General features: G+C 35.6%; 103 protein-coding genes and 7 tRNA genes (2 of these 110 only partly in view). 64 read left to right on the plus strand and 46 right to left on the minus strand.

Annotation, left to right across the window (positions count from 1 at the left end):
• From BST92_RS07925 to BST92_RS07950, 6 genes are all read right to left on the minus strand, one after another.
• Positions 1-536 carry the 5' portion of a mevalonate kinase family protein gene (locus BST92_RS07925; protein WP_105072226.1) on the minus strand. Its footprint begins 403 nt before the window's first position, so the window shows 536 of its 939 coding nt (coding positions 1-536); it begins with the start codon at positions 534-536; its stop codon lies off the left edge, out of view.
• A 10-nt stretch (positions 537-546) separates the two neighbouring features.
• Positions 547-1,602 (minus strand): diphosphomevalonate decarboxylase, encoded by a 1,056-nt coding sequence (locus BST92_RS07930; RefSeq protein ID WP_105070964.1) that lies wholly within the window; start codon positions 1,600-1,602, stop codon positions 547-549.
• 144 nt (positions 1,603-1,746) lie between these two features.
• On the minus strand, positions 1,747-2,421 hold the full coding sequence (locus tag BST92_RS07935; protein WP_105070965.1) for a M24 family metallopeptidase: 675 nt from the start codon (positions 2,419-2,421) through the stop codon (positions 1,747-1,749).
• Positions 2,418-2,702, minus strand: coding sequence for a hypothetical protein (locus BST92_RS07940; RefSeq protein WP_146105123.1), 285 nt, complete (start codon positions 2,700-2,702; stop codon positions 2,418-2,420). Before BST92_RS07940 ends, BST92_RS07935 begins: the two co-directional genes overlap by 4 nt.
• Before the next feature lie 112 nt (positions 2,703-2,814).
• On the minus strand, positions 2,815-4,167 hold the full coding sequence (locus BST92_RS07945; RefSeq protein WP_105070967.1) for a UDP-N-acetylmuramate--L-alanine ligase: 1,353 nt from the start codon (positions 4,165-4,167) through the stop codon (positions 2,815-2,817).
• 74 nt (positions 4,168-4,241) lie between these two features.
• On the minus strand, positions 4,242-5,000 hold the full coding sequence (locus BST92_RS07950) for a tetratricopeptide repeat protein (protein ID WP_105070968.1): 759 nt from the start codon (positions 4,998-5,000) through the stop codon (positions 4,242-4,244).
• 142 nt (positions 5,001-5,142) lie between these two features.
• Between BST92_RS07950 and BST92_RS07955 the strand changes: the two genes are divergently transcribed.
• Positions 5,143-12,000, plus strand: coding sequence for an alpha-2-macroglobulin family protein (locus tag BST92_RS07955; protein WP_105070969.1), 6,858 nt, complete (start codon positions 5,143-5,145; stop codon positions 11,998-12,000).
• Between the two features lie 366 nt (positions 12,001-12,366).
• Here BST92_RS07955 and BST92_RS07960 read toward each other — a convergent pair whose 3' ends face one another.
• The 7 genes from BST92_RS07960 to pepE are packed head-to-tail and all read right to left on the minus strand — an operon-like array spanning position 12,367 to position 16,525.
• Entirely contained in the window at positions 12,367-13,014 is a 648-nt protein-coding gene (locus BST92_RS07960) for a hypothetical protein (RefSeq protein WP_146105124.1), read from the minus strand.
• Between the two features lie 12 nt (positions 13,015-13,026).
• Positions 13,027-13,794 carry a M48 family metalloprotease gene (locus tag BST92_RS07965; protein WP_105070971.1) on the minus strand — a complete coding sequence of 256 codons (768 nt, stop codon included), beginning with the start codon at positions 13,792-13,794 and terminating at the stop codon, positions 13,027-13,029.
• A 54-nt stretch (positions 13,795-13,848) separates the two neighbouring features.
• Complete coding sequence (locus BST92_RS07970) at positions 13,849-14,535, minus strand: M15 family metallopeptidase (protein ID WP_105070972.1); 687 nt, start codon at positions 14,533-14,535, stop codon at positions 13,849-13,851.
• Complete coding sequence (locus tag BST92_RS07975; RefSeq protein WP_245910887.1) at positions 14,532-14,990, minus strand: GNAT family N-acetyltransferase; 459 nt, start codon at positions 14,988-14,990, stop codon at positions 14,532-14,534. Before BST92_RS07975 ends, BST92_RS07970 begins: the two co-directional genes overlap by 4 nt.
• Entirely contained in the window at positions 14,971-15,507 is a 537-nt protein-coding gene (locus BST92_RS07980; RefSeq protein WP_105070974.1) for a GNAT family N-acetyltransferase, read from the minus strand. Before BST92_RS07980 ends, BST92_RS07975 begins: the two co-directional genes overlap by 20 nt.
• Positions 15,504-15,788: a GNAT family N-acetyltransferase gene (locus BST92_RS07985; protein ID WP_105070975.1), complete on the minus strand. Its 285-nt coding sequence runs from the start codon at positions 15,786-15,788 to the stop codon at positions 15,504-15,506. Before BST92_RS07985 ends, BST92_RS07980 begins: the two co-directional genes overlap by 4 nt.
• A gap of 23 nt (positions 15,789-15,811) precedes the next feature.
• Positions 15,812-16,525, minus strand: coding sequence for a dipeptidase PepE (pepE, locus tag BST92_RS07990; RefSeq protein ID WP_105070976.1), 714 nt, complete (start codon positions 16,523-16,525; stop codon positions 15,812-15,814).
• Positions 16,526-16,623: 98 nt separating this feature from the next.
• Between pepE and BST92_RS07995 the strand changes: the two genes are divergently transcribed.
• The 8 genes from BST92_RS07995 (at position 16,624) to BST92_RS08030 (ending at position 23,588) form a co-directional block, all read left to right on the plus strand.
• Complete coding sequence (locus tag BST92_RS07995; protein WP_146105125.1) at positions 16,624-17,451, plus strand: peptidase associated/transthyretin-like domain-containing protein; 828 nt, start codon at positions 16,624-16,626, stop codon at positions 17,449-17,451.
• Entirely contained in the window at positions 17,444-18,262 is an 819-nt protein-coding gene (locus BST92_RS08000) for a hypothetical protein (protein WP_105070978.1), read from the plus strand. The genes BST92_RS07995 and BST92_RS08000 overlap by 8 nt, the downstream gene beginning before the upstream one ends.
• Positions 18,263-18,277: 15 nt before the next feature.
• Positions 18,278-18,814: a hypothetical protein gene (locus BST92_RS08005; RefSeq protein ID WP_105070979.1), complete on the plus strand. Its 537-nt coding sequence runs from the start codon at positions 18,278-18,280 to the stop codon at positions 18,812-18,814.
• Between the two features lie 33 nt (positions 18,815-18,847).
• Positions 18,848-19,393, plus strand: a complete 546-nt coding sequence (locus BST92_RS08010) for a DUF6702 family protein (protein ID WP_146105126.1) — start codon at positions 18,848-18,850, stop codon at positions 19,391-19,393.
• Between the two features lie 63 nt (positions 19,394-19,456).
• Entirely contained in the window at positions 19,457-21,754 is a 2,298-nt protein-coding gene (locus BST92_RS08015; RefSeq protein ID WP_105070981.1) for a M1 family metallopeptidase, read from the plus strand.
• An 86-nt stretch (positions 21,755-21,840) separates the two neighbouring features.
• A complete protein-coding gene (locus BST92_RS08020; RefSeq protein ID WP_105070982.1) occupies positions 21,841-22,689 on the plus strand; it encodes a hypothetical protein in 849 nt (282 codons plus the stop codon).
• 51 nt (positions 22,690-22,740) lie between these two features.
• Positions 22,741-23,016 carry a Sec-independent protein translocase subunit TatA/TatB gene (locus BST92_RS08025; RefSeq protein WP_036582374.1) on the plus strand — a complete coding sequence of 92 codons (276 nt, stop codon included), beginning with the start codon at positions 22,741-22,743 and terminating at the stop codon, positions 23,014-23,016.
• Entirely contained in the window at positions 23,016-23,588 is a 573-nt protein-coding gene (locus tag BST92_RS08030; protein WP_105070983.1) for a phosphatase PAP2 family protein, read from the plus strand. The genes BST92_RS08025 and BST92_RS08030 overlap by 1 nt, the downstream gene beginning before the upstream one ends.
• On the opposite strand, the gene BST92_RS08035 is transcribed toward BST92_RS08030, so the two are convergent.
• From BST92_RS08035 to BST92_RS08055, 5 genes are all read right to left on the minus strand, one after another.
• The gene (locus tag BST92_RS08035) at positions 23,571-24,224 is read right to left on the minus strand and encodes an O-methyltransferase (protein ID WP_105070984.1); all 654 of its coding nucleotides are present in this window, start codon (positions 24,222-24,224) and stop codon (positions 23,571-23,573) included. The genes BST92_RS08030 and BST92_RS08035 overlap by 18 nt on opposite strands.
• A gap of 72 nt (positions 24,225-24,296) precedes the next feature.
• On the minus strand, positions 24,297-25,385 hold the full coding sequence (locus BST92_RS08040) for an amidohydrolase family protein (protein WP_105070985.1): 1,089 nt from the start codon (positions 25,383-25,385) through the stop codon (positions 24,297-24,299).
• A 4-nt stretch (positions 25,386-25,389) separates the two neighbouring features.
• Complete coding sequence (locus tag BST92_RS08045; protein WP_146105127.1) at positions 25,390-25,689, minus strand: hypothetical protein; 300 nt, start codon at positions 25,687-25,689, stop codon at positions 25,390-25,392.
• A gap of 186 nt (positions 25,690-25,875) precedes the next feature.
• Positions 25,876-26,661 (minus strand): SDR family oxidoreductase, encoded by a 786-nt coding sequence (locus tag BST92_RS08050; protein WP_105070987.1) that lies wholly within the window; start codon positions 26,659-26,661, stop codon positions 25,876-25,878.
• Positions 26,662-26,732: 71 nt separating this feature from the next.
• Positions 26,733-27,989, minus strand: a complete 1,257-nt coding sequence (locus BST92_RS08055) for an ABC transporter permease (protein ID WP_105070988.1) — start codon at positions 27,987-27,989, stop codon at positions 26,733-26,735.
• Positions 27,990-28,192: 203 nt separating this feature from the next.
• Here BST92_RS08055 and purH point away from each other — a divergent pair, with 203 nt between their 5' ends.
• From purH to BST92_RS08090, 7 genes are read left to right on the plus strand one after another with little or no spacing between them, the layout of a single operon-like run.
• On the plus strand, positions 28,193-29,740 hold the full coding sequence (purH, locus tag BST92_RS08060) for a bifunctional phosphoribosylaminoimidazolecarboxamide formyltransferase/IMP cyclohydrolase (protein ID WP_105070989.1): 1,548 nt from the start codon (positions 28,193-28,195) through the stop codon (positions 29,738-29,740).
• A gap of 58 nt (positions 29,741-29,798) precedes the next feature.
• A complete protein-coding gene (locus BST92_RS08065; RefSeq protein WP_105070990.1) occupies positions 29,799-30,827 on the plus strand; it encodes a rod shape-determining protein in 1,029 nt (342 codons plus the stop codon).
• Between the two features lie 10 nt (positions 30,828-30,837).
• Entirely contained in the window at positions 30,838-31,671 is an 834-nt protein-coding gene (gene mreC, locus BST92_RS08070) for a rod shape-determining protein MreC (protein ID WP_105070991.1), read from the plus strand.
• Positions 31,664-32,173, plus strand: coding sequence for a hypothetical protein (locus tag BST92_RS08075; RefSeq protein WP_105070992.1), 510 nt, complete (start codon positions 31,664-31,666; stop codon positions 32,171-32,173). Before mreC ends, BST92_RS08075 begins: the two co-directional genes overlap by 8 nt.
• Positions 32,170-34,080: a penicillin-binding protein 2 gene (mrdA, locus tag BST92_RS08080; RefSeq protein ID WP_105070993.1), complete on the plus strand. Its 1,911-nt coding sequence runs from the start codon at positions 32,170-32,172 to the stop codon at positions 34,078-34,080. Before BST92_RS08075 ends, mrdA begins: the two co-directional genes overlap by 4 nt.
• 1 nt (position 34,081) lies before the next feature.
• Positions 34,082-35,359, plus strand: a complete 1,278-nt coding sequence (gene rodA, locus BST92_RS08085; RefSeq protein ID WP_105070994.1) for a rod shape-determining protein RodA — start codon at positions 34,082-34,084, stop codon at positions 35,357-35,359.
• Positions 35,360-35,367: 8 nt separating this feature from the next.
• A complete protein-coding gene (locus BST92_RS08090) occupies positions 35,368-36,189 on the plus strand; it encodes a hypothetical protein (RefSeq protein WP_105070995.1) in 822 nt (273 codons plus the stop codon).
• Between the two features lie 5 nt (positions 36,190-36,194).
• Here BST92_RS08090 and BST92_RS08095 read toward each other — a convergent pair whose 3' ends face one another.
• From BST92_RS08095 to BST92_RS08105, 3 genes are read right to left on the minus strand one after another with little or no spacing between them, the layout of a single operon-like run.
• On the minus strand, positions 36,195-37,022 hold the full coding sequence (locus BST92_RS08095; protein WP_105070996.1) for a DNA/RNA non-specific endonuclease: 828 nt from the start codon (positions 37,020-37,022) through the stop codon (positions 36,195-36,197).
• Between the two features lies 1 nt (position 37,023).
• Positions 37,024-38,127 (minus strand): ABC transporter permease, encoded by a 1,104-nt coding sequence (locus tag BST92_RS08100; protein ID WP_105070997.1) that lies wholly within the window; start codon positions 38,125-38,127, stop codon positions 37,024-37,026.
• Positions 38,127-40,265, minus strand: a complete 2,139-nt coding sequence (locus BST92_RS08105; RefSeq protein WP_105072227.1) for a carboxy terminal-processing peptidase — start codon at positions 40,263-40,265, stop codon at positions 38,127-38,129. Before BST92_RS08105 ends, BST92_RS08100 begins: the two co-directional genes overlap by 1 nt.
• A gap of 122 nt (positions 40,266-40,387) precedes the next feature.
• Here BST92_RS08105 and surE point away from each other — a divergent pair, with 122 nt between their 5' ends.
• Genes surE through BST92_RS08130 form a run of 5 tightly spaced genes read left to right on the plus strand, consistent with a single transcriptional unit; the run spans position 40,388 to position 45,358 of the window.
• Entirely contained in the window at positions 40,388-41,170 is a 783-nt protein-coding gene (gene surE / locus BST92_RS08110) for a 5'/3'-nucleotidase SurE (RefSeq protein ID WP_105070998.1), read from the plus strand.
• Positions 41,160-41,459 carry a hypothetical protein gene (locus BST92_RS08115; protein ID WP_105070999.1) on the plus strand — a complete coding sequence of 100 codons (300 nt, stop codon included), beginning with the start codon at positions 41,160-41,162 and terminating at the stop codon, positions 41,457-41,459. Before surE ends, BST92_RS08115 begins: the two co-directional genes overlap by 11 nt.
• 3 nt (positions 41,460-41,462) lie before the next feature.
• Positions 41,463-42,575 (plus strand): lipid-A-disaccharide synthase, encoded by a 1,113-nt coding sequence (gene lpxB / locus BST92_RS08120; RefSeq protein ID WP_105071000.1) that lies wholly within the window; start codon positions 41,463-41,465, stop codon positions 42,573-42,575.
• Between the two features lies 1 nt (position 42,576).
• Complete coding sequence (locus BST92_RS08125; RefSeq protein ID WP_105071001.1) at positions 42,577-43,224, plus strand: C40 family peptidase; 648 nt, start codon at positions 42,577-42,579, stop codon at positions 43,222-43,224.
• A gap of 43 nt (positions 43,225-43,267) precedes the next feature.
• A complete protein-coding gene (locus BST92_RS08130; protein ID WP_105071002.1) occupies positions 43,268-45,358 on the plus strand; it encodes a ComEC/Rec2 family competence protein in 2,091 nt (696 codons plus the stop codon).
• Here BST92_RS08130 and BST92_RS08135 read toward each other — a convergent pair.
• The 3 genes from BST92_RS08135 to BST92_RS08145 all read right to left on the minus strand — a co-directional run bounded on the left by BST92_RS08135 (position 45,321) and on the right by BST92_RS08145 (position 49,707).
• Positions 45,321-45,854 (minus strand): thioredoxin family protein, encoded by a 534-nt coding sequence (locus BST92_RS08135; protein ID WP_105071003.1) that lies wholly within the window; start codon positions 45,852-45,854, stop codon positions 45,321-45,323. The genes BST92_RS08130 and BST92_RS08135 overlap by 38 nt on opposite strands.
• Before the next feature lie 83 nt (positions 45,855-45,937).
• Positions 45,938-47,527, minus strand: coding sequence for a peptide MFS transporter (locus tag BST92_RS08140; protein WP_105071004.1), 1,590 nt, complete (start codon positions 47,525-47,527; stop codon positions 45,938-45,940).
• A 26-nt stretch (positions 47,528-47,553) separates the two neighbouring features.
• A complete protein-coding gene (locus tag BST92_RS08145) occupies positions 47,554-49,707 on the minus strand; it encodes a S9 family peptidase (RefSeq protein ID WP_105071005.1) in 2,154 nt (717 codons plus the stop codon).
• A gap of 127 nt (positions 49,708-49,834) precedes the next feature.
• Here BST92_RS08145 and BST92_RS08150 point away from each other — a divergent pair, with 127 nt between their 5' ends.
• Genes BST92_RS08150 through BST92_RS08160 form a run of 3 tightly spaced genes read left to right on the plus strand, consistent with a single transcriptional unit; the run spans position 49,835 to position 52,610 of the window.
• On the plus strand, positions 49,835-51,148 hold the full coding sequence (locus BST92_RS08150; protein ID WP_170061723.1) for a hydroxymethylglutaryl-CoA reductase, degradative: 1,314 nt from the start codon (positions 49,835-49,837) through the stop codon (positions 51,146-51,148).
• 7 nt (positions 51,149-51,155) lie between these two features.
• Complete coding sequence (locus BST92_RS08155) at positions 51,156-51,623, plus strand: DUF1572 domain-containing protein (RefSeq protein ID WP_105071007.1); 468 nt, start codon at positions 51,156-51,158, stop codon at positions 51,621-51,623.
• 54 nt (positions 51,624-51,677) lie between these two features.
• Positions 51,678-52,610 carry a GYDIA family GHMP kinase gene (locus BST92_RS08160; RefSeq protein ID WP_105071008.1) on the plus strand — a complete coding sequence of 311 codons (933 nt, stop codon included), beginning with the start codon at positions 51,678-51,680 and terminating at the stop codon, positions 52,608-52,610.
• An 86-nt stretch (positions 52,611-52,696) separates the two neighbouring features.
• Here the strand turns inward: BST92_RS08160 and BST92_RS08165 are convergent, their stop codons facing one another.
• The 8 genes from BST92_RS08165 to BST92_RS08200 form a co-directional block, all read right to left on the minus strand.
• Positions 52,697-54,811, minus strand: coding sequence for a peptidylprolyl isomerase (locus BST92_RS08165; RefSeq protein ID WP_105071009.1), 2,115 nt, complete (start codon positions 54,809-54,811; stop codon positions 52,697-52,699).
• Between the two features lie 146 nt (positions 54,812-54,957).
• Positions 54,958-56,226 carry a hemolysin family protein gene (locus BST92_RS08170; RefSeq protein WP_105071010.1) on the minus strand — a complete coding sequence of 423 codons (1,269 nt, stop codon included), beginning with the start codon at positions 56,224-56,226 and terminating at the stop codon, positions 54,958-54,960.
• Positions 56,226-56,432 carry a hypothetical protein gene (locus BST92_RS08175; protein WP_105071011.1) on the minus strand — a complete coding sequence of 69 codons (207 nt, stop codon included), beginning with the start codon at positions 56,430-56,432 and terminating at the stop codon, positions 56,226-56,228. Before BST92_RS08175 ends, BST92_RS08170 begins: the two co-directional genes overlap by 1 nt.
• On the minus strand, positions 56,429-56,998 hold the full coding sequence (gene lptC, locus BST92_RS08180; RefSeq protein ID WP_105071012.1) for an LPS export ABC transporter periplasmic protein LptC: 570 nt from the start codon (positions 56,996-56,998) through the stop codon (positions 56,429-56,431). Before lptC ends, BST92_RS08175 begins: the two co-directional genes overlap by 4 nt.
• A gap of 2 nt (positions 56,999-57,000) precedes the next feature.
• A complete protein-coding gene (locus tag BST92_RS08185) occupies positions 57,001-58,362 on the minus strand; it encodes a hypothetical protein (RefSeq protein ID WP_105071013.1) in 1,362 nt (453 codons plus the stop codon).
• A gap of 19 nt (positions 58,363-58,381) precedes the next feature.
• Positions 58,382-59,632 carry a BamG family beta-barrel-assembly machinery protein gene (gene bamG, locus BST92_RS08190; RefSeq protein WP_105071014.1) on the minus strand — a complete coding sequence of 417 codons (1,251 nt, stop codon included), beginning with the start codon at positions 59,630-59,632 and terminating at the stop codon, positions 58,382-58,384.
• Complete coding sequence (locus BST92_RS08195; RefSeq protein ID WP_105071015.1) at positions 59,629-60,360, minus strand: type III pantothenate kinase; 732 nt, start codon at positions 60,358-60,360, stop codon at positions 59,629-59,631. The genes bamG and BST92_RS08195 overlap by 4 nt, the downstream gene beginning before the upstream one ends.
• An 11-nt stretch (positions 60,361-60,371) precedes the next feature.
• Positions 60,372-60,449 (minus strand) — tRNA-Val (locus tag BST92_RS08200).
• 263 nt (positions 60,450-60,712) lie between these two features.
• Here BST92_RS08200 and BST92_RS08205 point away from each other — a divergent pair.
• Both BST92_RS08205 and BST92_RS08210 read left to right on the plus strand, forming a co-directional pair.
• Complete coding sequence (locus BST92_RS08205) at positions 60,713-62,149, plus strand: site-specific integrase (protein WP_105071016.1); 1,437 nt, start codon at positions 60,713-60,715, stop codon at positions 62,147-62,149.
• Positions 62,150-62,170: 21 nt separating this feature from the next.
• The gene (locus tag BST92_RS08210; protein WP_105071017.1) at positions 62,171-65,245 is read left to right on the plus strand and encodes an Eco57I restriction-modification methylase domain-containing protein; all 3,075 of its coding nucleotides are present in this window, start codon (positions 62,171-62,173) and stop codon (positions 65,243-65,245) included.
• Positions 65,246-65,247: 2 nt separating this feature from the next.
• Here the strand turns inward: BST92_RS08210 and BST92_RS08215 are convergent, their stop codons facing one another.
• Positions 65,248-65,475: a helix-turn-helix domain-containing protein gene (locus BST92_RS08215; RefSeq protein ID WP_105071018.1), complete on the minus strand. Its 228-nt coding sequence runs from the start codon at positions 65,473-65,475 to the stop codon at positions 65,248-65,250.
• A gap of 81 nt (positions 65,476-65,556) precedes the next feature.
• Here BST92_RS08215 and BST92_RS08220 point away from each other — a divergent pair, with 81 nt between their 5' ends.
• Positions 65,557-66,201: a hypothetical protein gene (locus tag BST92_RS08220; RefSeq protein WP_105071019.1), complete on the plus strand. Its 645-nt coding sequence runs from the start codon at positions 65,557-65,559 to the stop codon at positions 66,199-66,201.
• Here BST92_RS08220 and BST92_RS08225 read toward each other — a convergent pair.
• Positions 66,198-66,650: a hypothetical protein gene (locus BST92_RS08225; RefSeq protein WP_105071020.1), complete on the minus strand. Its 453-nt coding sequence runs from the start codon at positions 66,648-66,650 to the stop codon at positions 66,198-66,200. The genes BST92_RS08220 and BST92_RS08225 overlap by 4 nt on opposite strands.
• Positions 66,651-66,653: 3 nt before the next feature.
• Positions 66,654-67,490 carry a hypothetical protein gene (locus BST92_RS08230; protein WP_105071021.1) on the minus strand — a complete coding sequence of 279 codons (837 nt, stop codon included), beginning with the start codon at positions 67,488-67,490 and terminating at the stop codon, positions 66,654-66,656.
• Positions 67,491-67,667: 177 nt separating this feature from the next.
• On the opposite strand from BST92_RS08230, the gene BST92_RS08235 reads away from it, so the two are divergent.
• The gene (locus BST92_RS08235) at positions 67,668-68,285 is read left to right on the plus strand and encodes a recombinase family protein (RefSeq protein ID WP_245910888.1); all 618 of its coding nucleotides are present in this window, start codon (positions 67,668-67,670) and stop codon (positions 68,283-68,285) included.
• Here BST92_RS08235 and BST92_RS15000 read toward each other — a convergent pair.
• From BST92_RS15000 to gldJ, 7 genes are all read right to left on the minus strand, one after another.
• Positions 68,282-68,434 (minus strand): hypothetical protein, encoded by a 153-nt coding sequence (locus tag BST92_RS15000; RefSeq protein WP_170061724.1) that lies wholly within the window; start codon positions 68,432-68,434, stop codon positions 68,282-68,284. The genes BST92_RS08235 and BST92_RS15000 overlap by 4 nt on opposite strands.
• A 191-nt stretch (positions 68,435-68,625) precedes the next feature.
• Positions 68,626-68,868, minus strand: coding sequence for a hypothetical protein (locus BST92_RS08240; protein ID WP_105071023.1), 243 nt, complete (start codon positions 68,866-68,868; stop codon positions 68,626-68,628).
• A 4-nt stretch (positions 68,869-68,872) separates the two neighbouring features.
• Entirely contained in the window at positions 68,873-69,379 is a 507-nt protein-coding gene (locus BST92_RS08245) for a hypothetical protein (RefSeq protein ID WP_105071024.1), read from the minus strand.
• A gap of 589 nt (positions 69,380-69,968) precedes the next feature.
• Positions 69,969-70,041 (minus strand) — tRNA-Phe (locus BST92_RS08250).
• An 83-nt stretch (positions 70,042-70,124) separates the two neighbouring features.
• The gene (locus BST92_RS08255) at positions 70,125-71,117 is read right to left on the minus strand and encodes a UDP-N-acetylmuramoyl-tripeptide--D-alanyl-D-alanine ligase (protein WP_342747887.1); all 993 of its coding nucleotides are present in this window, start codon (positions 71,115-71,117) and stop codon (positions 70,125-70,127) included.
• Between the two features lie 2 nt (positions 71,118-71,119).
• A complete protein-coding gene (locus tag BST92_RS15435) occupies positions 71,120-71,377 on the minus strand; it encodes a Mur ligase domain-containing protein (RefSeq protein ID WP_342747849.1) in 258 nt (85 codons plus the stop codon).
• Between the two features lie 68 nt (positions 71,378-71,445).
• Positions 71,446-73,137, minus strand: coding sequence for a gliding motility lipoprotein GldJ (gldJ, locus tag BST92_RS08260; RefSeq protein WP_105071025.1), 1,692 nt, complete (start codon positions 73,135-73,137; stop codon positions 71,446-71,448).
• Between the two features lie 200 nt (positions 73,138-73,337).
• Between gldJ and porU the strand changes: the two genes are divergently transcribed.
• The 8 genes from porU (at position 73,338) to BST92_RS15005 (ending at position 84,114) form a co-directional block, all read left to right on the plus strand.
• Positions 73,338-77,174, plus strand: coding sequence for a type IX secretion system sortase PorU (gene porU, locus BST92_RS08265; RefSeq protein WP_483870025.1), 3,837 nt, complete (start codon positions 73,338-73,340; stop codon positions 77,172-77,174).
• Positions 77,175-77,218: 44 nt separating this feature from the next.
• On the plus strand, positions 77,219-78,394 hold the full coding sequence (gene porV, locus BST92_RS08270; RefSeq protein ID WP_105071027.1) for a type IX secretion system outer membrane channel protein PorV: 1,176 nt from the start codon (positions 77,219-77,221) through the stop codon (positions 78,392-78,394).
• 5 nt (positions 78,395-78,399) lie between these two features.
• Positions 78,400-78,882: a cytidine deaminase gene (gene cdd, locus BST92_RS08275; RefSeq protein ID WP_105071028.1), complete on the plus strand. Its 483-nt coding sequence runs from the start codon at positions 78,400-78,402 to the stop codon at positions 78,880-78,882.
• 141 nt (positions 78,883-79,023) lie between these two features.
• Positions 79,024-80,022: a pyruvate dehydrogenase (acetyl-transferring) E1 component subunit alpha gene (gene pdhA, locus BST92_RS08280; protein WP_105071029.1), complete on the plus strand. Its 999-nt coding sequence runs from the start codon at positions 79,024-79,026 to the stop codon at positions 80,020-80,022.
• 3 nt (positions 80,023-80,025) lie between these two features.
• Complete coding sequence (locus tag BST92_RS08285) at positions 80,026-81,645, plus strand: pyruvate dehydrogenase complex dihydrolipoamide acetyltransferase (protein ID WP_105071030.1); 1,620 nt, start codon at positions 80,026-80,028, stop codon at positions 81,643-81,645.
• Positions 81,646-81,789: 144 nt separating this feature from the next.
• On the plus strand, positions 81,790-82,791 hold the full coding sequence (locus tag BST92_RS08290) for a M20/M25/M40 family metallo-hydrolase (RefSeq protein WP_105071031.1): 1,002 nt from the start codon (positions 81,790-81,792) through the stop codon (positions 82,789-82,791).
• The gene (locus BST92_RS08295) at positions 82,784-83,467 is read left to right on the plus strand and encodes an SDR family NAD(P)-dependent oxidoreductase (RefSeq protein WP_105071032.1); all 684 of its coding nucleotides are present in this window, start codon (positions 82,784-82,786) and stop codon (positions 83,465-83,467) included. Before BST92_RS08290 ends, BST92_RS08295 begins: the two co-directional genes overlap by 8 nt.
• Before the next feature lie 473 nt (positions 83,468-83,940).
• Positions 83,941-84,114 (plus strand): hypothetical protein, encoded by a 174-nt coding sequence (locus BST92_RS15005; RefSeq protein WP_170061725.1) that lies wholly within the window; start codon positions 83,941-83,943, stop codon positions 84,112-84,114.
• A 40-nt stretch (positions 84,115-84,154) separates the two neighbouring features.
• Here the strand turns inward: BST92_RS15005 and BST92_RS08300 are convergent, their stop codons facing one another.
• Positions 84,155-85,300: a 5-(carboxyamino)imidazole ribonucleotide synthase gene (locus tag BST92_RS08300; protein WP_105071033.1), complete on the minus strand. Its 1,146-nt coding sequence runs from the start codon at positions 85,298-85,300 to the stop codon at positions 84,155-84,157.
• A 145-nt stretch (positions 85,301-85,445) separates the two neighbouring features.
• Between BST92_RS08300 and BST92_RS08305 the strand changes: the two genes are divergently transcribed.
• The 3 genes from BST92_RS08305 to BST92_RS08315 all read left to right on the plus strand — a co-directional run bounded on the left by BST92_RS08305 (position 85,446) and on the right by BST92_RS08315 (position 88,490).
• Positions 85,446-86,549: an adenylate kinase gene (locus tag BST92_RS08305; RefSeq protein WP_105071034.1), complete on the plus strand. Its 1,104-nt coding sequence runs from the start codon at positions 85,446-85,448 to the stop codon at positions 86,547-86,549.
• 125 nt (positions 86,550-86,674) lie between these two features.
• Positions 86,675-87,682 (plus strand): GTPase ObgE, encoded by a 1,008-nt coding sequence (gene obgE, locus BST92_RS08310; RefSeq protein WP_105071035.1) that lies wholly within the window; start codon positions 86,675-86,677, stop codon positions 87,680-87,682.
• An 82-nt stretch (positions 87,683-87,764) separates the two neighbouring features.
• Entirely contained in the window at positions 87,765-88,490 is a 726-nt protein-coding gene (locus BST92_RS08315; protein WP_146105128.1) for a hypothetical protein, read from the plus strand.
• Between the two features lie 16 nt (positions 88,491-88,506).
• Here BST92_RS08315 and BST92_RS08320 read toward each other — a convergent pair whose 3' ends face one another.
• Together BST92_RS08320 and BST92_RS08325 are read right to left on the minus strand one after the other, a co-directional pair.
• Positions 88,507-88,950 (minus strand): DUF1569 domain-containing protein, encoded by a 444-nt coding sequence (locus tag BST92_RS08320; RefSeq protein WP_105071037.1) that lies wholly within the window; start codon positions 88,948-88,950, stop codon positions 88,507-88,509.
• A 10-nt stretch (positions 88,951-88,960) separates the two neighbouring features.
• Positions 88,961-90,283 (minus strand): exo-beta-N-acetylmuramidase NamZ family protein, encoded by a 1,323-nt coding sequence (locus BST92_RS08325; protein WP_245910889.1) that lies wholly within the window; start codon positions 90,281-90,283, stop codon positions 88,961-88,963.
• Between BST92_RS08325 and BST92_RS08330 the strand changes: the two genes are divergently transcribed.
• The gene (locus tag BST92_RS08330; protein WP_105071038.1) at positions 90,264-91,511 is read left to right on the plus strand and encodes an ABC transporter permease; all 1,248 of its coding nucleotides are present in this window, start codon (positions 90,264-90,266) and stop codon (positions 91,509-91,511) included. The genes BST92_RS08325 and BST92_RS08330 overlap by 20 nt on opposite strands.
• Before the next feature lie 136 nt (positions 91,512-91,647).
• Complete coding sequence (locus BST92_RS08335) at positions 91,648-92,664, plus strand: PLP-dependent cysteine synthase family protein (RefSeq protein WP_105071039.1); 1,017 nt, start codon at positions 91,648-91,650, stop codon at positions 92,662-92,664.
• Positions 92,665-92,734: 70 nt separating this feature from the next.
• Here BST92_RS08335 and BST92_RS08340 read toward each other — a convergent pair whose 3' ends face one another.
• Positions 92,735-94,762: a T9SS type A sorting domain-containing protein gene (locus BST92_RS08340; protein ID WP_105071040.1), complete on the minus strand. Its 2,028-nt coding sequence runs from the start codon at positions 94,760-94,762 to the stop codon at positions 92,735-92,737.
• A 111-nt stretch (positions 94,763-94,873) separates the two neighbouring features.
• On the opposite strand from BST92_RS08340, the gene BST92_RS08345 reads away from it, so the two are divergent.
• The 23 genes from BST92_RS08345 to rpoC form a co-directional block, all read left to right on the plus strand.
• Positions 94,874-96,145 carry a DUF2851 family protein gene (locus tag BST92_RS08345; protein ID WP_105071041.1) on the plus strand — a complete coding sequence of 424 codons (1,272 nt, stop codon included), beginning with the start codon at positions 94,874-94,876 and terminating at the stop codon, positions 96,143-96,145.
• 41 nt (positions 96,146-96,186) lie between these two features.
• Positions 96,187-96,414: a PspC family transcriptional regulator gene (locus tag BST92_RS08350; protein WP_105071042.1), complete on the plus strand. Its 228-nt coding sequence runs from the start codon at positions 96,187-96,189 to the stop codon at positions 96,412-96,414.
• Positions 96,415-96,428: 14 nt separating this feature from the next.
• The gene (locus tag BST92_RS08355; RefSeq protein WP_105071043.1) at positions 96,429-97,439 is read left to right on the plus strand and encodes a potassium channel family protein; all 1,011 of its coding nucleotides are present in this window, start codon (positions 96,429-96,431) and stop codon (positions 97,437-97,439) included.
• 75 nt (positions 97,440-97,514) lie between these two features.
• Complete coding sequence (locus tag BST92_RS08360; RefSeq protein ID WP_211292466.1) at positions 97,515-99,203, plus strand: alanine/glycine:cation symporter family protein; 1,689 nt, start codon at positions 97,515-97,517, stop codon at positions 99,201-99,203.
• Between the two features lie 10 nt (positions 99,204-99,213).
• Positions 99,214-100,071 (plus strand): helix-hairpin-helix domain-containing protein, encoded by an 858-nt coding sequence (locus tag BST92_RS08365; protein WP_105071045.1) that lies wholly within the window; start codon positions 99,214-99,216, stop codon positions 100,069-100,071.
• Between the two features lie 22 nt (positions 100,072-100,093).
• Positions 100,094-101,263: an acyl-CoA dehydrogenase family protein gene (locus tag BST92_RS08370; RefSeq protein WP_105071046.1), complete on the plus strand. Its 1,170-nt coding sequence runs from the start codon at positions 100,094-100,096 to the stop codon at positions 101,261-101,263.
• 107 nt (positions 101,264-101,370) lie between these two features.
• Positions 101,371-101,565 (plus strand): 30S ribosomal protein S21, encoded by a 195-nt coding sequence (gene rpsU, locus BST92_RS08375; protein WP_040003208.1) that lies wholly within the window; start codon positions 101,371-101,373, stop codon positions 101,563-101,565.
• Between the two features lie 27 nt (positions 101,566-101,592).
• Positions 101,593-102,519 carry a tyrosine-type recombinase/integrase gene (locus BST92_RS08380; RefSeq protein ID WP_342747850.1) on the plus strand — a complete coding sequence of 309 codons (927 nt, stop codon included), beginning with the start codon at positions 101,593-101,595 and terminating at the stop codon, positions 102,517-102,519.
• A 15-nt stretch (positions 102,520-102,534) separates the two neighbouring features.
• Positions 102,535-102,834, plus strand: coding sequence for a ribosome hibernation-promoting factor, HPF/YfiA family (gene hpf, locus BST92_RS08385; RefSeq protein ID WP_105071048.1), 300 nt, complete (start codon positions 102,535-102,537; stop codon positions 102,832-102,834).
• A gap of 97 nt (positions 102,835-102,931) precedes the next feature.
• Positions 102,932-103,005 (plus strand) — tRNA-Thr (locus tag BST92_RS08390).
• A gap of 31 nt (positions 103,006-103,036) precedes the next feature.
• A tRNA-Tyr gene (locus BST92_RS08395) sits at positions 103,037-103,117 on the plus strand.
• 69 nt (positions 103,118-103,186) lie between these two features.
• Positions 103,187-103,259 (plus strand) — tRNA-Gly (locus tag BST92_RS08400).
• A 73-nt stretch (positions 103,260-103,332) separates the two neighbouring features.
• Positions 103,333-103,404: transfer RNA gene (locus tag BST92_RS08405), tRNA-Thr, on the plus strand.
• 105 nt (positions 103,405-103,509) lie between these two features.
• On the plus strand, positions 103,510-104,697 hold the full coding sequence (gene tuf / locus BST92_RS08410) for an elongation factor Tu (RefSeq protein WP_105071049.1): 1,188 nt from the start codon (positions 103,510-103,512) through the stop codon (positions 104,695-104,697).
• A gap of 78 nt (positions 104,698-104,775) precedes the next feature.
• Positions 104,776-104,848, plus strand: a tRNA-Trp gene (locus BST92_RS08415).
• A 64-nt stretch (positions 104,849-104,912) separates the two neighbouring features.
• Positions 104,913-105,110 (plus strand): preprotein translocase subunit SecE, encoded by a 198-nt coding sequence (secE, locus tag BST92_RS08420; RefSeq protein WP_105071050.1) that lies wholly within the window; start codon positions 104,913-104,915, stop codon positions 105,108-105,110.
• Between the two features lie 10 nt (positions 105,111-105,120).
• Positions 105,121-105,678, plus strand: a complete 558-nt coding sequence (gene nusG, locus BST92_RS08425) for a transcription termination/antitermination protein NusG (RefSeq protein ID WP_105071051.1) — start codon at positions 105,121-105,123, stop codon at positions 105,676-105,678.
• A gap of 68 nt (positions 105,679-105,746) precedes the next feature.
• Positions 105,747-106,187: a 50S ribosomal protein L11 gene (gene rplK / locus BST92_RS08430; RefSeq protein ID WP_006796889.1), complete on the plus strand. Its 441-nt coding sequence runs from the start codon at positions 105,747-105,749 to the stop codon at positions 106,185-106,187.
• Between the two features lie 12 nt (positions 106,188-106,199).
• Positions 106,200-106,898 (plus strand): 50S ribosomal protein L1, encoded by a 699-nt coding sequence (rplA, locus tag BST92_RS08435; RefSeq protein WP_105071052.1) that lies wholly within the window; start codon positions 106,200-106,202, stop codon positions 106,896-106,898.
• A gap of 12 nt (positions 106,899-106,910) precedes the next feature.
• Positions 106,911-107,423, plus strand: coding sequence for a 50S ribosomal protein L10 (gene rplJ, locus BST92_RS08440; RefSeq protein ID WP_006796891.1), 513 nt, complete (start codon positions 106,911-106,913; stop codon positions 107,421-107,423).
• Between the two features lie 52 nt (positions 107,424-107,475).
• Positions 107,476-107,850 (plus strand): 50S ribosomal protein L7/L12, encoded by a 375-nt coding sequence (rplL, locus tag BST92_RS08445; RefSeq protein ID WP_006796892.1) that lies wholly within the window; start codon positions 107,476-107,478, stop codon positions 107,848-107,850.
• A 123-nt stretch (positions 107,851-107,973) separates the two neighbouring features.
• Complete coding sequence (gene rpoB, locus BST92_RS08450) at positions 107,974-111,786, plus strand: DNA-directed RNA polymerase subunit beta (protein ID WP_105071053.1); 3,813 nt, start codon at positions 107,974-107,976, stop codon at positions 111,784-111,786.
• Between the two features lie 87 nt (positions 111,787-111,873).
• Positions 111,874-115,343, plus strand: the 5' portion of a protein-coding gene (gene rpoC / locus BST92_RS08455; protein WP_105071054.1) for a DNA-directed RNA polymerase subunit beta'. Its footprint extends 838 nt past the window's final position; 3,470 of the gene's 4,308 nt are visible here — the first part of the coding sequence; it begins with the start codon at positions 111,874-111,876; the stop codon falls past the right edge of the window.

Here is a 115,343-nt window from a genome sequence, read left to right on the forward strand (position 1 = left end):
GTAGTCGATTGTGATGGGATACCAGCTGGCTCAATATCTTCTTTACTATTAATAAGAATAGGTAAGCTCAGATAAGAATTTAAAGGATCAAGACCCGAACTCTTCCCATGGAAAAAGCTTTCGATTTTTCCGAATATATCTTTTAAAATCAGCAGTTTTTCTCGAGTTAAATTCTCAAGAACCGTGATTTTTTCAATCGCATATTTATCATAGATAGATGCCACAAGAGCACCGCTACTTCCTACACCATAACCTTGTGGTATACTAGAGTCAAAATACATTCCAGCAGCAACATCTGTTTTTAGAGTCTCAACATCAAATTTTGGGAAATCACTATCTTCTTTCATCAACTGCTCAATATGACCAGTAAGACGAGATAAATTGCCGTTTGATTTAATTTGTTCTTCGGTAGGATGGTCACTTATCTGAAGTGCGCCTTTATAGAAATTATAAGGAATAGAAAGACCTTTTGAATCTTTAATAATCCCATACTCACCGAAAAGTAAAATCTTTGAATAAAAAAGTGGTCCTTTCATAGCGTTAAAGTTAGCACTTTTTTGCACCTGTGCCTACTTGATCACAAATATAGTGACCATTTTGACAATATTGCGCTAATTTGCTGTTAATCAATCCTTGCACAGCTTCATTATTTTCATGTGGATAAAGCATGTGCACGTTAGCACCAGCATCTAGTGTAAAGCATACAGGTATGCCAGTTTCTTTTCTGAATGCCCATATTTCCTCGATAATCGACAGTGTTTTGGGTTTCATTAATATAAAATAGGGATGCGAGGTCATCATCATAGCATGTAATGTGAGCGCTTCACTTTCTGTAATTTTTATAAAAGTATCAAGGTCACCTTCCTGCAATGCTTTTTTAAGTGTGGAAAGGTTCTCATGGGCTTGTTCAAATCTCGCTTTCGCGAAAGCGTGTCCATTCATCAACTCGTGTCCTACGGTAGAACTTACCACTTTTTCACCTTTATCTACCAGTAAAATCGTGTCCTGAAAATCCTGAAAAACAGGATGTAAATAATTGCTTTTATCAATACCGAAGTATTGTGAACTGCCGTCAACCTCATCATGCGTTCCCCAAACTACAGCGCTACCTTTCAAGCTACGACAAGCACTTCCAGATCCCAATCGAGCCAGAAAGGATGCTTTATGAAAATCCATTTCCTGACCAGTAATCGTGCTCTCAAAATCCATCATACAAACTGACATCGCCGCCATACTACTCGCACTACTCGCAATTCCCGAACTATGCGGAAACGTATTGTGTGTATCAATATCAAAATGATAGTTTGCAATCCATGGGCAATAGTCAGCAATGCGCTTGAAATAAGCTTCAATTTTAGGAGCAAAATCTGGCTTGGGCTCACCATCATAAGAAATATTAAAACCGTGAGTTCCTTTCATAGCGGTTACGGTTGTAATGGTTCTACAAGCATTTAAAGTAAAACTTATCGACGGATTTGCAGGCAACTGCATGCCGTACTTACCCCAATATTTTACAAGCGCAATATTAGATGGCGCTTGCCATTTTGTAGATAAATGATCTATTAAAGTAAAATCGCCTTCTAACTTAAACTGAGTTTCCAATAGCCTTGAATTAAGCTACAAAGGTAAATATTTAAGAGCAGCCGTTGAACCTGTCATTCCGAATTTATTTCGGAATCTGCTAGTGATGACAATTAAAGTCATATTTGAACTTAAAAACAAGGATGGTTTTATAAATTCATCGTTCTAAACCAACAATTGCTCAAAAAATCCACCAATTTCTCTAGCTCTATCTACAAAGTGAATTTCTAGAATCCATTCTCTTTTATTTCCGTTTCCATCGGGTGCAAAAAGATTTTTGTCATTCTCGGGATGGATGTAGTTCAGTTTGTTTTCGCTTTCTAGATTCTCATGCGGGAAATGACCGATTAAATGCCCGGCGATAGGACCACCAAATTCCCAGCCATATTCCGTCGCTTTTTGAACGCAATAATCATAAAAAGCCGCACCGGTTAGATCAGTTTGTGAGAAGTAGTAATCTCTACATTCTTGCCAGGCGGTTTCTATGTCTTTTTTTAATTTTATTTTCAGTGGATCGGTTCCTATCACATAAGTACGTCCATAGTCTGCTTCCCATTCTTCCAGTATCGGACCGAAGTCTAGAAACACGATATCGTTCTCTTGAATCATCAAGTCTGGCGGATTCTCATCATAAGGATGCAAGGTGTTTGCTCCAGCTCTTACAATGCGTTTGTGCCAGTATTTTTTAATCCCGAAAAGCTCATCGGCAAGTTTAAAGACTGCGGTGTTGACCTCTTTTTCTGTTTTACCAGCTGCGATGATATTTCTGTTTTCTATTTCTTGAAACAGTTGTGCTGCTTTAGTTTCGGCAGCGATGAGGTTTTTTAAAACGTCGTTCATTTTTTAAAATACTTTTTGAATAAAAATGCGATGAATACAACCGTTAACCAGGTTGAACAACAATCTAGCAATAGATTCTTTAAATTCCAACCAGCATTAGGAATAGAATGGTCATCTAACCGGAATTCATAATAGTAGGTGAAAGGAAAGCCTATAGTAAACTCTTTACTTAAATCTATATCACCTAATGGAGAGTGAATATCATTGAACAATGTGAAAAATGAGATGCTGAAGAAAATCAACATAGAAAGTAATGTATAAAGTATTAGACTCTTAATCATTATTACTTTTTTGTGATTTTTACGACAATGCTACCAAATCTCATAGTCAAATTAAATGATCATGTGTAGTTCGATAAATAGCACAACTGACTGTAGACTAAAAGCCCAAGCGTTATATCACATTTTTTAATTCCTCAAAGTCCAATCCACCATAATTTCCACTGCTCATCATTAAAACCGCTGTATTATTAAAATCCTGACTGAATAACCATTTTTTAAAGTCGGTTGGATCTGTTTTTACAATGAGGTCATCTCTATCAAAAGACTCAAAAATTTGTTGCTCACTAATAGGTTCTAGTTTCTTAATCTCCACCGCATGCGGACTATAAAAAACCACGGCCACATCGGCTGCATCGAGTGTGTTTTTATACTGAACAAGAAACTCTGGATTTAAACTAGAATACGTATGTAGTTCTAGGCACGCGATAAGCTTGCGTTCTGAATATTGATTATGAACCGCTCTGGTGGTTGCTTGCACCTTGCTAGGTGAATGTGCAAAGTCTTTATAGATAACACAGTTTTCATTTTCCGTAATTTTTTCTAATCGTTTAGAAGCGCCTTTAAAAGAAGCGATAGCTTCATAAAAATCATCTTCATCGATACCCATATGCTGACATATCCATTTTGCACCAGCGAGATTAGAAAGATTATGTTTCCCAAAAATTTCAATAGGCATATCACCTTCTGGAGTTTCTAGGTAAGTCGTTCCATTAATGATGGAATGAGCAGGAATAGAGTAGGCGTGTTTACGAGTAGGTTTGGTCGCTGCCTCGGCAATCGTTTTTACGGCTTCATCGTCCTCGTTGTAAACAAGGATACTTCCATCTCGCATACATTCTACAAACTCTGAAAATTGACTTAAGTAATTTTCCCAAGTTGGAAATACATTAATGTGATCCCACGCAATTCCAGAGATCAGAGCAATATTAGGCTGGTATAAATGGAATTTAGGTCTGCGATCTATAGGACTTGATAAATACTCATCACCTTCTAGAATCATAAATTCATTATCATCAGTAAGATGCACCATGGTTTCAAAACCTTCTAATTGTGCGCCTACCATATAATCTACCTCACGATCGTGATAATGCATCACGTGCAGTATCATAGAAGTAATCGTTGTTTTTCCATGAGAACCACCTATAACAACACGTGTTTTATTTTTAGACTGCTCATATAAATACTCTGGATAGCTATATATTTTTAAACCTAGTTCTTGAGCCTTCAATAACTCAGGATTATCAGCTTTTGCATGCATGCCTAAAATGACCGCATCTAGGTCAGCATTAATGTTCTCTGAATTCCATCCCATTTGTTCCGGTAGTAAGCCATATTTGTCCAATCTGGATTTACTAGGTTCAAAAATGGTATCGTCACTACCAGTAACCTGGTAACCTTTATGATGTAACGCAAGAGCGAGATTGTGCATGGCACTGCCGCCTATTGCGATAAAATGTACGCGCATAATAAGTAACTTTATAAGACGTAAAGCTACTAATAAAAGGCTGGAATGACTAAGGAATGGAGTGCTTTATGAGCTTAATCACCTACTAGATCATGATCTTTCTTAAGTCTAGAGATTTCGTCTAACAAACTGGATTCTTTGTGAGCTGCATAGGCATCCTGTAATGTGATCAAAGCTTTGAGATACTCTTTAGTCTTTTTCTCATAAAGTGAAGCCAGTTTTTTATAAGTGGTAAGAGAACCGCCTATTTCTATGGCTTTTTTATAGCATTTCTCTGCCGCACGATATTCTTTATCATACTCTTCAATATAGCCTTGTGCCAGATGGCCATCCACAGGAGATATTTTTAAAAGCTCATCTGCATATTTGCGACTTGTTCTTAATGATCCACCTACAATTCCTGGTAACTCACAATATAATTGCACCAGTGCCCATCTAGCCTCTACATGATTAGCATCTAAATTAGCTGCTTTTTTAAGATGAAATTTAATATCGTCCAGGTAACCCAACGCCTCAAGTTTTGAGCTTTCTTTAGCGTGTAGGCCTAAAGTGCCACCATATAGAAAGTGGTAATCTGCATTAGTACTATCTAGATCTAATAATCTTTTATAGTATGGAAAGGCTTTTTTATAACGTTGAGCATGTGATTCAATATCGCCTAGTCTGCGCAATATTATAGGGTCTTTTTTGTTGTCTTGCAGTAAAGATTTATATATGGGCTTTGCTGCTTCATATTGCTCAGAGTTGAATAATGATTCCGCTTTCGCGAAAGCGTCCTGACTCCAACCCATTGCACTGCATAACAGTAAGATGATAAAAACTATTTTTTTCATGCTCTAAATTTATCAAAAAGTGAGCCAATGCCACCAATAGAGTTGTTAAAATGGATTTCCCTAATTCAAAAGGCTAATTCCCTCATTATAGATTGTAGAATGGTATGAACTATGTGTAGATTTATACAAGAATTAAAGAATTATGAGACCTAACCACTATATCACTGTTATTTTAATATTGTTTGCGATGCAACAAGGTATTGCACAAAATTTTTATATCGATAAATGGCGCGAGGTAGAACAATTTGAATTGCAAGATAGAATTGAAGATGCTACTCAAGTTGTAGATGAAATTTATAAATATGCAAGACGTAAAAAAGACCATGATCAATATATCAAGGTTTTCTTATTCAAATCAAAATACCAATTGATTAACGAGGAAGAAGCGCAGTATAAAATTATCGCTGAGCTGGATAAAATGATTGAAAAAGCTCAATTCCCTAATAAGAATATTTATAACGGAATAAGAGCTAAATTATTAGATGATTATGCTCGCGCAAATCAATGGAGAATCAGAGAAAGGACCGCAGTTGAGAATGATGATGTAGATTTCAAAACCTGGGATGCAACACGTTTTTATAGCGAGATTAATAACAGCTATCAGGCTTCTCTAGATCAGTCAGATAAATTAGTTGAGATTCCGCTCAGTGATTACAGCGCTATCATAGGTCCCATGGCGCCAGCTCGTTTTTTGAGACCTAGCTTACTGGACATATTATCGCACCAGGCTTTAAACTTTTATAAAAGCGGCTATTTCAACCTTACAAAACCCAAAGAAGAGTTTATAATAACTAAAGAAAATGCTTTTCTCAACACAGCACATTTATTGAAGTTAAAAAGACCAGCTGGAGACACCGTTTTTTCAAAATATGATGTGATGCAGCAGTATGCACATCTAGAAGCAATGCATTTAAAATCAAACAATGACGCTGCTTTTATACATGTCATTACAGATCGATTATGGTATGCACAAAATCAGCTAGGAAATTATCAGGTTTATGAAGATTATGAAAAACAATTGCAAAGTATAATAATGTCTTATAATGCTAATCCAGCCGTTACTGAGGCTTATTATTATCTAGCTCTATATCATCAAAACTTAAGTAATCAGGTCAGTACAGAACAGCAACTTGATCATAGACAGCAAGCTATTCAATTAGTTAATAAAGCGATTGATTTATATCCTAAATCCTATGGAGCGGCGTTGTGCAAGCAATTGAACAATCAGATATATCAATCGAGCATCAATGTTCAGGTTGAAGATTTAATTATTCCCAACAGGCCACATCGTGGAGTAGTAAATTATAGAAATGTAGAACAAATTGATTTATACTACATCAAAGTCTCTTTGGATGAAGATTTGAGAGATTTAAGATTTGCAGACAGTTTATATCAACAGTTTATCGATAAAGCAATTGATTCTCAAAATTTAGCTCATAAAGAATCTATTCAACTACCTAAAGGCGATGATACTTTTAACCACACCTATGAATATGTTGCACCAGCCATTGAAAAAGGTCGTTATGTGATTATGGCAAAAGCAGGTAAAGCTGATGAAGTGAAATACGCACATACTTTTATAACAGTGACTAATCTGACTTTATTTAAAAAAGATAGCGAACTAGGAACAGCATTACTTGTAAAAGATAGAACTACCGGTAAAACAATGAGTAATGTAGATGTTCAAATTTCTTATAACAGAACTGTTAAGCGTTTTAAGACGGATAAATACGGTATGCTTGATTATGATATTAAAGACCTGAGAGGTAATCAAAATGTAATCATTAGTAAAAATGGCGATAGTTTAAAGACTCAATATTATTCTTACCCTAGGGATAGAAATAGGAATAAAATCGAGCATTACGACCTCAATGTAAAAACCTTCATTTATCTAGACCGAGCCATATATAGACCAGGTCAAACGGTTTATTTCAAAGCGATTGTATTACAGAAAAAAGAAAACGAAGAACAATCTGGTATTGTATCTAATGAGCTTCTAGAAATCTATGTCGAAGATGTAAATGGGACAGAGGTTTATAGAACTAAGTTAAAGTCTAATGAGTTTGGTAGTATTCATGGATCTTTTGAGATTCCTCAAGATGTACTTACTGGAGAGTTTACTCTATATATTGACGAGCCAGATGAAGAAACGACATTTTATAAAACGGTAGATGATTGGGAAGATGGTGAAATCAACTTTAAAGTAGAGGAATATAAACGTCCCACTTTTGAAGTAGATTTTGATGAAATCACTGAAACTTACAAGTTGGGTGATAGTGTAACGGTTTCTGGATTTGGGAAAGCCTTTTTGGGTAGTAATATAACTAATGCAATAGTAACCTATAAAGTGATAAGAAGCTATAATTATGCAAGATGGCGCAGTGGTTATTATGGCAATAGTGAAAAAGTAATTCTACAAGGAGATACGACCACAAACGATAAAGGTGTATTTGAAATAAAATTCCTAGCAGACAACGATAAAGAGGCAGATCCTAAATTTAAACCTATTTACAGTTATAAAATAGAAGCTGAAGTAACTGATGTAAATGGAGAAACGAGAACGACTACTACCAGAATGAGAGTAGGAACTAACGCTATTCAAATTGCATCTCAGTTACCCTATCAATTTACAACAGAATCAAACACTTTAAAAGTAGGCGTTAAAAACTTGAACGGTCAGTTTGTCAATGGGAAACTTATCGTAGAAATGCGCAAGCAACCGCAAGCATCTCATGTTATAATTGCTTCAGGATTACCGCAAGCCGAGTTTCAAGAAGTAGATGATAAGACCTACCGCAACACATTCCCATATGCCGAATTAAGAAAAGACGAAATTGAAACCGACTGGGAAAAAGCACCTATCATATTTAGAAAAGAGCTCACTACAGATTCGTTAACAACTGTAGAGCTTCCAATAACAGAGAACTGGGATAATGGTGCTTATTATGTTTATATAAGAGCTGTGGAATTGGGACAAAATTTTGATAATGAAGATGATGTAATAGATTCTAGAGTAGAAAAAAGTCTTTGGGCAAATCTAGATCTACCATTACAGCCTCAACTTATTTCTAGTTACGGTGAGTTCACTAAAGAGGCCGCAGTATTCAACATGTATACTTCTATGGATGGAGTTTATGCAACACTATCTGTTTGGACAGATCAAGAAATGGTGGAAGAAAAACTCATTTTCCTTAAAAAAGGAAAAACAGAATTAAAATATCCATGGTCTCAAATTAACGGAAAACAAATAAGTATTCAATTACAAGTTCAAAAAGAAAATGGATTTGAACAAACTAATACGTCTACAGTAGAAAAACCAATAGATCCAATAGCTCAATATCAAATCAAAACACAAAGCTTTAGAAATAAATTACAACCTGGCAGTGAAGAAACTTGGTCATTTAGCATAAAAGATGATAATCAAATTCCTATGCAAGCTGAGGTGCTAGCGAGTATGTATGATAAGAGTCTGGATGAGTTTGCAACGGCAAATTGGAATGCGCCGTTTATTAGAAATAATCAGTATTCTTTTTCTCCTAGTCTTTATCAAAACACTTCTTATAATAGATCTCAATCACTCTATGTTCAGTTTCCTAGAGCTAGTTTTAATACTTCTCTTGCCTATGATCAGATTTATTATTTTGATTTATCATTTAATAATAGGAACTATAACGCGAGCTATAAAAACTCCTTGCTCAATAAGATAATAGAAGCTGGAGAAGAAAAAGGTTTTGTAACAGGTAAAATTACTGATATAAATGGCAATCCATTATATGGAACTTTAGTTGTTGTTAAAGGCACAAAAATTGGCGCGCTAGTTGGAGCAAATGGACTTTACAAAATAAAAGCCAACATTAATGATGTACTAGTTTTTAACCATGAGTTTCACAAACCTGTAGAAATTAAAATTAAAAAAGCAGGAATTATTAATGCCGTTTTAGCTGCTGATTTAAACAGCTCGAGTGATTATATCAATAATGATGTTTTCTTCACTATAAATAGAAGCAGTCGCGGTTATGGTTATTTCAACGACTTCAATTATTACAGAGGAAATGCTTACACTAAAACTAAGATAGGTGCTGACGGTATGATTGCTATCATTGATTCTAATGCCATTGCTTATGATACTTTGTCAAACGGAAAACTTATAGCTAGAGCATTGCCTGGTGACATCATATTTGCCGAAAACGAAGATTATTTAAGGACTAACTTCACTGGAGCCGATAAAAGAGAATTTAGAGATAGTGATATTAACAATGAGAGTTCAAGAGTATATAGTTCTTATCGAGGAAGAAAAAAATATCCAAATGATAGACCTTACGCAAGCCTAACCCAAACTCTCCAAGGTCAAGTTCCAGGTCTTGAAGTTCAAGAAATGGCAACTTCGGCTGGCGCAAATGCCTTGGTCCAAATTAGAGGAGCAGCTTTATCAAACGGAAATAACAAACCATTAATTATAGTTGATGGAGTACCAGTAGATGAAGATTTTTTTAGTGGATTGAATCCTAATGATATTTTTGAAACTGCCATATTAAAAGATGCTGCAGCATCTTCTATTTATGGTAATCGTGGTGCAAATGGAGTCATCATCATCTCTACTAAAGAAGGCGTAACTACAAATGATTTAGTACTACGAGAAATGAATCTCAATAATGTTCAAGCTCGTAAAAACCTCCAAGAAACCGTTTTCTTCTTACCAGAATTACGCACTGACGAAAATGGAAATCTTAAATTCTCGTTCACTTCACCAGAGGCATTGACCCAATGGAAATTGCGACTGCTAGCGCACGATAAAAAAGGGAAAACAGCACAATTAGAACAACTGGTGGTGACTCAAAAAGAGCTGAGTATTATTCCTAATGCGCCTCGTTTTCTAAGAGAAACAGACACGATTCGGTTTTCTACTAAAATCGCCAACCTGTCTGACGCTGCTATGGATGGAACGGCAAGATTACAACTCTTTGACGCCATGACTATGAAAGCGATTGATGCAGAGTTAGGTAATGTTAATAACACTAGAGATTTTACCTTAGAAAAAGGTGGCAATACCTCTGTAAACTGGACATTTAGAATTCCGCTAGGGACGCAAGCGGTTACTTATCGCGTTGTAGCGGCTGCAGGAAACTTTTCTGATGGCGAGGAGAATACCTTGCCAGTTCTTTCTAATCGCATGCTAGTCAGTGAGTCGAGAGCGCTTTGGGTACGTGCTGGCGAAACGCAAACTGCTGTTATGGATAATTTGCTCAACAGCGATTCTGGAACTATGGCGCATCATCAAATGGTGTTTGAGTACACATCAAATCCGTCGTGGTATGCGATTAAATCATTGCCTTATTTGATGGAATATGAGCATGATTGTGCAGAACAAACTTTTTCTCGCTACTATGCAAACGCTATGGCACATCACATTTTAACGAGTAATCCTAAGGTGAAAACGGTGTTTGACAGTTGGGCACAAAACGGCACCAATGTAAGTGCACTTGAGAAAAATGAGGAGTTAAAAACAGTGATGTTATCGCACACGCCATGGCTGCGTGATGCACAAAGTGAAGCGCAAAAACAACAGCGACTCGCCACATTATTTGACCTGGCCGAAACTGCCAAACAGAAAAAGAAAACACTCGCAAAGTTAGAAAAGCTACAGGGCGATTCTGGTGGTTTCCCATGGTTTAAAGGTGGATATACTAATGAGTATATCACGCGTCACATAGCCGCTGGATTGGGTCACATGAAAAAATTAGGTATTAAAAATGATGACACGCCACAAACCGATCGCATGTATCAAAATGCGATGGATGCACTGGATACGGAATGGAAAAAAAGATTCAATCGCTATCTAGAAAACCATAAAACACTCCAAGATTATAGTTTTGGAAACGCTTATTGGCATTATCAATATGCGAGAAGTTTTGATATCTCTAAGTCTGGAAAAGTTGATGAATTGTTGCAGGATGCTGTAGGGTACGCTTTCGCGAAAGCGGAAAAATCATATTCCTCACAGCCACTATATACTAAGTTGCTTATGGCCATCACTCTGCACCGCAATGGTAAGACCAAACTAGCCAGCGCCATCATGGAAGGATTGAAACAAACCGCCGTTAAAAGCGATGAAAATGGAATGTACTGGAAAGAAAATCAAAACAGTTGGTACTGGTACAGTAGCGATATCGAGACACAAGCTCTTGCCATAGAAGCATTTCAAGAAGTCGCTGCAGACTTAAAAAGCGTCGAAGAACTCAAAATATGGTTACTTAAAAATAAAAGAACCAACCAGTGGAAATCCACAAAAGCAACTGCCGATGCTACTTATGCTTTATTACTGCAAGGTGGAAAGTGGCTGGACGTTCAAGAAAATAATAAAATCACATGGGGAAATAAACCATTGCCAGTAGATAAGATGAAAGCAGTAGAGAAAGAGGCTGGAACGGGTTACTTTAAAATCACCATGAATGCGCCTGAGGTTTATAAGGAACTGGCAACGGTAACGGTGAAAAACAAAAGTGATGTAACAGGCTATGGTGCGCTGTACTGGCAGTATTTTGAAGATTTAGATAAGATTAAAGTTGATGATGACTTACCACTTTCTGTAAAGAAAAAACTATTCAAAAAAGTAATGACCGATAGTGGAGAGAAGCTAGAGGAAATAACTAGTGAAGATCCTTTAAAAATAGGCGATTTAATCACAATCAGATTGATCATAAAAACAAATGCAGATATGGATTTTGTCCATTTAAAAGACATACGTGCGAGTGGTTTTGAACCTGTAGATGTGATTTCAAAGTATAAATGGCAAGATGGATTAGGCTATTATCAAAGCACTAAAGATATAGCGACACATTTCTTCTTTGATCAGATGAATAAAGGAACTTATGTTTTTGAATACGACGTACGAGCCAACAATGCAGGACAATTTTCTAACGGTATCACACAACTAGAATGTATGTATGCTCCAGAATTTTCAAGTCACAGTGAGGGAATGAGAGTGAAGATTGAGGAATGATCTAAAAAATAAAATGAAAAATAAATTAAAAATCAGTTAGTAATTTAAATGTCAGTTTGAGAACAGTATTAGAGCTCTAGGAATTGATACAAACTACAATGTAAAGGTCTTGGGAAATCTGTCGTAAAAAATGAAGATAGGTATAGAGTTAAGAAGAAAAGAAAAGCTGAATTTATATTGTTAAATAAATGATACTTTCAGTTGCGTTCTGTTTAAAAGCTAGAATCTTGGTTTTTTCTTTAGCGAGCTTATTGAAATTTTTAGGCAGGTGTCTCACAGTCTAGATTTTTTTGGTTCGTTTTTTCAGTAATGGCAAAAATGAACAAAGTCAATTAAATGATAAAAACAATTTTAGCTCACAGCTCACTAAACCACATCTTCATCTAGTCTCATAGGTTCAGTTGTAATAGGGCTTATGGTAGGGTAGTAGTTGCGTTTGTAATGCTCACGCTCGTCTTCGCCTAGTTTTTTGATGACTTGATTACCTAGATCTTTGGTGACAAGTACTTCTTCTTGATTAGGGAAATGAGGGAATTTTACTTTCCAACCTAGGATTTTTTGTGATTTACGTTTGATATACTCATTTGGAGTGAATTGTTCATGATAAGCATGAATAAATTCGTGTCCTAGTAATGAGGCGCTTGAAACTCTGCCGGTATTATGTTTAGACCATGGTTTTCTCAAATTTTTACGAAACATAGCACCATCGGTATCAAAAAAAGTTATGGTGTCAGTCGATGGATTGTAGGTGTTTTTTTCTCCATCCTTTATGGTAATGCTTTTCCCATGACGTTGTATAAACTCTTCTAATATATTAACGGTCGTACCATCTTTGAACTCTAGTTCTAGAGCTTTAGTTTCATAGAGAAAGTCTAAGGTGATCATGCAATTATTATAAAATAACGTTGCATTTGTGTCTGGTTGCCTATTTGGGTAATAATGATATGGTGAAGTGTGCCACTGCTTTCCATCGTGCCATAAAATTTTAATATTGCTTTCTAACATGATACTCATAAATGCTTTGTATTATTTCCCGTATTTACGGATAGCTTCCTTGATACGTTCTACACGATTCTCTGGATCTGGATGCGTGCTTTGGAACTCTGGTGCACGATTGGGTCCAGCAGCATTTTTTAAAATTTCCATGACACCTATCATTTCATAAGGGTCATAACCGGCGTCAATCATCATTTTAACACCTAGATCATCACTTTGTAATTCGTCATCACGTCCATATTTCATGGTCAACATTTGAGCAATAGACGCTGCGGCCTCGCCGCCGCCATCTGTCCCGACACTCACACCGGTGATAACGCCTTGTGCCAGACCTTGCTGGCTCATACGCTCTGCACTATGTCTTGCAATGACATGACCTATCTCATGTCCCATAACACCAGCAAGTTGATCTTCATTTTCTAGTTGACTATAAAGGGCTGCAGTAATGAAACACTGTCCGCCAGGTAATGCAAAAGCGTTTATCGTTCTATCGTCTGCAAGGAGATGAAAGTCGTATTGGTATTCTGTATTTTTACCTACACTGCTGTTGACTAGCTTATTTCCTACGCGATCTAATTGAGCTTGCGCATTTTGATCTGGATGTAAACCTCCATATTCTTGAATCATGCTAGGTGCAGCACTTAATCCCATAGCAATTTCTTGATCTGTAGTTAAGTCTACATATTGAGTTTCACCAGTGTAGTGATTAGTCTCTGCACTAGAGCAGTATTTAAGTATGGCAAAAGCGACTATTGCTAGTCCTATAAATAATCTGATTTTTCCTGATCCGCCTCTCATGATGGTTGAATTTTAATAAGCCTAAATTAGAAAAAAAAATGTGTAATCATTTTTTTATTGAAGACTAGGATTGACTCCTTTAATGTGTTCGTTATAATACCTTAATAAACGTTCATCGCTTATTTTTTCCATCCCTAGAATGTCTTGACTTCTTAGAAAGGTCAAGAAATTCGTTTCAGAAAGATATTCTTTGAGCAGCTTACGCGAAAGCGGTGCATAGCTGTAGTGCCATGGTTCGTACTTAAAACCTGTTCGATTTTCATTTAGTGTATAAACTAGTTCAAAACCGTAAGTGGCAGCGTGTTGTTCCATCCAGTCTTTCATTTTACAGAAAGGACCGTTTCCATGAAACTTATTTGGGACTAGTACATCACCACTGTAAGTGGCACCTTGATCGATTATATCCATGTCTGTTCCCCAGTGATGTCTACTAGTTCCAGGAACGGTTGAATACTCAACTATTTTATCAAATATAGCGTCTGGATTAAGCCCTTGAGCGGCATATTTTTTATATTTTCTGTTCCAGATCTGGCGCTGTCTGTTAAAACTACGGTAGCCAGAAACGATTTTTAGATCGATACCATCTTTAAGCGCTGCAACTCGCATTTTATTAAACGCACTTTGTGCATCTGACTCTAGCGCATTCTCAACATTTGTAGTTTGTCCAGTAAGTTGCTGAGTGCTTATTTGCGCAGTAGTGCTTGCAAAGAGGAATAAAAAGAACATGGTTGTTAATTTCATAATGCTTTATACATTTTATAATGGATACCTACTGTAGCAATTTCAAATGGTTCACTTACTATTTGATATCCTTTTTTCTTATAAAAAGATACCGCGCTTTCACGAGCGTTGAACCATAATGCGAGCACATTTTTATTTTTCAGCATTTCTTCGGCATGATTAATTAGTTGACTACCTAGTTGTTGACCTTGAATTTCTGCCTTTATCGCCATTCCTCTTAATTGATAACACTGTTGATGCTCTAGCGAAATTAATTCTTCAATATTAAGATCTTTATTCATTAAAAATGTTGCAACGCCATGGAGTCGTTCTTCTACAAAGATGCCTAAATGAATGGTCGTATTTAAATCATCGCCCTCAAAATAACAATCTGTTATAGGTCTACCAGCTCTTAAGACTGGATGACGTACTGGATAAGTCTCAATACTAGAAATATTACGAATTTCTAAATTCATCATTTGTGATTTTATAGCATCGTGCAGGTTTTGTTCCAGACCATAAAAAGCGATGGTCTAATTTCATATTTAATCGTTGCGCAACTTTTTGAGAGCCATAATTATGTTCATGTACATGGGCTTCAACGACTTTTAATTGATGGTCATTAAAAGCGTGTTGTAAAACACGTCTGGTCGCTTCAGTCGCATAACCATTACCCCAGTACTTTTTCATGAATCGATAGCCTGTATCGACAAAGTCTCCTTCTTGATGATATTTGAGTCCAGTCCACCCTAAAAATGCACGATCTTCTTTACGTATCACAGCCAGTCTACCCATATGGTATTTTTTAATTTGGCCTTGAGGATTATTTATGTAATCTAGAGCAAATTTGCGTGCGTCTTCTACGTCTTTAAAAGGTATGTCACCTGTGTAACGCATGACCTCTTCATCGTCATTAAGTTCAAATAAATAGGGTGCGTCAGACTCTTTAAAAGGTCTTAGAATTAATCGATCTGTCTCAAATCTTAGTATCATACACGGGTATCGCTCCAGTCGCTATGTCTGTCAAAAACAACTTCGGCAAATGGGCATAGCGGATTGATTTTTAGATTTTCCGCTTTCGCGAAAGTGTAACTAGCCTCTATTAATTTGCTGCCTAATCCATTACCTTCCATACTTGGATTCACTTCAGTATGATCAATGGTCATGATTTCATTTTCTAAGGTATAAGTTAGTTCAGCAACAGTATTGTCGTCTTTTTTCATATAAAAGATTCCTCTTTTATCGTTCTGTTTATGTTGAATAGGAAAGTCCATTTTTTTATTTTAAAATTACTTTTTTAAACTAATTGAGCAAAGTTATATCCATTTTTCACTTCAAAAGGCGCTTGATCCTTAAGGAATATGCGAGCTGTATGTAGTCCATGTAAAATTTCTTGTTCATTTTTCACTCTTATATAACTACCTTCTCTAAGACCTACAACAGGAATGGCGTTATAAAAGTGAAATTCTTTTATACGTTGTTCACGTGTTTCTCCCATATGCGTTGAACCTGCAATAGGATCTAAATAATGAGGATTAATATTATATCCCAGTGCACCAGTGGTTTTAAAAGTCGCTGGTTGTACTATAGGCATATCATTTGTTGTGCGCATGTTGAGACCGCAAATATTACTACCAGCACTAGTTCCTAAATAAAAAGTGCCATTAAAAATCGCTTTTCTTAAAGGAGTCATTAAACCTAGGTCATGGAGAGTTTTAACCAGTTGAAAGGTATTGCCACCACCTGTAAAAATTGCTGATGCCTTTAACAATGCATCCTCCTTATTTTCTAGAGTGTGTATACCGGTAACGTTAATTCCATGTGGTTGTAAAATATGGTGTACTTTTTGAGTATAATCATCATGGGATATACCACCTGGCCTTGCAAACGGAATGAATAATAAATCTGTGATGTTCTCTTCTTTAAAAACAGCTAGTAAATCTTCTAGCAAATATTGAAGGTAACCACTGCCATGTATGGTAGATGTGCTTGCGACGATCATGTTTCTCATAAGAAAGCTTTTAAGCAAAGGTATTTAACAATTAATTGGATAATGTTATCGTTATCTAAAAGGCAATTTGAATTAAATTGCTTAACATAATTTCAACTATGAAAAATTTCATTTACATATTTCTGTTTTTGGGAATGTTAACGAGCGCTCAAGTACAACGTGTCCAGGTTAAAGGAACTATAAGCTCTGAATTAAATACAGATTTAAGCGGTATTACAATCTTTAACAACAATTCTCTAGAAGGTACTGTCACAAACGATAGTGGTGTGTTTTATATAGATGTTAAAAAAGGAGATCAACTTTCTTTTAAAGCCATTCAATTTGAATCCTTTTCCTTAAATGTGTCTGAAAAGGTGGTGGAAGAAAAGAAAATTGAATTAGGTCTTAATCCAGATGTAAAGGATTTAGAAACGGTTAATTTAAGCACCACTAGTTTCATGATTCCAGTAAAAAGAGTAGAAACGGTAGATTCTGGATTAGAAAAAGTAGCTCTTGAAAATATTAAAACGGCAGCCGTTGACCGTATCGACAACACATTTTCTAATCGTGTTAGACAACCAGAAGAATATGAGGTGCGTGCAGAAGCTTTTCAGCAAAGTCAACCGCGATTTAATATGATAGGTCTTTCAACTACTATCAATACTGCAAATATTGCAAGAAGTCTAGATGTTAAAAATATTTCTAAAGATGATAGTGTGCCTGTCGAGACCAATGCTCTCGTTTTACTTAAAAATAAATACAGTAAAGAATACCTTTTAAATTATCTAGATTTAGAAGAAAAGGACTTTATTGAATATGGGTATTTTGTTCAAGATAATGGTCTTACTAAAGATCTTGTACAGGCAGATAATGAATTAGATCTATTGGAATTTTTATCTCAACAAGCAGTGCAATTTAAGAAACGTAAAATGTCCACAGATGAATAAATTCTTATTTATATTTTTTATTTCTTTTATCGCCATAGGTCAACAAGAGCGCGTTCAAATTTCGGGCTATATTCAAAATGAACTAGATGAACCTATAGAAGGAATCACTATTTTCAATGAGAATAGTTATGAGGTAACGGTAACAACTGCAACAGGTACTTATAGAATTGATGTAATGTCTGGTGATAAAATCGTCTTTAAATCTGTTGATCACGAGCCTGTAACACTTATAGTCACAGATCGTACTATTGAAGAAAAAGTTGTGGCGATTACTTTAGGAAACGGTGTCAATGTATTAGATGAGGTTTTATTAGAAGGTGATCAAAATATATATCTTAACCTTAAAAGACTAGAAACTGCAGATACCAGAATGGAAAAAATATCTGGACAAAATATGTGGACACCTGCAATTGATAGAACAGAGAATACACTATCTGACATGGTACGCCAGCCAGAAGATTATGACTTACGTCACGAGGCTATGATGCAATCACAACCACGTTACAATATGTTTAATCTGGTAGGCTTACTAGCAGCAGTGGTTTTAAATACAGCATTAAATGCTATTAACTTTGATTTTGGATCTGCTCAAACAGTAGAAGAGAGATTTGATGTTGCCGTGTTAAAAAATCAATTTGATGCAGATTATCTTGTTGAGTTTTTAGACATTAAAAAAGAAAATCTATACGATTTCATTTATTTTGCGACAGATCAAGGACTCAATAATCAACTCATGCAGCCAGAAAATGAACTCGTTTTACTGCAGTTCTTGTCAAATACTGCAACAGCCTATAAAAAAAGAAAGCAATAATTAAAAGATACAATGATGAAAAAAATAACCACAATATTATTTATGGCAGCTGCCATGGTAATAACTATATCCTGTGATAGTGATGATGACTTACCCGTTACTCAACCTATTCAAGTAAATACTTTTTGCTATGGAGACCAGACGACTAATTTTGAAACCATAGGTGCCTTTAGAGAAGAGCCTCAACTTAGCGGCGGTACAGGTGTATTAACAGAAGTTACCGTAATAGGTGATGGGTTGCAACTCAACGATATGGATGAACTAGAAGGAGCAGGCGTTTTAATGCAAATTAACTTTTATGGCAACTCTACAGATAGTTTTCAAACCGGTCTTTATCAAATAGCGAGTACAGAAGAGCCAGCAGACGCTTCTTTAAGTTATAGTCTTGATTTTGATACAGCTACAATGTTTAATACATCCACCTCGCTGGAAAGTGGTTTCATAAGAGTAGAAACATATCAAACTGGATATGCAATTACTGTGGATGGATTAGATACAAATGGTGATGAATTTCACGGTATTTACTTAGGTAATATTGCTCTTTTACAATAGATGACTCTCATAGGATTAAATCCTTACTTCTTTATGAAATATATATTCGTATTCTTAATGATTCCATTATTATCACAGGCATCTTATGTAGATCGTGAGGTTGAAGATTTACGCTTTCGCGAAAGCGTATCCAGCACTGCTCATAAATATTACTTATCTGTATCAAATGTAAAGTATAATGCAAAAGTTGGTGCCCTTCAAATGACCTCTCGTTTTTTTATTGATGATTTAGAAGATGTACTGTCTACAAGAGCAGATGAAAATATCATACTTACAGAAGATGGTAACTTAACAAAGTATAAGCAATTAATAGGTGATTACTTTACCTCTAGACTACGTATTAAAGTAGATGGGGAATTAATTCCTATAGATTATCTGGGGTCTGAGATAGAGAATGATCAATTAGTTCTTTATATTGAGATTCCTGTAAAACGAGAACCACTAGAAATCGAGATGCGATTTACAGCACTTATGGAACTTTTTGAAGATCAAAAAAACATGGTGCATTTTAAAATAAGAGGTGAACGTAAGACATTACTTATGATTGCAAAAAAGAAAATAGACTCTGTGAAGTTTTAGTTAAATTTCTTTTGAGTAATCTATTATTCTTATTTTAGCAACTCTATAAACTAAATCAAAAAAATGAAAGCGATTAAACTATTGTTTGTCAGTATGTTGATGGTTTCTTTTTCAGGTTTTGCACAAGAAGCAGAACAAGCAGAAGAGCCTAAGGCAGAAGAACATTACAACATTAACAAATTCCGCCAGCTGTATCAGGAGTTTTCTACTCCTAATCAATACCGCAGTGCAAGTGGTGCTCCAGGTCCTAAATATTACCAGCAACGTGCTGATTATGAGATGGACATCAGATTAGATGATGAAAATCATCACATCTATGGTTATGAGACCATTACTTATACTAACAATTCTCCAGATGTATTAGATTATCTATGGGTACAGTTAGATCAAAACATGCGTGCCAAGGATTCAAAAACACCACTAATTGAAGGTGGTGGAGTAGCTCCATTTGCGCAACCTTCAGGTTTTGCAGGTGAATACCTTTCAGAGCCTTTTGATGGTGGATTCAATATTAAAAAGGTATTAGACTCAAAGGGTAATCCTTTAAAATACATGATCAATCAGACCATGATGAGAGTTGAAATGCCTAAAGCACTTGCACCAGGAAAGAAATTTGAGTTTGATATAGAATGGGATTATAATATTAATAATCATGTTGAAGGTCGTGGGCGTAGTGGTTATGAAGAGTTTCCTGATGGTCATAGAGCCTATGTGATTGCACAATTCTATCCACGTATGTGTGTGTACAATGATGTTGAAGGATGGCAAAATAGCCAGTTCTGGGGACGCGATGAGTTTGCATTGCCATTCGGTTCTTTTGAGGTTAACATTACAGTACCTGCAGATCACTGGTTAGACGGGACAGGTAAATTAACAAATCGTAAAGAGGTTTACAGTGCTGAGGAAATGAGAAGATATGAAATGGCTCAACGTACTTATGACGAGCCTGTAGTAATTCGCACTCAGCAAGAAGCTGAGAAGCTTGCTATGATGCCAGGAGTTAGTAATACTAAAACTTGGAAATTAAAAGCAGATTATGTGCGTGACTTTGGGTGGACTTCTTCTCGTCGTTACGTGGCTGATGCTATGGCAGTAAAAGTAGGAGGAAAAGATATCATGGCTGTTTCTATATATCCGCCAGAAGGAAATCCTCTATGGGAACAATGGTCTACTAAGGCTGTTGCACAAACTTTAAAGTCTTATTCTAGAATGACTTTTGATTATCCTTATCACAAGGCTATCTCTGTTCACGCAAAAAATCAAGGTATGGAGTACCCGATGATTTGTTGGAATTACGGACGACCAGATGCAGATGGTAACTATAGTGATAGAACTAAATTTGGTATGATATCAGTTATTATACATGAAGTAGGGCATAATTATTTCCCAATGATTGTCAATAGCGACGAGCGTCAGTGGACATGGATGGATGAAGGTTTAAATACGTTTGTACAATATGTTGCAGAGCAGGATATGGGAGAGAATTATCCAGCTTCTATTGAAGGATTAGATGCTTATCCATCACGTCGTGGACCAGCTGCTAACATTGTACCTTACATGGCTGGTGATCAACGCTATATTGCTCCTATTATGAGTAAAGGTTTAAATACGTACCAGTTTGGTTCTAATGCTTATGGAAAACCAGGTACCGCTTTAAATATATTACGTGAAACAGTAATGGGTCGTGATTTATTTGATTATGCATTCCGTACTTATTCTCAAAGATGGATGTTTAAGCACCCAACTCCAGAAGACTTCTTCCGTACTATGGAAGATGCAAGTGCTATGGATTTAGATTGGTTCTGGAGAGGATGGTTCTACACAACTCAGTATAATGACATGGGAATAAAATCTGTAGATAAATTTTACGTATCTGCTGATATGAATCAAGAGATGAAAGACTACCTTGAAGAAAGAAATATTCCTAAAGATAGAGTTCCACAGCTAGTTTATATGGTTAAAGAAGGTAGTGAAGACTTTAAAGAAGAAATGAAAGGAAAAGCTCCTAGTGAAGTTGTTAGTGAGTTAAAAGATTACATGATGGATAACTTTACTGCAGAGCAACGCGCTGCAATGAAAGAACCTAAATATTTCTATCAAATCACAGTGGAAAAGCCAGGTGGTTTAGTAATGCCTATCATCATTGAGTATACTTATGCTGATGGTACTTCTGAAACGGTTACTCATCCAGCAGAAATCTGGAGATTGAATGATAAAGAAGTAAGCCTTTCTAAAGCGACACAAAAAGAAATCGTAGGAATCGTAATTGATCCTAAGTTAGAGACTGCAGATATTGATACTTCAAATAACTCATGGCCACAAGAGCCTAAAGTGGACAAGTTTGAAGAAATGAAGCAATAAACAGCATTCAACTAATATTTTAAAAAACCAGATTCACAATGAATCTGGTTTTTTTGTGTTATAAGGTTAAGTATTATATTCGTCTTATGAAGTACAGTATTCTTTTTTTACTCAGTTTTTTCATATTCAGTTGTGATGATCCATCATTAGAGGATCCTAATTCTGGTATCGATGAGGTAATAGAACCTGTACAAGACTTAAGGCAGCTGTCTTCAATACAGGTAGCGTTTAATACTCCAACTAACATTACTCGTGACATAAATTTTATATACAATGAGCTAGATTTACTTTCTAGTATAATGGAGACAGGTAACCTTAATCAATCAACAACTGCTAATTACAGTAATGGTAATAAATTAGAAAATTTGATAATTGAAGAAGGTGTAATGCCTGCTGTTAATGTTGATGTAGTATATGGGAATGATGATAGTGTGCAAGCCATATCTACGGTTGAGTTAAGTTTTATAGATATGGCAGGTGTTACGCATCATAAAACATTGTATATCGATGCGCAAAATAGATTTAATAGAGTAGTGACTACAGAAACTGATCTGACTGGCGTTACAACACAAGTTGAGGAGTTAAGACTTGAATATTCTCAAAATTTTAATGTTTTACGTATTGAAGAAATTGCAAATGACGGCTTTACTATAACGGGATATTCTGATTTCACATATAACTTTAATAATAATCCGTTTACAGATATGAATGATATCATTAGACTTTTTATGTTTGATGAGTTTGTTCCTTATAGTCGGTATTTACCAGCCACACGTTTAGATTACGACCTTTCTACCGGTACTGCTATACTAGAACGCAGCATTGATTATCAATATGTATTAGATACTGAAGGTTATCCAGTTTCTAGAGAGCTATCCGTGACAGAAGGAATGATGACTTCTTTATACTTTGAATTCTTTAATTACAGATCATAATTTATCAGATTCTTAAATCGCTATGAGTAGCGCAAATAGTATATTTGCAATATGATAAGTTTACCACTTTTTATCAGTACACCAGAGCTTATGATTGTAGGACTGGTGGTTATCTTGGTCTTCGGGTCAGATAAGCTTCCAGAGATTGCTCGTGGAATAGCTCGAGCTATGAATACAGTCCGTAATGCAACAGATGATATTAAGAATGAAATATCTAAAACAGCAGACGAGCATGGCTTTACAGAAGACGTTAAACAAATTACCTCTAAAATTGAAGAAGTAAAAGACCAGATTGAAGAAACTGGCTCTATTAAAAGAAGATTTTAATGTGGGAATGGCTTGTTGAATTAGACCAGCAAATTTTCAGGTATATTAACGGTTCTTACCTCAGTCGATTTGATGCCTTCTGGCTTTTTGTGACAAGATTAGAAACTTGGTTGCCGCTATACATTACTTTTTTTATTTTACTTATTGTAAAACTACCTAAGCGGTTAAACTACATAGCTTCACTAACAGTTATTATAGCTACCCTTACTGCAATAGGCATAACAGACCTTGTTAAAAATGCTGTTGCTAGGTTAAGACCTAATAACGAGCCTATTTTACTGGATAGTATTAATATTTTACAGCGACCAGAGAATTTTAGCTTCTGGTCTGGACATACTGCAGTAAGCGTGACGGTAAGTTTACTTATGTATTTGATATTGTCAAAATATAAGAAGTCCAAGATGTGGTTATTGTTTTTTATATGGCCTTTACTGTTTGCCACATCGCGTATTTTTGTAGGTGTGCACTATCCATTAGATGTGCTTGTAGGCGCTCTTGTAGGATTGTTTTTGGGAGTTACTTTTTATAAATTGTTGATGGCTTTATTTAATCGATTACAACACTCGACTTAAAGTTAAACCATCTCTAATAGAAAAAAGGACAGTCTGTAGTCGTGGATCTTCTTTCAACAACTTATTAAACTCTAGTAGTATAGGTGTAGAGTTGTCTTTAGGGCTCACTTCTTCAACCACCTTTCCATGCCACAATACATTATCTGACAGTATTAGAGCGCCAGGATTTACTTTTTCCATGATGGCATGAAAATAATTGATGTAATTAGGCTTGTCAGCATCTATGAACACCAAATCAAATTTACCGTCTAGCATAGGTATAATTTCTAATGCTGCCCCTATTTTTTGAGTTATAGTGATCTTGTTATTTACGCTTTCGCAGAAGCGTGTAAAATACCTTCCTGCTAGATCTTCAAGCTCCTCATTAATATCAATAGTTATGAGTTCACTGCCAGCCGGCATACCTTCAGCCATGCATAGTGCAGAATAACCAGTGAAAGTGCCTAATTCTAATACTCGCATAGGTGATTTTAAATGAGATATCATGCTCAATACTCGACCTTGATATGCGCCAGATAACATGATTGCTTGTAATACCTTTTGATGTGTTTCTCTAGTCAAATCCTTTAAAATTTGAGGTTCATCTTGTGAATGAGAAACAATATACTCGTCGAGGTCGTGAGGTAGAAAGTACATTTTAATCGATGACTTTATAAGTTATATTATAATAGGTAACGTGCAGCCTTTAAGAATAGAGAACTGTGTTTATTATGATTTAGACATTAATCTGTTGTAGAAATCTTTTTTTGCAACTTCATTATCCCCAAAAAGCCATCTCACCACATGCTCGTCCCACATCCCATCATAATCATCTTGTGTGATTATTTTACGATCCATTGCTAGGTCTAATATTTTGCCAGGATAACTAGATTGTTTTTCACTATCCATTTCTCCTAATGGATATGGATCATCTAGACCCATAAGAACTTGTTTTGCACCTTGATTTTCTACAAGCAATTTTAAAGATCCTGTATCATGGACTAGTGTGTCAAAAAAGATATTAGGATGACCTACTGATTTACGTGGATGTGTTTTACCTTCAAATAAGTCTGGTCTACCGTCAAAACCTTGAATTCTACGGCCTAGATTCATTTGCGCTAGCTGTCCACCATGCGCAAAACATATACGCATACCAGGATATTTAAATGCATACCCATTTAAGGTAAGAAAGTGGTAAGCATCTGCACATTGAGCCAGCATCCAAATCAAATGAAAACGCCATGAGGTGTTTTGTAATTTGATGAATTTTTCTCCATCATATGGGTGGATCTCTACAGCTAGATTTAGTTCACTAGCTAATTCAAAAATGGGTTCGTTTTCTTCATCAAAAATACATCTCCATGTTCCAATAGTATCCATATAATGAGTAGGTAGGCATAATAATTTCATGCCTAGTACTTTAACACAGCGTTCTATTTCCCATAAAGCACCTCTTACAAAACCAGGATGAACTACAAATCCACTTGTGAATTTAGAAGGATGATCATGCTGCACCTTTGCATTAAAGTCATTTTGAAATCGCAAGGCCTGTTTCATTTCCTCTAGACGTAATCCGTTACCGTATAGTTGGCTTAAATTCAAGATAACGGCATGGTCTATCTTGTACTTATCCATCCATTCTAACTTTTCATTTAAGAAAAAGCTTGAATCTGTAACAGGTCGTGACCAGTCCTTTTGCAACATATTCTTGCGCTCTGGATCTACCCAAAAAATTCCTTTTTCTCTCATGAAATCTGGAATTTCCTCTGGATATGGAAGTAAATGCGAGTGACCGTTAATGCGTAGTTTTTTTGCCATGTTGCTAATTTAATACTATTCTTAATACCTTGAAATATGAATCTACAATAGGTTCATAAGAAGAAAAGAGTTCGTCATCAATAGTGTCTAAGTTTAACTTTTTTTCTATTTCTATTAGAATCTCTGTTTGCTCTGCTCCGTGGTTGCTGATCAGTAGGTCGTTATAAATATGGTCTTCGGGAAACAAGGCTTCTTTTGCTACGGCAGAATAATCTTGAATACTCATTTTAACCGCATTTATTTGTTCTAGGGTAAATCCTTGGGATACATAGTGATTATCAAATTCAGCCCAATCAAATTTCAAATGTTGACGTTTTTCAATATATCCAGCAATGAGCTTCTTACGTCTTTTAAATTCTATATTTCTTCTGTAACTAAAAAGCAGAAGTAGGACCGCAACTAAAATAAAATAGATCATAGTTTTAGGTCATTGATTTGTGAGCAATAATCTCTTAAGGTATAACTAACAATAAAGTCTGATAATTACCTATTACAGGCTTTTAGTTCTTCCTCCATCCACAGGTAAATTAATACCATTGATATAAGAAGCTTTTTCACTGGCTAGAAATGTGATGGCATTTGCCACCTCATCAGCTTCTGCAAATCTTCTTACTGGGACATAACTTTTCATTATGGCTGCAGCTTCATCTTCACTATGATTTGCACGTTGCGCCTTACCTTTTATAATAGCGTCTAGACGTTCTGTCGCTGTAAAACCTGGTAGTACATTGTTAACGGTAATACCATGAGGTCCTAGTTCGTTGGATAAAGTCTTAGCCCAATTTGCTACCGCGCCGCGTATTACATTAGAAACTCCTAGAAAGTCGATAGGTGCTTTTACGCTCGTGGAAATAATATTGATAATACGTCCATATCCAGCTTCTTTCATGCTAGGGAAACAAGCTTTAGCCAGAATTTGGTTGCATTTTATATGTTGTGTAAATCCTGATTCTAGCGCACTCACCTCTGCATCGATAAGCCATCCAGCGGCAGGTCCACCAGTGTTGTTGATAAGGATATGTATTGGATTCGCTTTCGCGAAAGCGTTTATTACATCACTTAACTCATCTGGTTTTGAAAAATCAGCGACTAGATAATCGTGGTTTTGACCTTGTGATTGATCTAGTGTTTTTAAAACATCCTTAAGTTTATCTTCATTACGAGCTAATAGTATTACTCGTGCACCAGCACTTGCAAATTGTTGCGCTGTCGCTTTTCCTATTCCGGCGCTGCTACCGCAAACTAATGCCGTTTTGTTGTGTAAATTAATCTCCATGCCGCTAAGATAATGATTTGGGCATATTGGACTCAAAAACGAGGAGCTTAATTGTTTAGAAATAACGTGATTTACATTCCTGTACGTATCGCCTCTACTGGATCTAAGCGAGACGCAGTTATTGCGGGAATAATTCCTGCAATAAGACCTATAATAGCACTTACGCTAGTACCTAGAATGATGTTTTTAGTTGATAGGATAAAGTTAAAGTCTTCAACCATTGAGTTTGCGACGACAGTACCTAGCCACACAAATAGAAGGCCAAATAAACCACCAAATAATGCTAAAATCACAGCTTCAAATAAGAATTGAAATAATATGAAACTATTTTTTGCGCCCAGTGATTTTTGAATACCAATCAAGTTAGTACGTTCTTTTACGCTCACAAACATGATGTTTGCAATCCCAAATCCACCAACTAACATGGAAAATCCAGAAATGATAAGACCTATAATAGTCAGTGTTCCTGTAACCTGATCAAGAAAGTCTGCAAAACCTTTTAATGGATTGATAAAAAAGGTGCTGATTTCATCATTTTTCAAACCTCGATAATTACGTAGTTTTTGCTCTAGTGTTGCAATAAACTCATCTTGATCCACACCTTTTTTAGGTTTTAATATCAGTGCAGTCGTCCTAGACTTATTGTTATCGCCATAGATTTTTCTAACAAAATTTACAGGTATAAATGCACTTTCGTCTTTAGGTGCGCCTAGATCTAGACCAGATCCTTGTTTACTGATTACGCCTATGATTGTAAACTTATTGCCGTATAGGCGTACTCTTTTGCCTAATGGATTAGTGTTTTTAAATAAATTTTGTGCTACTTCATAACCTATCACAGCTACTGGCGCACCACTTACGCTCTCGCTCTCGCTGAAAAATCTACCTTGATCAAGTTTTAGGTTTTCTAGATCATAAAATTCATTAGTGCCTGGTACGATGCTAACTCCAGTAGCTATTTTATCTTCATACTTAATGCTTTCTGGTGCAGAGAACATGGTAAAAGTCATGGCCTCTATGTCTTCCATACTGCGTTTAAGCATTTGAAACTCATCATAAGAAACGTTGGGAAAGTTTTCATATTGATAGCGCTCGAGTTCAGTAGGTCCAAAAGAAACTTTTAAAACATAAATAGTAGAAATGTCTAGGGAACTTAATCCGTCGTTGATTTCTTGTTCTAAAGAATCTACAGCAGCAAGTACACCGATAATAGAGAAAATCCCAATGGTGACACCTAGTAAGGAAAGAAAGGTGCGTAATAAGTTAGTACGCAATGCACTCCATGCAAATGAGAAACTTTCTTTTAAAAGACTTAAATAAATGAGCATTACTGCAGCCGGATTTTAGGATGGTTAAATCTACGTTATCTCATTGGACTATGATGTTGTAAAAATGTTACATAATTATATATGTAAATAAGAAACTTGTTAAGTAACCGTGCAAAACAATTATGTTTTGAGAATTAATTTTTAATACCAAAACCGCTCTAATCCATTACTTTTGCAACTTACTTTTTTAAGCATTTCACAACATGAGCAACATCACCGCAAAATCTGCATTAATTTCTGTTTTTCATAAAGACGGATTAGAACCTATTGTTAAGAAAATGAACGATTTAGGAATCGCTATTTATTCTACAGGAGGAACTGAGAAATTTATTAACGACTTAGGGATACCTGTGATTCCAGTAGAGAATGTAACGTCATATCCATCCATTTTAGGTGGTCGTGTTAAAACTTTACATCCTAAGGTATTTGGAGGTATTTTAAATCGTCGTGATCATGAAGGTGATGTGGCTCAACTTGCAGAGTATGATATACCGCAAATTGATATTGTTATAGTCGATTTGTATCCTTTTGAAAAGACGGTAGCTAGTGGAGCACCAGAACAAGATATTATTGAAAAAATTGACATAGGTGGTATTTCACTTATACGCGCAGCTGCAAAAAACTTTAAAGACACACTTTGTGTATCTACCATGGATGATTATGGTAAGTTGTTAAACGTGCTAGAAGAAGGAAATGGAACAACAACTGTAGATCAGCGCAAAGAATTTGCCGCGACTGCCTTTGATATTTCTTCTCATTATGACAGTGCGATATATAATTATTTTGCTGGTGATTCTGTGAATAAGTCTCTTAAAATGAGTCAACAAGATGTCATGCCATTGCGTTATGGAGAAAATCCTCATCAACGTGGCTGGTTCTATGGTGATTTTGAAAGTATGTTTACTAAATTACATGGTAAGGCGCTTTCTTATAACAATTTACTAGATGTAGATGCCGCTGTTAATTTGATGAGTGAGTTTGTTGACGACGCTCCTACATTTGCTGTGTTTAAACACAATAATGCGTGTGGTGTGGCTCAAAGAGATACGATTCACCAGGCTTATGTTGATGCGCTAGCTGGAGATCCTGTATCTGCTTTTGGAGGGATTTTAATTTCAAATGTAGCGATTGATGTTCCCACGGCAAATGAGATTCACAAACTTTTTTGTGAGGTAGTGATTGCGCCATCGTTCGAGCCAGAAGCACTTGAGATTTTAAAAGGTAAGAAAAATAGAATCATGCTAGAGCTTGTTGGTGATGCGCTTTCGCGAAAGCGTAATACTAACGCTCTAGAAGTAAGAGCTAGTTTAAATGGTTATCTAGTCCAAGATGCTAATTTAAAAACGGATACTAAGGAAGATTTAAAGACGGCGACTGAGTTAGCTCCTACGGAAGCACAAATAGAAGATTTATTATTTGCTTCAAAGCTTTGTAAACATACTAAGTCTAATACCATCGTACTGGCAAAGAATAAACAATTGTGTGCTAGTGGAACTGGACAGACTTCACGTGTTGATGCCTTAAATCAGGCAATCCATAAAGCACAATCTTTTAAATTTGATTTGCAAGGTGCTGTTATGGCAAGTGATGCTTTTTTCCCTTTTCCAGACTGTGTAGAAATTGCAGATCATGCAGGTATTAAAGCTGTGATACAGCCAGGTGGATCTATAAAAGATGAATTATCGATAGATTATTGCAATAAAAATGATATTGCGATGGTTTTCACTGGTACAAGACACTTTAAACACTAAGAATTGTGTTAGCTTTGTAAAGCTCAAGTAATTAAACCCTTTTTCCTCCTTAACTCTTATGGGATTTTTTGATTTTCTAACAGAAGATATTGCTATTGACTTAGGTACAGCAAATACTCTTATAGTCCACAACGGTAAAGTAGTTGTAGACAGTCCATCCATTGTTGCACGCGATCGTTCTACTGGTAAAATAATAGCAGTAGGTAAAGAAGCTGCTATGATGCAAGGTAAGACGCATGAAAACATTAAAACCATCCGACCATTAAAAGATGGTGTTATTGCAGATTTTGATGCTAGTGAGAAGATGATCTCTATGTTTATCAAAGAAATTCCTGCTTTAAAGAAGAAGCTTTTTACACCATCGTTGCGTATGGTGATATGTATTCCATCTGGAATTACAGAGGTGGAAATGCGAGCGGTTAAGGATAGTGCTGAGCGTGTGAATGGTAAAGAGGTTTATCTAATCCATGAACCTATGGCAGCTGCGATAGGTATAGGTGTAGATATCATGCAACCTAAAGGAAATATGATTGTGGATATAGGTGGTGGAACTACTGAGATTGCAGTTATCGCTTTAGGTGGAATAGTTTGTGATAAGTCTGTAAAAATTGCAGGTGATGTGTTTACTAACGACATCGTTTATTACATGCGTACACAACATAACTTATATGTAGGTGAGCGTACTGCTGAGAAAATTAAAATACAAATAGGTGCCGCCACTGAAGACCTAGAAGTGCCACCAGAAGAAATGAGCGTTCAAGGGCGTGACTTACTTACTGGTAAGCCTAAAGAAGTTAAGATAGGTTATAGAGAAATTGCAAAAGCGTTAGATAAATCTATTTTACGTGTTGAAGATGCAGTAATGGAAACTTTATCGCAAACACCGCCTGAACTAGCTGCTGATATTTATAATACTGGTATCTATCTTGCTGGTGGTGGATCTATGTTGCGTGGACTAGACAAGCGTCTTTCTCAAAAAACAGATTTACCAGTTTATATTGCAGAGGATCCTTTAAGAGCGGTAGTACGTGGAACAGGATTAACTCTTAAAAACCTTGAGCGTTATAAAAGTGTACTAGCTAAATAAAAATTACTAGATGCAGCAAATTATCAATTTTCTGATCAAGTACAGAAACTTGCTGCTCTACCTGAGCTTATTGTTGATTGCACTTGTTTTTACCGTTCAATCGCATAGTTATCATCGCAATTCTTTTGTTCATTCTACCGGAAATATAACCGGTTCTTTCTTAAATTCTCGTAATGGTATTTATGAATATTTAAACCTGAAAGATGAGAATGATAGATTGCGTAAAGAAAATGCATTGTTGCGCATGAAAGCACTTGTCACAGCAGATACGCTATTAGGTGATGAGACTACTTTTTTATTTGCAGATGATATACCTTACCGTGTGTTTCCTTCTCGAGTGATTAAAAATGGTTATTCAAAAAGAGATAATTTTATCACGTTAGATATAGGTAGAGAGCAAGGTGTTGAACCTGATATGGGTGTGATTACCACAGATGGCATATTGGGAATCATAGATATATCTAGTAGTCGTTTTTCGCGAGTCATATCTATATTAAATTCTGAGGTGTCATTAAACGCACAAATTAAAGGTAGTAATGTTATAGGCTCACTAACTTGGGATGGTAGTGATCCTTATGTGATGTCACTGGTAGATGTGCCTAGACTTGCAAAGGTTACAAAAGGTGATACTATAGTTACTGGTAAACAGAGTACCACATTCCCACCAGATATTTTAATAGGAACTATAAAAGACGCACAATTAGTCGAAAATGGAAGCCGCTATAAAATTGATGTCGCTCTATTTAATGATATGACTGATGTAGGAACTGCTTATGTCATAAAAAGCCGTGATGTTAAACCATTGCATGTTATTGATACATTAACTATTTCAAGTAATGAATAGCACATTGTTAAACAACATAGTACGCTTTATAGCTTTATTGCTATTACAAATATTTGTTATGGATCAAGTAGAGTTTATGGGTTACATCTGTCCGATAGTATACCTAGTATTCATTATTCTTTATCCAGTGGATAATAATAGATGGTCTTTCTTAATACTCTCGTTTTTACTAGGGCTTATTGTAGATACTTTTCAAGATACCGGTGGAGCGCATGCTGCAGCTTCATTAACACTAGCCTTTGTAAGGCCTGTGTTACTTAAACTAGTTTATGGAGAAGGATACCTAACTAAAAATCTGAAAATAATGAAGTCACCATTAGATCGATTTTTATTACTACTTGTTCTAGGTGTGCTAGTACATCATATAATCTTGTATTTGCTCATATATTTTAACATAAGTCAGGTACTGCAAGTATTACAAATGACGTTGTTTGTAGGCTTATCTTCTGTTTTTATGGGAGTTGTTTTGTTTATATTATTTGGATGGCGTAGTAAATCATGAGAAGACTTTTATTCTTTTTTTTAGTAACAGTAGTAGGGCTTACTCTTATAGGTAGGGTTTTTTATCTACAAATAATTAAAGGAGATTCATATAAGCTTAAATCTGAATTAAATGCTGTTAAAAGCATCTATGACATCCCAGAACGTGGCTTTATTTATGATCGCGATGGTGATTTAATGGTGGCTAACCAAGTCGCCTATGATATCATGATGATACCTAAGGAAGTTAAACAATTTGACACCTTACAGTTGTGTGCATTATTGCAAATGGATAAGACTAGATTAAAGTCTAAAATGCAAGATGCAAAAGACTGGTCATGGCAAAAAGGTAGTGTAATCGTTCCACAACTGACACAAGAAGAGTATGCACCTTTACAAGAAAAGCTACGTAAGTTTCCAGGATTCTATGCTCAGAAAAGATCTTTACGCAAATACATGGTTGATCACAGTGCTAGTGTATTGGGTTATATTCGAGAGGTGAGTCCTGAAAAAATAAAAAAAGATCCTAGATATCAATCGGGTGATTTATCTGGTAAAGCTGGTATTGAACTTCAATATGAGCATGAACTACGTGGGAAAAAAGGAGTGAAACACTTTATAAGAGATCACTATGGTCGCGCTATAGAGTCCTATGAGAATGGAAGGTATGATACCATTCCTAACTCTGGGCTTGATTTAACAGTAACATTAGATAATGACCTACAGGCATATGCAGAGTTGTTGATGAAAAATAAACGTGGTGGAATAGTTGCTATAGAACCGCAAACCGGTGAAATACTTACTTTAGTAACAGCCCCATACTATGATCCAGCGTTGTTAATGGGACGTGATCGCTCTAAAAATTCAGTGCTTATTTTTAATGATACTGTTAAAAAACCTGGCGTTAATAGAGCTCTTCAAGCAGAGTATGCTCCTGGCTCACCATTTAAAGTTATTAATGCATTAGTAGGTCTTCAAGAAGGTGTTATTACAACAACAGAAAAACTAAGATGCAATCATGGTTATGATTATGGTGGTCGTAAACCACTGGGATGTCATAGTCACCAATCACCGCTAGCTTTAAATACCGGTATTGCCGAATCTTGTAATGCTTATTTTGCACAAGTCTACAGACGTATTATTGAAAAAGGCGATACTCCAGAAGAAGGAATGGATAACTGGAATAAGCATGTTACTAGTTTTGGTTTAGGGGACTACTTAGGTTATGATTTGCCTGTAGGACGAGCTGGATTAATACCAGATGGTAAATATTATTCTAGCAGGTATAAGTATAAATGGTATGCGCCTACTACTATTTCAAATGCCATAGGTCAAGGAGAAGTTATAACGACACCTATCCAACTCGCAAACATGACAGCGGCTATAGCAAATCGCGGTTATTTTTATAGACCACATATCATTAAAGCAATTGATGGAGTACCCATAGATAATCCAGATTATACGGTAAAAAATTACACCACAGTTGAATCTCGTCATTTTGAACCTGTAGTAGAAGGAATGACAGCCGTTTATAAAACTGGAACAGCAAAATATGCCCAAATTCCTGGAATAGAAATTTGTGGTAAAACGGGAACTGTAGAGAACTTTGTTAAGATTGATGGTAAACGTACTCAACTTACAGATCATTCTGTTTTTATAGCCTTTGCACCTAAGGATAATCCTCAAATCGCGATAGCAGTTTTTGTGGAAAATGGTTATTGGGGTTCTCGATATGCTGCAAAAATTGCAAGTCTTTTGATTGAAAAGCATATTAAAGGAGAAATAACTCGCAAGGACTTAGAAGAATATTTACTTACTCATAGTCTAGAATATGAGTATCAAAAACAATATAGTGGCGAGCCATTTGAAATAAACCCTAAAGTTGATCAAGGTCTTATTAAACCAGAATCTAATACTCTAAATCCATAATATGGGAATAGGAGATAAGCCTAAGTTTGATATCTATATCATACTAATCTATCTAGCTTTACTATTGATAGGTTGGTTAACCATTTACTCTGCGGCGCAAGTTTCTCAATACAATGGCATCTTAGACATGGACCAGCTGTATGGTAAACAGATTCTATGGATAGGTCTGGCAATTGTAATTATTACTTTTATACTTGCCATGGATGTTAAGTTTTTTGAGCGCTTTGGTAGTATTATTTATATCATATCATTATTATCCCTTTTAGGGCTATTTGTATTTGGTAAAGAGCTTAATGGTGCAAAATCTTGGTATTCTTTAGGTAGTATGACTCTACAGCCCAGTGAGTTTGCAAAAGCTGCAACAGCACTAGCCGTAGCTAAATTTTTAAGTGGAATTAATATATCGCTTAAAAATACTAGAGACTTGTTACTAGTCGGTCTTATCATTGCGCTACCTGCTTTGTTTATCATACCACAGCCCGATCCAGGAAGTGCACTAGTCTATGGCGCATTTTTCTTTGCTCTTCATAGAGAAGGACTGTCTTTATGGTATCTCAGTCTTGTATTAGTTGCGATAGGTTTGTTTTTAGGGACTTTAGTATTAGGGACTTGGTGGATCGCATTGATTGTTTTAATAGCAATGAGTGTTATTTACATGCTTTCGCGAAAGCGTAGACATAAAAAAAGATTGCCTAAACCTAGAATCGTACTTTTCTTGATCATATCTGGTATATGCGTTTTGTACTCGTTATCGACTAATTATATTTTTAATAATCTTCTAGAAGACCGGCATAGAAATCGTATCGATATTGTGTTAGGAAGAGTTGAGGATAATCAAGGAGTAGGTTATAACATAAATCAAAGTGTAATAGCGGTAGGAAGTGGTGGTCTTACTGGTAAAGGGCTTCTAGAGGGAACCCAAACGCAAGGTGGATTTGTGCCTGAACAAGAAACTGACTTTATTTTTAGTGCAATAGGTGAAGAATGGGGTTTTATAGGTGCGTCGTTAGTCATTATTCTATTTATGTCCTTATGCTATCGATTGGTTATTATGGCCGAGAGACAGAAGAATCAATTTGCTCGAATTTATGGTTATAGTGTGGCAGGGATTTTCTTTATTCATTTCTTTGTCAATATAGGTATGGTATTAGGTTTACTTCCTACGGTAGGAATACCATTGCCATTTATGAGTTATGGTGGTAGCGGTTTATGGGGTTTTACCATATTGCTATTTATCTTTGTAAAGCTGGATGGGCATAGAATGAGCTATGAGCATTAAATCGGTTTATGAAATTTCTAAAAGGTTTATTTCATGTTCTAATCATCATCATATTGACTATAGTTACCCAAGTAGGTGGAGTTATTTGGATTATCGTCTTTGCATTTTTTAAATGGTGTAAACCAGAATGGAGCTTATGGAAAAGGCTATGTGTTTTCTGTGTTGTTTACATCTTTACTGTATTTACTATTATACCTACTGCAGCTAGTATCGATAATCGTAGAATGCTACCAGTATTTCATGAAACTATACAGCCACATAACCTAGGATACGTGTTTTTGTGCCGTAACTATGTAAAAGGTGATTTGTATAATGTTATAAAAGATGTATCTGCTGTCTATAAAGAATCACCATATCTAGGGACAAAATTGGTTTATTTAGATGCTGGGTTTCCTTTCATTGATGGTTTCCCATTATTACCTCATTTGAGTCATAATGATGGTAGGAAAGTAGATGTTGCATTTGTATATAATGAAGCCTCTGGAACTTCTTCTCATAATTCTCATCCATCTTTAATAGGTTATGGGATTTATGAAGGACCTCAGGGAAATGAAGTCAACCAAACCCAAATTTGTGAAGATGCAGGTTACTGGCAGTATGGATATGCTGGCGCTTTAGGAATAAATATTAATCATGAATTAGAACTCAATAAGAGAGAAACTAAACTACTCACTGAAAGAATTCAATCGCATCATAAAGTTGAAAAAGTTTTCATAGAGCCACATTTAATTACCAGATTGGGAATTAAGAATATCAACTTTAAATTGAGGTTTCACGGTTGTCATGCAGTAAGACATGATGACCATATTCATTTTCAAGTTGATCGGTAATTGATTTACCAACCTTTACTGCTTATAGAAGCTTCTAATTGATTTTCTATAGAATCTGGTAGTTGAGAGAAGAAATCAATACCGGTTTGTTTTTCTATTTCATCTACTGATGTAATATAATCATAGATAGGTTTGCTACTCGCTTGATGTGGCATTAAAAAGGCTAGTATTTTTCCATGACCACTTTCATTTTGCCTATAAATTATTTTGTAAAACGCAGCTGGTACTGTTACATTTTCTGTGCCTATTTCATCCATATTACCTTTAAAAATAGGTCCAGTTACTACATACAGTTCATCATATCGTTTTGCATAGTATCGTGTCTTTTGTTCTAATCGATTCCAAATACCGGCATTAAACTCATGTTCTTGTGGGCTAATGTTAGAGGTGAGAAAAGTTTCTTCATAGATTTTTTTACTTCCAGTTCTATCACCTGCTGGTACTAAATGACCTCTATCATATCCGCTTTTTTTATAATTACGCCAGTGTGCAGCACCAGTTTTTACCATATTATCAATTTCAAAATAAGGCCTTTTATAATCGTTATTAGTAATGTCACTTTCTCTTAAGATATGTGCAGTCCATTCTGCTTGTTCGTGTTTTTCATTATAAGAAAGGCTATAGGAATTATGGTGTATGATTTGATTATTTGAACTAGGTAAAAAATCTTTGCGAGATAAGGGCTTAAATCCATCTGCATCTTGTTCTCTTGTAGTTTGCTGGTCTTCTTGCTCAAGTATATGTTGAGAAGTTTCCTCATTGCGATGTGTCTCATAGAAATAGAAGCAAACGGCAATTACAATTAGAATTATAGCGTATAGTGATTTTTTCATATTAAGTGGTTTTTACATCTAGGGCATCTCTCAATGCATTTCCTAGTAGCATAAATGCCATTACTAATGTCATAATAGCTATACCAGGTACAAGTGCAAGATATGCTTTATCTAAAATGATGTATTGATAATGATCTTTTATCATACTACCCCAACTAGGCATAGGAGGCTGTGCACCTATTCCTAAAAAGCTCAAACCACTTTCTATAAGGATAGCAGCAGCAAAATTTGCAGCACTTATAACAATAATAGGTGCCATAATGTTAGGTAATATATGTCTTGTTATAATTCTATAGTGATTGAATCCTAATGCTTTTGCTGCGGTTACATATTGGTATTCTTTGGCAACGATCATTTGTCCACGCACAACTCTCGCCACTTCTACCCACATAGTAAGACCTACTGCAATAAAAACCGTAAAAAAACCTTTTTCTAATACTATACTTATGGCAATAACCATTAATAGGGTAGGAATGGACCAGGTGACATTAATTAACCACATGATTATGTTGTCCACCATTCCTCCAAAATATCCCGCAATAGCTCCTAAAGTTATACCTATTACTAAGGATATAAAAACAGCTATAAAACCTATAGAGATACTAATTCTAGAACCTATCATCATACGGCTTAATAAATCACGGCCGTATTTGTCAGTGCCTAGTAGGAATGTTTTATGCGAGGTATAGCTTTCGCGAAAGCGTGATAATTCTATCCCATCTGCTACAGCAAAGTTTGCATCTATAAAAGCTAGTTGTGCGCCATCAACATCATAGGGTCGGTAATAACATCTTCCGTTCTCAATTTTCAGCTCTGAGAAAGGTATTTCTTCTTGATTTAATTTACGGCCATTCCACCAGTCCCAAATACTAGATGGAAGATTTGCTACTGGTAATTCTAACATGTCTACTTCAAAACCTGGTGGTTGTGAATGTATAGATAGGTGCATCTGATTGGCATTTGCTGTGTTATCTGGTGCCATTACATAGGCAAATAATGCGATGCAGGTATAACAAGCTATAATGCTTAAACTCAAAACGCCCCAAAAATTCCGCTTGAATTTTTGGAGCGCTAGAGTCGATAATGATGCCGATTGATGTGACATTAATTTTTAATGGTAGATACTCCTGTGTTTTGAATATTAGAAACTTTCAAATCCTTAAGTACATTAATTGCTTCTGCAAGATACACATCTTGAGAAAGACTCTTGTGCCAGCGTTCACGCTTTTCTGCAAGTAAGCTATCTTTTGCAATTAGTTCTTTCTCATAATTCACATATTCAAATGATAAATCATTTTTATAATCTTCTAGCTTTTCAAATTTTTCAGTTTCTTTTTCTAGTCGATGTAATCGTTCTTTATAAGCTGTGTAATTCAAAGGTACAATATGCTCTTCACGCTGTTCACTCATCCATTTTGCGTTTTCATCGATAAGCTGGAATGTTTCATTTGAATTAATTCTAGCTTGAGATTTTGCTATGGTGCTATTAAAGTCGATATACTTATTGAATTTAGTATAAGTTGCTGCAGGTATCTCATCATAAGGTAATGGGAATTCTTCATCACGTTCACCTATTTCAATATAGCTGTATCGATCAGGTGTTACGATATCACTTTTCACACCTTCTAATTGCGTGCTTTTACCATTGATTCTATAAAATTTTTGAGTTGTTAGTTTAATGGCGCCTAGATCACCTAGATCACTATTGCGTACCCATCTATTAAGATCTTCAAAGTTCTGTACTGTTCCTTTTCCAAAAGTTTGTTTTGAACCTATTATTACAGCACGTTCATAATCCTGTAGGGCTGCTGCAAGTATTTCTGAGGCACTTGCAGATAATTCATTGACCATAATTACTAACGGGCCATCCCATATGATACTTGGGTCATCATCGCTATATGTTTGGGTGCGTTCGTTTTTAAGAGCTACTTGCACTACTGGTCCTTTTTCTATAAAAAGACCGGCCATTTCTATCACTTCTCTTAATGAACCACCACCATTATTACGTAGATCTAATACAAGGCCATCCATACCTTGCATTTTTAATCGTTCGATTTCTTTTTTAATATCATCTCCAGAGGCACGACCGTTTCTATTTTCCATGTCAAAATAAAACTTAGGCAGATTTATTAATCCGTAGTTAATACTTCCTTCTGGATCTTTTACAATTACTGATTTTGCAAATGTTTCTTCTATTTCTACTACATCTCTAGTAAGAGTTACGTCTTCAATGGTACCATCAACACGCTTGAGTGTTAGTCTCACTTTAGTTCCTTTAGGTCCTTTGATAAGGTCTACAGCATTACTTATGCGCATACCAACGATGCTTGTCGCTACGGTGTCATTTTCTTGTGCAACTTTTAAAATAATGTCTCCTACTTCTACATCTTGACTTCTCCATGCTGGCCCACCAGATATGATTTCTAAAACTTTGATGTAATCCATTTTCTTTTGTAGACGTGCACCTATACCTTCTAGTTTACCACTCATTGCTGTGTCAAATCGATCTTTGTTTTGAGGTGCAAAGTAACTGGTATGTGGATCAAAATATGCCATGACACTATTTAAGTATAAAGAGAAGTAATCGAGACGCTCGATATCTTTACTAAAGTCAAAGTTCTCTTCCATAGAGCGCTTTACTTCATCACGCACTTCTTTTTCAATTGCACTGGTAGATTTTCTTTCGCTTTCAGGCTTTTCTTCCTGCTCTTCCATCTTATCATAATAACTGCCCAGAGCGCTTAATTTTAAAAGCTTGCGCCAGTGATCTTTAAGTTCTTTAGAGTCTTTTGCATACGGGATTTTTTCATAATCAGTATCCATAACCTCTTCTTTATTAAAATCAAAAGGCTGCTTAATCACTTCTGTAAATAGCTTCTCTGCTTCTTTACGTCTTTGCTCTAATCTCTCATAAGTAAGTGTAAATAATTGAACTCTACTATCTCTAATTTCATCATCTAATAAAAACTCATAATTAGCAAATTCTTGATAATCTGATTCTAGAAAATATCTTTTTGCTGGATCTAAATCGTTGATGTAATTTTTAAAGACTTTTTGTGAAAAATCATCAGTAAGATCAGCTGGTGAGTAGTGATTGCGTTGTAAAACGTGTGAAATAAGATTGACTAAAAGCTCTTCTTTATCCTTGTCGCCTGGATCAATATCTTTAGTGAAACTGCAACTAGCGGTAGCTGCTAGTAAAACTAATATGGCAATTGCCACGTTATTTTTAATAAAATTCATAAGTCCATTCATTTGTCTATTCTAGTAATGTAAAAATCGTGCCACTTTACGATGCACAATGTATAACAAGAGATTGATTTGCTATCGCTAATTTACTTAATTTTAACCTCGATAAAAATTTCATGGAAAACATTAAAAAACCTCTTATCCTTGTTACTAATGATGATGGTATCACAGCACCAGGAATAAGAATGCTTATAGAAATTGCAAAAGAATTAGGTGAGGTAGTCGTAGTTGCTCCAGATAGTCCACAAAGCGCTATGGGACACGCAATAACAATTAATAATACTTTGCATGTAAAGGAGTTTATGGCACACAACCATGATCATAAAGAATATACGACTAGTGGTACGCCAGTAGATTGTGTGAAAATGGCTAGCCACGAGATACTAGATAGAAAACCTGATCTATGCCTTAGTGGTATAAATCATGGAAGTAATAGCGCTATAAATGTTATTTACAGTGGTACTATGAGTGCGGCGGTAGAAGCTGGTATAGAAGGAATACCAGCTATTGGTTTTTCACTATGCGACTATGACCACGATGCAGATTTTAACGCTGCTAGGCCGTATGTTAAAACCATAATTGAGAATGTGATTAAGAATGGAATGGCTCGCGGTGTCGTGTTTAATGTAAATATTCCTAAAGCAAAAAGAGAAGATATAAAAGGAGTAAAAATATGTCGCCAGGCAAATGCCTATTGGGTAGAAGAGTTTGATAAACGTACTAATCCATATGGTAAGGATTATTACTGGCTTACTGGCAAATTTGTGAATGATGATAAAGGAGAAGATACAGATGAATGGGCACTAGCACATAATTATATCTCTATTGTGCCTACTCAATATGACCTCACTGCACATCACTATATAAGCGAACTTAATACTTGGGATTTTGATAATTAAAATTATAAAAGGTTTTCTCTTAGGACTCACAGCAAATTTTATAGGAACCTACTTATATGTATATTTCTTTGCTCCATTTAGTTTTGAAACAATGATGGAAAGTGCCGTTGAAAAAGGCTTTATGGGCGGTCTTATAGGTCTAGGTGCGGTCTTAAATCTATTGCTGTTTTTCTTTTTCCTGACTACAAAAATTTATAAATTTAAAAAAGTAGCTCAGCCTTATGAAGCACGTGGCGTTTTAATGGCCACAATCCTGGCAGCTCTAGCAGTAATGTACTTTGAATTCTAGCATATGAAATACTATATTATTGTAGGTGAGGCTAGCGGCGATTTGCACGGTTCTAATCTTATGAAATCTTTACGGCAGCAAGATCCAGAAGCACAGTTTAGGTTTTGGGGTGGTGATCTCATGGAAGCCGTAGGTGGCGAGCAAGTTATGCATTATAAAGAACGTGCAATAATGGGCTTTACTGAAGTGATTAAAAAACTAGGGACAGCTCTTAAAAATATTAAATACTGTAAAGAAGATATTGTTCAATACCAGCCAGATGCGCTCATATTTATGGATTATTCTGGATTCAATCTACGTATTGCAAAATGGGCAAAACCTCAAGGCTTTAATACACATTACTATATAAGTCCACAAGTTTGGGCTTCTAGAGAAAGCCGTGTAAAAACTATTAAGGCAAATATCAATCATATGTATGTGATCCTGCCTTTTGTAAAAGATTTTTATGAGCAAAAGCACAACTATCCCGTCGACTTTGTAGGACATCCTATTATTGATGCCATTGATCAACATCAACAAGTTGATCATGTCGCATTTTTAAAAGAATATCAACTAGACGATAGACCTTTAATAGCACTTTTACCAGGTAGTCGCAAGCAAGAAATAAGTAAAATGTTAGGTGTTATGTTACAAATGGTAGATCAATATCCCGACTACCAGTTTTTAATTGCAGGGTCACCTGGTCAAGAGGCAAGTTTCTATAAGCCATTTTTAAAAAAGAATGTCACTTTAGTGATGAATCGTACTTACGACATTTTGAGCCTGTGCCATGCAGCGCTAGTCACGTCTGGAACAGCGACTCTAGAAACAGCACTATTTAAAGTGCCTCAAGTAGTCTGTTATAAAGGTAGTTCTATCTCATATCGTATCGCAAAATTAATTATCAAACTAGATTATATATCACTGGTCAATTTAATTATGGATAAAATGGTCGTTACTGAATTAATACAGACCGATTTTAACGCTACAAATCTTAAAAAGGAGCTTGATATGATTCTTAATCCTACACAACGCAATCGTATTTTTGCAGACTATTATGAATTAGAAAAGCGTCTAGGTGGAATAGGTGCTAGCGATAAAGTAGCTTCTTTAATTATTAAAAACTCACAGAAGTAGTATGATGTTGTTGTCCTCGCTTTCGCGAAAGCGTATTTTTAAATTCAACCTTAAAAGAATTTTCTTTTTTATCTTAACTAGTATACTGCTTTTAGGAAATTTATCCTGCAAAAGTTCTAAACCTAGAATAGTTACCACAAAAAAAGAGGCTGCAAAGCGCTATCCTGATAGAGTCTATACTCCATCTCGAGAGAGCAAAACAGAACCTGTAGGACAACCTATTGCTAGTAAAACGCCTTCTCGAGTAGATGAAGAAAAAACCGCACCAGTATTAAATGATGCTGTAGAAACCGCATTGAGTTATCAAGGTACTAGATATAAATATGGAGGAAGTACACGTAGTGGTATGGATTGCAGTGGTCTTATACATGTAAGTTTTAAAGAAGCCGGAAAATCTGTGCCACGCACAAGTTCTAGTTTATACAGTGCGGCAAGTACTATAGATTTTAATCAAGTTGAGAAGGGAGATTTATTATTTTTTGCTACAGGCAAGAACAAAACAAGAGTAAATCATGTAGGTCTAGTTGTAAAAACTACTCCTGCCGAAATTAGTTTTGTGCACTCTACTACCTCGCGTGGTGTAATCGTTTCTACAATGAATGAAGGCTACTGGCTTAACGCATATTTAAGCGCTGGTAGATTAGAGTAGGGCATTTCTTTATTTTCTGAAATTATTTTGTTAACTTCATCTAATGAAGTGGTTAGGATATCCTATTTATAGGTTACTGTTAGCATATATGATAGGATTGTTGATTGCGATGTATCTACAAATCACTATTGATACTACTATAATAATTCTATTCACATCATTTCTTATCTCATGTTTTTCTATATTTTTTAGTAGAAATAATTTCTTCTTTAAGATACTATTTAGCACCGCGGTAATGGTCTTTCTTATCGCCCTAGGAGCTATAAACGTGATAAGTAAAACGCCTTTTTATCAATCACAACATTTTTCAAATCATACTCTAGATGGTGAGAATCAAATTATAACTTTTCAATTAACAGATCAGTTAAACCCTAATGATTATAACGATCGATTTTATGCACATGTTAAATATGTAGATGGTATAAATGTCACGGGAAAAGCACTTATCTTATTTAAAAAGTCTGATAGTGTGAGGTACCAAATAGGTCATACTCTTACCGTTTATGATGATATAAGTGACGCTAGTGATGAACGCAATCCAGGTGATTTTAATTATAAGGAGTATCTCGCATTAATTGACGTTTATGGTCAGATCTATGTTGATGACGACCATATACTTAGTAAGTCTTTCAGTAAGAATGAATCTTGGATTATCAGGTTAAGAAAACAATTGATGGATTCTCTAGCGGCGTCAGGTCTTAAAGAAAAGCCATTAGGGATTATTCAAGCTTTAATATTAGGGCAGCGTAATAATGTGGAAGCATCGATCACTAAAAGTTTTAGAGATGCAGGTGTAATACATATACTAGCTTTAAGTGGTTTACATGTTGGTATTATCTTACTTATTTTACGCTGGCTTACGAACTGGTTAAAAGCCATAAAAAATGGTCGTTGGATTCAAAGTGTGGTTATTATCATCTTATTATGGGTATTTGCTCTTATCACGGGTATGTCACCATCTATTTTAAGAGCGGTAACTATGTTCTCTTTTATCGCTATAGGTATGAATGTAAATAGAAAAACTTCTATTTTTCATAGCTTAGCATTATCTGCGTTTTTACTATTATTAATTAATCCTAAATTACTATTTCATGTAGGTTTTCAATTGAGTTACACCGCAGTAATTGCTATTGTACTTATCCAGCCTATATTATACAATTTAATAAAGCCACGATGGAAGGTTATTGATTATTTCTGGCAAATAGGTACTGTTACAGTAGCTGCACAGATTGGTGTTGCTTCATTAAGTCTTTTCTATTTTCATCAGTTTCCTGGGCTGTTTCTCTTAGGTAATATGTTATTACTTCCTATTTTACCTATTATCATAGGGCTCTCTATATTACTATTATCATTTTTATTACTAGGTATTCCTTCTAGTTGGCTGGTTAAATCACTTAATTTTAGTTTGGAGTGGATTGTAATCATCATTGATGAAATCAGTTCACAAGAACAATTTATTGTAAAAGGAATCTATATTGATCTCGTTGAGCTTATTTTAATTTACGTATTTATGATAAGCAGTGCATTGTTTTTTTATCGTACGGTTAGAAGGAGTAGAAGAGAAAGAGTACTTATGAAACAACCTAGTTATAACTTACACATCGCTATTATCGCCACTATTTGCTTTATAAGTTTTCAATCTTTTAAAAAGATGAAATCAGAGAGATCTAGGTTAGTGGTAATGCATCAGGCATCAGGCAGTGTGATTAGCGTTAGTAACCGTGATGAGGCACTGCTACTCATAGATTTTCATACTATGGATTCAACAAGAAATGTAGCGGCATTAGAACGTATTAAATCGTCTACATTACATAGAAATAAAATTATCAAAATTGATTCATTAGGTAATAAAGTGAAATTTACCGATACAGAATTAACTATAATAGATGAATCTGGTGTCATGTTGGGAAGTACAAAACCAGCTATATTACTTTTGTCTCATTCGCCTCAGATTCATTTGGATAAAGTGATTACATCGCTAAATCCACAAATCATCATTGCAGATGGATCAAACTATCGCAACTATGTTTCTAGATGGAAAACAACTTGTAAAAAGCGAGGCGTTTCTTTTATAAGCACTTATGATGTAGGAGCCATTACTCTGAATCACCTTGAAGTTGATATTCAAAATTAGCTTGGTAATCTGACCACTTTTGACCGGTGTTGATGGATTTATAAGTTTCGTCAGCTAGCATTGTGATGTAAATCTCTAATTTTTTAGGTCCCATTTTACCTGGTACAGGATTAATAATACGTCCGGTTTCATCAAAGAAAACTAATGTAGGATATTCAAAAATGCGCATAAAACCAGCAAATTCATGTTGTGAACGTTCATTACGTTGTTTCATTGGGTTACTATAAGTAGCCCCTTTATAGTTAATCACTTCAGTACCTTCTGCGTCAAACTTTACAGGATAATAATTTTCATTAATAAAAGCGGCAATTTCAGGCTTGTTAAAAGCATATTTATCCATCCATTTACAGTTGGTACACCAAGGTGTATAGGCTTTTAGTAATATTTTTTTAGGCTCTTTCTTTTGAGCGGCAAGCGCTTCATCCATGGTCATCCAGTTCACTTGTGCAGTAGCAAATGAACTTACTAATAACATCATTACAAACATCCATTTCATAGGTATCCTTCTTTTGAAAATTCAAGGTAACAAAAAACGCACCGAAGAGGTGCGTTTTTTATAAAATATTAAGGGATTATCGATTATCTGATACCGTGCATCATTTTTACCAATAGTCTACTAAGTGCTAACATAATAAAACCAGCGGCAATAGGTATGATGGTAAATATCATAAAGAATGTAGCCATACCATAATCTTCAACAATAGGGTCAATATATCTACCTGTTAGTCCAGCTGCTGTATTTGCTATAAAGTTTGCAACAAACCATATACCGAACATTAACCCAACTAGTTTTCCTGGTGATAGTTTACTTACATAGGATAACCCTACAGGAGAAACACATAATTCACCTAGTGTATGGAATAAATATGCTAGTATTAAGAAAATCATGCTTACCGATGCCGTTTTTGCTCCTAGCGGAATTCCCATAGAACCAAATGCTAAAATTCCAAAACCAATACCTAGTAAAATTAATCCAATAGCAAACTTAACAGGTCCTGATGGGTTTAATTTACTTTCCCAAATTTTGGAAAATATAGGTGCAAATGCAATGATGAAGAAAGAGTTTAAAATTCCAAACCATGAAGCTGGTACCTCTGGAGCAGGATCTGTAAATTGTCTGTATAACATCCATATTACGATTGCCCAAATGATGACAAAACTTAAACCTAGTAATATGTTAGATAAAGCAAACTTTGTATATGTCTGTTTAAATAACATACCTAATACCCAAGTGATAATGATCATAGGTATCACCGTTAATAATGTATTAAAAATCTTAAAGATTAACGCACCATCACCTTCTAATACACGATCTGTATAGTCTGCAGCAAAAATAGTCATGGATCCACCTGCCTGTTCAAATGCCCACCAGAAAAATATGGTAAAGAATGCTAGTACACCAATAACAATTAGTCGATCTGATACAACTCTAGAGCTTTTAGCTTCTTCTATTGTATCTTCAATTGCGTCTTCAGTTTCTTCTAAGGCGTCTTCCATAGCATCATCAAAATCTTCAGCACCTTTAGGTGATAACCCTATTTTACCAAAAATTTCTTGAGCAAAATAGAATTGCAACATACCGACAAACATAAATATTCCAGCAAGTCCAAAACCATAATGCCATCCTACAGATTCACCTATGTATCCACAAAGTAATATACCTAGAAAAGCACCTGCATTAATACCCATATAGAATATTGTATATCCTGCATCTTTCTCTTTATCTTCTGTTTTATATAATTTACCTACCATAGAAGAGATGTTCGGCTTAAACATTCCATTACCTATAATCAATAGAACCAGACCCAAATAGAAAAATGTTCCTGTAAGTCCTTCAAGTGCCATAGAGGCATGACCTAAAGTCATTAATAAAGCTCCTATAACAACAGCTTTTCTATAACCTGTAATCTTATCTGCTATTAATCCACCGAAAATAGGAGTAACATAAACTAGACCTGTATAGAAAGCATATAAGGTTAATGCATCAGCTCTATCCCAGCCCCAACCTTCGTCAAAGACAGATGCAACTAAGAAAAGAACAAGCAATGCTCTCATTCCATAATAAGAGAATCGTTCCCACATTTCAGTAAAGAAAAGAACAAACAATCCTGATGGATGTCCTAGAACTGTTTTTTGGTTCGTTAGTGAACCACCAAATTTATATTCCATTTGATTATTAATTAAGATTAGTGTTATTAAAGGTTATTATGAATGAAGTTTGTCATCTTGTTAAATAAATGGATGCGTGTATTGCCTCCATAAATTCCATGGTTTTTATCAGGGTAAATCGCCCAATCAAATTGTTTGTTAGCCTGTACAAGAGCTTCAACCATACGCATGGTGTTTTGTACATGTACATTATCATCTGCACTACCGTGTATAAGTAAGTACTTACCTTTGAGCTTATCTACATGACTCATCGGGCTATTATTATCATATCCACTTGCATTTTCTTGCGGTGTCGTCATATAACGTTCTGTATATATGCTGTCATAAAATCTCCACGAAGTGACTGGTGCAACGGCAATCGCTGTACTAAAGGTGTCATTACCTTGTAGAATACAGTTAGAACTCATAAACCCACCATAAGACCAACCCCATATTCCTATTCGCGAACTATCGATATAATCCATAGCACCCATTTTTTTGGCCACTGCGATTTGATCTTCTACTTCATATTTACCCAATTCTTTTTGAGTCACTTTTTTAAAATCGGCTCCTTTGTAACCAGTACCACGTCCGTCTACACAAATGACTATATAACCATCATTTGCTAGCATGCTATGCCAGTAATCATTTGCGCCATACCAGCGATTAGCTACTTGCTGTGAACCTGGACCGCTGTATTGAAACATTAGTAGTGGATATTCCTTCTTAGGGTCAAAATCTGCTGGTTTCATGGTCCACATATTCAAGTCATTCCCATTTACATTAATGGTAGAAAACTCTTTTTGAGCAAACTTGTAATCTTTCAATTTATCTAATAAACCACTGTTATTTTGAATTTCTCTTACCTGGTTTCCTTTTTTAGAATCGTGTAAGGTATAAACCGGTGGAGTAGTAGCGCTAGAATAAGTGTTAATGAAGTAACTAAAATTACTACTGAAAGAAGCGCTGTTGGTTCCTATTCTATTAGACAATTTTGTCTTCTTTTTTCCTTTTAAAGAAATGGAATAGATGCCGCGGTTGATGCTTCCATCCTCTGTGCTTTGATAGAAAATACGTTTGTTTTTAGCATCATAGCCGTAGTAAGATGTCACATCCCAGTTACCACTGGTGATTTGTTTTTTCTCATTCCCATTTGCATCATAGTGGTAGATATGTCTCCAGTTGTCTTTTTCACTGGTCCATAAAAAACTACCATCTTCTAGGAATGTTAAATCATCTGTTACGTCTACATAAGCTTTGTCTTTCTCTGTAAAAGCTATACTAGCATTACCAGATGGGTCTACATAGTAAAAGTCAAGAACATCTTGATGTCTATTTAGTACTTGTGCTGCTAGTTTGCCATTTGGCGAGTAATTAATTCGCGCAATGTAAAACTCTTCATTACGATTCAAGTTGATTTCATTACGCTTTCGCGTAAGCAAGTCATACACATGCAACCCTACCACTGCGTTCTTTTCACCAGCTTTAGGGTATTTAAAAACATCTTGCTTTTGGTATAATGCATTACCATAAACATCCATAGAGAATTCTGGAACTTCACTCTCGTCAAAAGAGATAAAAGCTATTTGTTTACTATCAGGACTCCACTGATAAGCACGAACTATGGCAAATTCTTCTTCATAAACCCAATCGGAAACTCCATTAATAAGCTTATTAGTTTCACCATCAGTAGTTACTTGTGTAGTTGCGCCACTAGCTAAATCTTTATAATAAATATTATTTTCAAACACATAAGCTACTTTTTTACCATCTGGAGAAAGTGCTGCACTGCGTACTAATTCATCACTTACCAGCGTGAGTTCTTTAGTATTCATGTCATACACATGCACTTTATCATAAGAACTGTATCTAAAGATTTGCTCGCTTTGAGAAACGATAAGCATTTGTGATTCATCATCGCTTAAGGTGTATGAACGTATAGGTAATCTAAGGTCAGCACTACTTACTAGCGTCCCTGTTTTCTCGCCAGTGGCATAGCTGTACTTATCTATGGTTTGTGTACGGTCGCGATTATAATTGAGAACGATGTATTCTTTACCGTTATTTAAAGATTCTAGAGATTGTAAACCAGCGGTGCGAAACTCGCCTGTATAAATGTCCTCTACGGTAATGTTTTGCTGGGCAATTATCATTGAGCTCGTCAATAAAAATAGTGCTGCAAAAAGTGTTTTCTTAATCATGTAATTGCAAAATGGGTTAAAGTATCAAGTATACAGAAAAAATCGCAAAAATCCCGCCGATTATTGCATTATCGTTAAACAAGGATTAGCGCTTGTAATTGTATCTTTGTCTCTTAAATTTTTTTCAATGGATGCACCCGTAATCGGTTTTTCAAAACTCTCTAAAACAGAAAAAGTTAACTGGCTAGTAGATACTTATTTTGATGGTAATACAGTAGTCCATAATACCATAACACGTTACTGGAATCAAGATCAAAAATTACAAGATTTACATGATGGTTTTAGTGAAAACACGATTACTAACTATTATTTCCCCTTTGGATTAGCGCCTAATTTTCTTATTGACGATAAATTAGTCACTATTCCTATGGCAATTGAGGAAAGCTCGGTTGTTGCAGCGGCAAGCAAAGCGGCTAAGTTTTGGCTAGATCGAGGTGGTTTTAAAACTACTATAAAATCTACTATAAAATCGGGTCAGGTACACATCATGTATAGTGGATTACATGGTGAGATGGATGCGTTTTACGCTTTCGCGAAAGCAGACTTACTACAATCTATCGAGTCAATAAATGCCAGTATGAAAAAACGTGGAGGTGGATTGCTAGACATAAAATTAGTTAATAAGACCGATGTGCTATCTGGTTATTATCAACTGCATGCTACCTTTGAGACGAAGGATGCGATGGGTGCTAATTTTATCAATACCACGCTCGAGCAACTAGCAAATACATTAAGAGAAAAAGCTAAAGAGTTTCAAGGTTTTTCATTGGGAAAGCCTGAAGTGATTATGAGTATATTGAGTAATTATGTGCCAGAATGTGTTGTGAACGTATCCGTTTCTTGTAAAATTGATGAATTAGGAACTATAAATGGAGTGAGCGGTGCCGATTTTGCTCGTAAATTTACTCGTGCAGTAGATATTGCAACCGTAGAACCTTATCGTGCGGTGACGCATAACAAAGGAATTATGAACGGTATAGACGCTGTAGTGATTGCGACCGGTAACGATTTTAGAGCCATTGAGGCTGGAGTACATGCTTATGCGGCTAGAGATGGACAGTATAGGAGTTTAACTAGAGCAAGAGTAGAAAACGATGTCTTTACTTTTGAAGCAGATTTTCCACTAGCGTTAGGGACAGTAGGTGGATTAACATCGTTACATCCACTTTCTAAATTAGCCTTGCAAATTTTAGAAAACCCTAGTGCTCAAGATTTAATGAGAGTAACAGCTGTCTGTGGACTAGCACAGAATTTTGCCGCATTACATTCACTAGTAACTACAGGAATACAAGCAGGACACATGAAAATGCATCTAGTGAATATGCTAGAACAAATAGGAGCAAACGATGATGAAAAGTTACTACTTAAAAAAGCTTTTCAAGATAAAACACCTAGTTTTTCTGGATTAAGAGAATCACTAGCAGATTTGCGTAGAAAATAAATCATTTATGGTTAATGCTAAAGTACTTGCTGATCGTGTGAGAGAAGTTTTTCTCAATGGGACTTGGATAGCTAATACTAATTATAAAGACCAGTTAGTTGATCTAGACTGGCATGTTGCAATTGCTGAATTGCATTCATTTAATACTATAGCCGTACTTGCTCAACATATTCACTATTATGTCGCAGGTGTTAATAATGTATTTGCAAACGGTAAGTTAGAAATTAGTGATGTGTATAGTTTTGATTTTCCTGAAATCAAATCACAACAAGATTGGGATCTTTTTTTAAATAGGTTCTGGCAGGATTGTGAGTATCTAGCCTTGTATGTCGAGCAATTATCTAATGAGGAACTTAAAAAGGATTTTGTAGATCCTAAGTATGGTGATTTTTATAGAAATATCGATGCTATTATTGAGCATAGTTACTATCACTTGGGCCAAATAGTTTTAATTAAAAAAGCGCTAATCGATTAATAAGTATAAATAGTATTGAACTTTAAAGAAAACACAACGCACAAATAAAAACAATTGAATAAAGAAGTCATCAAAAAGAAATATAGCGCTCATGGTAAATTCCTTATCACAGGTGAATATGTCGTGCTCGATAACGTGTCTGCGCTAGCGATGCCTTTAAAGTTAAATCAGTATCTTAATATTAATTCTAGAAATGATGGTCAGTTCGCTTGGAAAAGCTATGACCATGATGGTAGTTTGTGGTTTGAGGCTACACTTGATTTAAATGTTTTGAAAAATCAAGACACTTTTAAATCTGATAATGCGGTTACAGTTAAACTTGTTGAGGTTTTAAGAAAAGCAATAGAGTTGCATCCTCAAGCGCTGGATAAAATCGCTGATGGATTCAATGCAATCACGACATTAGATTTTAATCGAAAATACGGTATGGGAACTAGTTCTACATTAATTTCCCTTATAGCGCAATGGCTAGAATGTGATCCATATGCTTTACAGTTTGAATGTTTTGGTGGTAGTGGATATGATATAGCTTGTGCCACCGAAAATAGTAGACTTATTTATAATTATAATAACGGGCAACCAATTGTTGAACCATTTGATTGGAATCCCGCTATAATGAAATCTATTTTCTTTGTGTATCTCAACAGAAAACAAAATAGCAGAGACTCTATAGCACGTTTTGATAGTTCATTACTAACCGATGAATTAAGGAAGGAATTGGATGAGATGCCACAAAGATTTAAGGATGCCTCTAATAATCTAGCTCACTTTAATGAGGTCGTCAATAGACACGAAGCTATCATTTCTAGTTTAATAGGATTAGAGCCAGTAAAGCAAAAGCTTTTTCCAGATTATACACAAGCCATAAAAAGTTTAGGTGGTTGGGGTGGCGATTTTATCATGTGTACTGGTGGAGTAGAGGAACGCGATTACTTTAAAGTAAAGGGTTATGATGTTGTGCTGGAATGGGATGAGGTCGTGAACTGAAATTGAACTTGAATTCGAATTCAAAAATCGAAACAAAAAAAAGCCACTCAAAGAGCGGCTTTTTTTAATTTGCTGTAATCTGCTTTCTAGTAAAAGGTAGATCTATTATCTGTAATCTCTATAGACTTCTTAAGAGCCTCTACTAACTTAGATGTCGCTTGGTTTGCAGTACGATTAGCAACCTCATTAGCATCTGCTTTATAGCTTCCTAGATCTGGTGCGTTTTCAATTGCCGTTACTTTAACAACAAAAACACCTTTTTCACCAGCAATAGGTTTTGAAGTTTCTCCTTCAGCAAGACCAAATGCTGTACCTACTACTTTAGGTTCTTCACCTACACCAGGTATCGTTGGGTTTTTGCGATTAACAGCAGTAGCTGCTCTAGCATTTAAACCTTGTGCCGATGCGATGTCATTAACTTCGGTAGCTGTAATCTGATCCATGATCATTTTTGCTTTCTTCTTATTACGCAGTATAGGAGTCACAGTTGCACTTGCTTCTTCAGCAGACATTAGTCCTGCTTCAGCTTTTCTAGTTAATTGTACGATTACATAACCTTCAGGAGTTTCAAAACGCTCTGTGTCGCCTATGTCTGTTCCTTCTTTAAATGCCCATTGTACAATAGAGCGATTTCTTTGCAAACCTGGTAAGTTCTCATCCATTGCTTTTAAATTCTTTACAGGTTTAACGTCTAAAGAGAATTCTTTTGCAACTTCAGTAAAATCTTTATCAGCCGCGCCTTGTTGGAATTTTTGAGCATTAGTAAATAGTTGCTTTCCAGTTGCTTTAGAAGCATCAACTTTCTTTGCAATGGTTGCTATTTTAACAGCCTCAGTCGGTGTCTTAGCGTCTTGAATATAAATAATGTGATAACCAAAAGAACTTTCCGAAATTCCTATAGAGCCTTTATCATTTTCAAATAGGAACTTAGTAAATCCAGGAGCAAAGTTTCTAGCGTTACCAGAGTAAACTACCCAGCCTATGTCTTCACCTTTAGCTACTTCAGTATTCTCTTTGAAGTAGTCCCATTTAGTATTGAATTTACCACTGCTTTGTCCTATTGTAGCAAAAATACTATCAGCTACTTTCTTAGCATCTTCTTTTGTTCTTGTAGATGCAGAACGCGTTGCACCAGCATAGGCTACAAGAATGTGCTTAGTTTGTACACTATCCATGATGGTTTTCTTGTCTTCAAGACGTGAAATCTTCATATATGCGCCATCCTCATATGGTCCATATGTCGCTCCTTCTTCAAGTGCAGCGATTGCTTTAGCTGTCGCTGGTAACTTAGATGTTAATAAGTAAGAGCCGTCATAAGGCACATCTGATTGAGAATTTACAAACGTTTCAACGTCTTCTACAGTGTTAAGACCTTGGTAAGTCTCAGTTCTATTAGTGTTTTCACTAAACTCTTGATAAGAACTTAAAAGTTTAGTCATGTCAGCTTTCATTGCTGCTTTATCAGCTTCTGAAGCTTTGTCTTCAAAGACAACGTATTGAATATCGCGTTGCGCATCAGACTTAAATTTTGATTCGTTATTAGCGATATAAGATGATATCTCAGATTTTGAAATTTCAACCTCAGTGTCTGCGATGCTCGTGTATGGTATGTTAACAAATGTAAAACTGCGATTATCATTTGCAAGACGATATTCCATTTCTCCTGCTGCTTGCGTACCTATAATACCAGATTTCAACAAGTTGAAAAATTGTGTCTGTTTTGCTTGATCTGCTGCATTTTCAACATCTTGTAACCATAACTGGTAACGTTCTGGTTGATTGTTTTTTAGATCAGCAACAAATGTGTTCATTTTGATTTCAGAGAACTGTCCATTTTCATCTAAGAAAATAGGAGCGTTAGCATACATGCTTTTTACTTGATTTTTTACAGCCTCGTCTGATACTTCAATACCAGCTTCTTCAATTTGCATGTTTAAAACCGCATCTCTAATCTCTGCATCCCAAACGCTGTTTACCGCTTGAACAGTCGATGTTCCTGCACCACGTTGTTGCATAGTCGCCTCAACTCTACGTCCAAAAGCTTCTCTGTCTATTTCTGTATTACCTACAGAACCTAGAGAAGATGCCTTTGCAGCGCCGTTAGAGGTGAGCAAACCTTGAATGATAAATGCAAATAATGCAAGTGCGATTACTAGAATAAGGATTAATCCTTGTGATCTGATTTTACCTAATATGGCCATCTTAAATGGGTTTAATTTTAAAGTGTCGGCGAAAATAGTGTTTTCCCTCTAATAATTAAAGCTTAAAGTGTGCTTTATAGCAGTAAGTTGGGTGATAAATTCGCTTTCGCGGAAGCTGATTAAAAAGCTCTCGACTACTACTACTGTTATTCTTTATCGAGTATTTCTAGTCCTACTAGGTCAATCTTGTTATTAGAAGTCTCGAGAATGGTGAATTTATAATGTTCAATTGTTACAATATCACCTTCCATAGGAATACCTTCAGTCTCAAAAACGATCAGACCACCTAGAGTTTCATATTGTTCATTTTCAGGTAGGTCTAGTTTGTAATTCTCATTGATGGTGTCCACTTCAAGTCTAGCGCTGAATTTAAATTCTGTATCACTTATCTGTGTGTCAATTAAGGTGTCAGAATCATGTTCGTCTTCTATCTCGCCAAAAAGCTCTTCTACAATATCTTCAACAGTTATAAGTCCAGAGGTACCACCGTATTCATCAAGTACAATAGCAATGCTCTTACGTCTTTTCATAAGAAGGTTAAGAACATCTTTTGCGAGCATGGTTTCTGGCACATTGATAACACTGCGTACAATACTATTTAAATCTTCTGGAGATTTAAATAAATCAAAACTATGTACATAGCCTGTTATGTCATCAATAGTTTCTTGATGAATTAAAATCTTTGAAAGTCCGGTACTTACAAATTTTTTATTGAGCTCTTTAATATCTATACCTTGTTGGACAGATATCATCTCTGTACGTGGCACCATTACCTCGCGCGCTTTCACAGCCGAAAAATCGAGAGCGTTTTGAAATATTTGAATTTCAGTATCTACTTCATCTTGTTCTTGAGCACTTTCCATTTGCTCGGTGATATAGTTTCCTAGTTCAATTTTTGAAAATGAAAGCTGTATGTGATCTCCATTAGATTTAAAAAATATACGTAAGAAAAAGTCTGATATCTTTATACAAATCCATGAAATGGGTGTGAATAATAAGTAGAATATATAAGCCGGTAGTGCAAAGAATTTTAGTAATTCATTTGAATAAATCTGGAAAAATACTTTAGGTAAAAACTCTGCTGTTAGTAGAATTACTAGGGTTGAAATTATAGTTTGTACTACTAATTGCAAACTTTCAGTAAGTTCTAGATGTGGTATAATAAGTTCTTCAGTGACCAGATCTCCCATATACATTCCATAGACTACTAGCGCAATGCTATTGCCTATAAGCATAGATATAATGAACTTTGATGGTTGCGCCGTAAGATTGCGCAATACACGACCTATGAAGTCCTCTTGGCGTTTTTCTAACTCAATGTGTATCTTATTAGAAGATACATATGCTATTTCCATGCCTGAGAAAAAGGCGCTTAGGACTAGCATGGTGAATATAATCAGTACCGCTGTAAGCATTATTTTGAATCGCCGTTATTGTTGCGATTATCAAATTTACTGATATATCTTCTTCTAAAGAAAAACATGAATAAGACTAATGCCGCCATAGCCCATAATATGTATGCCATATTAGGGTTTTCTTCAAGTTCATAAAATCCACGAACTAAAAAGAATCCCGCAAAAATGAGATAAGCGTACTGAAAGTATTTGAAAAATTTTGTCATTTTTTTAAAGGTGTTCGGTAAAATTGATCGTTGTTATCTCTAACTGTTATTTTGTTGTACTCTTCATCTGCATCAAGCATAGTGCCTGACGTTGATGCTTTTTTAAGTTGAGTAGAAAATGACTGGTCTGTAAAAATCCACTTTGCAGTTTGATCCCAGTAAAGCTGCTCTCCATTGAATGTATTTCCATCATGATTGATGATAGTAACATTTCCTTTTAAATCTACTAAATCTGATTCACTGTACATGATAGCATAATTTGCAGTGATGTTAGTTTCTAAAATGCTATCATTTTTATGTTCATAAACCACGACGTGTATACCGTCAGGAAACTCTGTATATGGATAGATGTCATTAGAAAAATCTAACATGGTTTTACCAGACATCTTAACTTTAATTAAGCCACTATCAGTATGTTTAAGAAGCATTTCTTTAACTTCTCCCATAGGCTCATTTGATGCGATTTGCATTTTTTGAATAGCCTTAAGGTTATCATCACAAGATAAAACACAAATCACGGCCATAGCCGTGATTGTCAATTTTAATATGTGAATGAATTGTTTCATAATTAAGGTATTCTTACAGAATCTCCAACCCAACAGTTAAATCTTATCGTGTCACCTGAGTTGTAAGCTTTCTCCATGAAAATCTCAGATTTTTGAGGAGCTCTTCCTCTGTAACTTGCAGCAGTTTTTGCAGCAGTGGACTTAAGACTTGCATCTATACTACCTGCTTTGTCAGCATATCGTGCGGCTAACCAGTTTACCGCTCTTTTCTCAAATGGTGTAGCACCACAGCTATTAGCACTACTTGCTACTAAATTAGCGATTTTTAAGAATGGTAATCCGAAAGATGGTTTAGCAGCATTTGACGCAAGGTATTCTTTCTTGGCATTACCATATTGACCTTTGTCTTTATATAATTCAGCTTTCTTATAGTGAATTTTAGATTTTGTGTCATTATCTGCTCCTAATTCGATCGCTTGATCCCAATACTGGAATTTTTCTGATTGAGTAGTTGCAATGTTTCCTAAACCATAAGCAGTTTTCCAGCTAGGCTTTAAAACATGTAATGCTTTTACAGACCTTACATATAATGGTGCGTCTGTACAATCTTTACTTTGTAATCTTCTTAATACATTACCTAACCATTTTTCGTCACTTTGCTTAGAGTCAAAATCTTGTTCATATAATGGGATTAGTTTATCACAATCTGCAAGTTGACCCAATGTACCGTTAACACTTTTGTTTACGATATTATAGTTTTTCAAGTTTTTTTCTTGATTAACTATTGTTTTCTCTTCTTGCTCTGTTAGAGAGCCTTCAGTCTCTTTTTTATCTAGTAATTCTTGAATAACTCTAGAACGCTCATCCTGCACCTCATCTAACCTTTGAGTTAAAGCATCATAAGTATCAAAAAGCTTTTGAAGATCGATTTTATTAGCTTTATATTCTTTTTCAGCTAATTTGAAATAGGTGATCATTCCATTAGGGTCTGTAAAGTTTTCAGGGTCTTTAGTAAAGACATCTTCTAACATTAAGTATTGATTAGACTGGTCGCCTATACTATACTTATACATCTTACTAGCCATCTCAATAGTTTTCTTGCTAGTATTAACTTTATCGTCAAATTTTGTGATTTGAGCGTTAAGCATATCAATTAAGCCTTGTGCATTTGTTGCTTCATCACCTATTTTTTTTCTTAAACGGTGTTCATAGATGATTTCACCGTATTGATAAATAGCCGCACTAGCATCAGGGCATTTAGATACTAAATCTCCTAGTTGCTTATATGCTTCGTCATAATTTTTAGCTTTTGCATTTTCTGCAAATATGCTAAGCATTACGTTACAGTCTCCTGCTTCTTGCGCTTTCGCGAAAGCGATACTGATAACAGCAATAAAAGTTAAAAATGTAGTTTTGAGGTTCATAATACTTAATTTATCGTTCTTAATTATATTTTCTTTTCTGGAACCACCTGTCGTTTAAAGATAATCCTAGAGAAATGCTAAAGAAGTCTTCTTTAACTAATCCGTTTGATGTAGTTCCTCGTTGACCGTATTCAAATCCAATGTTTGCATTTGAAAAGGCTCTTGTTTGCCCTACTGGAATACCTATTCCAAAAGATATGCCAAACTCAGTTATGTCCTCGCCATTAAGTTGTAGTCCTGTTTCTTCAAACCGTAAACCTGCGCGGTAAGTTGCTCTTTTCCAGTAGCTAGAGATGCTGTTGTAGTCTGGGATATAATATCCTCCTAGTTTATATGAGGCGGCATCAGTAAAAGTTGCTGTGGCTGGGGCAAATGATCTGTTTGTAGTGGTGCTAGTTCCTTGAAGGGTATATTCTGCTGCGGCAAACCATTTTAGTCGTTCTCCTATACCGAAACCTAATGAGAATTCTGATGGCAATTTAAATTTTTCTCGTGGCACATCAAATTCTTCAGAATTTATGATAACCTCTGATGAAGGACCAGAAAGTGTAATTGTAGATAGAATTCTATTATTGTCACCAGTAATATTACTTTCTGGTGAGTAGGTTGCGCTTGCTTGGAATTCGTATTTTTCACTAAGTTTTCCGTTGTAGTGTAGTCCAAAGTTGTAAGATACACCACTGAAATCAGTTTCATTAACTTCATTAGTACCGTATTGGACATCTGCAAGAACGACACTTGAAGAATTAATTTCTTCTCCAAAGTTATATCTCAATTCTCCACCTATATTAAATCCTTCAAAAGGTTGGTAACCGATTCCAAAGTATGCTCGATTTAAACTTCCTTCACCGTTAAAATTAGTATAGGTATCTTCAGTTAATGTGCCTAGCTCATATCCTACAGATTGAAAAGGTACAAGTCCAAATCCAAATGCGGCTTTTTTACTTACGGGTACACCTATGCTTATATACTCTATAGTAGTATTATCATAGGTTTCACTTGCCGTGTTGGTTTCTGCCCATGTTTCTGTATGTACTGCACCAACAGTATAGGTAGTTAGTCTTAAATTACCGTAAGAGGCTGGATTTCTTAAATTAACATGAATACTATCACTGTATGTTCGGATTCCTCCCATACTGCGGTTTTCAATGGTGCCTTTAAATGTTTGCTGGCCTAATCCGAAAAAGGAGTAAGGAGACGAAGTACGCTGTTGTGCCATTCCTGTAAAGCAAGTCAATGCCACTAAAACGATTAAAATACTTCTGATCATAAGTCTTTATTAAATTGATATAAATAATAGATGCCGTCTAGCATCAAAAAAGGCGTGGCAAAGAAACGGCTTTTTAGTTGAGTTGACAATAGTTGTGTGTCTCCACCGGTCATAAAAACCTTAATGTTTTTGTTTTTTTTTCGGTACTGTTTGATACAACCTTTAATTTCTTGTGTTAAACCATTAATGACACCACTATGAATACTATCTGCGGTTGAATTACCTATAAAGTTTTCTATAGTTTGTGCAGTTAATAACGGAAGGTTTGCAGTAAAATTATGAAGTGATTCATAACGTAATCTTAAACCTGGAGAAATTGCGCCGCCGTGATAGTTCAAATCGGTATCTACATAGTCATAGGTAACGCAGGTACCTGCATCGATTATTAGGCAGCATTCATCTTTTTTAATTTTAGAAATGGCTCCAGCCACTAATGCTATTCTATCATTACCTAAAGTTGTCGATTGGTACAGGTTTTTGAAGGGTAATTTAATGTTATTCTCAATCTTAAAAACACTCACTAATTGTTCTAATTGTTTAATTAAATCGAGATTGATACGACCTACCTGACATAGAGCGGCGTTTTTAATTTGTGGAAATCGAGTAATGATACTTTTACATTCTTTAATGAAGTCTATCTCAATTGTTCTATGGTGAGAAATGACTTTATAGTTATCAACTGCAGCGATTTTGATCGAGGTGTTACCTATGTCTATAACTAATATCATATGGAGTAAGGTGGTGTGAAATACTGGATTCGAACCAGTGACCTTTACGATGTCAACGTAATGCTCTAAACCAACTGAGCTAATCCCACTTTAATAACTGTAAATATAAACTGACTTTGTAAAAATAAAGTTATAGAAAACAAAAAAGGCTGCCTAAAATAGACAGCCTTTTGTGGTACCTCCAGAACTACAATTTTACATTCCAATTCTGACCAATACTCTTCAAACCCTTTCAAAACAAACTGTTATAAAAGGTATTAGAACTGTTCTAAGTTTCAGTACTTTTCAATTATTTCCATCTAATAACACAAAATTCCGCTGTAATTTCCGCTGAAATGTTATCTTTACGATGATGGAAGAGCCGAAAATAAGATATTTTTTAGAACCCAATCGAGGTAAAGTCAAAACTAAGCGAACAATAATGGCTGAAGTAAATTACCGCTATGCTGTAATTTCTAGAAACGGTAAAAAATCTTATAAACCGTTTCGCATTTCCCTAAAAAAGTCCATTAAGCCAGAACAATTTGGAATTGAGGACGACAATTTCAAACACGATGAAGCTATTTTTTCTAAATCTCAAAGAAATAATAGTACCATAAGACGTGCAATGAATAAACTGGAAGATGCAATTGATGAAGTCTATAAAGAGTATGACCGAAAAGGTGAAATACCCAACCCTAGAGAATTTAAAGAGCAAGTAGAAATTCAGTTAGGAAGGAAGGCAAGTATCATACAAGAGCAACCTACTATTTTAGAGTATTTGTATTCTAGGATTGATAAGGATGAGGAAAACCTTCGCAGAGGTGTTCAAAAGAAAAGAAAAAAGAGTACCATAAAAACGTACAATACACTAGCTCGTGATTTAGAGAATTATCATTTAGCAACTGGAAACTCTTTAAGATTTGAAACATTTACAAACGATACTTTTTGGAATTTTTTTGACATATTGGATGACATCCTCAAAGGCAAATACAACATCCAAAATCCTAACCAACCAAGAAAGCAGATAGTAAAGGAATACGGTTTTTTGAAAAATTCTTTACGTAAAAAGCAAACGTCATTCCTTAGTTTGTTTAAAGAAGCTTTAGAAAAAGGTATAACATCTGACTTTAATCCTAATCAAAAGAGTTTATTAGTTGAACGTTCTGAAAGCTCTAAAGACCTTTACATCAAAGAAAATGAGCTTCAATCTATTATAGAAGCTAATGTTTCTCACGATACAGCATTGCTAAACGCAAAGGAGTATATTTTGATTGCTTCACTAACGGCATCCAGAAATGAAACGATGAACGACCTACATAAAGAGGCAATTCAAACTTATGTCTCAGACGAAATTTCATTCGATTATTTTCATAGTAAACATAACAAGACAGGTACAGAATGTTTTATCCCTATTCTAAAGCCTATTGCAGAGATTATAAAAAATCATAATGGCACTTTTCCAAAATTCTATGCGAATGCAAATATCAATTCTAACTTGAAAGAATTGTTTGAGGTTATAGGGCTAGAACGAGAAATAACCATAAAATCTGACACATACCGAAATGGTTTGTTCAAAGAGAAAAAGAAACTCTTTGAAGCAATCTCAACTCACGATGCGAAAAAGACTTTTACGTCAATACTAGCTAATTATCAAATTCCAGAAAATATTGTCTCAAACGTTACGCATCCAGATAAACCATCTAAAAACAGAATGTTTGACACATATAACAAACAAACTATGCTTGATAAGGCAAAACAATTTGCAAAAGAGATTAACAAAATAAATTCCGATATATTTAAACTTTAAAACGGCTTCAAGCCTAAAATTATGAATAAAAAATACTTAGAAGCCTACAATAAAGTTTCAGAACTTGTAGATGATTTTGAGACTGGTTACAGTCATTACAAAGACCCTAGTTATAGTGAGACAAGAGTTAGGGAAGATTTTATAAATAAATTTTTTATTGCTCTTGGTTGGGATGTTACTCACGAATATCAAAAAAATCCATACAAACAGGAAGTTAAACTGGAACAAACCCAAAAGCAGGAAGGTAGTAAGAATAAAAAATTTGCAGACTATGCTTTTTACCTTGCACCAGACTTTAAAAATCCTGCATTTTTCGTTGAAGCAAAAAAACCTGCTGTATTATTAGAAGACCATACAGGTTACTATTTACAAACTCACAAATACGGGTGGAACTCAGATACACCATTAGCAATTTTAACCGACTTTGAGGAGTTCATCGTAATAGATTGTAGGTCTAAACCACATCCAAAATTTTCAGCAAATACCGCTGTTAGAAAATATACTTTTAGACAATATAAAGACGATGAAACATTTAGAGAACTCTATTACCTTTTTAGTCGTGAAGCTGTCGCAGAAGGCTCTTTAACTCATTTTGTAGAGACGCAAATACCAAAGACCAAACTAAAAGCACGCCAACTAAAAATGTTTGGTGGTGGTTACAAATCTGTAGATGATGATTTTTTAGAATACATTGATTCATTACGTCTTGAACTTGCAAGAGGATTCTATGCAAAGGATAATGAGCTTACACATCAACAACTTACAGAAGCTACGCAAAAAACGATTGATAGACTTGTATTTATTCGTTTTCTTGAAGATAAGCAAATTGAATTTGAGGAGTACATAAACGAATTGAAAGATTGGAAGGAGTTTGTACAGCTTTCAAAAATGTTTGACGGAAAATATAACGGTATTGTTTTCAAAGAAAGTTTCATAGATAAACCTTCGTTTGGTGGTATTGATAAGGGTTTGTTTCAAGACTTATGTTATGACATATCATCTAAAGAATCACCCTACAACTTTAATTCTATTCCTGTTCATATTCTGGGGAGCATTTACGAACGCTTTTTAGGTAAAGTAGTAAGTATTGAGAATGGTAAAGTAGATATCGTACAAAAACCAGAAGTAAGGAAGGCAGGTGGCGTGTTCTACACACCAAAATATATTGTAGATTATATTATTGATAAGAGTGTAGGTAAGTTAATTAAAGGAAAGACCCCAAAGGAAATTGACAAGCTATCGTTTGCAGACATTTCTTGTGGTAGTGGTAGTTTCCTTATTGGTGTATATGAGTATCTTATCGACTATCACAAAAATTACTATGTTGACAAACTAGAAGGGAAAACCGAAATAGATGGTAGAAGTGAAGATTTAGGCAATGCGATGTTTGATGAGGGTATTTGGGTGTTAACCTTAAAAAGAAAGCAGGAAATCCTTTTAAATTGCGTGTACGGTGTTGATATAGATAATCAAGCTGTAGAGGTTTCTCAGTTATCCTTATTTCTTAAACTTTTGGAAGATGAAAGTTTTGGTAGCACAACAAAATCTGGACAGGTAACGGCTTTTAGTAAAGTATTACCAGACCTTACTCAAAACATACGTTCTGGAAACTCTTTAGTTGGTTGGGATATTACAGAAAATGAAGACCTCACTGTAGAAGACCAAAAAGCAATCAACCCTTTTGACTATCAATCTGCATTTCCAAAAGTTTTTGCATCTGGTGGTTTTGATACTATAGTTGGAAATCCACCGTACGTGAAGGAATATACAAACAGGGAAGTTTTCGAAGTTGTAAAACAATCTTATTTAAAAGAATACTATCAAGGAAAAATGGATTTATGGTATTTCTTTGTTTGTAATGGTTTAGACTTGATGAAACCAGATGGAATATTAGGCTACATAATACCTAACAACTGGACAACTAATTCAGGTGCTTCCATTATGCGGAATAAGATTGTAACGGATAGTCAGATAGTGGAAATGATTGATTTTGGAAGTTATATGGTTTTCGAATCTGCATCCATCCAAACGATGATAATTTTACTGAATCATTCTAAAAAAAGCAAAACATATAGCTTGGATTATCTAAAATTATTAGAAGATAGTAACACTAAAGAGAATGCCATTTCATTGTTACAAAGAGAAGCACACTCAAACAATTTTATTCTCAAACCGAAATTTGATAGAAGGAAATTTATTGACGATTATATTTTATTTGGTGAAAAGGATGTAAACAAAGTTTTAAACAATATCAAAAGAGCATCAAACTTTGAGTTAGACGCTAGAAAAGAAGTAGCACAAGGAATAGTTACACCACAAGATGCCGTCAATAAAAAATCCTCTGAAAAACTAGGTATTCTAAAAGGAACAGGAATTTTTGTTTTAAACACCAAAGAGCTAGATGATTTAGAATTAGATGACAAAGAGAAGCAATTGATTAAGCCATTATTTTACTCTAATCAAATTGAAAAGTATTATCTCAATAAAGAAAATACACATTGGATAATTTACACTTCAAGTGCTTATAAAGAGAAAAATTCTTTGGACAACTATCCAAATATTAAAATGCATTTGGACAGATTTCAACCTGTCATAACATCGTCCAATAAACCTTATGGACTGCATCGAGCAAGAAAAGAAGATTTTTTCAAGGGTGAAAAAATAATTTCGCTAAGAAAATGTAGTGAACATCCAACTTTTTCATTAACAGAGATTGATTCTTATGTGTTACAATCTTATTACCTTATCAAGTCAAAGCGAATTAACTTGAAGTATCTCACAGGTTTACTAAATTCAAGACTTGTTAAATTTTGGTTGCTTCACAAAGGGAAAATGCAAGGTTCAAATTTTCAAGTGGATAAAGAACCACTATTAAACATTCCAATAGTAAAACCTAAAAAGGATTTTATTAAGTCGGTTGCAGCTTATGTTGAAGATGTTATCCAAACGAAGGAGCAAAGGGAATCGGCTACTATTTCATCAGACATAGATTTTTACGATAGAAAAATCAAAAATCTGGAAAACCAGATAGACCAATTAGTCTATGAAATCTATGACTTAGAACCAGACGATATCGCAATCGTTCAGAGAGTTTAATATTAAACGGTTGGACTAAAAAAACTGCTAACGTCCACTTCAAGGGCGTTAGCAATTTTTTTAAGAGTTAAGATGGTTGCGTTTTGTCTTCCATTCTCTATTGCAGACAAATTAGGCTTGTCCATATCAATTATAGCACAGACATCCATTTGAGACATTTCTTTTTCTCGTCTTAATCTGGCAATATTCTGACCTACCTTTTCTAAATAGTTTTTATCTGAATTTTTCACCACCGTAAAGTGCGTATTACATCTTTACATAGGGTTATGATATATAATAACCATTTTTTATATTTGTAAAAAACACTATAAATGAATTTTGAACAAAAATTTGGACACGGTAAAAAATACGAATTTCGTCCTGCTCCAAAAGTAGGAGAGTTAAATTCTCTTACTGATGAGGAGATTCAAAAGGTCAAAGACTATATGCGCACAAAAAAAGAAATAGGTGCAAATAAATATCAATATACAAACGATGAAAATCAGTTTATTGAAAAATATATGCAAGATGAAAAGCTTAGTTTCAACAAATCAAAATCCCGTGGTAGTGGATGGATGAAATTTTTCATTATTGTTGGAGGAATAGCAGGTTTATTTCTAGTAGCTCATTATTTTGATAGTACTATGTACGAGGATGATATCTTTGATAATGGTAAGGACAAATCAGAATGGGGATTAGCAGATTGGAAGGCTAAAGCAGACTTTGAAGCTGAAAAATTCTACAAGTGTGCTAAAGATTACGATTACTCGCAAAACTCGGGATATGAGTATTGCTCAAAGGATTATCAACGAGCGTGGATTTTTTATAGAGATTATCTTAACAACCGTGCTAATTTACCTACTAGCGAAATATCCCAGTTAAAAGACTATTGGAATACAGTAAGCGAAAAGACAGTCGAGAGAATTTCTAGTCAAATAGACCGCAATGAAAATTCTAGAAGGAATAAGAAATACTAATCTGAATCGGTCATATCAATCATAACAAAAATTGCTTTTCCCGTATCCCATAAAATCTGAACAGAGTTTATAAATACACAGATAAGAATCACCTCTAAACCAAAGTCAAAATATTTTGCGTACTCTAGTTTTTCGGTTATCTGGCTGTCAATGATTATTAGCAAGGCAATTGCAACAACTATCAAAATAATTTGCTCTTTCAATGAATCCAGAAGTGATTTAGAAATAGGTTTTAAGTCCAGATGAGGGTTTTCTTTTTTTATATCCTGCATTTTGGACACTACCAAACCAGAAGTAGCGGTATTGATAGCTAAAAGGGTTAATTGAACAGTTATAAGATTATCTAAGAGATAATTAACTAGATAGTCATTAGCTAAGAAAAATGATAGCAGATTTATTATCAGACCTAAGACTAGGTATAGGGCAATATCTTTTATTTGGTCTAACATTCTCTATTCTACAATATCTTTCCAAACCTTTATGATTTGTTCTGGTGAGCCTTTGAGTTGAAGCTCATTGATTTTTTTGGTTTTAGCCATATTTTTCGTCTTGATTCTACTTTTTAAGCCTAATACTTTCATAGTGATGTTTCCTCCACCTTCACTAGAGTAGCTAACCAGTCCCTCAACTTGCTTATTCTTTTTATCAATATTCTCTAAAACACCTTGTTCGGGAGCGGAGAGTTTCACGTGTGTTTTATGACTATTAGTATTCTGGATGAGTGGTTTTAATGTAGCCTTAATTGATTGTGAAATTCTAGACATATTAGGCTTTATGATTTCAAAATCAATTAGCTTAATACGCCCTTCATACTTATTAGCCACATTCCAAAACTTGTTTTCCTCAAAAATTTGCTCTAGCTCAATACTTAGGCTATTTTGATTAAGATACTTGTTGAAAATTTTCAATATTGCATTTTTGGTAACGGTGGTTGTGCTAAATGCTTCTGTATTATGGCTAATACCTATTTTCTGTACATCGTCATTTAAGTTAATTGCTAAATAAACATAAGGTTCAGTATTTTCTATTATCTCTTTAAAATCTTTGTAAATGATAGTTTTCTTTGGGTTTGCTATCCTAAATAGGAAACTATCATCCTCCTGACTAAATAATTCTAGCGGAACGCCAGTATTTAGATTTTGTAAATCCTTTACAAAATCATTAAACACTTCATTTTTCTTGTTTACTAAATCTTCATAGGTGATTTGTTCACCAAAAAGAGAGGTCTGTTTTGTAGTAATTGGTAAAAGATGAAATCTAAAAATATCGAACTTTAATGCTTTATCCATAATGTAAAATTATTGTATAAAGATAGACAGAATAAAATAAGATGTACTATGTATCAATTTAAGACTACAATTATAACGTGATACATTTTGACATCTAAGAAAACGCTATTATTAAACTTTATAGTGTACTAAATAAAACCACCCTAAATTTGGCACATTAAATTAAACCTGGTATATTTGTATCAAAGTAATTTAGTTATGAAGGCACGCTATAATCGCATAAGTACAGCAAATCAAAATTTAGAACGTCAATTAGCAAAACAAGCTAAAGGTGAAACCATCTACAACGATGTTATTAGTGGGTCGGTACTTTTCAATAAAAGACCAAAAGGTCAGGAACTTACAGAAGATATTAAATCTGGAAAAATAACTTACGTATCTGTTTCTAGTATTGATAGACTTGGTAGAAATCTCATAGATATATTACAAACGGTTCAATTTTTTACTGATAATGGTGTTAATCTAATGGTCGATAATCTGGGTATTACTAGCCTCATTGATGGAAAACCGAACAGCACCTTCAATCTCATAATAAGTGTTATGGGTAATGTAGCACAGATGGAACGTGAGACTTTACTTGAACGTCAGCGTGAAGGTATTGCAATCGCAAAAGCAAAAGGTACTTACAAAGGTCGTGTTCGTGGTTCTGTTGAAGCTAAAGAAGATTTTTTATCTAAATATCCAGATGTAATTAAATCTTTAAAAAAGGGTAATTCTCTTAGAGACACAGCTAAAATTTCTGAATGTTCACTAGGAACAGTACAAAAGGTTAAACAGTATTTAAAAACTGCTTAACCTATCTGCTCTATTCTTTTCCTAATAGCTTCAATCTCTTTACGCAGTTGGAGCTTTTTTAGTTCATTCTGGATATTAGCTTTCTTCTCTGGACTATCCGAAAGCGATAACTCTTTTTGCTTTAATTGTATTTTTTCATCTATTTCCATTTTTAAAAATTTTAGTGAACGGGTCTGATTGAATCACTTATATTGCTATTAATATCAAGGAATTTGATAAAATATAGTCCCATCTATACCCGTACAGTAACGTACATTTAGGTACAAAAAATTGTAAAAAAATTTTTCTTTCATTCTGACCGTTACTTATTGGCAATCTTTTTTCCTGTTTGTAAGAGAGGTTATCTCTGGTGCAATTGTAGGTTGAAGTAGGCAGTCCTTACCTTATCATAATTTTTATGTTTATCCCATAGAGTTAATAATGATTCAAGCTCAAACAATAGGTTTAATTGATTGGTGTCGTTTAAAAAGTTGTACTCTCTTAAAAGAACCTCTTTTGAGGTATCAGCATCAGATTCATAATTTATCAGCACAAATTCTTTAAGTAGAAAATGCAATCTTGGGTTATTTTCTAGTGTTTCCATAGTTTTAATTTTTTATTTCTATTATTTTATTACCCTCTTTGGTGATATAATTTTTCCAGCCTTCAAGGTCATATACAGGTACTTCTTTGTACCCTACTTTAGAGAATCCTAGTCTTAAATTCTCAATCAGTTTTCTTTTTGTTTTACAGTTGGTAAATGAATGTACGTGGGTCTTGTCAGTCTTCAAACCTTTTTCAATAGTGTAGTAAAATTCCAAATCGTTTAATCCTGTCCTATCGCACACCCAATTCATAACCGTTTCAACATCTTTATTGGTGTAATCATTATTGAAGGTTACTGTTAAAGCATAATAAGGTTGTTTTTGTTTTCTTTGCCTTTTAAATAATGGCAAAGCCAAATGATGTACAAGCCATTGACCTTCACTATCCTTTTCTATTCTATTATTAAACTTACCAGAATCCTTTAACTGTTTAATCTTGGTTCTAACATATCTAGAGGTAATTTTATACATTTTACTTATTTCGTGTACTCTGTAATATTCCTTTTCCATTTCTCTTTGTTATATAGTGAAACCATAAGCCAGTAAGTTTAAAACCCTGCTTTGATTCCTTATTTTTAAATAAATAGTACGAGGGAAATAAAAAAACCCATCAGAAACTATTTTTTATTAAAGAATGGACAATTTGAATGAATAAGTCAATAGGTAAACTTCAACACTTTCCAAATTGCAACAGAAAAAACTTGAGGTCAAAGGTTTTTTTATATATAATTGCTTTAGGACGATAAATAAGGGATGCACAGGTAATAACCCGAAATATTTACTCCTCTAGGTCTGTGCAAAAAGTAATCAAGTAGTACAATGGAAAAGTTACTAACCTCTAAAGAGGTGAAAGAGCTTTTGGGTATTAAAAGCGATACTACCCTAATAAGAATGGAGCATGAAGGGTATATCAAGTACAAGATGAGAATAGGAAACCGAAAGAGGTATTGTCCTGTACATATCCGACAAAAGCTAGGTCAATAAAGTCAAGGAGCGGGCTGCTCCTTTTCTTTTAGACCTATATTCCGCTGTAAAAAACGCTGTTAAAAAATAAAACCCTTGCAATCTATTGACTACAAGGGAATTACATTTTTAAAAGTGGTACCTCCAGGAATCGAACCAGGGACACATGGATTTTCAGTCCATTGCTCTACCAACTGAGCTAAGGTACCTTTTGCTCTAAAGCGGTGGCAAATTTACATAATTTTATTTTTGTCAAAAGCTTTTTGCTATTTATTTTTAGTTTTTTTTAATTCTACTTAATTATTTCCAATATTCGTTCTAATGCCATACCTCTAGATCCTTTTATGAGCATTACAGATTCTTGCGTTTTGTCCATTTTAAATTGTTTAATAAAGCTCTCGAGGTTCTCAAATAATTGAGCTTGCTCACACTTTACCTTTGAAAACGCTTGGCCAATTAAGTATGTTTGGTCTATTTGAAGTTGTTGTGTTAATTCAGCAATATTTTGATGTTCTTTGGTTGTGTATTTTCCCAATTCAAACATATCGCCCAGAATGGCTATTTTCTGATTTTCTGATTGTTTGCTTAGGTTTTTTAAAGCAACAACCATACTGCTAGGGTTTGCGTTGTAAGCGTCTAAAATGATTTTTAAGTGCCCTGTCTGAATAACCTGTGATCGATTGTTTGTAGGACTGTATTGAGATATACCTTTTATAATTTTAGCTGTGCTCATATTGAAAACTTGTCCTACAGCAGCAGCGAGTAGTATATTGTGATAATTGTATTCACCTACTAATTGTGTGTCGCATTGTAGGTCTTCAAATTCTAGACTGATGTAGGGTTCAGCTTTGATAAGCTTACTATCGCTACTTGTTAAAAAGCGCTCAATTCCATAAGATCTTTTTAATTGTTCTTTGTCCCAGTGACCTACAATCGCTGTTTTATTATGGATTCTTAAATGGTCAAATAACTCACTTTTTCCTTTTATTATATTTTCTTCACTTCCAAATCCTTCTAAGTGAGCTTTTCCATAATTTGTAATCAGTCCATAATCGGGTAGAGCGATGCTGGAAAGTAATTTTATTTCTTTCAAATGATTAGCGCCCATTTCAACAATTCCTATCTCTGTAGAGCTATCAAAGCTTAAAAGAGTTAATGGTACGCCTATATGATTATTTAAATTACCTGCCGTTCCTTTAACATTGAATTGTTGACTTAGAACGGATAGTGTTAATTCTTTAGTCGTGGTTTTCCCATTGCTTCCTGTTAATGAGATGATGGGTATATTTAATTTTTTCTGTGAAAGGTTGCTAGATCTTGTAGATTTTTTAAAGTGTCCTCTACTACAGTAACTCTAGGGTTTTTGTCCCATTTGTGATCGTTAGATATTGCATGAAGAGCACCTTTATCTAGTGCCTGTTCTATGTATTGATTACCATTAAAATTTTCTCCAATTAACGCATAAAATATCTGACCTTTTTTTATTCTTCTAGTGTCAGTCTGTATGCCATTGCTGCTTAAAAATAATTGATATAATTCTTCCATAAAATAGCTGCATAAAAAAGCCCTTAAAAATAAGGGCTTCTTTTTAAATTAATAAAGAGTCACAAGAATTAATTGCGAGGTCTTTTGTTTTTCTTAGACTTAGATCCAACACGAGACATCGCACAACGGAAACCAAGATCATCTTTAGCCATGTCCTGTGGATAGAATCTACGAGACGCTGGGTCTAACCAGTAAGCTCTATCTCTCCAAGATCCACCTTTGATAACACGTACTTCGTTATCAATTAGAGTTGTTCTAGTGTTTTCTTGATCGTATTGTCTATCAAGAGTTCCTAATGAATCTGATTCTACAGTGTGAAGTGGAGAGTCATACATTCTTTTGTTGTCTGCTAGTTGATCAGTGTTGTCAAAATATTTAGAAGAACGACGATCACCATCACGGAAGTCGCGGTTATCACTTCTGTCAAAGTTAGTTCTTAAATAAGTCTCGTTTTCATCAACTTCTACTTGTTGAATCTCACCAGGTAATGCACGTGCAATCGTCTTACCATTACTTAAGGTATCGTATACTATAGAATCAGCTTCTACAACAGCAATCATTCCATCAGCACCTATTTTGTTTTTTGTGTATTGGTTACCACGATAGTAGTTAAAGTCGTTAAATTCATCATCAACGATAGGACGGTAAACGTCAGCTACCCATTCAGATACGTTACCAGCCATGTCGTAAACACCAAAGTCGTTAGGCTCATAAGACATAACCTCTGCAGTGATATCAGCTCCGTCATCACTCCATCCAGCTATACCACCATAATCTCCATCACCTTGCTTAAAGTTAGCCATGTGATCTCCACGTGTTTGACGCTTACCACTACGTGTGTATTGTCCATCCCATGGATATTTTTTTCTACCGCGATATGCGTTATATTCTCTTTGAGAAACTTCAGCAAGTGCTGCATATTCCCATTCTGCTTCAGTCGGTAGTCTATATCCAGGTAAGATGATACCGTCTTTACGAGTTACATATAATCCGGATGCCTCGCCACCGCCGTCACCTTGCTTTGCAGCTTTTTGTGTTTTTCTTTTTTCTAGAGATTCACTTCTTTTTCCACCACGCGTTTTCTCATCGTCTCCACCGTAAGCTAGAGTAGGTGCGTTTAGATAAGTCTCAGTGCTGAATGTTGAGCCAGCCTCTTGATTTGCAAGTGCATCTTTAGCAGTATAGCCTTCTTGATTAAGAATTAATTCATTTACACGGTCTGTTCTCCATTCAGAGAATTCAACTGCCTGGATCCATGTAACACCTACCACAGGATAATTTTGGTATGCTGGGTGACGTAAGTAGTTCTTAGTCATTTCTTCATTAAATCCTAGTCGGTTTCTCCATACCAGAGTGTCAGGCACTGCACCATTATAGATGTTACGATATTCTTCATCTTCAGGTGGAAAAACTCCTTTAATCCAATCCAGCATTTCTAAATACATACCGTTAGTAACCTCAGTTTCATCAATGTAGAAAGACTGAACGTGTTGCTGGTTAGGAGTGTTGTTCCAGTCATGCATCGGGTCATCTTTAACGCGACCCATTGTAAATGTTCCACCTTCAACAAATACTAATCCTGGTCCAGTTTCCTGCTCCTTATATTTAGTATTTAATTCAAAACCACCGTTTTTACCGGTAACGTCCCATCCAGTTCCTCGAGATGTGCTAGAATAATCGTTTCCACCACCACCACAGCTCACTAGTGCCACACCAGCGATTAGTGTAAATACTGCTTTTAATGCAAAGTACTTCTTCATTTTAAGATATTATTTTGAAAAATGTCTCGCAATATAACAACTTCGGCGAAAACCAAAAGCATAAATTGTTAATATTCCCATTACATTTGTCGTTCCATGGTTTTAAACGAGCTTGAATCCTCTTTATTACATGAGTGTTCACATTATTTTTAAGTTTTTATTTTTTATACTAGAATTTATAAACAGACGTTATCGGTTTGATGAGATATATTTATTTACTTATTTTTAGTTTACCTTTTTTCTTAATGGCTCAAGGCCAAAGAGAAGAGTTGAAATGGCAGACTGCTGTTAATCAGTCCATAGGTGATTATAATGTCTTAATACCTTATTTTGAAAACGGTTATCAATTTAATGGGAACCAAATTTGGTTCTCCAAATCGATAGAAACGACTTCAATGGTCGATGAGTCTAGTTTAGTATTAGAAAATCTGCAAACTGAGGTCATTACTAATAGTGAATTAGCAAGTCTGGACAAAGAATATATTGTAAATGGATTGCAGTATAATTTGAAGAATGCGCTTTCGCGAAAGCGAAACTATGCACAGATTAGAGTTTCTCCTATTTATAAAGACGGAAACGAGTATCGTAGGGTTTTATCTTTTACTCCAGTATTTACGGATGGAATTCCAATATTTACTACTAAATCAACTAATTATGGTAATTCTTTACTTACTTCAGGCGATTGGTACCGATTTAAAGTAGAGAATACTGGAGTGCACAGAATAACGAGATCATTTTTAAGTAATTTAGGAATGGATATCAGTAACGTAGATCCTCGTAATATTAAGATTTATGGTAATGGTGGTCCATCGCTTCCGTTGGTTAATTCGCAAACGATAGCCTATGATCCAGCAGAGATTGCTATTAAGATAAACGGTGAAGCAGATGGAAGTTTTGATGCTGGAGATGAGATTTTATTCTATGCTACGGCCGCAAATACAGAGTATGTTCAAGAAAATGATAGTCATATTAATCCATATACCGATGATTCTTTTTATTACATCACTGTAAGTACGGGAAATGGGAAACGTATTTTACCCTTTGTACAGCCGGTAGGAACGCCAGCTGTTACATATGACTATTTTCATGCAAGACAGCACCACGAAATAGATGAAAGAAACATAGGTCAAATAGGTAGAATATGGTATGGTGAGCGATTTGATTTTGAACCAGAACAAACCTTTGAATTTGAATTTGAGAATGTAATTGCAACTAGGCCTTCAAGGTTAAAAGTGGTTACTGGTGCTATATCAGATATAGATAGTTCTTTTAATTGTGAAGTTAACGGTGTTAGTGCAGGAGCTATAACTCATTTCGGTCTAGCAGGAGCTAATACGGTGGTTTCTAGAAGAGGACAATTGATTGCAAATAACCTTACAATTTCTACTGATGACGTTGATGTGAAAATTATTTTTAATAATTCTGGAAATCCTGGTGCTGAAGGTTATCTAGATTATATTGAGCTAGAGGTACCTCAATTTCTAGTAGGGATAAATGAGTCATATAGATTTAGAAATACTGATGCCGCCTTGCAACCTGGAGTTGTGAGGTTTCAGTTTTCGAGCTCTAGTGATATTTCTGAGGTATGGAATGTCACAGATCCTTATAACGTCACAACGGTACTTAATAATGCCGGTGATGCTAATTTCTCATTTGTAGATAATGGTGGTGAGGTTAAAGAATATCTAGCTGTGGATGCAAGCAATGTGTTCAATCCGATTGCCGTTTCTAATAGACGTGTTGCAAATCAAAATTTAAAAGGAACCATCTTTTTAAATAGTGCAGGTAGTTTTGTAGATGTAGATTATCTGATTATTACACCAGATTTTTTAAAATCTGAAGCTCAACGCCTAGCAAATTACCATATCACGAGTTCTAACCTGAATACTAAAGTGGTAACTCTTCAAGAGATATATAATGAGTTTTCTGAAGGTGAACAAGATATAGCGGCCATCAGAAATTTTGTAAAATATGTTTATGATAATGCTTCGACGCCTGCAAATAGAGTCAAGTACTTAAACATGTTTGGTGATGCAAGTTTTGATTATAAAGACCGTATATCTGTTAGAGAAAATATTGTTCCTTCATTTCTAACAGCTGAGGCCACGTCGCTTACACAGTCTTATGTGACAGATGACTTTTTTACATACATGAATCCTAATGAAGGAAATGTAGCTACTAATAACTTGATGGACCTAGCGGTAGGACGTATGATTGTTACTGATATCACTCAGGCAAGGGAAATGGTTGATAAAGTAATAAGCTATACTGCACAACCAGCTTTTGAAAGATGGCGTAATGATGTGGTGTTGATAGGAGATGATATTGATGATCCGCAAACGGATAGTAATCTTCAGGTAAATGTTAATGATCTGGCAGATCAAATAGAACTGAATAGGCCTGATTATAACGTGCGTAAAATTATCATGGACAGTTATCAGCAGTTAAGTACGGCGGGAGGATTTAGGTATCCTGATGTTGTCGATGATGTAAAAAATGCTTTTGAGCGAGGTTCATTAGTTATTAATTATTTTGGTCATGGAAATGAAGATGGGCTTGCTCAAGAATTTATTATTACACAATCATCTGTTGAGAATCTACGTAATCCAAATAATTTACCACTATTCATAACGGTGACATGTGAATTTACAAGATTTGATAATCCTTTAAGACCAAGTGGCGGCGAAAAAGTATTTCTCAATCCAGATGGCGGTGCTATAGGTTTAGTAGCAACTAACCGTTTGATATTTATTTCTACAGGAGTGACTTTAAATCGTACTCTTGATCAGTATCTATTCTCATATAATAATGCGCAAGCAATATCAATGGCTGAATCCCTAAGACTTGCAAAAGTAGATCAAGCGCTAAATAACGACGCGACTAGAAGGGTTGTTGCGTTTATAGGTGATCCAGCTTTAAAACTTGCTATACCAGATCCACGTGTTGTGTTAACTGCTGTGAATGGAAATCCTATTGCGGTAAATACTGATGTTTTAAGGGCTCTAGATCCTGTAGTGTTGAGTGGTGAGGTGCAAGATTTACAGGGTAATTTAATACCTAATTATAATGGTCAGGTCTCAGTAACTGTTTTTGATAAAGAAATTGATCGTACAACCTTGGGGAATGATAATGCTAGGGATACAAACGGTCAATTAATTCTATTAGACTTTAAGCAGCAAGGCGAGGTTCTTTTTAGAGGTCAGGCTACAGTTACTAATGGTTTGTTTGATGTTAACTTTATAATGCCTTTAGATACTCAAGTTCCAATTGGTAATGGAAGAATTTCTTTCTATGCAAAAAGAGATGGTGTACAGGAAGATAAAAACGGCTATAATTTAGATGTGCGCATCGGTGGTGTAAATACTGCTGCGCCAGCTGATGATATAGGGCCAGAAATTGATCTTTACATGAATGACATTAATTTTGTAAATGGTGGAATTACAGATGAGAATCCATTTATTCTTGCTTTTTTGAGTGATGATAATGGTATAAACACAGCTAGTGGTATAGGTCACGATATTACAGCAACATTAGATGGTAATGATGTAGATCCGTTTATTCTCAATGACTATTATGAGGCAGATGTTGATAATTTTGCTCGGGGACAGGTTTATTTTCCTCTTAGAGATTTAGAGCCTGGATTACATACCTTAAAGTTAAAGGCTTGGGATACTTATAATAATTCAGCAGAGCAAGAGATTCAGTTTGTAGTAGCAGAAAACGATAACATAAAACTAGAACGCGTTCTTAATTATCCTAATCCGTTTACTACCTATACAGAGTTTTGGTTCAACCATAATCGACCATTTGAACCGTTAGACGTTCAAGTGCAGGTCATGACTATTTCTGGAAAAGTGGTGTGGAGTAAAAATCAGTCTGTAACAACTACTGGATTTACATCTAGAGAAATCACTTGGGATGGTACAGATGATTTTGGTCAGCGATTAGGAAAAGGTGTTTATATTTATAAGATAACTGTAAAATCTACGTTATCTAACCAGCAAACGAGTAAGGTAGAAAAACTAGTCATTCTATAAACTCGTAGGTTTAACATATATTTGTTTCAGATTAATAAGCATTGATGAAAAAAGTTTTTTTAGTATTTATCGCTTTGATTTTAGCGGTTCCTAGCATAAGTAACGCTCAAGATAACGATACAAGGGTGATAACCACCGCATTACCATTTTTAAGAATTGCAGGAGATGCACGTGCTGCTGGTTTAGGTGACATGGGTGTTGCTACCAGTCCAGACGCTTGGTCTCAACAATGGAATCCTTCCAAATATGCATTTGGGTTACGTGAACATAAATTTGGTGTAGCTTATACTCCATATTTAGGTAATCTTGTAAATGACATAGCAATTGCACAGCTGGTATATGCAAATCGTATTAATGATAATAGTGCCTTTGCTGGAAGTTTGAGATATTTCAGTCTAGGAAGTATTACTTTAAGACAAGATCAAAATGATCCTGGTCGTGAGGAAAGCCCTAATGAATTTATCTTAGATGGAACTTATTCATTAAAACTGTCAGAGCAATTTGCACTTGCCGTAACAGGTCGCTTTTTACGTAGTGATTTAAGAATACAAGGTGTAGATAGTGACGCTAGCGCAGCAAATAGTTTTGGAGTAGATATATCTGGTTATTATCAATCAGAAGAATTAGCTCTTGCAGATTTTAATGGTCGCTGGAGAGGTGGATTTAATATCTCTAATATAGGTCCTAAAGTATCATATGATGAAGGTGGTCAAGAGAATTTCATTCCTACTAATCTTGCATTAGGTGGTGGATTTGATTTTATACTTAATGATGGTTTTAGTAAGATAGGTGTCACTGCCGAGGTGAATAAACTTCTTGTGCCTACGCCACCGATAAGAGAAGATGGAGATGAAAATAATAATGGAGTCTCTAGAGAGATTATATCAGGTCAAGATGATGATGTCACTTTTATCAACGGTATATTCCAATCCTTTGGTGATGCGCCTGGAGGATTCAGTGAAGAACTAAGAGAATTTACTTGGGCATTAAGTGCAGAGTATACTTATGATGATAGTTTTGCATTACGTGCTGGATATTTTAATGAAGCAGATGACAAAGGAGCTCGTAAATTTCTTGCTATGGGAGCTGGATTTGAATTTTCTTCTATAGGAATCGATCTATCCTATTTATTCTCAACCAGTCGTGTAAGAAGTCCTTTAGAAGGTACACTTAGATTTGGCTTGACCTTCAATTTTGGAGACGAGTATACAGAATACTAGATCGCTTGAAAAAGATAGAAATACATACCACGCTAGAAGCTTATGATGATATGTCTGAGCTTGATGGCAACGTGCATTCATTAATGCAACAATCCATAACTGCACGTCACAATGCATATGCGCCATATTCAAATTTTACAGTTGGCTGTGCAATTCTCTTAGAGAATGGTGAAGTCATAACTGGTAACAATCAAGAAAATGCAGCCTACCCGTCTGGATTATGTGCAGAGCGTGTGGCTATCTATTCAGCAGGAGCGAAATTCCCTGGAGTGGCAATAAAAATGATGGCGCTAACAGCTAGTCCAGTAGATGATTCACTTACTATTCCAGTACCGCCATGTGGAGCTTGTAGACAGGCAATTGCAGAGTATGAGAATAGACAGCAAGATCCTATTCCTATTTATTTTATGGGAGCTTCAGGTACCGTTGTTAAGTCAGATTCACTAAAAGATTTACTGCCATTGATCTTTGATAAGAGCTATCTATAACGTTTTCGGACATTTTTAACCCTTCAATAGGTTTTTCATTACCCTTTTTTGGTCTATTTTTGCTTTCAGCTGTGAAAGTTAAGTAGTACTATTGTTGTATTAATTCGCTTTCGCGAAAGCGCACTTAAAACAACCACTTAAATGAAAAAAGTCACTAAAGACGTACTTCTCAATTGGTATGAGGAGATGCTTTTCTGGAGAAAGTTTGAAGATAAACTAGCACAAGTTTACATACAACAGAAAGTTCGTGGATTCCTTCACCTGTATAATGGACAAGAAGCAATTCTTGCCGGTTCTCTACACGCGATGGACCTTACTAAGGATAAAATGATTACAGCATATCGTAATCACGTGCAACCTATAGGTATGGGAGTAGATCCTAAAAGAGTCATGGCAGAGCTTTATGGAAAAGCAACAGGAACATCTCAAGGTTTAGGTGGATCTATGCATATTTTTTCAAAAGAACACCGTTTCTATGGTGGTCATGGTATTGTAGGAGGACAAATTCCTCTAGGTGCTGGAATTGCTTTTGGAGATAAATATCATAACGTTGATGCTGTTACCTTAACCTTTTTTGGAGATGGAGCAGCCCGTCAAGGTTCCTTACATGAGGCATTCAATCTGGCTATGTTGTGGAATTTACCAGTAGTTTTCTGTGTTGAAAATAATGGATATGCGATGGGAACTAGTGTAGAAAGAACTGCAAATCATACTGATATTTGGAAATTAGGATTAGGTTATGAAATGCCATGTGGTCCTGTGGATGCAATGGATCCAGAAAAAGTTGCAGAGGCTATGTCTGAAGCAATAGAAAGAGCTCGATCAGGTGGTGGACCGACTTTCCTAGAATTAAAGACCTATAGATATAGAGGTCACTCTATGAGTGACGCGCAACACTATCGTACTAAAGACGAAGTAGCAGAATATCAAAAAATAGATCCTATTACTCAAGTCAAAGATCGTTTAATGAAAGATCACGGTGTGAGTGAAGATGACATTAAAGTAATAGATAAGAGAGTGAAAGCACGTGTTGCAGAATGCGAGAAATTTGCAGAAGATTCTCCTTATCCAGAAAAGAGCGTTATGTACGACGCTGTTTATGAGCAAGAAGATTATCCATTTTTACCAGCAAAATCATAATTCATGGCAGAGATTGTAAACATGCCACGATTGAGCGACACCATGGAAGAAGGTGTGGTTGCAGCGTGGTTGAAAAACGTAGGAGATAAGGTTGAAGAAGGTGATATCCTTGCCGAAATTGAAACAGATAAAGCAACTATGGAATTTGAATCATTCCAGAGCGGTGTCTTGTTGCATATTGGTGTTCAAGAAGGAGAAACAGCTCCTGTAGACCAGTTATTATGTATCATTGGTGAAGAAGGAGAGGATATATCTGATCTTTTAAATGGCGATAGTAGTAACTCTAGTAATAGTGAAGAAGTAAGTTTAGAAAAGGAAGAGTCTAGTGATACTTCTAGTAATAATGCTTCTAATACTGAAATGCCTGAAGGTGTTATTATAGTAACTATGCCACGTCTTAGTGATACAATGGAAGAAGGTACTGTCGCCTCTTGGTTAAAATCAGAAGGTGACGCTGTTGAAGAAGGCGACATTCTTGCTGAAATTGAGACCGATAAAGCTACTATGGAGTTTGAGTCATTTAATTCAGGTACTTTACTTAAAATAGGTATTCAAGAAGGAGAAACAGCAAAGGTTGATGCGTTATTAGCAATCATAGGTCCTGCTGGTACAGATGTCTCTGGTATTGATATGGATGAAAATGCTAAGGCACCAGCTCCAAAAAAGGAAACTAAGAAAGAAGAAGCTCTAAAATCTGAAGCGAAAAAAGAGGCAGCGCCAGCTGCATCTCATTCAAGTTCAACTACGAGTTCAAGTTCAAATTCTTCAGGTAGAATATTTGCTTCACCACTTGCTAAGAAAATGGCACAAGATAAGGGAATCGACTTAAGTCAAGTTTCTGGATCAGGTGAAAATGGACGTATTGTTAAAAGTGATATAGAGAACTTTAAGCCTAGTGCAGGTGGAAATGCAGCAGCAAGTTCATTTGTAGCAGTAGGTACTGAGACTTTTGAAGAAATTCCTAATTCTCAAATGCGTAAAACAATTGCTAAGCGTTTAGGCGAGTCTAAGTTTACAGCGCCACATTACTATCTAGGTTTAGATCTAGATATGGATAATGCAATTGCAAGTAGAAAAGCTATTAATGAATTGCCAGATACAAAAATAAGCTTTAACGATATGGTAATTAAAGCGGCAGCAATGGCGTTAAGATTACATCCTAAAGTAAATACACAGTGGACAGATAAGAATACCATCGTGGCAAAGCATATCCATGTAGGTGTTGCCGTAGCTGTTGATGATGGACTTCTAGTGCCAGTATTACCATTTGCAGATCAGATGAGTATGCAACAAATAGGGGCAAAAGTGAGAGAATTAGCAGGTAAGGCTCGTAATAAAAAATTACAGCCAGATGAAATGCAAGGTAGTACGTTTACCATCTCTAATTTGGGAATGTTTGGTATTACAGAGTTTACTTCGATCATTAATCAACCTAATAGTGCGATCATGTCGGTAGGCGCAATCGTCCAAAAGCCAGTCGTGAAGAATGGTCAGATCGTAGTAGGTAACGTGATGAAAATTACACTGGCTTGTGATCATAGAACAGTAGATGGTGCAACAGGTGCAGCATTTTTACAGACTTTTAAATCATATATAGAAAACCCTATAGTAATGTATGTATAACATTATTAAATTCTAACTTAGAAAGCCGAATCATAGATTCGGCTTTTTTTATGTTTGAACTCAAAGTGATTAGATTTAAAAAATGTTCTGAAAACGGGAAGCTCAGATATCAAAATCCCTATATTTAAACTTTAAAATTATACCATGAAGAGAATCTTATTTACACTTACCGTAGCCGTTTTAATAGCTAGTTGTGGTAGTCAAAGCACTAAGGTGGCTAAGCTAGAGAAGGTAACAGGTACCATGTCTAACGTCTTACCTAAAGTTATAATACCCAAAGCAAATTCATCTCAAATTGCAGCAGATGTTGCTTTTCTAGCTAGTGATGATTTACAAGGTAGAGATACAGGATCAGAAGGGATTCTAGAAGCAGCAAAATATTTGCAAAATAGACTGCATGAAATAGGATTGCAACCTTATAAAGGTGACTTCTTTGATGATTTTGACGCAAAAGGCGCCAAAGCGTTTAATGTGGTAGGTATGTTGCCAGGTACAGATGGTGTTTTAAAAGATGAAATAGTTGTAATTGGTGCACACTACGATCATATTGGTTTTATGAAAGCGGTAGCAGGCGATAGTCTTGCAAATGGCGCAAATGATAATGCTACAGGAACTGCGAGCGTTCTTGCCATTGCTCAAGCATTAAGGCAAATAGACTTTAATAGAAGAACGGTTGTTTTTGCATTATTCTCAGCAGAAGAGAAAGGACTTTTAGGCTCTAAGCATCTAGCAAAACGTATGAAAGCCGAAAAAGAAAATGTAGTAGCCATGCTCAACTTTGAGATGATTGGTACACCTATGGTAGGTCGTGAGTATATAGCTTACATCACTGGACATGATAAGTCTAATATGGCTAGCGTTTTTAATAAAGCAAATACGAGTCGATTAGTAACTGGTAAGTTAGATAAAGCGGTAGAGTATAATCTATTCATGCGATCAGATAATTATCCATTTTTTAATGAATTTCAGGTGCCTGCACAAACTTTCAGTACGTTTGACTTTACTAATTTTAAATACTATCACCAGCCAGGTGATGAAGTATCAGAGGTAAACGCTCCACATATGGCTGCTGTAGTTGACGCAGTAATGCCTGGTATCATGGCGGTGGTAAATGATGAACGTCTTAAAATGATGGCAAATGAATAAAAATATTGTCATCACAGGTACCAGTCGCGGTATAGGATTTGAACTAGCACAATTGTTAGCTGGTGCTGGGCATCAGGTAATTACGCTTTCGCGAAAAACAAGTTCCATAGAGGCCTTAGAACGCAATAGTATCATGTCTTTATCTTGTGATCTAACAAGTGAAGAAAGTATTACCGAATCTGCAAAAGCCATTCTAGCAAATTGGGATCACATAGATATCTTGATTCATAATGCAGGTATGCTTGTGAATAAATCCTTTGAAGAATTAACTCCATTAGATTTTCAGAACTGTTATGCAGTGAATGTTTTTGGAGTAGCATCATTAACGCAAAAGTTATTGCCTGTATTGACTAAGGAATCTCATGTTGTTGCTATTAGTTCCATGGGTGGAATTCAAGGTAGTGCAAAGTTTCCTGGTCTTGCCGCTTATTCAAGTGCAAAAGCCGCCGTAATCACTCTTTTTGAACTTCTTGCCGAAGAATATAAAGAAAACGGACCATCATTTAATACACTTGCTCTAGGAGCAGTTCAAACGGAGATGCTAGAAGAAGCGTTCCCAGGTTACAAAGCACCACTCACAGCCTCAGAAATGGCAGACTATATCATGAACTTTGCACTAACAGGAAACAAGTTTTATAATGGTAAAGTAATGCAAGTAAGTGCGAGTACGCCTTAGGAATATCGAATTCAGATTAACGATTTTTGATTGTAGAATCTAGTTTTTACTTTCTACCAACGTAAATGCTAATCCCATGTCAGTTCGAGCGACAGTCGAGAACGGTTTAAGCTGTTATGATCAAAACTGTCAGTCTGAGCTTGTCGAAGACTTGTTGTTTATTAAGTATGTGTGACAAATAACTATAGAATAAATAAAAATTCAATTCTCAATCTTGTTGGGCTAAAGATCACTTTGATTACAGCCTATTTTGGATTAAAACACCTAGGATTAACCTTTGTATTTATAATTCCGGTGCTTTTTGTGTTCTTTATTTTTGTGAATTATGTTCAGTCTGAAAGAATTGATAAATAAATATTTTAACGAGATTTCTGGTTAAAGCAAAACTCCTGAAAATACTTATTTAGTTGTTAAGTCTGATAAAATATTATTTTACACTTGAGAATAGTAAACTTCTTTATTAGGGTACTTTTATGAACATACATAATCTTGCATCACAAGCGTCTCCACATAAAACTACCAGTCGATTACCAAGTGATTTTATTTCTGGTACAGAATATGTAATTTATTTTGTAATAATAGTAATTATCGCCTTTGCGATATATGGGAATTGGAAGATGAGAAATGATAAGAAACGGGATAATTAATTACCACATTGCCAAATTTGCACACTATCAAATCACCAAATCATTCCTCAGTAACAACCCGAATCCTTTCCTTAACTTGAGCTGCAATTTCTCGCGCTACAGCTACATCTTTATCCACCACAGTTACATGACCCATTTTCCTAAAAGGTCGGGTTTGTTTTTTGCCATAGATATGTGGAGTAACTCCTGGCATGGCTAGGATTTCTTCGATTCCATCATAAATAACATTTCCTGTATGACCTTCTTCACCTACTAAATTCACCATTACAGCAGCAACCGTGCTATCTGTGTTTCCTAACGGTAAGTCTAGTACACAACGTATATGCTGTTCAAACTGGTCGGTGACAGACCCTTCTATAGAATAATGACCAGAATTGTGTGGTCTTGGCGCTACTTCATTTACGAGTATGTCGCCATTTTTAGTTAAGAACATTTCTACTGCTAGCAATCCTACGTGATCGTAAGCAGCACTTACTTGCAATGCGATTTCACGAGCTTTTTGAGAAACTGTATCATCGATGCGTGCTGGACAAATCACATATTCTACCTGATTAGCTTCTGGATGAAATTCCATTTCTACAACAGGATAAGTTTTCATTTCTCCACTAGCATTTCGAGCGACTATCACAGCCAGTTCTAGCTCAAAATCAATCATATCCTCATAGATGCATTCTACTTGAGGTAAGTCGGCAAGGTCGCTTTCTTGACGTATTACTTTTACACCTTTACCATCATAGCCGCCTTCGGCACTTTTCCATATAAACGGATAGTTTTTACCATGGTTTAATTCTGGCGTAGCGTGAATTTGAAATGGAGCAGTCGGAATGTTGTTATCAAGATAAAACTGCTTTTGAACCGCTTTATTTCTGATTAAGTTCAATACACGAGCACTAGGAGAAACCGCGATACCTTTATCCTCTAAATCCTGGAGTGCTTGTACATTGACGTTTTCTATTTCAATAGTTAACACATCGACCTGTTCGCCAAACTCCATCACGGCCTGATAGTCCATAATATCTCCTTCAAAAAAGACAGTACAACCTTCAAAAGCAGGTGCTGTATCATCTTTATCCATAACATAAGTGGCGATATCCCATTTACGCGTGGTGTATAACATCATTTTACCTAGTTGTCCGCCGCCCAGAATCCCAAGCGTAAACGGTGAAGAAAAAAGTGGTGTGCTCATAAGGCAAAAATAAGAGGATAAATTGAACTTGAACTTGAACTTGAAGATGAATTTGAACAACAATATGAAATCACATGAATAAGCGCTATCAACAGCGGCTGTCAACTGCCTACTAAATACTATCTTTGCATAAAATATTTAAGAAGTGATTAAGATTCACGACCTCTATTTCAAACCTTTTTTAACGGCAACTCAAATCAACGATGCCGTTAATAACCTAGCGTATCAGCTTAACAGAGATCTGGCTAATAAGAAGCCTATTTTTTTAGGGATTCTTAACGGTAGCTACATGGTCATGGCAGACTTGACACGCAAGTTCAATCATGATTGTGAGATTGCCTTCCTTAGAGCATCTAGTTATGAAGGGACATCTTCCACTGGTGAGTTAGTAGAGACATTAAATGTTGATATAGACCTTACCGATAGGACAGTTGTTATTGTAGAAGATATTGTGGATACGGGATTAACTGTAGATATGCTTTCGCGAAAGCTGCTAAAACACAATCCTACTGCGTTACATGTAGCGACACTATTTTTAAAGCCAGAAGTTTATAATCGAGAATTAAAAATCGATTTTGTAGGTTTAAATATTGAAAACAAATTTGTCGTGGGATACGGCATGGATTATGATAATTTAGGGCGCAATTTGCCTGAACTTTACGTACAAACACAACGCATGAAAAACATTGTTTTATTCGGTCCTCCAGGAGCCGGAAAAGGAACCCAAGCAGAACGTTTAAAAGAAAAATACGGACTAGTTCATATCTCCACAGGAGACGTGTTCCGTTATAATATAAAAAATGGTACAGAATTAGGAACACTAGCAAAATCCTTTATGGATAAAGGGAATCTAGTTCCAGACGAGGTTACTATAAAAATGCTTAATGCTGAGGTAGAGAAAACACCTGATGCTGCTGGATTTATCTTTGATGGTTTTCCTAGAACTAATGCACAGGCCAAAGCACTAGACGAATTATTATCTTCTAAAGGGTCTGAGATAGCTGGTATGGTTGCTCTAGAGGTGGATGATGAAGTTCTAGTTAACAGATTATTAGAAAGAGGTAAAGCAAGCGGTAGACCAGATGATGCAAATGAAGGAGTCATAAGAGATCGCATCGCGGTCTACTACAAGCAAACAGCGCCACTTAAAGATTATTATATGGCACAAAATAAATACCATGGCGTTGATGGAGTAGGAGCACTAGATGAAATTACTGCTCGATTGAGTGTAGAGTTTGATAAACTTTAAGTAAATCAACTTTAAAGAAATTATTCTTGTGAACGTGTAAACTGTTTCATTTGAGTAAAAAGAATAAATAATTATTAAATGTGAACTAATTAGTGAGCTTTTAATAGACAACTTATATTAAGACAATGACCGAAGGAAATTTTGTAGACTATACTAAAGTACATCTCGAGTCGGGTCGCGGCGGGAAAGGAAGCACGCACCTGCACAGGGAAAAGTACATTGATAAGGGTGGTCCAGATGGTGGAGATGGTGGTCGTGGTGGTCACATTATCTTAAGAGGTAATAAGAATTTATGGACTCTGTATCATTTTAAATATAAGCGTCATTTTAAATCTGCTCAAGGAGGAAATGGAGCAAAGCAACGACGTACTGGTGAAGATGGAGATGATGTGTATATTGACTTACCATTAGGTACAGTCGTAAAAGATTCTGAAACCGGTAACGTGATTTATGAAATGCTTGAAGATGGAGCAGAATTTGTAATCTGTGAAGGTGGTAAAGGTGGTCGTGGTAACTGGCACTTTAAGAGCTCTACGAGACAAACGCCTCGTTATGCTCAACAAGGTATGGAAGGTACATCTTTAGATGCTATTTTTGAAATGAAAGTCCTTGCAGATGTAGGTCTGGTAGGATTTCCTAATGCCGGTAAATCAACATTACTTTCTGTAATTACTAGTGCAAAACCTAAGATTGCTAACTACGAGTTTACCACTTTAAAACCTAATCTAGGAATTGTAGAATATCGTGATTTTAAATCATTTGTTATAGCAGATATACCAGGTATTATTGAAGGTGCGGCAGATGGTAAGGGATTAGGTCATAGATTCTTAAGGCATATAGAGCGTAATTCAACTTTATTGTTTTTAATTCCTGCAGATTCTGACGATATAAGCGCTGAGTATGACATTCTTTTAAAAGAACTGAAAAAGTACAATCCAGAATTACTTGATAAAAATAGATTTGTGTGTATTTCAAAAGCAGATATGCTGGATGAAGAACTAATGGAGCAAATGAAAGAAGGACTGGATGAAGAAGGTGCTTTTGATGGTGCACCTTATATGTTTATTTCTTCACTATCGCAATTCCATATGCAGGAATTGAAAGATCGATTGTGGCAAATGCTTAACGAGTAAAAATCAATAACCCTTTAAATAATTTAAAGGGTTATTTTTTTAAATTACCTATTTTTCCAACTTTATCTATATACTTAATACTATGAGGTCAATTATCTATTGTTTGTTTTTTACCATATCCTTTATTTCTGTCGCTCAGGATTCTATGGACTATGTAGGTTTATGGTCTTTTAAAGAGTTAGACCGCAGCGCAATGGAAGCTATAGATGAAGATAAAATTAGATTAGTTACTAATATGTTTCAAGAAATGAAACTAGAAATTCTAGATACTGAAACCTATGAGATGCAATTTATGGGTGAAGTACAGCAGTCTAATTATACAAAAGCTGGTGATACTTTATTTCTAGATAAGGGCGACAAATTTATAATGTTGGGTGATGCTTTGGCCAGAATGGAGTCTGGTAATGCTAGATTAATATTTATACAAGGTGATTATACTAGTCAAAAAACGTACAGTTATTTTACTGAGGATGAGTATCTATTACAACCTTTTAAAATGGAGTCTTTACTAGGTAAGTGGAAGGTACAAGAAGTAAAAGCGGCAGAAGACGTTGAAGGTGCTGGCATGTATGAAATGATAGGGATAATGATTACCTTTAATTTTATTACTGAAGATGAGGTAGCACTAGGTATTTCAGGAATGCAAACGGTTGAGCATTATCAAATAGATATGGATACTCAAGAATTAATATTTATTAAACCCGATGCTGAAGAAAATAGGATGTATACTATCGTACAAGTGTCTGAAGAATATATGATTGTTCAACATATAAAAGAAAAGACTTACTTATACATGGTTAGAGAATAAGTGCATCTATAGATTTTTATACTCCAAATTGTTCAAAGTGATGGTTTAAATGTTTCCATTGCATAATGCCCCATTGATCTTTAGTGAAATTTCCAAATACGGGATGCGGATCTCTATTTTCATTATTACGATCTTCCCATAGTTCCTGCATCCATTTTTGTAAGCTGGCTTTCTCCTCATTGAAATCATAATCACCATTGCTTCTAAATTGTGGTGGAGTAGGTGAGTTCTTTCTATAAGGTTTAGGACTATAGAGCATCTTTTTAAATAGTGCCTTAATCAGCCAGTTAGATTTCATATTAATATCTGATTTACCTAACGCAATCTTTACAGGTGCCTGGCAGTGGTTTACCATTTGAGCAGCGTTCATCTTTCCCCATTCCGGTTGAGAATCGGGATTGATTTTTTCTAAACGTTCCTGTAATTCTTGATAAGCATCAGGTTCAAAAAAGGATTTCATAAGTGTTTTGTTAGTATAGTAGATAAGGTTGGCGCATGGCGTTATAGGTCATAAGGCCTTCTTGCCAGCTTGCTCGTATTTCTTCAGCAGTCATTCCTGCTTCAATTTGTTTTTGTAATTCTTCTGTTCCAGCTAGTTTAGTAAAAAATGAATTGAAAAAGTTTTTCTTAGTAGGCGCTTTCGCGTAAGCGTCAATTAAAAAGTTCAAATCTATTTGATTAAGCCTTGAATGATTTCTCAAATCTACACCAAAACATTTTTTTCCATTATGCAATGGTCTTTTTGCTCCTTCATTAGGCGTTGGTGTAAAAGAAAAATCCCGGTAAGTTGCAAGAACAGGAGAACCAAATACTTGAAATTGCATTTCAGTACCACGTCCCACACTGATGTCTGTTCCTTCAAAAAAGCATAAACTAGGATAAAGGTTGATTGCTTGATCATTAGGTAGATTAGGGGAAGGTTTTATAGGTAAAGAATAGTTATCAGTTCTTCTATAATCATTCATTTTTAAAACCATTAGATCACATTTCAGACCATATTCTAGCCATCTTTCTCCATTAATCATTTGAGCATATTCACCTATAGTCATTCCGTGTACTACAGGAACTGGATGCATGCCTACAAAGCTTTTATGCTCTGGCTCTAAAATAGGTCCGTCAACATAATGTCCGTTAGGATTAGGTCTATCTAGAACAACAACTTTCTTATCTAATCTAGAGCAAGCCTCCATAACATAATGTAGTGTGGAAATATATGTGTAGAATCTTGCGCCTACATCTTGTATATCAAAGATGACGATGTCTACATCTTCAAGCTGTTTTGCGGTAGGTTTTTTATTAGAGCCATAAAGAGAAATGATAGGTAGTCCTGTTTTTGAATCGATACCATCTTTTATAGTGGCGCCAGCATCAGCCGTTCCACGGAAACCATGTTCAGGTGCAAATACTTTTTTTACCAGTACACCACGACTCAATAAGGTATCTACTAAATGTGTGTAGGTAACGACTTCTGGCTCATCCCAATTGGTTTTATTGCTTTTGGCACTAGATCTTACTACGCTAGTTTGATTACTAACTACGGCAACACTACGTCCCTTAAATAAGGCGATCCATTGTTGTATGTTATCTGCTGCTGGAGTAGGTTGGTTCTTTAAAGGACTTTTAGATTGTATTACTTTACGACTAGCAACTAGTGAGTCAGATACTTTTTCAGACTTGGCTGTTGTTTTATTTTTATGATTGATTTTTGCATCGCAAGAAATCATGGTTAAAGCGATAGCTAATATGGTATATTTGAAAATCATAAAAGAATAAGTGAATTTAGAGTATTTCATAGCAAAAAGAGTGCAAAGTAGTGCCGCCTATAAAAATAGCGTAAGTGCACCGATTATAAAAATAGCAATTGCCGCAATTGCCATAGGTGTAATAGTTATGTTAATAGCCATTGCCACTGGTGTCGGACTACAAAAAAAGATTAAAGAAAAAGTTAGTGCCTTTAATGGACATGTGAGTATTTCCCTTTACGACCGCAATAACTCTATCACCACCGTAAAACCTATATCTTTAAATCAAGATTTCTATCCAGAATTTAAATCTGTTCCAGAGGTAACCCATGTGCAAGCGGTTGCCACGCTAGGAGGCATGATTAGAACCGAAAAAGATTTTGAAGGTATTATTCTCAAAGGAGTTGGTACAGATTATGATTGGTCTTACTTTAAAGATTTTTTAATAGATGGTGTCTTGCCTGATATGACATTGGAAAATACTACTAGGGATATTTTAATATCAGATGACATCGCTCGCAGATTGCAACTTAAGGTAGGCGATAAAGCGCCAACTTATTTTGTGAAACCAGATGCTTCTTCAAATGGTAATCCTACTATTTCAAGAGGCTTCACAGTTTCTGGAATTTATGATAGCGGTCTGGAAGAGTATGATACTAAATTTATCATAGGTGATATAAGACATATTCAAAAAATTAATAAATGGGAAATTGATCAAATAGGGAAATTTGAAGTCTTTATAGATGATTTTGATCAACTTGATCAATTAGGTATTAAAATATTTCAAAATACAGATTCCTTATTAAACAGTCAGACCATAAAGCAACAATATCCCACTATATTCTCTTGGTTAGCTTTACTAGATTCAAATATTTATGGAATTATTGCTATAATTCTAGTAGTAGGTATTATTAATATGATTACCGCATTATTGGTTCTTATTTTAGATCGTACTCGTATGATAGGTATCTTAAAGGCGCTAGGTGCAGGAAATTGGTTAGTGCGCAAAATATTCTTATACAATGCGATGAGCTTGATTTTACAAGGACTCATTATAGGAAATGCGGTAGGTTTAAGCTTAATAGGAATTCAGTATTTCTTTAGTCCATTTACTCTAGATCCTGCAACCTACTATGTGACTGAAGCTCCTGTTTATATCTCGCTATGGCATATAATAGCACTTAATTTAGGGACTTTTGTCTTGTGTTTATTAGTACTCATTATACCTTCATTTATAATCAGTAAAATATCACCGGTAAAAGCGATGAGGTTTGAGTAGTAATGCTATTCAAGAGCTTAGTTTTCTTTTTATTTCGCTTCCGCGAAAGCGTCATTAAAATCAATTAACAAATCAATAAGGCTATTGAGGTATAAGAACTTATGCAAAACATTATTTTTGCATCTCAATTAAGAATATGGAATACGCAGAAAATATATTAGGTACTATAGGGAATACACCTCTAGTTAAGATGAACAAGCTAGTAGAAGACCTACCATGTCTAGTACTTGCAAAGTATGAAACTTTTAATCCTGGTAACTCGACAAAGGATCGTATGGGATTAAAAATGGTTGAAGATGCTGAGGCTGATGGACGTTTAAAACCAGGAGGAACTATTATAGAAGGTACTAGTGGAAACACTGGTATGGGACTTGCTCTAGCAGCGATTACCAAAGGTTATAAGTTAATATGTGTACTTGCAGATAAACAATCTAAAGAGAAAATGGATATCCTACGTGCTGTAGGTGCTGAGGTTTATGTATGCCCTACTAATGTAGAGCCAGATGATCCACGTTCTTATTACTCTACAAGTAAGCGATTGAGTGAAGAGATACCTAATTCATGGTATGTAAATCAATACGATAACCCGTCAAATGCACAAGCACATTATGAGAGTACTGGTCCAGAAATCTGGAAACAGACCGATGGGAAAATCACCCATTTTGTGGTAGGTGTAGGTACTGGAGGAACTATAAGCGGTGTAGGTAAATATTTAAAGGAACAAAACCCTAATATTAAAATTCACGGTATTGATACTTACGGTTCTGTATTTAAAAAATATCATGAGACAGGAATCTTTGACGAGAATGAAATTTACTCATACGTTACTGAAGGAATAGGAGAAGATATCTTACCTAAAAATGTGAACTTTGAAATTATAGATCACTTTACTAAAGTGACTGATAAGGATGCTGCCATCTATACAAGAAGATTAGCAAAAGAGGAAGGAATGTTTCTAGGGAATAGTGCTGGGTCTGCAATTAAAGGTTTAAGACAGATTCATAAAGAATATGGGTTTACTAAAGATGATGTTGTAGTAGTGTTATTTCATGATCATGGTAGTCGTTATGTAGGAAAGTTTTTTAACGATGATTGGATGCTTGAAAAAGGATATATTAATGAAGATGGTTCTTATCCAGAAGAGGATAAATAAGAATTTAATTAAGTCAAAAAGCCCCAAAATCTATATTAGAGTTTGGGGCTTTTTTTATTGAGGTTAACTATTATCTTTTAATCAATTTATAAGTTAAGGAGCTATTTCTATTCAATCTAACTAAATACATTCCTGTTGAAAGCTCAGGTAATTCTATGTTAATTGAATTTGAGGAAGTATCAAGTTCTTTGCTTAAAATTAAACGACCATTTAAATTTAATACCTCAATATATCTAGGGCCGTTTTGATCTAAGAAGTTAATGGAAAAGTTATTTCCGTTTAAAGGGTTAGGGTAGATACTGAATCCATCTTTTTCAATATTTGTAATGCTTAGAGTAACATTTACTTCGAGAAAATCTGGGATTCCAGATCCATCTGTATCATCATCTGTTGGGTCACCATTGTTATTGTAGTCTTCATTAATAGTTAAAACTCCATCTCCGTCATCATCGTCATCTAGATAGTTTTCAATTCCATCTCCGTCTGTATCTAGAAAAGGAACGTTTTCTATTCTATAACCAGTAGCACTTATCTCTATAGCGGTAGGCACACCATCACCATCATCGTCACCATCTTGATAGTTAGGTATTCCGTCTCCATCAGTATCATCATCATTAAGATTTCCGTTTCCATTTAAATCTTCACTCAAATCAGGTATTCCATCATTATCTGTATCTGTGAGCGGTTGAGTAGTAAGTAATAAGTCAAAATCTACAATAATATTTGAGCATAACATATTTGTATTGTCCACTCTTGCATAAATAGTTTGTGGATTGGTCATATTTGCAAAAGCACTAGTACTTCCAATAGGATTGGTTTGCGATTGAGCATCTGCAAGAGTCGTGTAGTATAAAACTGATGTTGTTATAGGGTTTAAACCACCAATAATTCTTGAGGTATTAAAATCTAGATTAAAATTTTCAGTTCCATTTCCGTCACTATCATATCTGTATAAATCAACCGCTTCAAAATCTGTTTGAGGATCAAGAACTTCTATACAATATTGTTCAGTATAAGTACAGCCGTTATTATCTGTTGTAGTAAAATCGTAACAATTTAATCCTGTCTGTGTAGGTGTAATTGAAATTTGATTTGTTCCTGTAGAGGTTATATCTGGACTTGAAAACCATGATTCACTTATTATTGCTGGATTAGTGTAATTCACACTAGATTCTAAACCAACTCCGAATTTCATAAACCAGCTGAATATGTATCCATTGTCTATTGACAAATTATCGGTTATTCTTAATCTCCATACTCCATTTAGTGGTACTCCAGTAAGGTTATTAAAAGGCGTTTCAGATGCGTAATCACCAGCAGGAATCGTTGTATTTGTAATCGCTGCAGTTGTCATAGTTGTTGTAGCTTGAGTTGTGAAACAGTAATCATATCCTATGCCAGGAGTCGTTGTCACATCGTCTACTGGTTCACCTAGAAAAGTTCCGCCACCTGAGTTAGGATAGGGAATAAGATCTATCGCAGTCCCATTAGGAGCAACTAACTCTATTCTCAAATCGCCTAAATAAGAATGTTCGATATTCATACATACACCCAAGAAATTTGCTGGATTAACTAAAGTCGCACCGTCAGGAAAACAATCTATTATTATTACAGTTTGGTAGCTAACTCCATTGCCATCAGGTAAAAAAGTTGTGCCAGCTACAAAAGCTGCATCATCACAAGTTAGTACTGTATCTATTTGTGAAGTAGTAGTTATATCCATTGAATCTCCTAAACATAGAACAGGCGTATCTGTTGCAGTATAGTCTAAAACTGGCTCTGGAGAAACCACAACGGTTACATAATCTGTTGCGCCTACTGGATTAGAATTTTGATCAGTAGTGCGTAGTTGTACAAAGAACGCACCTGAATTGTTAAATTGTTGATTTGCAACTCTAATATTTTGATTACCTAAATTTCCAAAATCCCATTCAAACATATAGTTTAAGCCATCGATGGCCGTGAAATCTATAGTGTCTCCTGGGCAAATTTCAATGATGTTATTTACCGCCGCAGGTAAAGTGCTCTCGATTCCGGAATTTTGAGAAATCCCCAAAATTGATGACAAGATAAATAGATAAGTAAAGAGTGTTTTCATGATTTAGCTATGAGGTTCTTTCCTATAAAAGTAGGTAAATATTTGACTGCTAAGTGTTTTTGTGTATATTTTCACAAGTATTGTTTCGGGTTACAATTAAATACTTAATTCATGCAAGAAGATTTTATCCATTATCTCTGGAAGTTTAAAAAACTAAGTGGCCAGCAATTGCAAACCACAGAAGGTAAGTCGGTCGTGATTAAATCTTTAGGAACACACAATTTTCATTCAGGTCCCGATTTCTTTAACGGTAGATTAGAAATCGATGGTCAGGAATGGGCTGGTAATATTGAAATGCATGTAAAAGCTAGTGACTGGTACTTGCATGGTCATGATGATGATCCTGCTTACGATAATGTCATATTGCACGTGGTATGGATACATGATGCAGAGATTTCTCGCCGAGATGAGGTAAATATTCCTGTGCTAGAAGTCAGTAAATATGTGCCCAAAGCATTAGTGAAAAGCTATCAAAAACTTTTTGCTGTTAAAAACAATCAATTTATTAATTGTGAAAATGACTTTGCTACAGTAGATGATTTCAAGAAAGTTCAGTGGTTTGAAAAATTATTTTTTGAAAGATTAGAGCAACGCAGTATTCATATAAATAGAATATTAAAACAAACTCATAACGATTGGGAAGCTTTATTTTTTCAAGTATTATGTAGAAGTTTTGGGACTAAAATTAATGGCGATGCTTTTGAACAATTAGCACAAAGTATAGATTCAAGTACGGTACGCAAACTTGCAAAAGACGCATTTCAATTAGAAGCGACGCTTTTGGGTCAGGCAGGCTTACTTAATGATATTAAAGAGGATCGTTATTATAAATTATTAGTTGATGAATACGCTTTCGCGAAAGCAAAATTTCAATTACAGCCGGCTTTAATACCTATGAAGTTTTTTAGATTAAGACCTGCAAACTATCCTACCATACGTATTTCTCAACTCGCAATGCTTTATCATAGAACGCCACATTTATTTGGTGAAGTTTTACTTACAAAATCCAGAACCGAAATTCACAAATTATTTGAAGTCAAAGCGGCATCTTACTGGGATATGCACCATGTATTTGATAAAGAGACTAAATCAAGGGAAAAAACATTAACGCCATCTTTTATTGATCTGGTAATTATTAATTGCATAGTCCCTATAAAATTTGCACACGCACAGTTTACTGGAAGAGATAAAACGGAAGAGTTACTAGAATTAATGTATGATTTAAAACCAGAGTCTAATACTGTAGTTGATGAATTTAAAAAGTTGACTAAAATTACTAACGGATTAGAATCGCAAGCAGTACTGCAATTAAAACCTCAATATTGTGATACGAATAAGTGTCTAAGTTGCGATATAGGTGTTTCACTTATAAGATATGTCTAGTTGATGTAGTGTTATTAGCCCCTTATGATTAAATTTACAACATGGGAATAGTTACAGGATTGAGACATTACATGGAGAAGTATGGCTTCTATGTATCATCACGTATCGCAGACCGCATGGGAATGCGCGCTCGCAATGTGCGTATTACCTTTATTTATTTCACGTTTGCAACATTAGGAGTGGGTTTTGGGGTCTATCTTATTATAGCCTTCTGGCTTAAAATTAAAGACATGCTTTATGTCAAAAGAAGTTCTGTATTTGATCTCTAAAATATAATAATCTCGTGCGTTCAAAAATAGCTGTTGCCATTACCTTGCTTATTACTATCCTTTTGATAGGTGTACTAGGATTTAAATTTGTTCAAGGTTTATCTTGGGTAGATGCTATTTATATGACAGTCATTACTATCTCCACAGTAGGTTATCGGGAGGTAGAGTTGCCTAATGATCAGACTAAAATATTTATAGTATTACTTTTACTTTTTAGCGTTGTAATTGTAGGTTATGCTGTATCAGTCATTACAGAATATTTAATATCACGCAGCTCTTTAAAGGATATGAGAGCAAAAAGAAAGCAAAAACATATTGATGCTATGGAAAATCATATTATAGTGTGCGGTTATGGCCGTAACGGTAGACAGGCTGTAGAGAAACTTATTGATTATCACAGAGAATTTATTATCATAGAAAAAAGTCAAGAAGTTATCGATGATTGTGGACTGGATAGTAACCTATTTTTAAGAGGAAATGCAAACGAAGATGAGGTCCTAATAAAAGCAGGAATAGAAAGAGCTTCTACTCTTATAACTGCATTACCTGACGATGCAGATAATCTTTTTACCGTTTTAAGTGCTAGACAACTTAATAAGTCACTAAAAATTATTTCTCGTGCGAGTGAAGAAACAAGTTATAAAAAGCTAAAACTAGCAGGTGCAGATAATGTAATACTACCTGATAAGATAGGTGGCGAGCATATGGCATCACTTATTGTAAGTCCTGATTTGATCGAGTTTTGGGATAATTTAAGTTATGGTGGTGATGAAGGTGTTAACCTTGAACAAGTGTCATTTGAGCAAATGTTTGATGATAATGGAGATTGTTCAATCATCGACTTAAACCTTAGGCAAAAAACAGGTTGTACAATCATAGGTTACAAATCACCAGACGGAAATTACACCGTAAATCCAGATCCTAAAATGATGCTTACAGCTGGTTCAAAAATCATAGTAGTAGGAAATACACAGCAAATTTTAAACCTGCAGAAGGTCTATAGAATTAACAATGAGGTAACATAAGTGCCTTTAAAACTTTTAAAAAGCAAGATTTTTGTGCATCTTGCTGACTTAACCAAAATTTAAATCAAAAAAAGAATGAAACGTATTTATAAAGTATGTTTATCAATGCTGGCTTTTATTATGCCTGCATTAGTTTTTGCGCAAGAGGCTGCGGAGAAAGGATTAGATGAAAAGATTGATGATGCCTTTGGTTGGGCAACAGGTGATTATGTACAAGGAGTGTTTTATCAAATTCCATTTACAGATGAAATCAAAATATACTGGGTGCTATTCCCTTTAATATTAGGAGCCTTATTCTTTACTTTCTATTTTAAGTTTATCAATTTTACTGGTGTTTGGAGAGCTATTCAAGTGGTGCGAGGTAAATATGAAGATATCGAAAAATATGGAGCTGAAGAGCTTTATGGTGAAGACGGTATCGCAAACGGCGTGGATATTAACACCGTAGATGATATAGAAGCTCACATTGATGAGGTATCTGATGAAATCACTGTTGATGGTGATATTAAAGATACAATACGTGATGAAAGTTCTGATGGTGAGGTTTCTCACTTCCAGGCTTTAACGGCTGCATTATCTGCAACTGTTGGATTGGGTAACATCGCTGGTGTGGCGGTAGCGGTATCTGTAGGTGGTGCAGGAGCAACCTTCTGGATGATAGTTGCTGGGTTCTTAGGAATGGCTTCTAAATTTGTAGAGTGTACTCTAGGTGTAAAGTATAGAGATGTAGGTCCTGATGGAACTATATATGGTGGACCTATGTATTACTTGACTAAAGGTTTAAAATCCATGGGTCTTGCAGGTCTTGGAAAAGTACTCGCAGTATTGTTTGCAATTATGTGTATAGGTGGATCTTTTGGTGGTGGAAATATGTTTCAAGCAAATCAAGCAGCACAAATGGTTGAGAATATCACAGGTGGTACAGAATCGTTTTTGTATGGTTATAAATGGGCTTTTGGTTTGTTTATGGCAGTATTTGTAGGTATTGTAATCATAGGAGGAATAAAGTCTATTGCTAAGGTGACAGATAAAATTGTTCCGTTTATGGTGGCGATTTATGTAGGTGCATCACTTTGGGTGATTTTTGCTCGTTTTGATATGATAGGTGATGCGTTCACTCAAATTATCGATGGTGCCTTTAGTCCAGAAGGTATAGCAGGTGGAGCTATTGGGGTGTTGATACAAGGATTCCGTAGAGCAGCATTCTCAAATGAGGCCGGTGTAGGTAGTGCGTCTATTGCACACTCAGCAGTAAAGACTAAATATGCAGCAAGTGAAGGATTAGTAGCCTTATTAGAGCCATTTATTGACACAGTAGTTGTTTGTACTATGACTGCTTTGGTTTTAATCATTACTGGTAATGTAAGTTCTGAAAATGCTGGGCTTAATGATGCAGATGCCATCTTATTAACCTCAGGTGCTTTCGAATCAGTAATAAGCTGGTTCCCTTATGTTCTTACATTGGCTGTTGTTTTATTTGCCTTTTCAACAATGATTTCTTGGTCTTACTACGGATATCAAGCATGGGCTTACCTTTTTGGAAGAACAACGAGAACAGAGTATACGTATAAGATATTATTCTGTGTGTTTGTTGTAGTAGGGTCAGCGGCAAGTTTAGGAAATGTAATAGGCTTCTCAGATGCGATGATATTTTCTATGATGGTGCCTAATATGATCGGTATTGTTCTATTGGCACCTAAGGTAAAGAAAGAGCTTAATAGATATATGGGTGCTATTAGATTAAAAGCAAAAGCTATCGACTAATCTTTAATAAATGAAAAATTTTAATTCCCTCTTTTTGTTTAATCGTAAACAGCAAAGAGGGATTTTTGTATTAATTATTTTATTATTTCTAGTACTTATAATCTATTTCATTGCTGGGAATAGAGATCGTCAATCTCTCATAGTAGAAGATACAAGTGTATATCAAAGGCAAGTAGATTCTTTAAAATCTCTTGCAATTGCAAAACAAAACAAAATTTATCCTTTTAATCCTAACTATATTACAGACTATCGTGGTTATGTGTTGGGGCTTAGTGAAGAAGAGTTAGGGAGGTTACATCGCTTTCGCGAAAGCAACAAATGGATTAATTCCAAAAAAGATTTTCAAAATGTCACCGGTGTTTCAGATCAGTGGCTAGATAGCATAAGTCCTTATTTTAAATTTCCAGAATGGGTCACTAATCCCAAAAAGCAAAACACATATCAGACATCCTTTAAAAAACGAAAGGTTGTTGTTAAAGATATTAATGTAGCTACTCAGGAAGAACTCAAGGCTGTTTACGGTATAGGTCCAGCATTATCTCAAAGAATAATTAAAGAACGGGATTTTCTAAAGGGCTTTATAGATATGAAACAAGTAAGAAGTGTTTACGGTATTTCAGATTCTACCATGATTCAGTTAAAAAAACATTTCTATATTAATAAATCTAGTGGCGCTAGAATAGCTCTTAATACGGCAACGAGAGAAGAGCTGTTAAGTGTTCCCTATTTTAACGACTATCTAGTAGATCAACTTATAAAGCAACGTGTTCTAAGAGAAGGCTTCAAAAGTTGGGATAAAGTTGTGTTAACCTCTAGATTTCCAGAAGAAAAATTAGAGCTAATTCAGCTATATTTGACACTTGACTAAATCAATAGTTTAACTATTTTATATGTATTCAAAATATTTTACTGAAGAACATAATGTCTTCAGACAGAGTTTTAGAGATTTTCTTAATAAAGAAGCTGTTCCGCACATCGATAGGTGGGAAGAAACAGGTAAGATTGATCGCGAGATTTTTGAAAAAATGGGTGAAATGGGATATTTTGCTTTGTATTACCCAGAAGAATATGGCGGTTTAAATCTTGATTTCTTTTACACCGTTATATTTCTTGAAGAAATGCAGCGTATCAATTCTGGTGGTTTTGCTGCAGCTATGTGGGTTCAGGCATTTTTAGGAGCGCAACATCTACTCAAGGAAGGAGATGAACGTATTAAACAAGAGTATCTCGTGCCAACCTTAACAGGTGAGAAAATAGGATGTCTAGGTATTACAGAGCCTTTTGGTGGTAGTGATGTTGCAGGAATGAGAACCACAGCGGTTAAAGATGGTGATCATTATGTAATCAATGGTTCAAAAACCTTTATTACTAATGGTGTTTATAGTGATTATTTAGTAATCGCTGCAAAGACTGATCCAGATGCAAAAGGTCGTGGGATTTCTATTTTTGTTATGGACCGAGACACTCCAGGGATAAGTGCTACAAAACTGAATAAATTGGGGTGGAGAGCCAGTGATACAGGAGAAATAGGTTTTGATAATGTACGGATTCCTGCAGAAAATTTAATGGGAGAAGAAGGAAAAGGGTTTCCTTACATCATGCAGCATTTTGCATTAGAAAGGCTTATTATGGGTATAAATGCTCACGCAAGAGCAGAGTATGCCTTAGAATATACAGCCCAATATATGAAGGAGCGTACTGCCTTTGGAACTACTATAGATAAGTTTCAGGCCTTACGTCACGGCTTGGCAGATATGTACAGTGAAGTAGAGATGGCAAAAAATTTCAATTATTCTATTTCTGAGCAACTCGATCAAGGCTTATATCCAGTTAAGGAAGCTAGTATGTCTAAACTAGTCTCAACAAAAATAGCTGATGAGGTGATTTATAAATGTTTGCAATACTTAGGTGGTTATGGTTATATAGAGGAGTATCCTCTTGCCAGAATGTGGCGTGATAGTCGTCTAGGGCCTATCGGTGGTGGGACCAGTGAGATCATGCGTGAGATCATTGCAAAGATGGTAATGGATGGTAAGGATTATAAGCCTGCTGCAAAATAAATAGATTTGTTAAATTACGCTTTCGCGAAAGCGTAATTGATAAAAAGTATTGTAATTATAAATAAAAATGTATTTTTGCCATCCCAAAGAAAGGAGGTGATGACACTATGTTAATAATACCAGTTAAAGACGGAGAAAATATCGATAGAGCCCTAAAGCGTTTCAAAAGAAAATTTGATCGTACAGGAAAGATGCGTGAACTACGTAGAAGACAACAGTTTACTAAACCATCTGTTGCTAAAAGAGCTCAAAAGATAAAAGCTTCTTACATACAGCACTTAAGAGATGCAGAGAATATCTAGTATTTCTTAAATTATTAAAGACCGCTAGTGGTAAAATACTTAATTTTACTGTCTAGCGGTTTTTTTATGTCTTTACAATCCTTTCTAGATTATTTATCCCTTGAGAAGAAATATTCTCAGCATACCGTTATAGCTTATAAAAGAGATTTGCAACAACTTGCTGCTTTTTTGCATGAAGAGTATGATCTATGCTTAAATCAAGCGACTTACCCTTTGATAAGGACTTGGTTAAGTGCATTGCTTGACGCTGAACTCAGTGCAAGAACGATTAATCGCAAGGTGGCTGCATTTAAGAGTTATTATAAGTTTTTACTTGCTACTGGGTGTATAGATTTCCATCCCTTATCTAAGCATAAAAGTCTTAAAGTTTCAAAAACTATACAGATTCCGTTTTCTAAAGATGAAGTTCAGCAAATTTTAGATAGTACTTATGACCCCTCAAACTTTGAGGTAGTTAGGGATTTACTTCTTATAGAGTTGTTTTATGTAACGGGAATGAGAAAGGAAGAGATGATAAATCTTAAAATTTCAGATGTGAATCTACCGTATAAAACTATTAGGGTTTTGGGTAAACGCAATAAAGAGCGTATAATTCCATTATTAGAGTCAATTGTGCCAAAACTAGACACTTATTTAAGTTTGAGAAATCAGGTTGTAGATGGGAATCGTCAGGAATTATTATTGACTAAAAAAGGAGATAAACTTTATTCTGGTCTTGTGTATAGGATTATTAAATCGTATTTTAGTAAGGTATCTCAAAAGGTAAAAACGAGTCCACATATTTTAAGGCATTCTTTTGCTACTCATCTATTAGATGAAGGTGCAGATTTAAATGCGGTAAAGGAATTATTAGGGCATGCTAGTCTCGCTTCTACTCAGGTTTATACTCATTCTAGTATGGCAATGTTAAAAGGGGTATATAAAAATGCGCATCCGCGCTCAATTAAAGATTAATTAAATAAATAGCTTATGAAGGTAAATGTGCAGTCTGTGAATTTTAATGCAGACGTTAAACTGATTGAATTTATTCAAGAACGATTAGATAAACTAGAACATTTTTACAGTAAGATCATAAATGCAGATGTTTATCTAAAAGTTCAAAAAACTTCATCGCCTGAAAATAAAATTATTGAAGTAAGGTTATTTGTGCCTGGTGAGGACCTAATTGCCTCAAAGACATGTAAATCCTTTGAGCAATGTATAGATGAATGTGCAGATGCTTTAGAGCGTCAACTTAAAAAAAGGAAGGAAAAACAGAATTCTCATTAATTTTTTTTAAAAAATATTTTGTGAATTAAAAAATACTCTTACATTTGCAGTCCGTTAGAAATAGCGGACTTTTTTACGCAAGTGAAAAAGCTTAAAAGCCGATGTAGCTCAGCTGGCTAGAGCAGCTGATTTGTAATCAGCAGGTCGTGGGTTCGAGTCCCTCCATCGGCTCTTTAAAATACTAAGTCTTTATTGACTTATTGGGGAGATACTCAAGCGGCCAACGAGGACGGACTGTAACTCCGTTGGGAAACCTTCGCAGGTTCGAATCCTGCTCTCCCCACACAGTATCTTATGTGTTGAGATATGTTGAAATTATGAATACCATTCAGCAATTTAATTGTTGATAAATGCGAGAGTAGCTCAGTTGGTAGAGCGTCAGCCTTCCAAGCTGAATGTCGCCGGTTCGAACCCGGTCTCTCGCTCTAAGTTTTAAGTGTGCGTTAACGCATGTTTTTTAAGGTCAACTCTGTTCCTTAAATCTATAATGGTTTAATCGCCGGTGTAGCTCAGGGGTAGAGCGTTTCCTTGGTAAGGAAGAGGTCACGAGTTCAAATCTCGTCATTGGCTCTGAATAAAAAGGTCTCTAGTTGAGGCCATTACTAGTATATGCTGATTTGGTTTTGCCTTATTAGTATTTGAAATGAACACTAATATAAATTAAGATTATAAATTATGGCTAAAGAAACGTACGATCGTTCGAAACCCCACCTAAATGTAGGAACAATTGGTCACGTTGACCACGGTAAAACTACACTTACTGCTGCAATTACGAAAGTTCTTGCTGATGCTGGTTTCTCTAATGCGACAAGTTTTGATCAAATTGACAACGCTCCTGAAGAAAAAGAGCGTGGTATTACTATTAACTCATCACACGTTGAGTATCAAACAGAGAACAGACACTACGCACACGTAGATTGTCCTGGTCACGCCGATTATGTGAAGAACATGGTTACTGGTGCTGCTCAAATGGATGGAGCAATTCTTGTGGTTGCTGCAACTGATGGTCCTATGCCACAGACGCGTGAGCACATTCTTTTAGGTAGACAAGTAGGTATACCTCGTATCGTTGTATTCCTTAATAAAGTGGATATGGTGGATGATGAAGAGCTTCTTGAGTTAGTTGATATGGAGGTTCGTGATTTGTTATCTTTTTATGAGTATGATGGTGACAATGGTCCTGTTGTTTCGGGTTCTGCGTTAGGTGCGTTGAACGGTGAGCAAAAATGGGTTGATACAGTTCTTGAGTTGATGGACGCTGTTGATTCTTGGATTGAGGAGCCTGTTCGTGATATGGATAAGCCGTTCTTGATGCCAATCGAAGATGTGTTTTCTATTACAGGTCGTGGTACTGTTGCAACTGGTCGTATAGAGACTGGTGTTGCTAATACTGGAGATCCTGTAGAGATCATTGGTATGGGTGCTGAGAAGTTAACTTCTACTATTACTGGTATTGAGATGTTCCGTCAGATTCTTGATAGAGGTGAAGCTGGTGATAATGCTGGTATCCTTTTAAGAGGTATTGAGAAGACTCAGATTTCACGTGGTATGGTTATCGTTAAGCCTGGATCTGTTACTCCTCATGCTAAGTTTAAGGCAGAAGTTTATATTCTTAAGAAAGAAGAAGGTGGACGTCATACTCCATTCCATAATAATTATCGTCCGCAGTTCTATGTTAGAACAACTGACGTAACTGGTAATATCGCTTTACCTTCAGGTGTTGAGATGGTTATGCCTGGTGATAACTTAACTATTACAGTTGATTTAATTCAGCCTATTGCATTAAACTTAGGTTTACGTTTTGCTATCCGTGAAGGTGGTAGAACCGTTGGAGCTGGTCAAGTTACTGAAATTCTAGATTAATTTTCTAGTATTAAAATTTAAGTATCCTATCTTTTAGATAGGATACTTTCCCTTTGTTAAGAGCATTTCTTAATAAATACGGGTTTAGCTCAGTTGGTAGAGCACTGGTCTCCAAAACCAGGTGTCGGGAGTTCGAGCCTCTCAACCCGTGCATTATCGAGTTTTCTCGAAATTAATAACAAAATCTATAGAGATTTTATAATAGAATTCTATTTATGGGATTAGTAAGTTACGTAAAAGAATCGTACAGTGAATTAACAAACCATGTGTCTTGGCCTTCTTGGTCAGAGGCTCAAAAGTTAACTGTAACGGTTGCTGTTTTTTCAATAGTATTTGCCTTGATAATTTGGGGTATTGATTCCGTTTTTAGTAAAGTTATTACTAATTATTTCTCTTGGATTAAGAATAGTTAAAAACCACATTATGGCAGTTGATAGTAACGAAGTGATGCATTGGTATGTGGTAAGATCTGTAAGTGGTCAAGAAAATAAAATTAAGGATTATATAGAATCTGAAATTGCTCATCATAACTTACAAGATTTTTTAAAGCAAATTTTAGTTCCTACCGAAAAAGTCGTTCAGATTCGTAATGGTAAGAAGATTAATAAAGAGAAGGTTTATTTTCCTGGTTATATTATGATTCAGGCTAGGCTTGAAGGAGAGGTTCCTCATATAATTAAATCTGTAAACGGAGTTATTGGCTTCTTAGGTGAAACTAAAGGCGGTGATCCCGTTCCTCTTAGGAAAAGCGAAGTGAATAGAATGCTAGGTAAGGTTGATGAACTAGCAGAACAAGTAGATAATATAGCTATTCCGTTTAAAGTTGGTGAAACAATTAAGGTTGTTGATGGTCCTTTTAACGGTTTTAATGGTACTATCGAGAAGGTTAATGAAGAGAAGCGTAAGCTTGAGGTGATGGTGAAGATTTTCGGTCGAAAGACTCCATTGGAGTTGAGCTATATGCAAGTAGAGAAAGTATAAATGTTGCGTTTTAGATAATCAAAAGGCTTCCACTTTTTGTTTATCATATAAATTGAAATTTTTTAAAAATGGCTAAAGAAGTATCTAAGGTTGTAAAATTACAAGTTAGAGGTGGTGCGGCAAATCCATCTCCGCCTGTAGGACCTGCATTAGGTGCGGCTGGTGTAAATATCATGGAGTTTTGTAAGCAATTTAATGCTAGAACTCAAGATAAGCCTGGTAAAGTGTTACCAGTAGCAATTACAGTGTATAAAGACAAGTCTTTTGACTTTGTTATTAAAACACCTCCAGCAGCAGTTCAAATCCTAGAAGCGGCAAAACTTAAAGGCGGTAGTGGAGAACCAAATCGTAAAAAGGTAGCAACTATCAGTTGGGATCAGGTTAGATTGATTGCAGAAGATAAAATGCCTGACCTAAATGCATTTACAGTAGACAGCGCTATGAGAATGGTTGCAGGTACTGCTAGATCTATGGGTGTTAACGTTAAAGGTGGAGATGCTCCAGCTTAAAAAAAGGTAACAATGGCAAAATTAACAAAAAAGCAAAAAGAAGCTCATGCTAAAATAGATGGTGCAGAAATGTATTCATTAGCAGACGCTTCTAAATTGGTAAAAGATATTACGAATGTTAAGTTCGACGCTTCAGTAGATCTTGCTGTGAGACTTAATGTTGATCCACGTAAAGCTAATCAAATGGTTAGAGGTGTGGTAACATTACCTCATGGAACAGGTAAAGATGTTAAGGTTTTAGCATTAGTAACTCCAGATAAAGAAGCGGAAGCAACGGCTGCTGGTGCAGATTATGTTGGACTGGATGAATATCTTGATAAAATTAAAGGCGGTTGGACTGATGTTGATGTTATCATCACCATGCCAAGCGTTATGGGTAAGTTAGGTCCTTTAGGTCGAGTATTAGGTCCAAGAGGTTTAATGCCTAATCCAAAAACAGGAACGGTTACTATGGATGTAGCAAAAGCTGTTTCTGATGTGAAAGCTGGTAAGATTGACTTTAAGGTCGATAAGACAGGTATTATACATGCTGCAATTGGTAAAGTATCTTTTGATGCTGATAAAATTGCAGGTAATGCAAAAGAATTAATTAATACGTTAGTTAAACTGAAACCTACAACGTCAAAAGGTGTATACATCAAAAGTATATATATGTCTAGTACTATGAGTCCTGGAATATCTATTGATGCTAAGCGTTTTGCAGACGACTAAAAAATCTAGACCATGACAAGAGAAGAAAAAGCAAATGTTATTCAAGATTTGACTGCTACGTTAGGTAATAGTTCAACAATCTATTTAGCAGATATTTCTGGCTTAAATGCATCAGATACTTCTAATTTAAGAAGAGCTTGTTTTAAAGCTAATGTTTCAATTTCTGTAGTAAAAAACACATTGCTTGAGAAGGCTATGGAAGCTTCAGATAAAGATTTTGGTGAATTGCCAGAATTATTGAAAGGGAATACTTCTATAATGATTTCTGAAGTAGCTAATGCTCCAGCTAAAGTAATTCAGACTTTTAGAAAAAAATCTGACAAACCTATTTTAAAAGGTGCTTATATTGAAGAAGCTATTTATGTAGGTGATAGATTCGAAGAGTTGAGTAATATCAAATCTAAAGAAGAAATGATTGGTGAAGTTATTGGACTTCTTCAATCTCCTGCCAAAAATGTTGTATCTGCACTTAAATCAGGTGGTAGTACAATTGCAGGTTTAATTAAGACACTATCTGAAAGATAGTTTTAAAGAGTACGCAAACAATTATTTATAAATTTTATTAAACGATAGAAAAATGGCAGATTTAAAAGATTTCGCTGAGCAGTTAGTTAACTTAACTGTTAAAGAAGTAAACGAACTAGCAACCATCCTTAAAGACGAGTATGGTATTGAGCCTGCAGCTGCTGCTGTAGCTATGGCTGGTCCAGCTGGTGGTGGTGACGCTGCTGCTGATGAGCAAACTGAATTTGATGTTATCCTTAAGGCTCCAGGTGGTGCTAAATTAGCGGTTGTTAAACTTGTAAAAGAACTTACAGGTGCTGGACTTAAAGATGCAAAAGACCTAGTTGATAATGCGCCATCTCCGATCAAAGAAGGTGTGTCTAAAGACGAGGCAGAAGCACTTAAGGCACAGCTTGAAGAAGCTGGTGCTGAGGTTGAGTTGAAGTAATTCTTCTTAACTAATCATTATCGGTTTAAACCTGTGAGCAAGGCTCACGGGTTTAGACCATTTTGCGTATAAAGATGAGACGTCATTAATAACGCTTTTTTTAACCTTTAATACCGTGCATTGATGCTGGCAACAAACACAGAGAGAATTAATTTTTCGACGGTAACAACTAAAGCAGATTATCCTGATCTGCTAGATATCCAAATTAAATCTTTTCAGGATTTCTTTCAATTAGAAACGAAATCTGATAAAAGAGAAGTAGAAGGTCTATATAATACCTTCATGGAAAATTTTCCAATTACAGATACTCGCAATCAATTTGTATTGGAGTTTCTTGATTATTTCGTTGATCCTCCTAGATACTCTATTCAAGAGTGTATTGAAAGAGGTTTAACCTACAGCGTGCCTCTTAAGTCACGTCTTAAATTATACTGTACTGACCCAGAGCATGAAGACTTTGAAACAATTGTTCAGGATGTTTATCTAGGAACTATTCCTTACATGACTCCTTCTGGAACTTTTGTTATTAACGGTGCTGAACGAGTAGTAGTTTCTCAACTACACCGTTCTCCTGGAGTTTTCTTTGGTCAATCTTTCCATGCAAATGGAACTAAACTTTACTCAGCTCGTGTTATTCCTTTCAAAGGATCATGGATTGAGTTTGCGACAGATATTAATAGTGTAATGTATGCTTATATCGATCGTAAGAAGAAATTACCTGTAACAACTCTTTTTCGTGCCATCGGATTTGAAAGAGATAAAGACATTCTCGGTATTTTTGATTTAGCAGAAGAAGTAAAAGCTTCTAAAACTGGATTAAAAAAATATCTTGGTCGCAAGTTAGCAGCTCGTGTTTTAAGAACATGGCATGAAGATTTTGTGGATGAAGATACAGGAGAGGTAGTTTCTATTGAGCGTAATGAGATTGTACTTGACCGTGATACAGTTCTAGATAAGGAGCATATCGATGAGATCATGGAATCTCAGGCAAAAACGATACTTCTTCATAAAGAAGATAATCAGTCTGCTGATTACGCTATTATCCACAATACTTTACAAAAAGATCCTACAAACTCTGAGAAAGAGGCTGTAGAACATATATATAGACAACTACGTAATGCTGAGCCGCCTGATGAGGAAACAGCACGTGGTATAATCGATAAATTATTCTTCTCAGATCAACGTTATAATTTAGGTGAGGTTGGTCGTTACAGAATGAATAAGAAGTTAGGACTGGATATCGCCATGGATAAGCAAGTGCTTACTAAGGAAGATATCATTACTATCATCAAGTATCTTATTGAATTAATTAATTCAAAGGCCGAGATTGATGATATTGACCACTTATCAAATCGTCGTGTTAGAACTGTTGGAGAACAATTATCACAACAGTTCGGTGTTGGTCTAGCTCGTATGGCTAGAACAATTCGTGAACGCATGAATGTTAGAGATAATGAAGTATTTACTCCTATAGATTTGATTAATGCAAAGACTTTGTCTTCTGTAATTAATTCATTCTTTGGGACAAATCAGTTGTCTCAATTTATGGATCAAACTAATCCACTGGCTGAAATCACACATAAGCGTAGATTATCTGCACTTGGGCCTGGTGGTCTTTCTAGAGAAAGAGCTGGATTTGAGGTACGTGATGTTCACTATACGCACTACGGAAGATTGTGTCCTATTGAAACTCCTGAAGGTCCAAATATTGGTCTTATCTCGTCATTAGCTGTTTTTGCTAAAGTGAATAGTATGGGATTCATTGAGACGCCTTACCGTTCAGTTAAGGATGGTGTGGTTAATCTTGAAGAAGAGCCTACTTATTTAAGTGCTGAGGAAGAAGAAGGAATGCATATTGCACAAGCAAACTTACCATTAGACGGTAAGGGTAAGATAGATCAAGATAAGGTTATTGCTCGTATGGAAGGTGATTTCCCAGTTGTTGATCCTTCTGAGGTTGTATATGCTGATGTTGCGCCTAATCAAATCGCATCTATCTCTGCTTCTTTAATCCCATTCTTAGAACATGATGATGCAAACCGTGCATTGATGGGATCTAACATGATGCGTCAGGCTGTACCTCTTTTAAGAGTAGATGCACCTATAGTAGGAACAGGTTTGGAAAGACAAGTTGCAACAGATTCACGCGTGTTAATTAATGCAGAAGGTGACGGTGAAGTGACATATGTTGATGCGCAACGTATAAGCATTAAATATGATAGAACAGACCGTGAAAAGGCGATAAGTTTTGAACCTGAAGAAACCACCTATAATTTAATCAAATTCCGTAAAACGAATCAAGGTACAAGTATAACACTTAAGCCTATCGTTAAGAAAGGTGATAGAGTTAATAGAGGTCAAGTTTTATGTCAAGGTTATGCAACTGAAGCTGGAGAACTTGCCCTAGGTCGTAACATGAAGGTAGCTTTTATGCCTTGGAAAGGTTACAACTTTGAGGATGCGATTGTAATTTCTGAAAAAGTTGTTCGTGAAGATATTTTCACCTCTATCCATGTTGATGAGTACTCTTTAGATGTTAGAGATACTAAGCTAGGTAATGAGGAGTTGACACCTGATATACCAAACGTTTCTGAAGAAGCAACTGCAGATCTAGATGAGCAAGGTATGATACGTATCGGTGCAGAAGTAAAACCTGGTGATATTTTGATAGGTAAAATTACTCCTAAAGGAGAGTCAGACCCTACACCTGAGGAAAAACTTCTACGTGCTATTTTTGGAGATAAAGCAGGTGATGTAAAAGATGCATCATTAAAAGCTTCTCCATCTTTACGTGGTGTTGTTATTGATAAAAAGCTTTTCTCTAGAGCCGTTAAGGATAAGAGAAAAAGAGCGCAGGATAAAGAAGATATTGCAAAATTAGAACAGGCATATCAGTCTAAATTTGATAATCTTCAAGAGCGTTTAATAGAAAAATTATTTGAAATTGTAAGTGGTAAAACATCACAAGGTGTGTTCAATGATTTAGGAGAAGAGGTTCTACCTAAAGGTAAAAAGTATACACTTAAAATGTTGCATTCAGTAGATGATTATACACATTTAGTTTCTGGAACTTGGACTACCAGCAAGGAAACTAACGAGATGATTGCTGACTTACTACACAATTATAAAATTAAAGAAAATGATCTTCAAGGATCATTACGTCGCGAGAAGTTTACCATCTCTGTAGGAGATGAACTTCCTGCTGGAATTATCAAACTAGCAAAAGTTTACATCGCTAAAAAGCGTAAACTTAAAGTAGGTGATAAGATGGCTGGACGTCACGGTAATAAAGGTATTGTTGCGCGTATTGTACGTCAAGAAGATATGCCGTTCCTTGAAGATGGAACGCCAGTGGATATTGTTTTGAATCCACTTGGGGTACCTTCACGTATGAACATTGGTCAAATATATGAGACCGTTTTAGGATGGGCAGGACAGAAGTTAGGAAAGACTTTTGCTACACCTATTTTTGATGGTGCTACTTTAGACCAGATTAATGCTTATACAGATGAAGCAGGAATCCCACGTTTCGGTCATACATATTTATATGATGGTGGTACTGGAGACAGATTTGATCAACCTGCAACAGTTGGTGTGATTTATATGCTGAAACTAGGACACATGGTAGATGATAAGATGCACGCTCGTTCTATCGGGCCATACTCATTGATTACTCAGCAGCCACTTGGTGGTAAAGCACAATTTGGTGGTCAACGATTTGGAGAGATGGAAGTATGGGCATTAGAGGCTTATGGAGCGTCTAGTACACTACGTGAAATCTTAACTGTGAAGTCGGATGACGTTATAGGACGTGCAAAGACTTATGAGGCGATTGTAAAAGGTGAGCCTATGCCAGAACCTGGTCTTCCAGAATCATTTAATGTATTAATGCACGAGTTGAAAGGTCTTGGATTAGACTTAAGACTTGAGGATTAATTTTTTAACGGTGGTTTTTATGATTACGCTTTCGCGAAAGCGTAATCATAACTCTCACCAGCTTTAACTAAAAATAGTACCATAATTATGGCTAGATATAAAGACGCCCCAACCCAGAAGAAATTTTCAAAAATTTCAATCGGTCTCGCATCACCAGAATCTATTCTCGCAGAGTCTAAAGGTGAAGTATTAAAACCAGAGACGATTAATTACCGTACGCACAAACCAGAGCGTGATGGACTTTTTTGTGAGCGCATTTTTGGTCCTGTAAAGGATTATGAGTGTGCCTGTGGAAAGTATAAGCGTATACGTTATAAAGGAATTGTATGTGATCGATGTGGTGTAGAGGTAACTGAGAAGAAGGTACGTCGTGACCGAATAGGGCATATTAACCTTGTTGTGCCAGTTGCGCACATCTGGTATTTCCGTAGTCTTCCTAACAAAATTGGTTATTTATTAGGACTTCCTTCAAAGAAGCTTGATATGATTATTTACTACGAACGTTATGTAGTAATTCAACCAGGTATTGCAAAAAATGAAGAAGGTGAACCAGTTCAAAAATTAGAATTTCTTACTGAAGAGGAGTATCTAAATATTTTAGATAGTCTTCCTCAAGAGAATTTATATTTAGAAGACTCAGATCCTAATAAGTTTATAGCTAAGATGGGAGCAGAATGTCTAATAGACCTTTTGCAACGTATCGACTTAGAAGGATTGTCTTATGATTTACGTCACAAGGCAAATAACGAAACTTCTAAGCAACGTAAAACGGAAGCTTTAAAGCGTTTACAAGTCGTAGAGGCTCTTAAGGAGTCAAATGTTCAAAGAGAGAATAAGGCAGAATGGATGATCATGAAAGTGATCCCTGTTATTCCTCCAGAATTAAGACCTTTAGTACCGTTAGATGGTGGTCGTTTTGCGACATCAGATTTAAATGATCTATATCGTCGTGTTATTATCCGTAACAATCGTTTGAAAAGATTAATGGAGATAAAAGCTCCTGAAGTAATCTTGCGTAATGAAAAACGTATGTTACAAGAAGCAGTAGATTCTCTTCTTGATAATACAAGGAAGTCTAGTGCTGTTAAAACGGATTCTAATAGACCTCTTAAATCTTTATCAGATTCATTAAAAGGTAAGCAGGGACGTTTCCGTCAGAACTTACTAGGTAAGCGTGTGGATTATTCTGCACGTTCTGTAATTGTTGTAGGACCAGAGCTTAAATTATATGAGTGTGGTATCCCTAAGGATATGGCTGCAGAACTTTACAAGCCATTTGTAATACGTAAGCTTATTGAGCGTGGTATCGTTAAGACAGTAAAATCTGCAAAGAAAATAATAGATAAGAAAGAGCCTGTTGTTTGGGATATCTTGGAGAATGTTCTCAAAGGACATCCAGTTATGTTAAACCGTGCTCCTACACTTCACAGACTCGGAATTCAAGCATTCCAACCAAAGTTGATTGAAGGTAAAGCAATTCAGTTACACCCATTAGTGTGTACAGCTTTTAATGCCGATTTTGATGGTGATCAAATGGCGGTACACCTGCCATTAGGTCCTGAAGCGATATTAGAATGTCAGTTATTGATGCTTGCATCACATAACATATTAAACCCTGCAAATGGTAGCCCTATTGCTGTACCATCTCAAGATATGGTCTTGGGTCTATACTACATGACCAAGCTACGTCGTTCAACGCCTGAGCATAAGGTTATAGGTGAAGGGTTAACTTTCTATGGTCCTGAAGAATTAGTAATCGCATTCAATGAGAAGCGTGTTGATATTAATGCGCCTGTTAAATGTAGAATTAATCTTCTACAGCCAGATGGTTCTTATAAAGCGGAAGTTATTGAAACTACAGCAGGTCGTGTGATATTTAATCAAGCGGTACCAGATGAAGCTGGATATATTAATGAAGTGCTTACTAAAAAGGCGCTACGTGATATTATAGGAGACATTCTCAAAGTAACTGATGTTCCAAGAACGGCTGCGTTACTTGATGAAATTAAAGATATGGGTTATGGCTTTGCATTCCGTGGTGGATTATCATTCTCTCTAGGTGATATTATGATACCAGATGAGAAACAAGCTATGATTGATGCAGCTAATACTAAAGTTGATGCAATACGCGGAAATTATGGTATGGGTCTTATAACTCAAAACGAGAGATATAATCAAGTTATTGATGTATGGACAGCTACTAATGCTGAGCTTACTGAATTAGCTATGAAGAATATTAGAGAAGACAACCAAGGTTTTAACTCTGTGTTTATGATGCTTGACTCTGGAGCTCGTGGATCTAAAGAACAGATTCGTCAGCTGACAGGAATGCGTGGTCTGATGGCTAAGCCTAAGAAATCTAACTCAGGTGGTGGAGAAATTATTGAAAATCCGATTCTTTCTAACTTTAAGGAGGGATTGTCTATTCTTGAATACTTTATCTCTACTCACGGTGCGCGTAAAGGACTTGCAGATACAGCTCTTAAAACAGCAGATGCTGGTTACTTAACCCGTCGTCTACATGATGTTGCACAAGATGTAATAGTTAATGTTGAGGATTGTGAGACATTGAGAGGTATTGATGTATCTGCACTTAAGAAGAATGAAGAGGTTATGGAAAAACTTAGTGCACGTGTACTAGGTAGAGTAGCTCTTCATGATGTAATTGACCCAGCTACACAAACAGTTATTGTTGAGGCAGGTGAGTTAATTACTGAAGAAATTGCAGATATAATTGAGGCATCAGATTTAGAGTCAGTAGAGGTGCGTTCACCTTTAACTTGTGAGGCTAAGAAAGGTATTTGTGTGAAATGTTATGGTCGCAACCTTGCAACTAATAAGCTTGTGATGCGTGGTGAAGCGGTTGGTGTAATTGCTGCACAGTCTATTGGGGAACCAGGTACACAGTTGACGCTACGTACTTTCCACGTTGGTGGTGTTGCTGGTAACGTTTCTCAAGAAAATACAATTGTTGCTAAGCATGATGGTATTTTAGAAATTGAAGATCTGAAATTAGTTAAGAGTGAAGATAATACTGGTAATCCAGTAAATGTCGTGATTTCTAGAACGGCTGAAGCTAAAGTACTTCATCCAGCTACAAAGATGTTGCTTAATTCAAATAATATTCCTTACGGTTCTGAATTATATGCTACGGCTGGTTCTAAAGTGAAAAAAGGAGATGTTCTTGCTAAATGGGATCCATTTAACGGTGTTATTATTTCTGAATTTGCTGGAAAAATTAAGTTTGAAAATATCATACAAGGAACAACTTTCCAAGTTGAAACTGATGAGCAAACTGGATACGAAGAGAAAGTTATATCTGACTCTAGAGATAAGAAGTTAATTCCGACACTACATATTGTTGATAGTAAAGGAGAAACTCAGATTTCTTATAACTTACCTGTTGGATCTCACTTAATGGTGAATGATGCTGATAAAATAAAGGTTGGTAAGGTTCTCGTCAAGATCCCACGTAAATCAGCTAAGGCTGGTGATATTACTGGAGGTCTTCCTCGTGTAACTGAATTATTCGAGGCACGCAACCCTTCTAATCCTGC

The organism is Nonlabens arenilitoris, from assembly GCF_002954765.1.
GTDB lineage: Bacteria > Bacteroidota > Bacteroidia > Flavobacteriales > Flavobacteriaceae > Nonlabens > Nonlabens arenilitoris.

Excerpts from the sequence above, each read along its gene's own strand:
- BST92_RS08365 (WP_105071045.1), top strand. The coding sequence starts at position 99,214 with ATGAAAAATTTTAATTCCCTCTTTTTGTTTAATCGTAAACAGCAAAGA.
- rpsU (WP_040003208.1), top strand. The coding sequence starts at position 101,371 with ATGTTAATAATACCAGTTAAAGACGGAGAAAATATCGATAGAGCCCTA.
- BST92_RS08030 (WP_105070983.1), top strand. The coding sequence starts at position 23,016 with ATGTGGGAATGGCTTGTTGAATTAGACCAGCAAATTTTCAGGTATATT.
- BST92_RS07970 (WP_105070972.1), bottom strand. The coding sequence starts at position 14,535 with ATGAAATTAACAACCATGTTCTTTTTATTCCTCTTTGCAAGCACTACT.
- BST92_RS08350 (WP_105071042.1), top strand. The coding sequence starts at position 96,187 with ATGGGAATAGTTACAGGATTGAGACATTACATGGAGAAGTATGGCTTC.
- porU (WP_483870025.1), top strand. The coding sequence starts at position 73,338 with ATGAGATATATTTATTTACTTATTTTTAGTTTACCTTTTTTCTTAATG.
- BST92_RS08040 (WP_105070985.1), bottom strand. The coding sequence starts at position 25,385 with ATGGCAAAAAAACTACGCATTAACGGTCACTCGCATTTACTTCCATAT.
- BST92_RS08065 (WP_105070990.1), top strand. The coding sequence starts at position 29,799 with ATGGGATTTTTTGATTTTCTAACAGAAGATATTGCTATTGACTTAGGT.
- mreC (WP_105070991.1), top strand. The coding sequence starts at position 30,838 with ATGCAGCAAATTATCAATTTTCTGATCAAGTACAGAAACTTGCTGCTC.
- lpxB (WP_105071000.1), top strand. The coding sequence starts at position 41,463 with ATGAAATACTATATTATTGTAGGTGAGGCTAGCGGCGATTTGCACGGT.
- BST92_RS08195 (WP_105071015.1), bottom strand. The coding sequence starts at position 60,360 with ATGATATTAGTTATAGACATAGGTAACACCTCGATCAAAATCGCTGCA.
- rodA (WP_105070994.1), top strand. The coding sequence starts at position 34,082 with ATGGGAATAGGAGATAAGCCTAAGTTTGATATCTATATCATACTAATC.
- surE (WP_105070998.1), top strand. The coding sequence starts at position 40,388 with ATGGAAAACATTAAAAAACCTCTTATCCTTGTTACTAATGATGATGGT.
- BST92_RS08325 (WP_245910889.1), bottom strand. The coding sequence starts at position 90,283 with ATGAAATACTCTAAATTCACTTATTCTTTTATGATTTTCAAATATACC.
- BST92_RS08170 (WP_105071010.1), bottom strand. The coding sequence starts at position 56,226 with ATGCTTACAGCGGTACTGATTATATTCACCATGCTAGTCCTAAGCGCC.
- BST92_RS08335 (WP_105071039.1), top strand. The coding sequence starts at position 91,648 with ATGGAATACGCAGAAAATATATTAGGTACTATAGGGAATACACCTCTA.
- BST92_RS08020 (WP_105070982.1), top strand. The coding sequence starts at position 21,841 with ATGAAGTACAGTATTCTTTTTTTACTCAGTTTTTTCATATTCAGTTGT.
- BST92_RS08315 (WP_146105128.1), top strand. The coding sequence starts at position 87,765 with ATGAGGTCAATTATCTATTGTTTGTTTTTTACCATATCCTTTATTTCT.
- BST92_RS08155 (WP_105071007.1), top strand. The coding sequence starts at position 51,156 with ATGGTTAATGCTAAAGTACTTGCTGATCGTGTGAGAGAAGTTTTTCTC.
- BST92_RS08210 (WP_105071017.1), top strand. The coding sequence starts at position 62,171 with ATGAATAAAAAATACTTAGAAGCCTACAATAAAGTTTCAGAACTTGTA.
- BST92_RS08370 (WP_105071046.1), top strand. The coding sequence starts at position 100,094 with ATGTATTCAAAATATTTTACTGAAGAACATAATGTCTTCAGACAGAGT.
- BST92_RS08075 (WP_105070992.1), top strand. The coding sequence starts at position 31,664 with ATGAATAGCACATTGTTAAACAACATAGTACGCTTTATAGCTTTATTG.
- BST92_RS08290 (WP_105071031.1), top strand. The coding sequence starts at position 81,790 with ATGAAGAGAATCTTATTTACACTTACCGTAGCCGTTTTAATAGCTAGT.
- gldJ (WP_105071025.1), bottom strand. The coding sequence starts at position 73,137 with ATGAAGAAGTACTTTGCATTAAAAGCAGTATTTACACTAATCGCTGGT.
- BST92_RS07965 (WP_105070971.1), bottom strand. The coding sequence starts at position 13,794 with ATGAGAGGCGGATCAGGAAAAATCAGATTATTTATAGGACTAGCAATA.
- BST92_RS08050 (WP_105070987.1), bottom strand. The coding sequence starts at position 26,661 with ATGGAGATTAATTTACACAACAAAACGGCATTAGTTTGCGGTAGCAGC.
- BST92_RS08125 (WP_105071001.1), top strand. The coding sequence starts at position 42,577 with ATGATGTTGTTGTCCTCGCTTTCGCGAAAGCGTATTTTTAAATTCAAC.
- BST92_RS08135 (WP_105071003.1), bottom strand. The coding sequence starts at position 45,854 with ATGAAATGGATGTTTGTAATGATGTTATTAGTAAGTTCATTTGCTACT.
- BST92_RS08340 (WP_105071040.1), bottom strand. The coding sequence starts at position 94,762 with ATGAAAACACTCTTTACTTATCTATTTATCTTGTCATCAATTTTGGGG.
- BST92_RS08225 (WP_105071020.1), bottom strand. The coding sequence starts at position 66,650 with ATGTTAGACCAAATAAAAGATATTGCCCTATACCTAGTCTTAGGTCTG.
- rplA (WP_105071052.1), top strand. The coding sequence starts at position 106,200 with ATGGCAAAATTAACAAAAAAGCAAAAAGAAGCTCATGCTAAAATAGAT.
- BST92_RS07985 (WP_105070975.1), bottom strand. The coding sequence starts at position 15,788 with ATGGACTTTCCTATTCAACATAAACAGAACGATAAAAGAGGAATCTTT.
- BST92_RS08300 (WP_105071033.1), bottom strand. The coding sequence starts at position 85,300 with ATGAGCACACCACTTTTTTCTTCACCGTTTACGCTTGGGATTCTGGGC.
- pepE (WP_105070976.1), bottom strand. The coding sequence starts at position 16,525 with ATGAGAAACATGATCGTCGCAAGCACATCTACCATACATGGCAGTGGT.
- BST92_RS08130 (WP_105071002.1), top strand. The coding sequence starts at position 43,268 with ATGAAGTGGTTAGGATATCCTATTTATAGGTTACTGTTAGCATATATG.
- BST92_RS08025 (WP_036582374.1), top strand. The coding sequence starts at position 22,741 with ATGATAAGTTTACCACTTTTTATCAGTACACCAGAGCTTATGATTGTA.
- BST92_RS08185 (WP_105071013.1), bottom strand. The coding sequence starts at position 58,362 with ATGAACCTCAAAACTACATTTTTAACTTTTATTGCTGTTATCAGTATC.
- bamG (WP_105071014.1), bottom strand. The coding sequence starts at position 59,632 with ATGATCAGAAGTATTTTAATCGTTTTAGTGGCATTGACTTGCTTTACA.
- BST92_RS08150 (WP_170061723.1), top strand. The coding sequence starts at position 49,835 with ATGGATGCACCCGTAATCGGTTTTTCAAAACTCTCTAAAACAGAAAAA.
- rplL (WP_006796892.1), top strand. The coding sequence starts at position 107,476 with ATGGCAGATTTAAAAGATTTCGCTGAGCAGTTAGTTAACTTAACTGTT.
- BST92_RS08015 (WP_105070981.1), top strand. The coding sequence starts at position 19,457 with ATGAAAGCGATTAAACTATTGTTTGTCAGTATGTTGATGGTTTCTTTT.
- BST92_RS08205 (WP_105071016.1), top strand. The coding sequence starts at position 60,713 with ATGGAAGAGCCGAAAATAAGATATTTTTTAGAACCCAATCGAGGTAAA.
- BST92_RS08165 (WP_105071009.1), bottom strand. The coding sequence starts at position 54,811 with ATGGCCATATTAGGTAAAATCAGATCACAAGGATTAATCCTTATTCTA.
- hpf (WP_105071048.1), top strand. The coding sequence starts at position 102,535 with ATGAAGGTAAATGTGCAGTCTGTGAATTTTAATGCAGACGTTAAACTG.
- BST92_RS08010 (WP_146105126.1), top strand. The coding sequence starts at position 18,848 with ATGAAATATATATTCGTATTCTTAATGATTCCATTATTATCACAGGCA.
- BST92_RS08295 (WP_105071032.1), top strand. The coding sequence starts at position 82,784 with ATGAATAAAAATATTGTCATCACAGGTACCAGTCGCGGTATAGGATTT.
- BST92_RS08140 (WP_105071004.1), bottom strand. The coding sequence starts at position 47,527 with ATGGAATATAAATTTGGTGGTTCACTAACGAACCAAAAAACAGTTCTA.
- BST92_RS08285 (WP_105071030.1), top strand. The coding sequence starts at position 80,026 with ATGGCAGAGATTGTAAACATGCCACGATTGAGCGACACCATGGAAGAA.
- BST92_RS08230 (WP_105071021.1), bottom strand. The coding sequence starts at position 67,490 with ATGGATAAAGCATTAAAGTTCGATATTTTTAGATTTCATCTTTTACCA.
- rplJ (WP_006796891.1), top strand. The coding sequence starts at position 106,911 with ATGACAAGAGAAGAAAAAGCAAATGTTATTCAAGATTTGACTGCTACG.
- BST92_RS08000 (WP_105070978.1), top strand. The coding sequence starts at position 17,444 with ATGAATAAATTCTTATTTATATTTTTTATTTCTTTTATCGCCATAGGT.
- BST92_RS08055 (WP_105070988.1), bottom strand. The coding sequence starts at position 27,989 with ATGCTCATTTATTTAAGTCTTTTAAAAGAAAGTTTCTCATTTGCATGG.
- BST92_RS08035 (WP_105070984.1), bottom strand. The coding sequence starts at position 24,224 with ATGTACTTTCTACCTCACGACCTCGACGAGTATATTGTTTCTCATTCA.
- BST92_RS08320 (WP_105071037.1), bottom strand. The coding sequence starts at position 88,950 with ATGAAATCCTTTTTTGAACCTGATGCTTATCAAGAATTACAGGAACGT.
- obgE (WP_105071035.1), top strand. The coding sequence starts at position 86,675 with ATGACCGAAGGAAATTTTGTAGACTATACTAAAGTACATCTCGAGTCG.
- BST92_RS08095 (WP_105070996.1), bottom strand. The coding sequence starts at position 37,022 with ATGAAAAAATCACTATACGCTATAATTCTAATTGTAATTGCCGTTTGC.
- BST92_RS08145 (WP_105071005.1), bottom strand. The coding sequence starts at position 49,707 with ATGATTAAGAAAACACTTTTTGCAGCACTATTTTTATTGACGAGCTCA.
- purH (WP_105070989.1), top strand. The coding sequence starts at position 28,193 with ATGAGCAACATCACCGCAAAATCTGCATTAATTTCTGTTTTTCATAAA.
- BST92_RS07940 (WP_146105123.1), bottom strand. The coding sequence starts at position 2,702 with ATGATTAAGAGTCTAATACTTTATACATTACTTTCTATGTTGATTTTC.
- rpoB (WP_105071053.1), top strand. The coding sequence starts at position 107,974 with ATGCTGGCAACAAACACAGAGAGAATTAATTTTTCGACGGTAACAACT.
- mrdA (WP_105070993.1), top strand. The coding sequence starts at position 32,170 with ATGAGAAGACTTTTATTCTTTTTTTTAGTAACAGTAGTAGGGCTTACT.
- BST92_RS08175 (WP_105071011.1), bottom strand. The coding sequence starts at position 56,432 with ATGACAAAATTTTTCAAATACTTTCAGTACGCTTATCTCATTTTTGCG.
- BST92_RS08005 (WP_105070979.1), top strand. The coding sequence starts at position 18,278 with ATGAAAAAAATAACCACAATATTATTTATGGCAGCTGCCATGGTAATA.
- BST92_RS07955 (WP_105070969.1), top strand. The coding sequence starts at position 5,143 with ATGAGACCTAACCACTATATCACTGTTATTTTAATATTGTTTGCGATG.
- BST92_RS07950 (WP_105070968.1), bottom strand. The coding sequence starts at position 5,000 with ATGAAAAAAATAGTTTTTATCATCTTACTGTTATGCAGTGCAATGGGT.
- BST92_RS07960 (WP_146105124.1), bottom strand. The coding sequence starts at position 13,014 with ATGAGTATCATGTTAGAAAGCAATATTAAAATTTTATGGCACGATGGA.
- nusG (WP_105071051.1), top strand. The coding sequence starts at position 105,121 with ATGGCAGTTGATAGTAACGAAGTGATGCATTGGTATGTGGTAAGATCT.
- BST92_RS07980 (WP_105070974.1), bottom strand. The coding sequence starts at position 15,507 with ATGATACTAAGATTTGAGACAGATCGATTAATTCTAAGACCTTTTAAA.
- porV (WP_105071027.1), top strand. The coding sequence starts at position 77,219 with ATGAAAAAAGTTTTTTTAGTATTTATCGCTTTGATTTTAGCGGTTCCT.
- BST92_RS08220 (WP_105071019.1), top strand. The coding sequence starts at position 65,557 with ATGAATTTTGAACAAAAATTTGGACACGGTAAAAAATACGAATTTCGT.
- BST92_RS08245 (WP_105071024.1), bottom strand. The coding sequence starts at position 69,379 with ATGGAAAAGGAATATTACAGAGTACACGAAATAAGTAAAATGTATAAA.
- BST92_RS08360 (WP_211292466.1), top strand. The coding sequence starts at position 97,515 with ATGAAACGTATTTATAAAGTATGTTTATCAATGCTGGCTTTTATTATG.
- BST92_RS07945 (WP_105070967.1), bottom strand. The coding sequence starts at position 4,167 with ATGCGCGTACATTTTATCGCAATAGGCGGCAGTGCCATGCACAATCTC.
- BST92_RS08090 (WP_105070995.1), top strand. The coding sequence starts at position 35,368 with ATGAAATTTCTAAAAGGTTTATTTCATGTTCTAATCATCATCATATTG.
- BST92_RS15435 (WP_342747849.1), bottom strand. The coding sequence starts at position 71,377 with ATGGAAGAATTATATCAATTATTTTTAAGCAGCAATGGCATACAGACT.
- BST92_RS08105 (WP_105072227.1), bottom strand. The coding sequence starts at position 40,265 with ATGAATTTTATTAAAAATAACGTGGCAATTGCCATATTAGTTTTACTA.
- BST92_RS08100 (WP_105070997.1), bottom strand. The coding sequence starts at position 38,127 with ATGTCACATCAATCGGCATCATTATCGACTCTAGCGCTCCAAAAATTC.
- BST92_RS07975 (WP_245910887.1), bottom strand. The coding sequence starts at position 14,990 with ATGAATTTAGAAATTCGTAATATTTCTAGTATTGAGACTTATCCAGTA.
- BST92_RS15005 (WP_170061725.1), top strand. The coding sequence starts at position 83,941 with ATGAACATACATAATCTTGCATCACAAGCGTCTCCACATAAAACTACC.
- BST92_RS08345 (WP_105071041.1), top strand. The coding sequence starts at position 94,874 with ATGCAAGAAGATTTTATCCATTATCTCTGGAAGTTTAAAAAACTAAGT.
- BST92_RS15000 (WP_170061724.1), bottom strand. The coding sequence starts at position 68,434 with ATGGAAATAGATGAAAAAATACAATTAAAGCAAAAAGAGTTATCGCTT.
- rplK (WP_006796889.1), top strand. The coding sequence starts at position 105,747 with ATGGCTAAAGAAGTATCTAAGGTTGTAAAATTACAAGTTAGAGGTGGT.
- secE (WP_105071050.1), top strand. The coding sequence starts at position 104,913 with ATGGGATTAGTAAGTTACGTAAAAGAATCGTACAGTGAATTAACAAAC.
- BST92_RS07935 (WP_105070965.1), bottom strand. The coding sequence starts at position 2,421 with ATGAACGACGTTTTAAAAAACCTCATCGCTGCCGAAACTAAAGCAGCA.
- pdhA (WP_105071029.1), top strand. The coding sequence starts at position 79,024 with ATGAAAAAAGTCACTAAAGACGTACTTCTCAATTGGTATGAGGAGATG.
- tuf (WP_105071049.1), top strand. The coding sequence starts at position 103,510 with ATGGCTAAAGAAACGTACGATCGTTCGAAACCCCACCTAAATGTAGGA.
- BST92_RS07995 (WP_146105125.1), top strand. The coding sequence starts at position 16,624 with ATGAAAAATTTCATTTACATATTTCTGTTTTTGGGAATGTTAACGAGC.
- lptC (WP_105071012.1), bottom strand. The coding sequence starts at position 56,998 with ATGAAACAATTCATTCACATATTAAAATTGACAATCACGGCTATGGCC.
- BST92_RS08240 (WP_105071023.1), bottom strand. The coding sequence starts at position 68,868 with ATGGAAACACTAGAAAATAACCCAAGATTGCATTTTCTACTTAAAGAA.